This window comes from Rathayibacter sp. CAU 1779, assembly GCF_054551755.1.
In genome coordinates, this window is the sequence record NZ_JBTOLK010000003.1 from 30,157 (window position 1) to 144,177 (window position 114,021).

The following is a 114,021-nucleotide window of genomic DNA, read 5'->3' on the forward strand; positions in this document are numbered from 1 at the left end:
CTGTTCCCCCCGCTCTGGTTCAGGCTGGGTCAGGCATCCACCGAGACGCGCTCGCGCACGGCTCGGGTCGCCTCGATGATGTTCCTCAGCGACGCGACGGTTTCGTCGTACCCGCGGGTCTTGAGCCCGCAGTCGGGGTTGATCCACACCTGGCGCTGTGGAATGCCTTCCAGCGCCCGCTCGATCAGCTCCGTCACCTCGGCGACCGACGGCACGCGCGGCGAGTGGATATCGTACACGCCGGGACCGATGCCGTGCTCGAAGCCGCTCGCCTTGATGTCGTCCACGACCTCCATGCGGCTGCGCGCCGCCTCGATGCTCGTGACGTCGGCATCCAGGTTGCGGATGGCGTCGATCACCACCCCGAACTCCGAGTAGCAGAGGTGCGTGTGGATCTGCGTCGCATCCGCGACACCGCTCGTGGCGAGGCGGAAGGATCCCACCGACCAGTCGAGGTAATCGGGCTGGTCAGCTGCCTTCAGCGGCAGCAGCTCGCGCAGCGCCGGCTCGTCGACCTGCACGATGCGGATGCCGGCAGCCTCGAGATCCGCGATCTCGTCGCGCAGCGCAAGCGCCACCTGACGCGCCGTCTCGCCCAGCGGCTGGTCGTCGCGCACGAACGACCACGCCAGGATCGTGACGGGCCCGGTGAGCATGCCCTTGACCGGCTTCTCGGTGAGCGACTGCGTGTAGGTCGACCAGTCGACCGTGATCGGCTTCGGCCGTTCGACGTCGCCCCACAGGATCGACGGACGCGTGCAGCGGCTTCCGTAGGACTGCACCCAGCCGTTCTGCGTGACCGCGAACCCGTCGAGGTTCTCGGCGAAGTACTGCACCATGTCGTTGCGCTCGGGCTCGCCGTGCACGATCACGTCGATGCCGATCTCCTCCTGGAGGTCGACGACGCGCTTGATCTCCGCCTGCATGAGGCCGAGGTACTCTGCCTCGGTGATCACGCCGTTCACGAACTGCGCGCGGGCGCGGCGGATGTCACCGGTCTGCGGGAACGATCCGATCGTGGTCGTCGGAAGCGGGGGCAGGCCGAGCGCGGCGTCCTGGGCGGTCAGGCGGTCCGCGTACTCTCCACGACGGAAGTCGGCATCGGTCAAGACCTCGGCACGCTGACGAACGGCACCGTCCCGGACGCCCGGTGCGACGCGGCGGTCGGCGAGCGCAGCCGATGCCTGTGCCAGCTCCTCCTGGATGGCCTCGTGTCCGTCGTCCAGCCCTCGCGCGAGCGTGGCGACCTGGGCGACCTTCTGGTCGGCGAACGCCAGCCACGACGTGAGGCGAGCGTCGAGGTTCGGCTCGTCCTCCACGTCGTGCGGCACGTGCAACAGCGACGTCGAGGTGGATGCCGCCAGGTTCGGCGACAGTGCGAGCAGCGACTCGAGCGTGCCGAAGGCCGCCTCCAGGTCACCGCGCCACACGTTGTGGCCGTCGATGACGCCGCCGACGATCGTCTTCGCGCGCAGTGCCGCCGTGGTCGCGGCATCCAGGGCTGTGGGGATGCCGCCGCGCACCAGGTCGAGGCCGATCGCCTCGACGCCCGTCGCCGCGAGCACTGGCAGGGCATCGTCGAGGCTGCCGTAGGGTGCCGCGACGTAGATGTTCGGGCGATCGGAGACGGATCCGAGACGGTCATACGCCTGACGCGCCGCGGCGAGCACGTCGGCACGCGCGTCGTCCAGGCTCTCGCTGACGAGCGCAGGCTCGTCGAGCTGCACCCACTGGGCTCCGGCATCCTTCAGAGAGGCGAGCAGCTCCTCGTACACGGACAGGAGGTCCGCGACACGGGACAGCGGCCGGAATCCCTCGGGAGCGTCATCCGCAGCCTTGCTGAGCGCGAGGAACGTGACCGGTCCGACGATGACCGGACGCGTGAGGTATCCGTCCGCGACGGCCTCGCGGAACTGGTCGACGATGCGGCTGGACGCCAGGCGGAAGTCCGTGTCCGGCCCGATCTCCGGAACCAGGTAGTGGTAGTTCGAGTCGAACCATTTCGTCATCTCGAGTGGAGCATCGTCGCCCACGCCGCGGGCGATCGTGAAGTAGCCGGCGAGATCGACCCGGCCCTCGGCATCCTGCAGCTCAGCGAAGCGAGACGGCACAGCGCCGACGGTCACGGCCGCATCGAGCACCTGGTCGTAGTAGCTGAAGGTCTCGGGAATGGAGGAGTCGCCTTTGCCGAGCCCCTGCTCGACGAGACGGGCTCGGGTCGCGCGACGCAGTTCGAGCGCGGTGGCCTCCAGCTCGTCGGCCGAGACGTTGCCGGCCCAAAAGGCCTCGACGGCCTTCTTGAGCTCACGACGGCGGCCGATGCGGGGGTAACCGGTGATCGTCCCGGTCGGGAACGCGGAGGTGGTCATGCTGGTTCCTTCTGATCTTGTGTGGAGTGGAGAAGTGCGTCCTGCGGCCGCGACCCGACTGCTGTCGTGTCGACGAGACCGCAGCGCTCGAGCACGGAGAGGGCCGTGCGCGGCCGCCCGAACGTGTAGAGATGGATGCCTGGCGCACCGCCTGCGACCAACCGCTCGGCCAGGCGCGCCGCGTAGTCGATGCCGATCTGGCGACGGCCCTCGTCCGTGGGCTCGACCTCGAGTCGGATGCCGAGCTCGCTGGGCAGATCCTCGCCGCTGAGCTCGAGCATGCGTCGCAGGACCGTGGGAGTCGTGGCCGGCATGAGACCGGGCAGGATCGGGAAGGTGACGCCGGCCGTGCGCGCCCGGTCAACGAACGCGAAATAGTCGTCGGCGTGGAAGAACATCTGCGTGATGGCCAGGTTCGCACCCGCGGCCTGCTTGGCAAGCAGAGTGTCGATGTCCTGGGACTTCGACCTCGATCGCGGATGCCCGTTGGGGAAAGCACCGACCGCGATGGTCACCTTCTCGCGCTTGCCGACGACGCTCGCGTGCGGAAGGCCGAGCAACGGGATCTCCCGGTACGGCGCACGTTCTGCCTGGATGCTGTGGATCAGCTGCACGAGTTCGGCCGCACTCTTCAGGTCGCCGAGTGGGGCGTCTGCTGGCGTGCCGATCGGCGGGTCGCCGCGGACCGCCAGGAACCGGGTCACACCGGCGTCGAGGAACTCGCGGATCATGCGGGCCGCTTGCTCGTGCGATGAGCCAATGCAGGTGAGATGCGCCATGACCGGCACGCTCGTGTCGCGCACGATGCGCCGCACCACGTCGAGGGAGGAGTCGTGCGACGATCCGCCGGCACCGTACGTCACGGCCATGAAGGCGGGTCCGGCCGATGCCAGCTGTCCGATGGTGTCAGGGAGCGCTCGTAGGGCTGCCTCGGTGCGGGGCGGGTAGAGCTCGAACGAGAACGGCGTGCCGGCAGGACACGGCGCGACGCCGTCGGGTGTCCCGTGTGCGCTCATTGCTGCTCCCGTGTTCGCGGATGTCCACGCGGCGGGAGTGATCGCCCGAATCGGCCTCACGCATCCGCACCGCATCAGCGGCAGACCGCACGATCATGCGGTCTGTGGGCGGGTGCCGGGCTCGGCTGTCGCACCTGTCGATCAGGCTCGCGGCCCGGCTCGACGAATTGTCGGGGTTCAGAGTACCAATCGAGAATGGGCGCCGATGACGTGTTACGCACGGCTACGCGGTACCGAGCTCTCTGACGAACCGAACGCGGCTCGTCAGAGAGGTCGACGTTCAGACGGCGACAGCGGCTCGGAAAGGCTCGAACACCGGCACGAACTCGGGCGCGATCTTCGCCGTCAGGCGCGTGCCGTCCTGCTCATACGACGTCTCGATGACCCGGCCCCGTTCGTGCAGCGCCGACACGAGGTCGCCCCTGTCGTAAGGGATGAGCACATCGATCTGCTCTGATCGGTCGGGCAGCAGCCGGGCAATGGCCGCGAGCACCTCGTCGATGCCGTCGCCCGTGCGACCAGACGCGAACACGGCGCTCGGCTCGAGTCCGCGGAGCTCGAGCCGGCGGTCGTCGTCGATGAGATCGGCCTTGTTGAACACGACGAGCTCGGGGATGTCCCGCGCCTCCACCTCGCCGATCACGTCGCGCACCGTAGCGAGCTGTGCCGCCGGATCCGGATGCGAGGCATCCACCACGTGAACGATCAGATCGGAATCCGCCACCTCCTCGAGCGTCGAACGGAACGCCTCGACGAGCTGGTGGGGCAGGTTGCGCACGAATCCCACGGTGTCGGACAGCGTGTACAGGCGGCCGTCGGCCGTGATGGAGCGGCGGACCGTTGCATCCAGCGTCGCGAACAGCGCGTTCTCGACGAGGACGCCGGCCTTCGTGATGCGGTTCAGCAGGCTGGATTTCCCGGCGTTCGTGTAGCCGGCGATCGCGACGGACGGCACGCTGTTGCGTCTGCGGTTCGCCCGCTTCGCCTCGCGTGCGGGCGTGAAGTCCTTGATCTGCCTGCGCAGCCTGGCCATCCGCGAGTGGATGCGCCGACGGTCGAGCTCGATCTTCGTCTCGCCAGGGCCACGGCTGCCCATTCCGGCTCCGCCGGTTCCGACCTGGCCACCGGCCTGACGGCTCATCGATTCACCCCAGCCGCGCAGTCGCGGGAGAAGGTACTCGAGCTGTGCGAGTTCGACCTGGGCCTTGCCTTCTCGGCTCTTCGCATGCTGGCTGAAGATGTCCAGGATGACGGCCGTGCGGTCGATCACCTTGACCTTGACGACATCCTCCAGCGCGCGCCTCTGGCTCGGCGCCAGCTCCGTGTCGGCGACGACGGTGTCCGCACCGAGTGCGCGCACCACATCGTGGAGTTCCTGTGCCTTGCCGCTGCCGAGATACGTGCTCGGATCCGGGTGCGGACGCCGTTGCAGCAGGCCATCGAGCACGACCGCGCCGGCCGTCTCGGCGAGTGCCGCCAGTTCACGGAGCGAGTTCTCGGCATCCGCGAGGGTTCCGCCGGAGTACACGCCGATCAGCACCACGTTCTCCAGGCGCAGCTGCCGGTACTCGACCTCGGTGACGTCTTCCAGCTCGGTGGAGAGTCCCGAGACGCGGCGCAGCGCTGCACGCTCTTCGCGGTCGAACTGCTCGCCGTCGGCATCGTGGCCGTCCGCGCGCGCGCCCTGCAGCGCTTGCGCGCTCCGGCCGAAGATCGCCGTCCGTGCTGATCCCTGCTCGGCGCGAGCGAGCACCCGCGCCACGACGTCGTCATGCACGGCCGTCGCCTGGCCTCCATCTCCGCTCGTCACGTCATCGTGAACTGCGTTGCTGCGTGCTGCATCGTCGCGCACGTCGTCCCGTTCGCTGTGGGTTTCGGTCATCGTGTGCTCCACCCTAGTTCTCCTCACTGACAGCTCCCCTGCCGCGCTGTCTGCTGCTCCATGCCTCCGGTACGGTCCTTGTATGGCCAGTGGCGAGCACTACTTCACGTCCCGTCCCGGCGGCGACGCCAAGCTGCATCCGCTGTCGGTCCGACTCGCGGGTCGCGACCTCCAGCTCACGACCGCCAGCGGCATCTTCAGCCCCAGCCACGTCGACATCGGTACCCAGGTGCTGCTTGCCGACGCCCCGGATGCTCCCCCCAGCGGCGATCTCCTCGACCTCGGCTGCGGCTGGGGTCCGATCGCCATCACGTTGGCACTCGAGTCACCGAACGCCACCGTATGGGCGGTGGACGTCAACGAACGCGCGCTCGATGTCGTGCGCCGCAACGCGGCATCCCTCGGCCTCCGCAATATCAACGCCGTGCTGCCTGACGATGTTCCCGACGACGTGGCCTTCCGTGCCATCTGGTCGAACCCGCCGATCCGCATCGGCAAGGCCGAGCTTCATGCCCTGCTGCTGCGCTGGCTCCCCCGACTCGACGACGACGCGGATGCCTGGCTCGTCGTTCAGCGCAACCTCGGCTCCGACTCCCTGCAGCGCTGGCTCGAAGCCGAACTCCCGGAGTCCCACACCGTCAGGCGTGCCTCATCGAGCAAGGGATTCCGCGTGCTCCACGTTCACGCCGGATCCCGAAGCGACCCAGAGGGCTGAGCCGAACGAGCCACGACGCCGGAGCTTCACCGTGCGCGCCGACGCCCACCTGTCTGCCGTGAGTGCGGCAGAGAGCTGCCGGCAACGAGATCGCGCGGCTCAGCCGATCGTGACCTCGCCGTCGTAGACCAGCTCGGCGGGACCGGAGAGCGAGACGTGCTCGCCGTCCTCGGCAGGGAACATCCGCACACCGAGGTTGCCGCCGGGAGTGATGACCTTCCAGTTGTCCGGTGCGCCGTCGCCCGCCCAGTAGCGCGTGGCGAGTGCTGCCGCCACGGTGCCGGTGCCGCAGGCGAGGGTCTCGCCGCTGCCACGCTCGTGCACGCGCATACGGATGCGGCCGACACCGTCCTCGATCAGCGGCTCGAGCGGCACCACGAACTCGACGTTCGCACCGTTGATCGGCTCGGGGTCGAGGATCGGAGTCGGGCCCAAGTCCAGGCGATCGAGCTCGTCGTCGTCGGCCAGCGCGACCACGACATGCGGGTTGCCAACGTCGATGCCGAGTCCGGGACGCGCCACGCCCAGCCCCTTCGCACGCACGAGCGGGTCATCGCCGGTCAACGTCCAGCGACCGAGGTCCACTTGGAATCCCCTGCCGCTCTGCTGCACCTCGCGCACGCCGGCACGCGTGCCGACGGGCAACGTCTGCCCTGGACGCAGGTCGGCGTAGCCGCCGTCGATCAGATAGCGAGTGAACACGCGGATGCCGTTGCCACACATCTCCGCCGGCGTCCCGTCAGCGTTGTGGTAATCCATGAACCACTCCGCCGTCGGGTCCTCCGACAGTGCCATCGAGCCCTCCGGGATCGCGGACGAGTGCACGGCACGGATCACGCCGTCGGCGCCGACCCCGAAGTGGCGGTCGCAGATCAACGCGATCTGCGCGGCCGTCAGGTCGATGGCGCCTTCCGGATCGGCGAACAGCACGAAGTCGTTGCCCGCCCCGTGGCCCTTGCTGAAGGAGAGTGTGGTCACCGCGCAAGCCTATCCAGTGCGGCGTCGGTCAACCGACCGCGCACATCCGCGGAGGCGGTCGCATCCTCGTGGTCGCTGCCGACGTCGCCATCCGCATCGAGCCATTCGAGCTCGGCGTATCGCTTGAACCACGACACCTGGCGCCGCGCGTATCGCCGAGTGAGCCGCTGGGTCTCGGCGATCGCCTCCGCCTGCGAGAGGTCGCCGCGCAGCTGCGCGATCGCCTGGGCGTATCCGATGGCGCGCGCGGCGGTCACACCCTGCTCGATGCCCCGGTCGAGGAGTCCGCGCACCTCCTCGAGAAGCCCGCTCTGCCACATGCGCTCGACCCGCGCATCCAACCGTTCGACGAGCTTCGGTCTCGGCACGTGCAGTCCGATCACCGTCGCGGGCGACCACAGCTCCGGTCTCTCCGGCAGGGCGGCCCCGTATCCCTGCTGTTGCAGCTCTGCCACCTCGAGCGCGCGGATGACGCGCCGAGGGTTCGCAGCGTCCACCCGCTCAGCCGTCACCGGGTCGAGCCGACGCAGTCGTTCCAGCAGCGGGGCGATGCCCGATGCGGGGGCCTCCGCCTCCAGACGCGCGCGCAGCTCGGGATCCCGCGCGGGGAACGCGAAGTCGTACAGCACGGATGACACGTACAGCCCCGACCCGCCGACGAGGATCGGCAGAGCGCCCCGCGCACGGATGCCCGCGATCGCCTCTCGCGCTCGCGGCTGGTACCACGCGACGGTCGCCTCCTCCGTCGAGTCGAGCACGTCGATCAGGTGATGCGCAATGCCGCCTCGCTCGGCGACCGGCAGCTTCGCAGTGCCGATGTCCATGCCGCGATACAGCTGCATCGCGTCGGCGCCCACGATCTCGGCGCGGATGCCGCGCTCCCCCAGCTTCGTCGCGACGTCGACAGCCAAGTCGCTCTTGCCAGTGCCCGTCGGTCCCACGATCGCCAGGATGCGACTGACGTCGACCTGGACCGCCGTCCGGTCTGACACTCCGGAAACGGCCCCTGATGACGAAGCCCCGGCGCCGTTCGTCGACCGGGACACGTCGCCGGCCATCGCACCGGCCGGACCGCTCACGCGGGTTCCGGCAGGATCACCGCTCGCCGTCGGCGAGGTCGTAGATCGGCGTTGTCGGACCCGCTGACGATCCCATGTCCAGTCTCGAACGCAGCGCGGGGAGTCCGAGGGACACCGGTCCCGCACCCTCTCCGGAGTGGGACGGCACGGCGCACGACTCCGTCTCCGCGAGGTCCCAGGCGTCGCCCGCACGAGTGCGGCGAACACGGAGCGCCTCACCGGGCGCTGCGTCGGCAAGGAGGTGGAACGGCGCGGCGTGGGTGATCCGCACGGTCACGACGTCGCCGGGCCTGGGAATCTCTGATCCGTCAGGGATCTCGAAGTGCACCAGGCGGCTGTCCTCGGCGCGACCGCTCATGCGGTGCGTCTCCGCGTCCTTCTTGCCCTCGCCGGTCGAGACGAGCACCTGCACCTCACGGCCGACCAGCTTCTCGTTCTCTTCGAGGCCGATGCGCTCCTGAAGGGCGATCAGACGCTCGTACCTGTCCTGAACGACCTCCTTCGGCACCTGGTCCGCCATGGTCGCCGCGGGGGTCCCGGGACGCGCGGAGTACTGGAACGTGAAGGCCGACGCGAAGCGCGCCTTCTCCACCACACGGAGCGTCTCCTGGAAGTCTTCCTCCGTCTCGCCGGGGAAGCCGACGATGATGTCGGTGCTGATTGCGGCATTCGGGATGCGTGCGCGCACGCGATCGAGGATCCCGAGGAACTTCTCCGACCGATAACTACGTCGCATGGCACGGAGGATGCGATCGGATCCGGACTGCAGCGGCATGTGCAGCTGAGGCATCACGGCGGGCGTCTCGGCCATGGCGTCGATCACGTCGTCCGTGAACGCTGCAGGGTGCGGAGAGGTGAAGCGGATGCGCTCCAGCCCCTCGATCTCGCCCGCCGCCCGCAGGAGCTTGCCGAACGCCTGGCGGTCGCCGAAGTCGACACCGTAGGAGTTGACGTTCTGCCCGAGCAGCGTGACCTCGACGGCCCCGTCATCGACCAAGGACTGGATCTCGGCGAGCACCTCCCCTGGACGTCTGTCGTTCTCCTTGCCGCGCAACGACGGCACGATGCAGAACGTGCAGGTGTTGTTGCAGCCGACCGAGATGGACACCCATCCGCTGTAGGTGGAGTCTCGCTTCGTCGGCAACGTCGACGGGAATGTCTCGAGCGCGTCGAGGATCTCGAGCTGAGCCTCATGGTTGTGGCGGGCTCGCTCCAGCAGGCGTGGCAACGATCCCATGTTGTGAGTGCCGAAAACGACGTCCACCCAGGGAGCCTTCTCCAGGATGACGTTCTTGTCCTTCTGCGCCAGGCAGCCGCCGACGGCGATCTGCATGCCGGCGTGCCGGCGCTTCACCGATGCCAGATGTCCGAGGTTGCCGTACAGCTTGTTGTCGGCGTTCTCGCGCACGGCGCAGGTGTTGATGACGACGATGTCGGCTTCGGCGCCCGCGGCCGGCACATAGCCCGCGGCCTCGAGCGACCCGCTCAGACGTTCGGAGTCGTGGACGTTCATCTGACAGCCGTACGTACGCACCTCGTAGGTGCGCACGTGGCCGTCCAGCTCGATCGCCGCATCGGACACGGCGATCGACGTGGGCGCCGAGCTGGGTCGGACGCGGTCGGCAATGCTCATAGTGCGGACCAGTCTACGTTCGCGGCCCGGCCCCTTGGTCCACACCCGATCGCGGCGGAATCGCGCACGTGGCCCGGTTCCGCAACAGCCCTCTCATCGCTTCCTGCGCTCCGAGTCGGACGATCGCGGACCAGGCCGAATCGGAGACGTGTTCCGCAAGACGCGCGGGCGACTCGGTGACGCGCAGGGAACGAACCGCGAGCGGAGAGAATCCGTCTCGGCGGGACGACGACCCCTTCACCGGAAGCGCACGCCCGAGCTGCTGGACGTCCCACGCGGATGGTCGGCCAGAGCAGTCCTCACCGCCGAACGGACGGCCTCGCCGTCGTAGCCCTTTCGTCCGAGATACCCGCTCAACCGACGCGCCGCGACCTCGTACTCGAGGCTCGTCAGCTGGCGTGCACGACCGACCGCCAGTTCGGTCGCACGCTCCAGCTCGTCCTCGCCGTCGAGCTCGGACATCGCCTCGGCGATGACGAAGTCGTCGAGGTGTCGACGCCGGAGCTCGAGCTCGATGGCCGCACGTCCCGAGCCTTTGCGAGCACGCATGGCGTACACGACGGACACCGCCAACGCCGCGTCGTCGACGAGTCCGATGCTCTCGAGACGATCGAGTTCCGCCGCGGCCGTCCGCTCGTCGACGTCCCGCTTGGCGAGGACCTGTTCGAGCTCCCAGCGCGACATGCCGCGTCGGGCGAGCTGATGGATCGCGACGTTGCCGGCGCGGGCGGTCTTCTTGTCCCGGGTCCCGCCCGTGTCGGTCCCGGCGCGTCCGGTGCCGGAGCGTCGTTGAGCGATTCCCGTTCGTGCTTCCGTTTCGTCGCGTTCCTGCACGGCTCGCACCCTGGCGAGGGCATCCTGTGCCGCTTCGCCGGGCTGCGCACCCGGCAGGTACGTGACGGGAGCGATTCCGTGCTCACGCTCCGGAGATCGACGAGGGTGACGCTCCGATCCGGACTCGGGACCGGCCGGTGGGAACTGGACGACCATGTCGGGACCCGGGTCAGGCGCCCTTGCGCTGGGCGATCTTCGGCTCGATCGACTCGACGTTCGAGGCGACCTCAATGCTCGCGTTCGGATCGGCGATGACGCCGAGCTTGACGAGGATCTTGTGCTCGATCTCCGCAGCGATGTCAGGGTTGGCGATCAGGAAGTTGCGCGAGTTCTCCTTGCCCTGGCCGAGCTGGTCGCCGTCGTATGTGTACCAGGCGCCGGACTTCTTCACGATGGCCTGCTCCACGCCGTAGTCGAGGAGGCTGCCTTCGCGCGAGATTCCCACGCCGTAGAGGATGTCGAACTCCGCCTGCTTGAAGGGCGGCGCCATCTTGTTCTTCACGACCTTGACACGGGTGCGGTTGCCGACGGCATCCGTGCCGTCCTTCAACGTCTCGATGCGACGGATGTCGAGACGCACCGAGGCGTAGAACTTCAGCGCCTTTCCGCCGGAGGTGGTCTCGGGGCTGCCGAAGAACACGCCTACCTTCTCGCGAAGCTGGTTGATGAAGATCATCGTGGTGTTCGTCTGGTTGAGCGCGCCCGTGAGCTTGCGCAGCGCCTGGGACATGAGGCGGGCCTGCAGGCCGACGTGGGAGTCGCCCATCTCGCCCTCGATCTCAGCGCGCGGGACCAGTGCCGCGACCGAGTCGATGACGATGAGATCGATCGAACCCGAGCGCACGAGCATGTCGGCGATCTCCAGCGCCTGCTCACCCGTGTCGGGCTGGGAGACCAGCAGCGAGTCGATGTCGACGCCGAGCTTCTTGGCGTATTCGGGATCGAGCGCATGCTCGGCGTCGATGAAGGCCGCGATGCCGCCGCCCTTCTGCGCGTTGGCGATGGCGTGCAGCGTCAGCGTCGTCTTACCCGACGACTCAGGACCGTAGATCTCGACGATGCGGCCCCTGGGAAGCCCTCCGATGCCGAGTGCCACGTCGAGGGCGATCGATCCGGTCGGAACGACCTCGACCGGCGCGCGCTCGTCGCTGCCCAGACGCATGACAGAGCCTTTGCCGAACTGGCGGTCGATCTGCGCCAGCGCGGTCTCGAGTGCCTTTTCGCGATCCGCTGGAGTGGGCATGTATGGCTTCCTTTCGCCGGGACAATCGTGGGGAAATCGCTGCTTCGTACCGTAGAAGGCACCGCCGACATCCGGATGTCTGCAGCCCGATCCGTGGAAAACTCGCTTCGAGTCGAGCTGTGGTCTCAGAGTACCAATACCCGAACATTCATTCGTATGTCGGTGGGCGTGTCGCGGGGTCGCATCCGAACAAGGGACGACGCGTCCCGGCGATGGGAGTCGATGTCAGCGGTGACGCGGCGCCGGAAGCCCGACGCCGTGACGGCGTTCGACGGGGACCTCCATCGCCTCGCACAGAGCCAGCCACACCTCGCGCTCCGATACACCTGCCGCAAGCGCCTGGTCTCCCGTTCGAACCCCGAGCCTGTCGATCACCAGATCGCGCAGCAGCGCCCTGCCGTACTGCTCGCCGAACTCGGCGGCGACGGCGCGCTGGAACTCGCTTGCTCGCATCCGGCCAGCCTAAGGCGCTCGTCCACCGCTCGCAGAACCGATGCCGGCCGAGGCTCGAGGGTCCGCTTTTCGCACTGAGCCTCGCGAAGTCGCCACGATCCCACAACGCCGCGACGGTCCTTAACGAGGAAACGCCCCGCGATGTGGGGCGTTTCCGTGTCGACTGTGCGACGGCGGCTCAACGAGCGACGAGGTCTGCGTCGAGCGCAGCCACGAACTCGTCGGGCACCGTGTCGGGGATGACCTGATCGATGCCCTCGAGCACCGCCAGTCGGTCACCGACCTCACGCATGATCACCGAGATCGGCGTGTCGAGAGCGTCCGCGACCGAGGCGAGGATCTCGCTCGACGCTTCCTTCTGACCACGCTCGACCTCGCTGAGGTATCCGAGCGCTACACTCGCTCGGCTCGCGACCTGACGAAGAGTGCGCCCCTTCTGCAGGCGGAAGTCCCGTAGCACGTCGCCGATTTCCTGACGTACAAGAATCATTGGAGCCTCCTTTTCTCTTCCTGCCACAACCTTCGAATCGAAGTCCTGATGCGTCAACGCTACGCGTATCCGGTCCGAAAACTCTAACCATCGATGTTGGGGTTTGGGTGTGAAGTACACACCCTGTAACGAAGTCGACACACCGACTATTCCGCGACGGTCCCGGCACCGCACGCAGCCGACAGGCGTCAGCCGACAGGCGTCAGCCGACAGGCGTCAGCCGACAGGCGTCAGCCGACAGGCGTCAGCCGACAGGCGTCAGCCGACAGGCGTCAGCCGACGTCAGCCGTCTCAGCGCCATCGAGGAATCGGTCGGCCAGCGCACGCACCGCGGCCGTGACGGTCTGGGTGCGAATCTTCGCACGGTCGCCGGTGAGATCCAGTTCGATGGAGTCGTCCCCGTCGTCCGACGAGATGCCGATGAACACCGTTCCCGGATCGCGTCCGCCCTGTCCGTCCGGACCCGCGACGCCCGTCGTCGCAACGCCGATGTCGGCGTCCCGGCCTGCTACCGCGAGCGCCGAGCGCACGCCGTGCGCCAACTGGCGCGCCACCTCGGGATGCACGGGTCCGTGCTCGACGAGCAGCACGGCATCCACTCCGACGATCGAGTGCTTGAGCTCGGTGGCGTACGCGACGACCCCGCCGAGCACGACGGCGGATGCTCCCGCCGGCCTGGTGAGTTCGGCCGTCAGCGCTCCCCCGGTCAGCGACTCCGCAACGGCGAGCGTCCGGCCTTGTGCGGTCAGCCTGGCGATCAGCTCGGCCGTGACATCCGCTCCGGAATCGATAGCGACGGACTCTGCTGCACCGGGATCTGCCGCACCGAACACGGCGGCACCGGACGCCGTCACGACGACGCCCCCACGTCACGTTTGCGCATCCGGTACGCCTCCCACAGGTAGTCGAGGCCGGACCAGACCGTGAGCACGAGCGCTGCACCCATGAGCACCCAGTTCACCCAGAAGATCCAGTCGCCGACGATCGTCCAGGTCGGTGCCAGGGCGAACGAGATGGCCACCGCCTGCACCACGGTCTTGAGCTTGCCGCCGCGGCCGGCCGGGACGACGTTGCCGCGACCGAGCTCGACCATGCGCCAGACGGTGATCCCCACCTCGCGCACGACGATGACGATCGTGACCCACCACCACAGCTCGCCCAGGATCGACAGGCAGACCAGGGCGCCGGAGGTGAGCAGCTTGTCGGCGATCGGATCGAGGATCTTGCCCAGGTCCGTGACGAGTCCGCGACGGCGCGCGATGGCGCCGTCCACACCATCAGTCGCGATCGCGAGGATGAAGAGCGCCGCGGCGATCCAGCGGAGGACCCCGTCGTGGCCTGCGTCGGCCAGGAGCAGCCAGAAGAGCACTGGCGCCAGCAGGATGCGCACGACGGTGATGAGGTTCGGCAGGTTGAAGTTGCCTGGTGCTGTCGGCGCAGCGGCCTGGCCGGGATCGGTCATGCTGCAAGCCTAGAGTCAGACCGCGCGGCGGCGGGCAGGCGAGTCACTCTCGCCCGGTGAGACCCCAGGCGTCCTCGTCGGACTCCCCGTCTACCTCTTCGAGACCACCGAACTCCCGACCGACGGGATCGCCGTCGTAACGCTCGTCCACGGGTTCGCGCGTGTCCGGTTGTTGGGCGGCGGGCGACAGCGACTGCTGAGGCGCCGACGGCTGCGCTGTGGAAGGTTGCGGAGCGGATGCCGGGGTGCTGTCGCCACCGCGCAATCGCGCCATCACCTGAGACAGCTGCTCCGGCGTCACCAGCACATCGCGCGCCTTGGACCCCTCGGACGGACCGACGATGTCGCGCGACTCGAGCAGGTCCATGAGGCGTCCCGCCTTGGCGAATCCGACGCGGAGCTTGCGCTGGAGCATCGAGGTCGATCCGAACTGGCTCGACACCACGAGCTCGGCCGCGGCCAGCAGCAGCTCGAGGTCGTCGCCGATGTCGGAGTCGATCTGCTTCTTGTCAGGCCCGGAAGCGACATCCTGCCGGTATTCGGGCCGGGCCTGCGCAGTGACATGCTCGACGACGCGCTGGATCTCGCTCTCGGCGACGAAGGCGCCCTGCACCCTGATCGGCTTCGACGCACCCATCGGCAGGAACAGCCCATCACCCTGTCCGATGAGCTTGTCCGCACCGGGCTGGTCGAGGATGACGCGCGAGTCGGTCACGCTCGCCACCGCGAACGCGAGGCGGGACGGCACGTTCGCCTTGATGAGCCCGGTGACGACATCCACCGAAGGTCGCTGCGTGGCGAGCACGAGATGGATGCCGGATGCGCGCGCGAGCTGCGTGATGCGCACGATCGAGTCCTCGACGTCGCGCGGCGCCACCATCATGAGGTCCGCGAGCTCGTCGACCACGACGAGCAGATAGGGATACGGCTTGAGCTTGCGCTCACTGCCCTCCGGCAGCACGATCTCGTCGTTGCGCACGGCCTTGTTGAAGTCGTCGATGTGGCGGAAGCCGAAGCTCGCCAGATCGTCGTAACGCATGTCCATCTCTTTGACGACCCACTGCAACGCCTCGGCCGCCTTCTTCGGGCTGGTGATGATGGGCGTGATCAGGTGCGGTACGCCGGCGTAGACGGAGAGCTCGACCCGCTTCGGGTCGACGAGCACCATGCGCACGTCGCTGGGCTTCGCCCGCATCAGCAGGCTCGTGATCAGGGTGTTCACGAAGATGGACTTTCCGGATCCCGTCGACCCGGCCACCAGGAGGTGAGGCATCTTGGCGAGGTTCGCGACGACGAACCCGCCGCCGACGTCCTTGCCGACGCCGATCGTCATCGGGTGGTGACTGTTCGTGGCCGTCGCAGACCGCAGAACATCTCCGAGGGAGACGATCTCTCGGTCGGAGTTCGGGATCTCAACACCGATCGCGCTCTTGCCTGGGATGGGCGAGAGGATCCGCACCTCATTGGACGCCACGGCATACGCGAGGTTCTTGCTCAGTGCGGTGACGCGCTCCACCTTGACGCCGGGACCGAGCTCGATCTCGTACTGAGTCACGGTCGGGCCGCGCGAGAATCCGGTGACCCGGGCATCCACCTGGAACTGGTCGAGCACGGAGGTGATGGCTGCCACCACCTCATCGTTCGCGGACGAGCGCGCCTTGGCGGGCGTTCCCGCCGACAGTGTGGACGCCGCCGGCAGCACATACGGCGCCTCCGGCAACGTCTCCAACGGCTTCGCGGCCTCGGCTGCCGCCGCATCGAAGTCGTCGTCGCTGAGACCGCCGAACCCCGGCAGCACCTCGGTCGCCGAATCAGGACGCAGCCCCGTCGGATGCTTGCCCGCCCGCGACACGTCGCCGGTGAACCTGCTGACCGCCTTCTCCGCGTCCTGCAGATCGGCGAGCACCTCGGTCTTGTAATCCGGAGCGGGCTCGAGCGCCGTCGCGAAGCTCCCCGTCGACGAGGCGTCTCCGCCCAGCACCTCGGTGAACGACGGACCCGTCGAATCGAAGTCGGGATCGACCTCGCGCCCGCTCTTGTTGCGTCGCCACCACGGGATGTTCTCGTCGGACCCCGACGTCTTCTCCTCGTCCTCCGTTGCCGCTTTGCCACGACGCGACCTCGGCGTCTTCTCCTCCTGCGGCTTCGACTCCTCCTCTTCGGCGGCCGCCTGGGCGCCGAACAGGTAGGAGTACAACTCGCCCAGCCGGCGTCCGATCCGGTTCGGCGGGGTCTTGGTGATGATCAGGATGCTGAGCAGCAGGAACACGAAGACGATGACAGCAGCGCCCCACTGGGTCGCTAGCGCTACGAGCGGAGCCCCTGCCATCCATCCGATGACCCCGCCTGCCTTCGCCAGGGCGTCGATCCCATCGCTCGGCTGTGGACGACTCGAGAAGATCTCGCACAGCGCCGACACCGTGACGAGCAGGAGGGCCAGCCCGATCCCGATCCGCGTGTTGTCGTGCACCGACGACGGATGCCGGAACAGCCAGATCGCGAGAAGAAGCATCACGACCGGGAGCGCAAAGGCGACACGTCCGAACAGGCCGCCGAACGTCCAGTGGTCCAACTGCTGCGCCACGGTGTTGTCGATCAGGAACCACTCGACGATCGCGCCTGCGACCGCGAGCAGCACGATGAAGAACGGGAGCCCGTCTCGGCGCTCCTCCTTGGCCAGCTTCTCCGGACCGAAGGCGCGCGCCGCGCCGCCGACGAGGTGCGCCAGTCCGAGCCAGGCCTTCGCGAGGGCGCCGCGATCCGTCTGTGCGCTCGGCAGGACCTTGGTCTTCTGGGTCGCCGTCTGTCGCGACGGCGTGCGCGCGGTCGACGTGCCCCTCGCGCGGGCGCGCGACGTCGACTTCGTGCTCGTGGCCATGGGTCAACGCTACTGGCGGCATCCGTCATCGGAGGCCAATGATCGCGGGTGTCTCGCAGATGGCGAACACTGCGTCCACCGCTGATTGACAGGGGACGCGCTACAGCGACGTGCGTCCGAGAGCGACGAACGAGACGCTCATGGCAGGACCCGGACCATCACGTCGGCACGTTCATCGGACGCCACGACCGTGTAGCCCTCGCTGACGTACAACCGCCTTGCGTGGTTCGCCCGGTCAACGCTGAGGCTCACCCTGCTGTGCCCTGCTCCGGCCGCTTCGGCGTGAAGGGCCCGCAGCAGGCTGCGGCCGATCCCGCGCGCCCGCCACTGCGTATTGACGCCGAGCGTGAGCTCCGGAACGCCGACCGACACGAACCCGGAGCCTGGTTGGTCGGCGGGAAAGAGCCGCAGCCACCCCGCCCCGATCGACGTGCCGTTCTCGTCAGTGGCGACCAGACCGAGGTCGCCGGGTCTGAGCCAACCGGAGATGTACCGAGACACGCGAGGATCGTCCAGGATCTGCACGCGCGACCGCCCGGGAAGAGCGCTCCAGTTCGCGGCCTCGACGAGCATCTCGCTGAGGAAGCGGGCGTCGTCGGGCACCGCTCGACGCAGTTGCACGCCATCCATGGCGTGACGGTACGCCGCGCATGTTACGGGCGTGTGTCGGGGAGACTGGCGGCTCAGGCCTCGATACTCCGCCCACCGTCAGCGAGGCTCAGGCCTCGATACTCCGCCCACCGTCAGCGAGGCTCAGGCCTCGATGACCAACGGCACGATCATCGGGCGGCGACGGTAGCTGGTGTTCACCCAGCGTCCGACTGTGCGGCGCACGACCTGGCTGAGCGCGTGCGCGTCGCGCACGCCGTTGTGAGCGGCATCCGTGAGCGCTGCGGCGATCTTCGGCTTGACATCGTCGAACACGGCATCGTCCTCCGCGAACCCCTTCGCGTGGATCTCCGGGCCTGTGATGACGCGTCCTGTGCCGGCCTCCACCACGACGATGATCGAGATGAAGCCCTCTTCGCCGAGGATTCTGCGGTCCTTGAGGTCGGCATCCGTGATCTCGCCCACCGATGACCCGTCGACATACACGAAGCCGAGGTCGAGCTGCCCCACAACCCGGGCGTCGCCGTCCTTGAGGTCGATCACCGAGCCGTCCTCGCAGAGGAGCGTGCGCTCCTCTGGGATCCCGGTGTCCTGCGCGAGCTTCGCATTCGCCACCAGGTGTCGGTACTCGCCGTGCACCGGCATCACATTGCGCGGCTTCAGGATGTTGTAGCAGTACAACAGCTCGCCGGCCGCAGCGTGACCGGAGACGTGCACCTTCGCGTTGCCCTTGTGCACGACCGTCGCGCCCAGCTTCGTCAGACCGTCGATGACGCGATAGACCGCGTTCTCGTTGCCGGGGATGAGGCTCGACGCCAGGATCACCGTGTCGCCCTTGCCCACCTCGATCTGGTGGTCGAGGTTCGCCATGCGCGCCAGCACGGCCATCGGCTCACCCTGGGAACCGGTGGACATGTAGACGATCTTGTCGTCCGGCAGGTCTGCGGCCTTCTTGTAGTCGATCAGCACGCCCTCCGGCACCTGCAGATAGCCCAGATCGGCGGCGATCGTCATGTTGCGCACCATGGACCGGCCGAGCAGAGCGACACGACGTCCGTTCGCGGCAGCGGCGTGCAGCACCTGCTGCACCCTGTGCACGTGGCTGGAGAAGCTTGCAACGATGACGCGACGCGGTGCACGGGCGATCACCGTGTCGAGCACGGGTCCGATGGAGCGCTCGAGGGCGGTGAAGCCCGGCACGTCCGCATTCGTGGAGTCGACCATGAAGAGGTCGACGCCCTCTTCGCCGAGGCGCGCGAAAGCGCGCAGATCCGTGAGCCTGTCATCCAGCGGCAGTTGATCCATTTTGAAGTCGCCGGTGTGCAGCACGAGACCGGCGGAGGTGCGGATGGCGACGGCCAGCGCATCCGGAATCGAGTGGTTCACAGCCACGAACTCGAGGGAGAACGGCCCGAGCTGCTCGTGCTGCCCCTCTTTGACCGTCAGCGCATACGGCTGGATGCGGTGCTCCTTGAGCTTCGCCTCCACCAGGGCGAGCGTGAGACTCGAACCGATCAGCGGGATGTCCGACTTCAGCCGGAGCAGATACGGCACGGCACCGATGTGGTCCTCGTGACCGTGCGTGAGCACCAGGCCCACGACGTCGTCGAGTCGATCCCGCACGGGACCGAAGTCCGGCAGGATCAGGTCGACGCCCGGCTGGTCCTGCTCGGGGAAGAGCACGCCGCAGTCGACGATGAGGATCTTGCCGTCGATCTCGAAGACCGTCATGTTGCGGCCGACCTCGCCGAGGCCGCCGGTCGGGATGATGCGCAGGGTTCCTGGTTCGAGTGCGGGCGGATCGTATACCGACGCGGGCATATGCCGTGCCTCCAGTGTTTCGTTGCGGCTGATCCGACGTGCGGTTCAGCGAGTGGTGCCCGCGACCTTGGGAAGAGCGCCGCCGGCGGCGGCATTGCGATCGGGGCGGAAGTTCGTGAGATCGAGACCCTCGATGCCGTGCACCAGGTCGAGGTCCGCCTCGATCTGAGCCGCCTCGAAATCCTCGGGGCCGACGAGCGGCAGGCGCACGCGCGGGGATTCGATGCGACCGAGGCCGTGCAGGATGTACTTCGCGGCGACCGTTCCGGGCACGTGGGTCATCACGGCGCGCGCAAGCGGCTCGAGCTTCTTGTGCACGGCCGTTGCTGTCGTCAGGTCGCCCGCGTTCACGGCGTCGATGATCTGGCGGTAGGGACGTGCCGCGATGTTCGCCGTCACTCCGACGAGGCCGGTCGCACCGATGGCGAGCGACGGCAGCACGTACTCGTCGGCTCCGGAGAAGTACATCAGGTCCGTGTTGTTCAGGACCCGCGATACCTCGGCGAGATCGCACTTGGCATCCTTCACCGCGACGATGTTCGGGTGCTTCGCTGCGCGCAGGATCGTGTCGTACTTGATCGGCACGCCGGTACGCCCCGGGATGTCGTAGAGGATGACCGGCAGGTCCGTGGCATCCGCGATGAGTCGGAAGTGCGTGAGGATCCCGGCCTGCGTCGGCTTGTTGTAGTACGGGGTGACGATCATGACGCCGTCCGCGCCGGCCTTCTCGCTCGCCTTGTAGAGCTGGATGGCGTGCGCGGTCTCGTTCGACCCGCCACCCTGGATGACCTTCGCCCGGCCGTCGGCGACCTCGAGAGCGACCTCCACGAGACGCAGCTTCTCCGGATCCGTCAGCGTGGATGTCTCCCCCGTCGTCCCCGAGACGACGATGCCGTCTGCACCGTCGGTGATGACGTCGTCGATGTGCTTCTCGACCCCTGGCCAATCCACTTCGCCGTCCGCGGTGAACGGTGTCACCAGCGCGACGAGGACCTGGCCGAAGGGATTCTCTGAGGTGGGCACGTCATCAGGCTATCGCGGCTTGGGCGGTCTCCACCTCAATCCCCGCGGCTCCGAGGCCCGAACGAAACGTGCGCTCCCCCGGCATTCATGCCACGTCACGCTGCGTCACACAGCGGCGTACGGCGACCGGGCGACGTAGCGTGACGTCTGCCATGAATCCCCTGCTCGCTCTCGCCGTCATCGCGGGCCTCGTCGTCGTCGCGACGATCGCGGGGCTGCTGTGGCGGGCGCGCAACGGCCGGATTCGCACGACGACCGGTGGCGCGAAGCTCCAGCAGACCGGACTGCAGCGCACCCTCGGGGATGACGCGCACTTCGGCTCGGACGCGACCATCGTGCAGTTCTCAACGGAGTTCTGCGGTCCGTGCCGCATCGCGGAGCGCGTGCTCACGGGAGTCGCCGCCCAGCGCGACGGTGTCGCCTACCTCGACGTCGATCTCACGACGCGACCGCAGCTTGCGACGGAATTCGGCGTGCTGCAGACGCCGACCATCCTGCTGGTGGACGCGGCAGGGGGCATCCGCTCGCGCATCGTCGGTGTGCCGAAGGCGCGCGAGGTCACCGCCCGTCTCGACGAGATCGTGAAGGAGAGTCATGTCGTCGTCTGAACGCGCTTCTGCGGAGGCTGCCACACGTCAGGGGATCGACCCGCGCGGCCCGCGATTCGGTGCGGGAATCACGGCTGTGCTCCTGCTCGTCGTGATCTTCCTGGGACTCACCGGCCTGACCGTGTCAGCCACTGTGCTGCTGGTCGTGCTCGCTCTGCTGTTCCTGTGGGGCGCGTCGGCGGGCATCGCGCGGCATCCATGGGGACTGATCTTCAAAAAGCTCGTGCGTCCGCGGCTGGCCCCGCCCGCCGAGCTCGAGGACCGCACGCCTCCCACCTTCGCTCAGGGCGTCGGCTTCGTCATCACCGCTCTCGGCGTCGTGCTCCAACTGGTCGGCGTGCCGTACGCGGCGACCGTCGGCGCCGCGCTCGCGTTCGTGGCTGCGTTCCTCAACTCGGTGTTCGGCTACTGTCTCGGATGCCAGTTCTACCTTCTGCTCGTACGCGCGCGCATCGTGCGCCGCAGCCGGGCATCGGTCTGAGTTCAGCGTCTTCGTCTGAGCTCGATACCTTTCCTCCGCACTCCGCCCCTTCTACGCTGGACACGTTCGGGGCTGCTGACTCTTTCGTTGTCGGGCGCTTCGATCGCCCAGCCGGCCATCGGGCCGAACGTCACGTAACGAAGGAGTGGTCATGTCCATCACGAGCGAAGCGACGACGGTCTGGCAAGGAGACCTCTCCAGTGGCGCGGGCGAGGTGAATCTCGACTCGTCGTCGGTCGGCCACTTCAACGTGAACTGGCGCGCCAGGTCCGAAGGCGCCGCCGCGACCACCACACCGGAAGAGTTGATCGGTGCCGCACACTCGTCGTGCTTCGCGATGGCGTTCTCGGCGACGCTCGCCGGCTTCGGCACGCCGCCGCAGAGCATCCAGGTGACGGCGGCCGTCACGTTCGACCCGAGCATCCCGGGAATCACGGGCAGCCACCTTCTGGTCAGCGCGACGGTCCCCGGGCTCGGCGAGGAGGACTTCCAGCGGCTTGCCGAGGAGGCGAAGGCGAACTGCCCGGTCTCCAGGGCGCTCGCCGGCATCCCGATCACCATCGAGGCCGAGCTCGAGTAGGCCGTCCGTCGACGTTCGCGCGCCCCAAAGTCGGAGTCGCGGGCTCCGCGACCGGAGTCGCGAGCACTCGCCGGCGGGTTCGCGTGCACTTGAGATGAGTCGCGGACCACGAATCTGCACTGGGGGTCGCGTCCGGACTCGTGCACTTTCGCGTGGGGACTCGTGCACTTTCGCGTGGGGAATCGTGCACCTTCGCGTGGGGAATCGTGCACCTTCGCGTGGGGAATCGTGCACCTTCGCGTGGGGAATCGTGCACCTTCGCGTGAAGAATCGTGCACTCTCGCGTGGAGGATCGCGCACTCTCGCGTGGAGGATCGCGCACTCTCGCGTGGAGATTCGCGCACCTTCGGCGTGAGGGACGCCTCGGCGTGGTGGGAGGGGCGTCTTTGCGCGTAGGGGTCAGGGGCGGGACTTGTGCAGCTTGACGGCCTCGCGCGTGGCCTGCCGCGCGCGGCGACGATCGCCGGAGGCGTCGTAGGCGAGAGCGAGCCGGAACCACGCGCGCCAGCTCTCGGGTGCAGCCTCGACCTCTGCCCTGTATGCCGGGAACTCCTCGTCCGCCGCGTCACGCAGCGGACGTCCGCTGGCGCGATGCGGAAGGTCGTCGACGGGCAGGCCGCCCTCGGACTCCAGGATGCGCACCAGACGCTGCGTCTGCACGCCGAACCAGAGCTCACGCAGCAGTGCCCAGACCGCGATCACGGAGAGCACGAAGAGTGCGACGGCGATCGCGATCCCGACACCCGATCCGCTCGTCAGCAGGATCACGCCGTATCGCACGACGAGCACGATGTAGAGGGCGAGGAGAACGGCCATCACGATGGCCGCTATACGCCCCTTCACAGGTCGAGCAGACGATCAAGACCGACTGTCAGCCCCCGGGCTGCAGGCGCGGAACGCAGCGCGTGAATGATGCCGGCCGCGTAGGCCCGCGAGTCCGTGGTGTCGTGCGTGATGGTCAGGGTCTCTCCGGCTCCGCCGAGGATGACGCTCTGCTTGGCGACGATGCCGTCCAGCCGGAGGCTGTGCACGGGCACGCCGGCGACCTGCTGACCGCGCGCGCGCTGGTCCGTGTGAGGGGCGGAAACGGGACCTTGCTCCTCGCGCGCCTGCGCGATCAACTCGGCAGTACGGACGGCGGTACCGGACGGCGAGTCGATCTTGGTCGACGCGTGCGACTCGACGATCTCTATCGAGTCGAAGTACCGCGCTGCGGCCACGGCGAAGGCCGTGCCGAGGGCGGATCCGAGCGAGAAGTTCGGCACCACGATCACGCCTTGATCCGGCAGATCCCGCAGCCGCGCCTTGAGAGGCGCCAGCCGGGTCGCGGACCAGCCGGAGGTTCCCACGACGACGTTGCGGCCGGCATCCAGGGCGAAGTCGACCACCGTCGGGCTCACTGCGGGAAGAGTGACGTCCAGCACCACATCGGAGGGCGCGTCGTCGGAGCCGAGCATGTCGGCGAGGTCGTTCTTGGAGCCAAGGGCTGCAACGAGTTCGAGGTCGGCGGCCGACTCGATGAGGTCGACCGCGACGCTGCCGAGCCTTCCGGTCGCGCCGACGACGGCCACACGAATGGTCATGAATTCACGATAGCAACGCGAGCCTAGGCTGTTCTGCGATGCTCACCTTCACCGCAACCCGTACCGACGATCCGACCGCCGCTGCCCTTCTGAACCGCTACTTCAGCGAACGCGAGGAGACCTTCCCCTCGGCGCAGGGGACCTACTCGATCTCCACGCCGGATCCGGATCGCTTCCTGCCCCCGCTGGGGACGTTCCTCGTCGCCGAACTCGACGGCGAGGATGTCGGATGCGGCGGTGTGCGCCGCATCGACGATCTCGTGAACTCCGACGGAAGCACCACCGTGCAGTTCGAGGTCAAGCACCTCTTCCTCAGCCCGGCCGCCCGCGGCAGAGGGGTCGGCCGAGCGCTCCTGAACGAGTTGGAGCATCGAGCCCGCCACCTGGGTGCCTCCAGACTGGTGCTCGACACCAACGAGAGCCTCGCCGCCGCCGGCAACCTCTATCGGACCTCGGGATACGTCACCGTCGAGCCGTACAACGACAACCCGAACGCGACCCACTGGTACGCCAAGGACATCGATCCGACCTGACCGCTCCTTCGAGCTGAGGAGTGGTCGGTACGACCAGACCGGCCCTCTACGGGATCAGACGGGCTGCAGCTCAGGCATCCCCGTGCGCAGCTCGACGGGAAGGTGTCCGAGGTCGTTGTGCACGACCAGCACGGGCGGCTTCGCAGAGCGCACCCGGATGATGGTCAGACCGCAGTTCGCCTGGTTCAGGCCCAGCCAGCGCCATTCGGGAGCATCGAAGACGTGCCGCACGAACCATCCGATGACGAAGTTGTGGGTGATGAGGAGGTCGTGGCGGTCGGCGCGGGCCGGTGTCAGGAACTCGCTGACGGCATCCGCCATCTGAGCGCTTCCCGCCTCGATCTCCGCCTCCGTGATGCCGCCGAAGAACGACTCGAAGGCCTTCGGCATGTCGGGGGTGGGACCGGACGGGATGCAGTCGAAAAGCAGGCTGGACGGCTCGGGGTTCAGCGCCGGCAAACGTTCGGCCATGATCTTCGCCGTCTCCTGGGCGCGACGCAGCGGCGAGTGGTACATGGACGTGAACGGAACGCCGCTCAGACGCTCCGCGATGAGCGTCGCCTGGCGCTTCCCGCGCGCGGACAGCGGGCCGTCGGGCATGCCGTGCTCGGCATCTTGCTGCTCACCGTGTCGGACGAGGTAGAGGTAGTGGGGCAAAACGGGTGGATCCTTAGGTCGAGAACGGTCAGAGAAGGCCGGAGAACACGTCGTCATCGACGGCTCCGACCGCGGCAATGGTCAGGGGCTGGGCGGCGATCTGGGCCGCGAGGTCGCGCACGTCGTCGGCAGTGACGAGCGCCAGCCGGCGCAGCGTCTCGTCGAGGTCGACGAACTCGCCGGTGCTCAGCTCGGATCGTCCGAGCCGCGTCATTCTGGTGTCGGAATCCTCGAGCGCGAGTGCGGAACCGCCCGAGAGCTGACCGACGGCTCTGGCGAGCTCGTCGTGTGTGATGCCGTCGGCGGCGAGCGTGCGCAGCTGATCGATCATGATCCCGGCCACCGAGCGGGCCTTCTGGGGGGCGCAGGCGCCATACATGCCGAAGACTCCGGTGTCCGAGTAGCCGGCGGCGAAGGAATAGACGGAGTACGCCAGCCCGCGCTTCTCCCGTACCTCCTGGAACAGGCGGCTCGACATCCCTCCGCCCAGTACAGAGTTGAGGACGCCCATCGTGATGCGCGCGTCGTCGCCCGCTCGCAGCGACGGCGCGCCGATGACCACGTGCGCCTGCTCGATGGGACGACGTGCCGTCACGAGCCCCGATGCTCCGGTCAGCGGCACCCCGTCGATGCTGCGGCGGGCGACGGGCGAGAAGGCATCCGTCATCGGCCAACCGCCCGCGGCGAGTGATCGTTCGACATCGGCGACGAGTCGGGCGTGGTCGACGGCGCCGGCCGCCGCGACCACGAGATCCTGCGGGCGGTAGTTGGCACGGTAGTGCTGCCAGACGGCGTCCCGTGTCGCGGCATTGATCGTGTCGCGATTGCCACCGATCGGCCGGGCGATGGGGTGGTCGCCGAGAACGGCGGCGAAGAAGCGCTCGTTCACCACGTCGGCCGGGTCGTCCTCGGCCATCGCGAGTTCCTCGAGGATGACGCCCCGCTCGTTCTCGAATTCCGTCGAGTCGAGCAGGGACGACGTCACCATGTCGGCCAGCACCTCGGTGGCCATGGTGAGGTCGCGGTCCTGCACCTTGGCGTAGTAGCAGGTCTGCTCCTTCGCGGTGAGGGCGTTGTGCTCGCCCCCGACCGCATCGAACGCAATCGCGATGTCGAATGCCGTGCGCTGCGCCGTCCCCTTGAACAGAAGGTGTTCGAGGAAGTGGGTCGAGCCGAAGCTGGCCGCGTGACCGCTGGGTCCGGGGAGAACGCCCGTCTCGTCGCGGGAACCGACGCCGAACCAGAATCCGATGGTCGCGCTTCGCACGCCCGGCACGCGCTCGCTGAGCACGCGCACGCCGCTCGGAAGGACGGTGCGGGAGACCAGAGCATCGCCGGACGCTGCGAACGTCAGATCGGCACGGTCGAGTGGGAGGTCAACGGCGCCGTTCATCCCTTCCACCCTATCCACACAGTCGCCGTCCCGAGGATCTCGAAGTCACCGGACGTCGTCGTATCTCGCTCCGATCGCTCACGTGCGCAGCGTGATTGTCTGTGGGATTTGCTGCGGATGTGCTGTCCGCATTCTTGAGGACAAACATTGCTGTCTACCCCTATATACTTGCAACCAATCTCCGACGGAACTCGTCGTGGAGTTCGTGCTCGCAGCGAGTTGAGGAGAACCTGATGCCCGAGCAGAGTGCCGTCACAGTGCGTCCACCGGCGCCGGCCAAGCTGAAGATCCTGGCGACGGCAGACCGTCTGTTCTATGACGAGGGTGTTCACACTGTCGGTGTGGACCGCATCATCGCCCAGTCTCACGTCACCAAGGCGACCTTCTACAAGCACTACCGCTCGAAGGACATCCTGATCGCGGCGTACGTCGCAGGGCGCGCACAGCGCGCGCGAGAGTCCGTCGAGGCGGATCGCGAGCGACTCACCGATGCTGCCGACGTGCTGCGGGCGATCGTCGACGACGTCGCATCCGAGTCTCGGCGTCCCGGCTATCACGGGTGCCCGTTCATCAATGCCGCGGCCGCCCAGTTGGATGCGAACGGCCCCGTCGGTCCGGCAGTCGCGGACTGGCGAGCCTGGCTGCGCTCGACGCTGGTCGAGCTGTTCAGCCAGGCTGGGTCTGCATCCCCCGAAGACGCAGCGGACGACCTGCTCCTGGCACGTGACGGCGCCTTCGGCGGCGGATCGGTCGCGGACCCCGCGGCGACGGATGCCGCGCTGCACCGCGCCCTGGGACGCCTGCTTCCCTGAGCTCGTCCGCGCCCTGCCGCCAGGCTCCGCCGAGACCATTCGGAGGCGCGTCGAGCCGGTTTCCCCTGCCTCGACCGAACAGTGCCAGCCCGCGACGTCGCCCGACGAGTTAGTCGGACGGACGTCTTATTCGGACACGCGATCGAGCTCGAGCATGTCCGTCCGGCTCAAGCTCACGCTGCAGGCGGCCATCAGATCGTCGACCTCGCCCGCTGACGCCACATTGACGACGGGTGCGACGACCCCACGCTTGGCGAGGAGCCACGCGATGGCGATGGTGGCCATGCTGCACGAGTGCTCGGCAGCGACTCGATCGAGCACCTGGCGCACGCGATGGCCGCGACGCCCGAGGTAGCCGGCGACGCCGGCGAGGCGAGCACCGGCATCCAACTCGGAGCGCGATCGGTATGCACCGGCAAGATAGCCGTGCGCGAGCGGCCGGGTGGGCAGTACGCCGAGCGACTGGGCGGCGGTGACGATGCGGAGATCACCCTCGAACACGCCGCGATTCATCAGGCTGTACGGAACCTCGATCGTGGCGACCTTGGGCAGACCGGACGAGGAGAGCACGCGGGCTTCCATGAGGCTCTCGGCAGAGAATCCGGAGAATCCGACGTATCGCACCTTTCCCGTATCGATCAGCCACTCCACCGTGGCGAGTGTGTCGGAGAGCGCAACACGCGGATCGGGCCCCTCGAGGGTCAGCACGTCGACGTGCTCGGTGCCGAGACGACGCAGAGCGGCTTCCACGGCGCGGATCACGTTGACCTGCCCCAGACCGGGGCTCTCCTCCCCCGCTCCGATGCGCAGATCGATGACCATGCTGCCGCGCATGTCGCGCCGGTGCATCCATCCGCCAACGATCGCGTTCCCGAGGCCACGAGAGTGCGCATCGGAGGTGACGATGAAGTTGCCGCCGAGATGCACGTACCGATCGAGGACGGCCTGGGCCGCGTCGACATCCGCGGCTTCTGCCAGCGCCGCCGTGCCGAGTGCGAGCGAATAGACGGCGAGGTCCGTCTCGCCCAGTCGTCGCGGCGCCACGATCGACAGCGGAGCCGTCGCCGCGCCCTCGTGGTCGACCGAAAGCACCGGTGCGTCGAAGACCGGTCCGATACCGGTCTCGCCCCCGTTGATGTGTTCCCGTGCGCGCACGGAAAACGGCTGCGCCATTGACCCCTCCAGCTCCTCAGCCCCCCCGAGCCGATGTGACGCGGGACGCCACATCACACCTGATGTGAGCGAGCGTAGTGGACAGCCCGTCCGTCACTCGGTCGAAACGATTGAACCGTTATCAAATCTTTGGCAAAGACGGGTCGTCCGCGGCCACGACACGCGCTTCGCGCAATCTTCCTCTGGTACGGACCGGGCTGCCGCAGGCATCAGTGCACACCGATCCGAACTGTCGCCGTCAACAGTCATCTGTTCTGCGTCGTCGCCGATCGGCGCCGACACGATCAGCCCTCGAAACGACAACGCGCCCGCCGGGGCCGAGGCCGCGGCGGGCGCGTTGTGCGCAGTGCGTGTCTGCGATCAGGCCTCGACGGTCTCCGCGGAGCCCTCTGCAGTCGCGGCGGGAGCCTCGGCCTCGGCCGACTCCTCGGCGATGACCGGCTGCAGCGACAGCTTGCCGCGGTCGTCCACCTTGGTGATCTCCACCAGGATCTTCTGGCCGACGGACAGCACGTCCTCGACGTTCTCCACTCGCTTGCCGCCGGCGAGCTTGCGCACCTCGGAGATGTGCAGCAGGCCGTCGCGACCGGGCAGCAGGGAGATGAAGGCGCCGAACGTGGCGATCTTCACGACGGTTCCGAGGAACTGGTCGCCCACCTCGGGGTTGGTCGGGTTGGCGATCGCGTTCACCTGGGCACGAGCCGCCTCGGCCGACGGTCCGTCGGTGGCGCCGATGTAGACGGTGCCGTCCTCCTCGATGGAGATGTCGGCGCCGGTCTCATCCTGGATCGCGTTGATCGTCTTGCCCTTCGGGCCGATCAGCTCGCCGATCTTGTCGACCGGGATCTGCACGCTGATCACGCGCGGAGCCGTCGGAGCCATCTCGTCCGGGCTGTCGATCGCGGCGTTGAGCACCGAGAGGATCGTGGTGCGGGCTTCCTTCGCCTGCTGCAGCGCACCGGCCAGCACCGACGACGGGATGCCGTCGAGCTTCGTGTCGAGCTGGATCGCCGTGACGAACTCGCTCGTGCCGGCGACCTTGAAGTCCATGTCGCCGAGGGCATCCTCGGCGCCGAGGATGTCGGTGAGCGCCGCGTAGCGCGTCTCGCCATCCAGCGTGTCGGAGATGAGGCCCATCGCGATGCCGGCCACCGGGGCGCGCAGCGGCACACCGGCGTTCAGCAGCGACAGCGTTGAGGCGCAGACCGAGCCCATCGACGTGGATCCGTTGGAGCCGAGTGCCTCGGACACCTGGCGGATCGCGTACGGGAACTCCTCGCGCGTGGGCAGCACAGGGACGAGCGCGCGCTCGGCCAGGAATCCATGGCCGATCTCGCGACGCTTCGGGCTGCCCACACGGCCGGTCTCACCGGTCGAGTAGGGCGGGAAGTTGTAGTGGTGCAGGTACCGCTTCTTGGTGACAGGCGACAGCGAGTCGATCTGCTGCTCCATCTTGAGCATGTTCAGCGTGGTGACGCCCAGGATCTGAGTCTCACCGCGCTGGAAGATCGCCGAACCGTGCACGCGCGGGATGACCTGCACCTCGGCGTCAAGAGGACGGATGTCGCGCAGACCACGTCCGTCGATGCGGATGCCCTCGCGCAGCACACGTCCGCGCATGACGACCTTCGACACCGACTTGTATGCAGCGGAGAACTGCTCGAGCGTCTCGGCAGGCAGTGCGCCGGCCTCGACCTTCTCGGCGATGGCGACCTTGACGCGGTCCTTGAGCGCGTCATCCGCGTTCTGTCGCTCGATCTTGTCGGCGATCTGGTACACGTTCACCAGGTCGTCGTAGGCGAGCCCGGCCACGTTGTCGTAGGTCTCCTGCGAGTAGGGCAGGAACACCGGGTAATCGGCGATGGCCTTCGCGGACTGCTGGGCGAGCACGGTCTGTGCGCCGACCAGCTGGCGGATGAACGGCTTCGCCGCCTCGAGGCCCTGCGCGACGACATCCTCGTTCGGCTTCGTCGCACCGGCCTGGATGAGGTCCCAACTGTGCTCGGTGGCCTCGGCCTCGACCATCATGATCGCGACATCGCCCTCGGAGCCGTCGTCGTTCGTGAGAACGCGGCCGGCGACGACGAGGTCGAACACGGCGTGCTCGAGCTGCGAGGCCTTCGGGAACGCGACCCACTGGTCCTCGTGCTCACCGTTGCCCGGGATGAACGCCAGGCGCACACCCGCGATGGGGCCGGAGAACGGCAGACCCGAGATCTGCGTGGATGCGGATGCCGCGTTGATCGCAAGAGCGTCGTAGAACTCGTCGGGCGCGATGCTCAGCACCGTGATGACGATCTGCACCTCATTGCGCAGGCCCTCGACGAACGAGGGACGCAGCGGGCGGTCGATGAGACGGCAGACCAGGATGGCCTCCGTCGACGGACGTCCCTCGCGGCGGAAGAACGAACCGGGGATCTTGCCGGCCGCGTACGACCGCTCCTCGACGTCGACCGTCAGCGGGAAGAAGTCGAAGTTGTCTTTCGGGTGCTTGCTGGCGCTGGTCGCGCTCAGCAGCATGGTCTCCTCGTCGAGGTAGGCGGCGACGGCGCCCTGCGCCTGCTGCGCCAGACGGCCGGTCTCGAACCGGACCGTGCGAGTGCCGAACCGACCGTTGTCGAGAACGGCCTCGGCGAATTTGATTTCTGGACCTTCCATTAAGGTCTCTTCTCCTTTGTTCGTGCGTCGTCCCGTGTGGACATGACGCACTCGCCCTTTCGTGCGGGAGAACAGGCAAAACCGAGCGACATGGGCTCCGCGCCGGCCATCAGTAGAAAAACACCATCCGCACTCACGCCGGCCCGGAACATGCGTTCGGAACGTGTCACGTGAGGGGTGCGGTTGGGATTCCACCACCGAGGACCAGCAGCCTGCCAGCCCCGCATAGCGAGTTTCGTGTGGTTATCGAACCGTGACGATCCTAGCAGAGGGGGTTGTTCAGTCGGGTTGGCCGTCACGAGGGCGGAAACCGTCGTCCCCGGCCTATCCGATTCGGCTGTCCCCTTCTGCCGCAGGTCTCGACCCGAGGCGACGCGAACGGACAGCGGGGTGGTGGGCGAGACAGCAGACGGCGGGCGGCCGCGGGTCGCAGCTCGCGCGTGGCCGACGACCTTCAGAGATCGGCGGCCACCTTCAGACAGCGTCCGCGAGCGCGATCACGCGCGCCGCGGCATCCGCGAGGGCGTCGCCGTAGCCGCGTCCGTAGCTCGCTGCGTGCACGGCCAGTGGATGCAGCTGGTGCAGCGGGACTCGGTCGAGCCATCCCGTCGGCAACGGGTGCACCGACTCGTAGCCGGCGATGATGTCGTCGAGGTGCGGGCATCCGAAGAGGGCGAGCATGGCGAGATCCGTCTCCCGATGGCCTCCGTGCGCCGCGGGATCGATGAGCACGACACCATCCGGCGACCAGAGCACGTTTCCGTTCCAGAGATCGCCATGGATGCGCGCCGGCCGCTCGTGGTCGTCGAATGCGCCGGACGAGATCTCCTCGCACGCCTGACGGACGATGGATGCCTGCCCTCGGCCGATCCCACCGGCGTCGATCGCGAGATCCAGATACGGGAGAACGCGGTCCCGCGCGTAGAAGACGCCCCAGGTGTGCTCCTCCGCCCGAGGAAGTGATCGACGGCCGATGAAGAGGGGACCGTGCCATCCGTCGGGTGGCGCGCCGAACGCCGCTGCACCCGCATCGTGTGTGACGGCGAGTGCTGCGCCGAAGCGGTGGGCGGCATCCGGAGTGGGGCGGGCGGATGGCACTCGTTCCAGCTCGATGCGTCCAGGAGCCACGTCGACGACCGCGACGGTGCGGGCGCCGCCTGCCGCGGCCAGCCAGGCCAGACCTGCCGCCTCGGCCTCGAAGAAGCGGGGCGGAGCATCCGGATTGGACTTGATCACCGTCTCGACCATCACGGCCACGCTACCGTCGCCGTTTCGCCTTGCCACGGGCGAAGGATCTCATCGGTGGAAAGGAGTCCGCGCGCCACAGCCGCACTCCCGGATGCGGCCACGCGCTGCCAACACACGAAGCAGGCTCTTAGTGGCGCGAACGCACGTTCGGGAGCAGTCTCGTGCGTCCGCGCGACCAGCGTCGTGCACTATCGAGGGGAGAAACGGTCACCCTCGGGAGGAGAGACGGGCACTCTCGCTAGGAGAAACGGGCACTCTCGGGCGGAGAGACGGGCACTCTCGGAAGGAGAGACGGGCACTCTCGGAAGGAGAGACGGGCACCCTCGGAAGGAGAAAGGGGCACTCTCGGAAGGAGAGACGGGCACTCTCGGGGAGGGCGTCAGGCGCGGACGCGAGGCCGTGCCTGGGCGCGCGCAGCTGCGCGATCGCGGCGGGCGCGCGGCGCGGTGAGCGCCAGGCCGAGGAGTACGCCGACGAGGGCACCGATGGTGTTCGAGATGACGTCGCGGATGTCGGACACGCGGCCGGGGATCCAGATCTGCGCCGTCTCGATGCCGAGGGTCATGAGGAACGGGATGAGGATGGCGAGCCACCACTGACGGCGTCCGAACAGGAGCAGGAAGAACAGGCCGATCGGCAGGAACATCGCGATGTTCGCCGTGAACTCGACACCGTCGTACGTGACCCAGTCCGTCGCGGGGTGCTCCCACAGGATCCGCAACACCTGCATCACGAGGCTGTTCTTGTCGCCGAAGTCCGGCTGCGGCCCCAGCGTGATCCACGCCACAGCCGCCAGATACACCAGCGTGACGACGCTCAGGAACGGATGCCTGCGGAACATCACCCAAGGATGGCGACCGTAGCTGGATGTGCGCTGGCGACCGGCTGGACCGACGCCATGGATCCGGTGATCGGATGCCGTGCCGTCGGATCAGGATGACTCAGTTCGGCAGGGACTCGTGTGCCGCATCGATCACGTCGGTCAGGGCTCCCAGGTCGAGTTCGAGCTTGTACGGACGCGAGGATCCGATCACCGTCGCAGGAGCGGCGACGTACCGTCCGCGTGCTGCGAGCGCACGCAGCCCCGCGTTGTATCGGATCGTCGCCTGGTCAGGCAGGAAGCCGACGTGGTAGATCCGATCCGGCACGACGACGTGCACGGCGATGCGGATGCGGAGGGCGAGCCAGCGCGTGGCATCCGGGACGAGCACCACGACGGGCGCCCGGCCCGCCCGCGCCTGGGCGCTGTCCAGCGCCGCTTGGTGACGGGCGGTGTCGGCGACGGGCGTCCGCGGCGCATCGCTTGTGCCGAGCCGCACGAGCTGGATGCCGTCGAGGCTCGTGAGCATGCCCGCCGCATCCGGATTGCGCCGACCGCGCACCAGCTGCACCACCAGGAGCACGATCAGCACGGCGGCCACCACTGCGGTGATCGCGAACAGGATCCAGTACACGACGGGCAACCGCTCTGGACGGATCGAGCCCGTGATGAGCAGAAGCAGGATCAGCAGGAGGTACGGCGCCGGCTCCCAGCGCCACAGCGGCTTGCGGAGCGGGCGGGTCATGCCTTCCACGTTATCGTCACGCGGACGTGAGCTTGGTGGAGGTCTCGATGCGCGCGGCGGTGCGCGTCCGAACCACTCGGACAACGCCCAGCACGATGAGCACTTGCCCCACCGTGTACGTGAGCATGACGACGGCGTCGTGGCCATGGAAGGCGAGAACCGACACGAAGTGCGCGATGCCGAGGATCGAGTCGGAGACGAGGAACACGGCGGATCCGACTGCCGCGATCGCGTTCGTTCCCGTGGCGAAGACGGCCATCGCACCGAGCGCCAGGCCGTAGACCGCAACGGGGACGAGCATGCTGCCGGCGTTCGGCCCGATGAGAGCGACGAGCCCAAGCCACCACACGGCGTAGACGACGCTCCAGACGCGTGGGCGTCGCATCCGTGCCGGCCAGGCGAACAGCACGATGTAGGCGACCTGCATGCAGAGGAAGAAGGCCAGCATGACCGTGAAGTCGGACGCGATGTCGCCGAGCCAGGCGAACAGCAGGGCGATCCCTCCGACCACAGACACCCGAACCGAACGCCGGCCGACGAGCCACAGGAACGGAATGGCGAGCAGCGGCATGAGCAGCGGCTTCACGGCAGCCGCCAGGGACGGGTCGCCGATAGCCGACCCGATCACGTCGATGACGGACACGATGGCGTACGGCGCGAACACGACGAGGTCGCTGATCCTGAGCTGTGATGCTGTCCACGCCGTTGTGGACTGGGCGGTAGGCATGGAGCGATCGTAGGGCCTCACTGCGACCCGGCCCGACGCAGCACCGCGCGGGCCTGCGCGAGGAGCGGCTCGTCGACCATCCCGCCGTCGAAGCGGAAGGCTCCCGCCGCCTGGTCGGCGGCGGCGAGAATCCGCCGCGCCCAGTCGATCCGTTCCGCGGTGGGACTGTAGGCGGCGCGCACCACTGGCACCTGAGCGGGATGCAGGCAGGCTGTGGCGGCGAAGCCGGAGGCGACGGCATCCGCTGCCTCTTCGGTGAGACCGTCGAGGTCGTCGAGGTCGACGTGCACGGCATCGATGGCATCCGCTCCCCCTGCTGCCGCCGCGAGGAGCACGGCCGAGCGTGCGAATCGCGCGACGTCGTGATACCGGCCGTCCGCTCGGCGGCTGGATGAGCCGCCGAGCGAGACGACGAGGTCCTCTGCCCCCCACATCAGCCCGGCGACGGCCGGGTGCCCGGCGATCTCCGGGGCGGCCAGCACACCGGGAGCCGTCTCGCACAGCGCGATGATGCGGATGCCGTCCAGCACGTCCGCGAGGCGGCCCACCTGATCCGCGGACTCCGTCTTGGCGAGCATCACCGTGCGGACCCGGGTGGAGCTGATCGCCTCCACGTCGTGGGCGAAGTCCGCGGTGTCTGCGGCGTTCACGCGCACGATCACGCGCTGCGCGGCATCCGGATCCGTCTCCGCCAGCTCCCGCGCGAAGGCCACCACCGCCTGGCGTGCGACCGCCCGGTCTGCGGAAGCGACGCCGTCCTCGAGGTCGAGGATGACGGCATCCGCACGCTGCAGCGCCTTGCCGAAGCGGTCGGGACGGTCGGCCGGGCAGAACAGCAGCGCAGGGCCGAGGCCGAGCCGGCCGGTCACGCCCTGTCCTCGCCCCGCTGATCGCCCCGCCCGCCCGCGTGCGTATCGGAGAGCCACATCAGCACGGACCGTCTCGCCGTGGCGACGACGGTTCCGTCCTGGTTGCGTCCCGTGTGGTCGAACGTGACGATCCCCTGCCCCTGACGGGATGCAGACGGCCGCTTCGCCGCGACCAGCGTCTCGCTGTAGAGGGTGTCGCCGTGGAACAGCGGATGCGGAAACGCGACATTCTCGAACCCCAGGTTCGCCACGATGGTGCCCTGCGTGAGCTGCCCGACGGATGCTCCGACCACGGTCGCCAGCGTGAACATCGAGTTCACGAGTCGCTGCCCGAACGGTTGGGTGGCGGCCCAGGCGGCATCCAAGTGCAGCGCCTGCGTGTTCATCGTCAGCGTGGTGAACAGCACGTTGTCCGCCTCGGTGACCGTACGGCCCGGTCGATGGAGGTACAGCGTGCCCACCTCGAGCTCGTCGTAGTACAGGCCGCGCTGGACGACGGTGCGGGTGGGTGTCTCGTCGGCGGTCATCGCGTCTCCTTCGTCCCGACCCGCTGGTCGAGCGTGTCGAAACCCCTCCTGAGTTACTGGTTTCGACACGCTCGACCAGCGGTTGCCGTCTATTCGTCGAATCCGAGCGAACGGGCGATGAGCATGAGCTGCACCTCGCTCGTCCCCTCGCCGATCTCCAGGATCTTCGAGTCGCGGTAGTGGCGGGCGACCGCGTTCTCGTTGAGATAGCCGTATCCGCCCATGATCTGGGACGCGTCGTGCGCGTTCGCCACCGCGGCCTCGGACCCGACCAGCTTGGCGATCGAGGCCTCCGTCTTGAACGGTGCGCCCGCGGCCATCTTGAACGCGGCGTCGTAATAGGCGAGCCGCGCGGTCTGGGCACGGGCCTGCATCCTGGCGAGCTGGAAGGCGATGTGCTGGTTCTGCCCGATCGGATGGCCGAACACGACACGGGACTTCGCGTAGCCGACGGCCTGCTCAAGGCATCCTTGGGCCGCGCCGGTGCACAGCGCCGCGAACGCGACGCGGCCTTCGTCGAGTGTGCTCAGGAAGTTCGCGTATCCGCGCCCCCGCTCGCCGAGCATGTTCTCCTTCGGCACGCGCACGCCGCGGAAGACGAGCGGATGCGTGTCCGAGGTGTGCCAGCCGACCTTGTCGTACGTGGGCAGCACGGTGAACCCCGGTGTGCCGGTCGGCACGATGATCGTGCTCAGCTCAGGGGCGACGGTGCCGTCGGCTTTGCGGCGTTCGCCCGTGACGGCCGTGACGATGACGAGGGACGTGATCGGAGTTCCGGAGTTGGTGATGAACTGCTTCGTGCCGTCGATGACCCAGTCGTCGCCGTCTTCGCGTGCCGTCGTCTTCGTGGCACCGGCATCCGATCCCGCGTCCGCCTCGGTGAGGCCGAACCCGGCGAGCGCGCGCCCGGCGACCAGGTCGGGCATCCAGCGCGCCTTCTGCTCCTGGGTGCCGTACCGGAACAAAGGCATCACACCGAGTCCGATTCCGGCCTCCAGGGTCACGGCGATGGACTGGTCCACCCGCGCGAGCTCCTCGACGGCGAGGCACAGCGAGAGGTAGTCGCGGCCGGATCCGCCGTACTCCTTCGGGAACGGCAGACCGAACAGCCCGAGCTGGCCCATCTGAGCGATGATCGTCATCGGCAGCGAGCGCTGGGTGTCGTAGTGGTACGCCTGCGGCGCCACGACGTGGTCGGCGAACTCGCGCACGTCGTGCCGCAGCTGGAGGTGCTCGGGCGTGAGGCGCGGGTCGTCGCCGACCGGGTTGCTGACGCTCCGTTTCGCAGCGGTGTCGATCATGATGGTCCTTCCGTCGTGAGGATGGTGCGGCTCGGATCGGCCGCGAAGGTGCCGCCCTGGGTGTGGGCGGAAGCGTCGGAGATGGATGCTCGGCCGCCCGCGTCGCTTGAGTCGGGGTCGCCCGAGTGGGAAGCGTCTGGCTCGGCGATCGCCTCGACGCTTGCGAGTTCCTGGTCGGATGTCACGCGGTCGCCGACGGCAACGGCGAGATGCACCACGCCGGCATGCGGCGCCGTCAGCCGGTGCTCCATCTTCATGGCCTCGATCACGAGCAGCCCGGCACCGTCCGCGACAGTCTCCCCGTCGGAGACGTCGACCGCGACGACGGTGCCCGGCATGGGTGCGCGCACGCGGGAGTCGGCCGCGGCACCGGACCCGATCGCCGCCGTGCCGCGTTCTGCTGCGGATCGGACGGAGGGCAGCATCCGCAACGCCCACGTGGATCCGTCGGAGGTCAGCCACATCGTGTCGCCGTCACGAGCGACTCGGAACCGTCGGGTCCGGTCGTCGAGGGCGACGAGCAGGTCGTGCTCGGAGCGGGCGAGGATCCGGACGTGTGCAGGGTCGCTCGTCCCGATCGTCGCCGTCGTCGCATCCGGAGTGCCGGACAGGGTGATTCCGGCGATCGTGTCACCGATCCCGACGTCGTAGCGCACCGGGTGCCTGCCGCCGAGGCGCCATCCCGTCGGACGCGACCACGGGGCATCCGATCCGGCATTCCAGGCATCGTCGTGCAGGAGCAATGCGGCGGCCGACAGAGCGTCGCGATCGCGCGCATCGAGGGCCGCGGTGCGCCGGCCCAGGTCATCGGCGGCCGGAGCGTTCGCCCCACCCGCGATGCCGGCATGTGGCGCGCTCGAGTCACGCTGCTGCGCAGCGTCGAGCATCCTCGCGATGAGCCCGGTGTCGAGCCGTCCGGCTCGCACGTCGGCGTCATCGATGAGGTCCAGCAGGAACGACAGGTTGGTGGTGACTCCGAGAACCGCCGTGTCGCGGAGTGCCGCCGACAGCCGCCGGAACGCCTCGTCGCGATCGCTCCCCCATGCGATCACCTTGGCCAGCATCGGATCGTAGGCATCGGTCACCGCCAGCCAGGGAACGAGCGCGCTGTCGACACGGATGCCGTCGCCCTCAGGCTCGTGCAGCACGAGGATTCTGCCCGTGGCGGGCAGGAAACCGCGTGCCGGATCCTCCGCGTACACACGGACTTCCACCGCATGCCCGGCGAGGCTCACGTCGCCCTGCGCGAACGCGAGCGGCTCCCCCGCGGCGATCCGTACCTGCTGTTCGACGAGGTCGATGGGGTGCTCCCGATCCTCCCCATGCGAGTCGCGGACGCGGCAGACGAGCTCGGTGACCGGATGCTCGACCTGCAGCCGCGTGTTCATCTCCATGAAGTAGAACGTGTCAGGGTCGCTTGCGGAGACCAGGAACTCGACGGTCCCCGCACCGGTGTAGCCGACGCTCCTGGCCACGTCGCAGGCGGCGGATCCGAGCCGCTCGCGCAACTGCGCACCCACCGCCGGCGACGGGCACTCCTCGACCACCTTCTGGTGGCGCCGCTGCAGTGAGCACTCGCGCTCGCCGAGGTGCACGACGTGACCGTGGGCATCCGCGAGCACCTGCACCTCGATGTGGCGTGGCGCCTCGATGAGTCGTTCGACGAAGAGCGCGTCATCGCCGAACGCCGCTAGCGCGACTCGTCGGGCGGTGCGGAGCGCTGCAGGCAGCTCGGATGCCACGCGCACCTCGGTCATACCCATTCCGCCGCCACCCGCCGACGGCTTCACCAGCACGGGGAGCCCGAGCCGCTCGGCGGCCGCGGCGAGCGCAGCGTCATCCAGGCTGCGGTCGTCCACGCCGGGGGTGACGGACACGCCGTGCTCGGCGACCAGCCGCTTGGCGCGCACCTTGTCGCCCATCGCCTCGATCGCGGACGCCGAAGGGCCGATGAAGACGATTCCCGCCTCGGCGCACGCCCTGGCGAATTCGGGGTTCTCGGAGAGGAATCCGTATCCCGGATGAATGGCTTGTGCGCTTGTCCGACGTGCCGCATCGAGCACGGCCTCGACGTCGAGGTAGCTGCGTGCGGCGTCAGCGGGACCGATGCGCACGGCCTCGTCGGCTTCGCGCACGTGGCGGGCACCGGCATCCGCATCGCTGTAGACGGCGACCGAGCGGATGCCCATGGCCCGCAGGGTGCGGATGACACGACAGGCGATCTCCCCACGGTTGGCGACCAGCACGGTGTCGAAGACAGGCGTGGTGTCGGACGGCGACACAGAGTTGGGGAGGGCTTCACTCATCGCTTCACATCCGGAAGAGGCCGAAGCGCGGCTCGCCGGCCGGCGGCAGCGGGGAACGGGAGACGACGTCGAGGGCGAGGCCGAGCACGGTCCGGGTGTCTGCGGGATCGATCACGCCGTCGTCCCAGAGCCGGGCCGTCGAGTAATAGGGGCTGCCCTGCTCGTCGTAGCGACGGCGGATCGGTTCGGCGAACGCCTCCTCCGCCTCGCTGCTCCACGTCTCGCCGCGATTCTCGATGCCGTCGCGCCGGATGGTCGACAGCACGGACGCCGCCTGCCGCCCGCCCATGACGGATACACGTGCGCCCGGCCACATCCAGAGAAAACGCGGGGAGTACGCGCGCCCGCACATCGAGTAGTTGCCGGCGCCGAAGGACCCGCCGATCACGACGGTGAGCTTCGGCACCCTGGTGGTGGAGACGGCGGTGACCATCTTGGCGCCGTGCTTCGCGATGCCGCCGGCTTCGGCATCCTTGCCCACCATGAAGCCGGAGATGTTCTGCAGAAACACGAGCGGGATGCCGCGCGCGTCGCACAACTCGATGAAGTGCGCACCCTTGAGCGCCGACTCGCTGAACAGCACGCCGTTGTTGGCGACGATTCCGACCGGATGCCCGTGCACGCGCGCGAAGCCCGTCACCAGTGTCGCGCCGTACTCGGGCTTGAACTCGGTGAACGTTTCGGCGTCCACCGTCCGTTCGATCACCTCGTGCACGTCGTACGAGGTCTGCAGATCGACGGGCACCACATCGAGCACGGATGCCGGATCCTTCGCTGGCGCACGGCTGGAGACCACCTCCCACGCAGGTTCCAGCGGCCGGGGCAGGGTGGCGACGATCTCGCGCACCATGCGGAGCGCGTCCTCGTCGTCCTCTGCAAGGTGATCGGTCACGCCCGAGACGCGCGAGTGCACGTCTCCTCCGCCGAGTTCCTCGGCCGTCACCTCCTCGCCGATCGCCGCCTTCACCAGCGGCGGGCCGCCGAGGAAGATCGTGCCCTGCCCGCGCACGATGACGTTCTCGTCGCTCATCGCCGGCACGTAGGCACCACCTGCTGTGCAGGAGCCGAGCACGGCGGCTATCTGCGGGATGCCTGCGGCCGACATGCGCGCCTGGTTGAAGAAGATGCGTCCGAAGTGGTCGCGGTCGGGGAAGACCTCGTCCTGCATCGGCAGATAGGCACCGCCGGAATCGACGAGGTAGATGCACGGCAGGCGGTTCTCGAGCGCGATCTCCTGGGCTCGGAGATGCTTCTTGACCGTCATCGGGAAGTACGTGCCGCCCTTGACCGTTGCGTCGTTGCAGACGACCATCACGTGCCTGCCGCAGACGAGCCCGATGCCGGCGATGACGCCCGCCGCCGGGCACTCGTCGTCGTACATTCCATACGCCGCAAGAGGCGCGACCTCGAGGAAGGGACTGCCCGGATCCAGCAGCCGGTCGACGCGGTCCCGCGGCAGCAGCTTGCCGCGCGACGTGTGGCGCTGGCGCGCGGCGTCGCTTCCACCGTGCGCGGCTCGGGCGAGACGCTCCTGCAGCTCTGCGACGAGCGCCCGTTGAGTGCTGGCGGATGCCGGCGGTCTGTCGTCGGTCTGCACGGCTGTCATCGACATGGTGCCGCCTCCCCGCCCTCGTCGCGGCGCCGGAGGGTCGGCTCCGTCGCCGCTGTTCTCGACCCCGGGATCCGCCGCAGGTCGCTGTGCTCGTGGGTGATACGTCGCGCGTGACGGCACCGGATCCGAGACGCGATCCGAGCCTGGTGCACGATTCGGTTAAGAATGTCTAACCGAAATAAGGTTAGCGACCATTAACCGAAGTGTCTAGGGTGAAGGGGTGACGGGCGAGACGGACAGCCGGGCGAACAGCGGGGCGAAACGGCCAGTCCTCCGCGACGTGCTTTCGACACCTGGCTCTGGGCCGGCCGCACCGCAGGGAGCGACAGCGCGCAGCCGCGCCAAGGCGGATCGCCGCGAGGCGCTTCTGGCCGCCGCGGCTGCGCTGTTCGCCGAGCGCGGGTTCGCCGGTGTCTCCATCGAGGATCTCGGATCTGCCGTCGGAGTCAGCGGACCTGCCGTGTACAAGCACTTCAGCGGCAAGCAGGCCGTGCTCGCCGCGCTCCTCATCGACGTCAGCGAGGGACTGCTGTCCGGCGGTCGTGCGTGCATCGCGGATGCCGCGTCAGCACGGGACGCGCTCGAAGCCCTCATCGCCTTCCACGTCGAGTTCGCACTCTCCCAGCCCGATGTCATCCGGGCGCAGGACCGCGACCTCGACAGTCTCTCCGCAACGGATGCCGCCAGGGTGCGCACGCTGCAGCGCACCTACGTCGAGCTCTGGGTCGACGTGCTGCAGGAGCTCCGCTCGGACGAGGACCGCCGCGCGCTGCGCGTGCGAGCACTCGCCGTGTTCGGGCTGATCAACTCGACGCCGCATTCCAGCCGTGCTCACACCGCGAGCAGACCGCCGCTGGCCGTCGTCGGCGCGCTGCTGCGCGAGATGGCGCTCGCGTGCCTCCTGCCACCTGTGCCCGGTCGGCACTGACAAGGCGTCGCAACCCGCTCGGTCGCGGCTGACGCATCGCCGCTGCCGACCCCTCCTCGCGCTGGAGGCGCTGGACGCCTCTGGCGATTCGACGATTCGCCGTGCGGAAATCGTGATCTCCGCACGGCGAACCGTGTGCATTCCGGCCTGTGCGGCGCCGACCTGGCGTCGGCGGCATGCCGACGTCCCACCGACCGGACCGGCGGGTCGCCCTGGGCGGGCGCAGCTCCTGATGAGTTGTGCGCCTCGACGTGCTCCACCCGCTCAGGGAGATGACCGCCGGGGTTCAGGTGGCCCGGCGTGCGCTCACTGCGCAGCCGAGCCATGCCCTGGCTTTCAGGCCATGGCGAGCGCCGCGGCCGGATCCGACAGGATGCGCGCCACATCGCGCAAGAGCCGCGATCCCTGCTCGCCGTCGATCACCCGGTGGTCGAAGGTGAGGCTCAGGGTCATGACCTGCCGCAGGCGCACCTTGCCCTTGTGCTCCCAGGGACGCCGCGCGACGGCACCGAGCCCGAGGATCGCCGTCTCGCCGGGATTCAGCAGCGGCGTGCCGGCATCCACGCCGAAGACGCCGACGTTCGTGATCGTGATGGTACCGCCGGAGAACTCGGACGGCGTCGACTTGCCGGACCGCGCGCGGTCGACGAGCGCGACGAGCGCGTCGGCGAGGTCGGGCATCCGCATGCTTGCCGCGTCACGGATGTTCGGCACGACGAGTCCGCGCTGCATCGCCACCGCGATCCCCAAGTTGACCGTCGGCGGCGTGACGATCTCGCCGGTCGTCTCGTCCCAGCGCGTGTTGGCCTCCGGCGTCGACTCCAGTGCCAGGCAGAGTGCCTTCGCAGCCAGCGTCAGCACCGTGATGCGGCGTCCGCGGAACTCTGCGGTGTCGGCCAGCCGGTCGAGGAGGCGGATGCCCCTGGTCACGTCGACCGTCAGGAATTCCGTCACCTGCGGCACGGCGGCACTGCGCACCATGGCCTCCGCCGTGCGCCGTCGCACGCCGGTCGCGGGCGTGCGGACCTCACCGGGTGTTGACGTGCGATCGGCGTCCGGCGCCGTTCCGGTGTGGGACGTGCCCGGCTCGTCCACTTTCTCGACGGTGCGGCCGGGTGCGACATCCGAACTCACGGATGGTGTCCCGCCGCCTCCCATGCCGAGCGCGGCCGGACGCTCCCACACGAAGGGCTCGGCCAGCCGTCCTGACCGGGAACGCCGCTGCGGCCGTTTGGACGACTGCGCCTTGGGCCCGCGCCCGACGAGCACGGCGTGGCGCTCCTCGTCATCGCCGGCCGCACGGTCGGCAGGAGCTCCCGAGGATGCTGATCCGTTCGTCGCCTCGACCCTGGGGCGTCCGCCCTCGTGACCGACGACCGGTCGCCCAGAGCGTGCGCCCGATGCTCCGGCAGCGGTACCGGCGGTGGCGCCGACCGGCTCGGCGACGCGCGCATCCTCGGATGCCGATGCCACGGCATCCGCGTCGTCTCCGGCGACACCCTCGGGCGCCGGACCGCTTCCGTCATCGATGTCGAATGTCATCAGCGGCGCACCGACCTCGAGCGTCTCCCCCGGCTCGGCATGCAGCGCGCGCACGACGCCGGCGAACGGCGACGGCACCTCGACGAGCGCCTTCGCGGTCTCGACCTCGGCGATGATCTGGTTCAACTCCACCGTGTCACCGACCGAGACACGCCAGGCGACCACCTCGGACTCGGTCAGCCCCTCGCCCAGATCGGGCAGCGCGAACTCCTTGACGCTCACACCCTCACCCCCATCACGCGGTCGACCGCATCGAGTATGCGGTCGAGATCCGGAACGTAGTGGTCCTCCAGCTCCGACGGCGGATACGGGATGTTGTGCCCGGTGACCCGCAACGGCGGAGCCACGAGTCTGTCGAAGCAACGTTCGGTGACCATGGCGGCGATCTCCGCTCCGAGGCCGCCGAACCGCTGCGCCTCGTGTGCGATCACGAGGCGTCCGGTCTTGGCGACGGATGCCGTTATCGCGTCCTCGTCCAGCGGCGAAAGCGACCTGAGGTCGATCACCTCGATGGACACGCCGTCGTCCTCCGCCGCGACAGCCGCATCCTTCGCGGTCTGCACCAGCGGACCGTAGGTCACGAGCGTCACGTCGGATCCGGCGACGACGACGCGAGCCCGGTCGAGCGACGGCGCGTCGGCGGCATCGGGCAACACGTCGCCCTTCGCCCAGTAGCGTCGCTTCGGCTCGAAGAACACCACCGGGTCGTCGCACTCGATCGCCTGACGGATCATCGTGTACGCGTCCTGCGGATTCGAGCACGCCACGACGCGCAGGCCGGGCGTGTGGGCGAAGTACGCCTCAGGCGACTCGGAGTGATGCTCGACGGATCCGATCCCGCCGCCGAACGGTACCCGGATGGTGATCGGCATGCTCACGGCGCCGAGCGTGCGATACCGCATCTTCGCCACCTGTGCCACGATCTGGTCGAAGCCGGGGAACACGAATCCGTCGAACTGGAGTTCGCAGACCGGGCGGAATCCGCGGTACGCGAGGCCGATCGCCGTGCCGATGATGCCTGCCTCCGCCAGCGGCGTGTCGATCACGCGGTCGACGCCGAAGCGGGCCTGCAGGCCGTCGGTGACACGGAACACGCCACCGAGCTTGCCGATGTCCTCGCCGAGCAGCAGCACGCGGTCGTCTGCCTCCATGGCATCCGCGAGTCCTGTCGTGATGGACTTCGCGAGCGTGAGCTCCGTCATCGTGACACCCCCTCGCCGTCTGCCTCGTCGACGTTCTCGAACGATGCGAGATAGGCCGCGTAGGCGTCACGCTCGCGCGCGAGCGATGGCGGCGTCTGTGCGTAGACGTCGTCGAAGATGGCGAGCGGATCCCTGGGCCGCAACGCGAGGCACGCCTCACGGAGGGATGCCGCCACCTCGTCCGACCTCGCCTTGACGGCGGCCGCACGCTCTTCGTTCAGCATGCCGGAGTCGGTCAGCAACAGGCGCATCCGCTCGATCGGATCGCGTTCCTTCCACGACTCGAGCTCGTCCTTGTCCCGATACCTGGTCGGATCGTCCGAGGTGGTGTGCGGCCCCATGCGATACGTGACGGCCTCGATGAACATCGGGCCCTCGCCGGTGCGCGCGTGGTCGAGCGCCATCCGAGTCGCCGCCAGCACGGCGAGCACGTCGTTGCCGTCCACGCGGATGCTCGGGATGCCGAAGCCGGGCGCCCTGTCCGCGATGGGTTTCTGCGCCTGCAGTCCGACGGGCTCCGAGATGGCGTACTGGTTGTTCTGGCAGAAGAAGACGACGGGTGAGTTGTACGCGGCGGCGAAGATCATCGCCTCGTTCGTGTCGCCCTCGCTCGTTGCACCCTCGCCGAAGTAGGCGATCGCGACGGCGTCGGAGCCGTCGCGCGTGATGCCCATGGCGTAGCCGACGGCGTGCAGGGTGTGGGCGCCGATGATCACCGTCGGAGTCGCCATGTTCACCGTGTACGGATCCCACCCGGAGAACTGCGAGCCCTTCCAGACGCGCAGCAGGTCGGGCATCGAGACGCCTCGCACGTACGCGACGGCGTTCTCACGGTAGGTCTCGAACACGAAGTCGTCAGAACGAAGCGCTCGCGCGGATCCGATCTGCGCAGCCTCCTGGCCGGTGAGCGGTGCCCAGAGGAGCAACTGACCCTGACGCTGCAGCGCCGTCGCCTCGGTGTCGATACGACGCGCGACCACCATGTCCTGATACAGCCCGAGGAGTTGCTCCTCGAACACGTCGGCGACCCATGGGTCGAGGTCGGGGTCGTTCAGCCGTTGTCCGTCAGGGGCGATCAGCCGGGCGAGAGAGCCCTGCCGTGTGGACGTGTCTGTACCAGGTCGGATGGTGAGCATCGTTGTACGCAGCCTTCATCGATCGTGACCGGCGGATGCTTGTGGCGAGCCGGCCCGCGCGGCACCGTTGCCGAGCGTCCTTTTCAGAGTACGACGACGGCCCCGCGCGAGGCCAGGGCGCGCTGCGAAACTCGCACGAGCGTGCGGGCGGTGCGCATCACTCGTGCGCGGACGCCGCTTTCCGCGCGTCGATCGAGCGTGCGATCGCCTCCGCGCCGTAGTCGAAGGCGGCTTCGGGGTCCCCGCCCAACTGGAACGCCCCGGCGAGCTCCATCGTGAGGAATCCGTAGGCCCAGGCGGTGATGGTCCTGGCCGCATCCAGTGCTGCATCGGGCCCCGCGAGACGTTGAGAGGCGGCGAGGACCGCGGTGGCCGAACGCGCGAGGGCCTCGCGGGGCGGTTTGGCGGCATCCGGCAGCACTCCGAACACGAGGCCGAAGAAGTGCGGATGGTCATGCGCGAATCCGCGCAGTGCGTGTGCCATGGCCACCACGCCGTCGAACGGGTCGTCGGTCGAGGAGGCCGATGCGTCGTCGAGCACGCTCGCGAGCTCGGCGATGACACGCTCAACCGCGAGTCCGAGCAGGTGGTCGCGACTCTGCACGCGTTTGTAGAGGGAAGGCGCCCGCACACCCACCCGGTCGGCCACGGCCTGCATCGTCAGCGCCTCCTGCCCACCCGAGTCCACGAGGTCGAGCGCAGCCGCGATGATCTCGTCGGTGCTGGTTCGCGTCGGTGCTGGCATCTCACGCTCCTCGTCGGACTACGGATTACGGCGACGTCGTACCGGAATGAACACGACGCCTTCGACGTTGGCTATTGACATTAGCCTACATGGCTAACTATCGTAGCCTTCATCGACGCGCGGCTTCCCGGCCGTGACCACTCCCGAAAGGAATCGACAATGGAACTCGCCCCCGGTCTCCACCGAGTCGGAAACGATCTCGTCGCCGCCTATCTCATCGAGGGCGACGGCGGCCTCACCCTCGTCGACGCCGGAATCGCCGGCCAGTTCGCCGATCTGCAGCGCGAACTGAAGGCCATGGGTCGCACCGTCTCCGATATCCGCGGCGTCATCCTCACGCACGGCGACACCGACCACATCGGCTACGCGGAGAAACTGCGCTCGGAGCATGGCATCCCGGTCTACGTGCACGAGGCGGATGCCGCCCGCGCTCGCGGCGAGGAATCGACGCACCCGGCGTGGGGCGACATGCACCTCGGGGCGACGACCCAGTTCCTCTGGTACACGCTGCGCAAGGGCGGGCTGCGCACGAAGTTCCTCACCAAGGTCGTGACAGTCAGCGATGGCGACGTCCTCGACCTGCCGGGCAGCCCGCAGATCGTGTCGCTGCCTGGCCACTCCGCCGGGAGCATCGCGGTCGTCGCACCCTCGGTCGACGCGGTGTTCGTCGGTGACGCGTTCACGACCCGGCATGTGCTGACCGGCGCCAAGGGGCCCCAGCCCGCACCCTTCACCGACGACGAGGATGCCGCAGCCCGGTCGCACGCGAAGCTCGCCTCGATCGACGCCACCTGGGTGCTGCCCGGCCACGGGACCCCATGGAACAAGGGAACGCGTCAGCTCGCTTCGGAACTCGCTCGAGCGGATACCGCTGCCTGAGTCGCGAGTGCGGCGCACCCCGAACCTGAGACCAAATATCTCATCCATGATGTTACGGTGGCGTCATGACCGATGTACAGGCTCTTGTCCAGGATGTGTCGACTCGAGTGCCGGATGCGGCAGTCCCGACCGAACGCGTGGACTCCGCTCCGACGAGCCCCTCGCGCGAAGTCGGCGCACTCATCCGCAGCGCGCGCAAGGGCCGCGGCCTGACCCAAGCCCAGCTCGGAGAACGGATCGGCACCAGCCAGAGCGCTGTCAACCGCATGGAGCAGGGCGGCCAGAACCTCAGTCTTGAGATGATCGCCCGCATCAGCGCGGCGTTGGACCAGCAGATCGTCTCGATCGGCAACGCGCCCCAGCATCTGCACCTTCGGGTTCAGGGCGGTCACAAGCTGAGCGGATCGATCGCGGTCAACTCGAGCAAGAACGGCGCCGTCGCACTCCTGTGCGCCTCGCTGCTGAACCGCGGCGTGACCCGCCTGCATCGCATGGCTCGCATCGTCGAGGTCGACAGGATCATCGACGTGCTGCGCAGCCTCGGCGCGAGCGTGACGTGGTCGGAGGACGGCGAGACACTCGAGATCATCGCGCCCGAGGAATTGCGCCTCGATGCGATCGACGCGGCAGCCGCGCGTCGCACCCGGAGCGTCCTGATGTTCCTCGGCCCGCTCAGCGGACGATTCGATTCCTTCCGTCTGCCCTACGCGGGCGGATGCGACCTCGGCACCCGCACGGTTGAGCCGCACCTCATCGCGTTGCGTCCGTTCGGCCTGAGTGTGAACGCCACGGGAGGTTGGTACCAGGCATCCGTCGATCGCGACAAGACCGGGCCACGGCGGATCGTGCTCACCGAGCGCGGCGACACCGTGACCGAGAACGCCATCCTCGCTGCCGCTGCTCACGACGGCGAAACCGTCATCCGCAATGCGAGCCCCAACTACATGGTTCAGGACCTGTGCTTTTTCCTGGAGCTCCTCGGCGTACGCATCGACGGCATCGGCACGACAACCCTGCGCATCGTCGGCAAGCCCGAGATCGACGCGGAGGTCGACTACTGGCCGAGCGAGGATCCCGTGGAGGCGATGAGCCTGCTCACGGCCGGCATCGTCACGGAGTCGACGCTGTCGGTGACGCGGGCGCCCATCGAGTTCCTGGAGATCGAACTTGCCACACTCGCAGAGATGGGGCTGAAGTTCGAGGTCAGCGAGGAGTATCCGGCGGCGAACGGCCGCACGCGACTGGTGGACATCACCGTGCATCCGTCCCGTCTGCACGCGCCGATCGACAAGATCCACGCCATGCCGTTCCCGGGACTCAACATCGACAATCTGCCGTTCTTCGTCATCATCGCGGCTATGGCACAGGGCACCACGCTCATCCACGACTGGGTGTACGAAGGGCGGGCGATCCATCTGCTCGACCTGACCAGGCTCGGTGCGAGCGTGACCCTGCGCGATCCGCACCGCCTCGATGTGACGGGCCCGGCCCACCTGTCAGGTGCCGAGGTGAGCTGCCCACCGGCGCTGCGTCCGGCGGTCGTGATCCTCATCGCGATGCTCGCGGCGAAGGGCGAGAGCGTTCTGCGCAACGTGGACATCATCGCCCGCGGCTACGAGAGCCTGCAGGAGCGGCTCGTCTCGCTCGGCGCCTCGATCGAGGCATTCCGCGACTGAGTCCGCGGACATCGCTGCGGGCGCGGAACGGCAGCGAGATCTCGTTTCGATGACAGAGGCTGCGCGTCGCGACCGCGGTAGTCCGCGGTTCCTGTCATCGAAACGGGATCTCGCGCGCCGGAGACACGAGAACGGCCCGCCACCGAAGTGACGGGCCGTTCCCCAAGAGTTCGCGTTGTCGTGCGAAGAGCTGCCGTATCGGCAACCGTTCTCGACTGCTCCTTATCGGCGCAGGCCGAGACGCTCGATGAGCGAGCGGTAACGGTTGATGTCGATCTCCTGCAGGTAACCCAGCAGGCGGCGACGCTGCCCAACGAGCAACAGCAGGCCACGACGTGAGTGGTGGTCGTGCTTGTGCTCCTTGAGGTGCTCGGTGAGGTCCTTGATCCGCTTGGTCAGGATCGCGACCTGAACCTCCGGGGATCCGGTGTCACCGGGGTGGGTTGCGTACTCTTCGATGATCGCCTTCTTGACATCTGCATCGAGTGCCATAAATTCGATCCCCTTCCTCTCGTTGCGCGGTGCCGCAGGCCGAATGCCTGGGCGCTCTTTTTCCGCGGCCGTCATGACGGCAACCCGAAGAGTCTACCAGCGCCGCGCTGCATGAAGTGACGGCGCAGTGCGCCGTCACGCACGCGGCGCCGCGATGGCTATGCCGTCGCGGTTATGAGCTGCTGCACTCCGCGTGGGCGCGCGGTACTCCACGCCTGCACAAAAGCGTCACGCGACAGCGTCGCGCGCCTTCTCCAGCACCCGGTAGTGGAGCAGACCGAAGCAGTACACATAGAGGAGAACTGCCGGGACGGCGCCGAAGAACCAGGTCCATCCCGCGGCGCCGACGGCGAGTGTGAGCACGGCCGTCACGGCCCCGCTGATGACGACGAGCACGCCGAGGCCGACACCGATCCAGGCGCCGACGACGCTGTAGAGGCCGACCACGGCGCCGCGATTGAGGCGCGCGACGGCCTGTGGCGTCTTCGCCTTGCGATAGGCGGCGACGGAGGCGAAGCGGCTGGAGACATCCGCGAAGTACCAGACGGCGGCAGCGAAGGTGAGGATGGTCGCGGCGAGTGCCCAGCCGAACGAGGCTGCGCTCTTCGTGGCGACCGACACCTCGGCGGCGATGAGCCAGGATGCGACGACACCGAGCAGCGCGTATCCGACGGCGGCCCAGCGCAGCTTGAGCCCTAGGTCGACGATGATCTCGTCGTGGGTCCCGAGGAGAGGATCGTTCGCCAGCTGCGTCGCCGTGAGCGGTGCGGGCTCGGGTGCCGGTGACGGACTGGGCGTAGGAAGGGGCGAGGACGCCGAGGGCTCGGCATCCTCGATCGGAGCCGGCGCCTGCCAGGGCTCGCCCGATGCCTCGGCCGCGATGTCCTCGACGGTGTACTCGGACTCGGCCTCCGGTCTTTCGGTGCTCGGGCTGGTCTTCCTCGTCGGGGTCACAGGTGGCCTCCTCTCGGGCCGCACGGATGCCGTGGGCCGGTTCTCGAACTACCCGAACGAGACTACCGGCCCTGTTCGGGGGACGACCTGTCAGGTGCGCGCGAGCCGCGGAACGTTACCGTGATCACATGGCGGACGACGGGTCTCGCACGGCGAGCGAGGTGAGCGGTTCCGAGCTCACGCCGATGGGCATTCTGACCGCTGCCGCCGTCGGCGTCGCCGACGCCGCGTTCCTTCCGGCATGGCACCTCCTGGGTGTGCGCGCCAGGAGGTGGATGCAGCGTCAGGCGCGTCATCCGCTCGACGGATCGCCCGTGCTCCTGCTGCCTGGAGTGCACGAGTCTCCGCGCTTCCTCGATCCGTTCGCCGCGCTCGCGCTGGCGAACAGGCGGCCGCCGCACGTGATCATCGCACTGCACCGAAACGTGCGTCCGATCACCAGGACGGCGCTGGAGACGGCCGACTACCTGGAACGCCACGATCTCAACGACGTGCTGATCATCGCGCACAGCAAGGGCGGTCTCGTCGGCAAGCAGGTGATGACATGGGAGCGCACGAGCGGACGCATTCGCGGGATGGTCGCCGTCGCGACGCCGTTCTCGGGATCCGTGTTCGCCACACGGGCGCCGCTGCGGTCGCTGCGCGACTTCTCCCCCGCCGACGAGACGCTGCTCGAGCTCGCCGCGAATCGCACGGCGAATCGTGCGATCGTCTCGACGTTCCCCGACTTCGATCCGCAGATTCCCGGTGGAAGCAGGCTTCCGGATGCGCTGGCCAACGTGCGTCTCCCCACCGCCGGCCACTTCCGGGTGCTGGCTGAACCGGAACTGTGGGCGTTGCTGCGGCGAGTGCTGCGCACGACTCGGCGGCCGGGAAGCGATAGCACCGCAGCGAACGCGATGATCCGTCTCAGCGGAAGGCGATGATCCCGTCGCCCCACGCCTGACGAAGGCGTCCGTGCGGATCCGAGACGATGCGATCGCGTGCCGCGAAGACGTACGTATAACGCGAATCCGTGTCGTAGCGCGGCCAGAACGGCTCCATGCCGACCGGATTCGGATCACCGTCCGTTGCGAACGAGACCCAGCGGCGCTGCATCCGCTCGGTGAGCTTCCGTCCCGAGGAGACGGCACCCGCCGCGAGCCAACGCGGCACGGGCGTGCCGAAGACGTGCGGCAGCTCTGCGCCGTGCATGGCGCCGAGGCCGGTGACGCGCAGCAGCGGAGGAGCGAAGTCGAACTCGTACGCCCAGGTCGGGGCGAACCGGCTCTGCGCCGAGGCGGCCCAGACCGTCGGCATGCGGAAGGCGGCATCCGTCGACAGCTGGAGTGCCGGCCGTAGGCGCGGGTATCCCCGATAGCCGGACGGCACGGCCAGCGCCTCCGGCGTGCCGAGACGCTCCACCATGAGCTGCACCGCCTTCGACGTGTTCGGCACGATCGGCGAGCGCAGCAGGCGGAACAGCATCGCCTCGTCGCGATTCGAACCGATCATGAGCGGGATGCGCAACGCGTCTCCCCTTGCCATCGCGGTGAGCGGATATTCCGGCACCAGTTCGCCGTCCACGACCGGCGCGACGGGAATGGTCCCCGGCTCCGTGGTGCTCGTGTCGACGATGAGCCTTGCGCCGGCCTCGATGAGCGCTCCCGCCGGGATGCGCCGCAGCCGATGCACCTGGTCGGCCGTGACATCCAGCCTGCGCAGAAAGCGCTCGGCGGCGACGCGCGCGGTTTCCCGCGTGTAGACGGTGCCGACGGGCGAGCTCTGCGCGATCGCCTTGTGCACGAGCCCCTCGGCGCTCGGCGTCGCCATCATGGTCGTGACGGCTCCTGCTCCGGAGGACTCGCCGAAGAGGGTGACGCGGTCCGGCGATCCACCGAACGCGCGGATGTTGTCCCTCACCCAGGCGAGCGCCGCCAGCTGGTCGCGCTGCCCGAGGTTGCTCTCGAACACGTCGTCCGCCGTCGAGAACGACGACAGGTCGAGGTAGCCGAGCGGTCCGATCCGGTAGTTGAAGGTGACGACGACCGCTCCGAGCCCTGCCAGTCGCGTGCCGTCGTAGAGCGGATCCGCGGAGGATCCCACGTAGTATGCGCCGCCGTGGATCCACACCATGACGGGCAACCCGGCATCACCGAGCTCAGGCGTGTACACGTTGACGGTGAGGCAGTCCTCGCTCATCTCCCGCCGCTGGCCGCCCGGACCGCCCTGGATCGGCTGCGGGGCGATGCGGCTGAACATCGTCGCGTCGCGCACGCCTTCCCACGGATCGGGCGGTCGCGGGGAGCGGAACCGCAACTCTCCGACGGGCGGTGCCGCGTAGGGGATCCCCTTGAAGGTGTACAGCTCTCCGCCGTGCACACCTCGCACGTCGCCGTGCACCGTGGCGACGACCGGATTGGTCTTCTCGTCGACTCCGACGACCGTCGTATGCCTCCCGCTCACCGTCTCAGGCTAGGCCGTGTTGCGGCCACCGAGCGTGGCGAAGCCGGCGGCGCGCCCTCAGAGGGAGGCGATGCTGTACACCGGGCTGTCGCCCAGGCGCTCGCGACCCCCCAGATCCGCGAGTTCGAGGACGACGCCGAAGCCCGCGACGGAGTAGCCGGCACCTGCGATGAGGCGGGCCGAAGCCGCCAGCGTTCCGCCGGTGGCAAGCACGTCGTCGAGCACCAGCACACGAGAGCCGCGCGGAAGCCTGTCGGGCTCCAGCTCGAGGCTCGCAGTGCCGTACTCCAGGTCGTACGTCTCAGTGAGGACCACGCCAGGGAGTTTGCCCGCCTTGCGCACGACCAGCACACCGACACCGGCCGCGTACGCGACAGCTGCCGCCAGCACGAATCCTCGTGCCTCGACTCCCGCGACGGCGTCGAAGCCACCCTCGAAGCGAGCGGCGAGGTCGTCCACAAGCGCTCGGAAGGCCGCCCCGTCCGCGAAGACCGGTGCGAGGTCGCGGAAGAGGATGCCGGGCTCCGGGAAATCCGGGACGCTCACGAGCAGACGGTCCAGTTCTTCACGCGCGCGACTCACCCGCCTACTCTAGGCGTGCTCTCTGCACCGAGGTCGCATCGTCGGCAACGGCTCGTGCCGCAGCCGTCACGCGTCGGCGTGCACGCCGTGTAGCGTCGAAAGCCGTGCCGCACGACCATCCCGAGGGCGAGAGCCCGGCCCCCGAAACCGCCAACGCCGATGACGTCGCGCCCCGCCGACGCTCGGTCTTCGTCGACCTGAGCCCGCTGCGCAGCAGCCCGGCCTTCGCCCGGCTCTGGATCGGCGGGTCCATCTCCGGAATCGGCGGCCAGATGACGATCGTCGCCATCGGTCTTCAGGTCTACGACCTCACCCGGTCCACACTCGCCGTGTCGGGCGTCGCCCTCTTCGCGCTGCTGCCGATGGTGTTCTTCGGCATCTACGGCGGCATGCTCGCGGATGTCGTCGACCGGCGTCTGCTCGCGCTGCTGTCCGCGATCGTGGCGTGGGGATCCACCGTCACGATCGCGTCGCTCGCCTGGTTCCACGTCGACAACGTGTGGCTGCTCTACGTGCTCGCCACCGTCAACTCCGTGGCCGCCACGGTGGTCTCGAGCACCCGGATGGCGATCCTGCCTCGACTGCTGGACCGCAGGCTCATCCCTGCGGCATCCGCGCTCGGCGGCATCTCCACCGGTGTCTCGGTCACACTCGGCCCCGCCCTCGCCGGCGTCCTCGTCGCCGCGGTCGGCTTCGGCTGGACCTACTCCGTCGACGTCGTGCTTTTCGTGTTCGCGTTCCTCGGCATCGCCACGCTGCCCTCCATCGTGCCGGAGGGCGACGCTGCGAAGCGGGGATGGGCATCCGTCGTGGAGGGCATGCGGTTCCTGGGGACGGCGCCGAACGTGCGGATGTCGTTCATCGCCGACATCATCGCCATGACGTTCGGGCAGGCGCGCGTGCTCCTGCCTGCCGCCGGCTCCCTGCTGCTCGGCGGCGGCGCCGTGACGGTGGGGGCGCTCACCGCGGCGTTCGCGATCGGAGCGCTGATCAGCAGCGTCTTCTCCGGTCCGCTCGGGCACGTGAGGTTCCAGGGTCTCGCGGTGGGGCGATCCGTGATCGTCTACGGCGCGTTCATCCTCGCTCTGGGGATCGAACTGGGGCTTCTCACGACCGGATGGTTCGGGCAGGCGGATGCCGCGCATCCGAACATCACCGCCATCGTCATCGCGTGCCTGCTCTTCGCCGGCGCCGGCGCCGCGGACAACGTGTCGTCGATCTTCCGCCAGACCATCCTGCAGACAGCGACGCCGGACACCATGCGCGGACGGATCCAGGGCGTCTTCACCGTCGTCGTGACGGGCGGTCCCCGTCTCGGCGACCTCTACGCCGGAGCCGCCGCAGCTCTCGTCGCGCTGTGGTTCCCGCCCGCATTCGGCGGAATCGTCATCATCGCCGCGCTCGTGCTGTTGCTGCGCCTGCAGCCGACATTCCGCCACTACGACGCGATGCACCCGACGCCGTAGGGCGCGGGTGCATCGCAGTGGTTGAGGTGACTCCTACTTGACGTCGAGCAGGTCGATCACGAAGATCAGAGTCTTGCCGCCGAGCGGATGCCCGGTGCCGGCCGGCCCGTAGGCCAGCTGCGGCGGAATGGTGAGCTGGCGGCGGCCGCCGACCTTCATGCCCGGGATGCCGTCCTGCCAGCCCTGGATCAGTCCGCGCAGCGGGAACTGGATGGACTGACCGCGGCTCCACGAGGAGTCGAACTCTTCGCCGGAGTCGTAGTCGACTCCGAGATAGTGCACGTCGACGGTGGCGCCGGGGGTGGCCTCCGCGCCGTCGCCCTCGACGATGTCGACGATCTCCAGCGCCTCGGGCGCGGGACCCTGCGGGGCCTCGATCTCGGGCTTGGACTTCTGCGTATCGCTCATCACTCCATCCAAGGGCACGCGGGCGACGAGGTCAAAGCGGATCCGCCACGCGCGAACGGCAGCACTCGAAGTGCTTGCATTCCGGTGCCGAGCGGCGCACCCTGGGTAAAGACCAACTCGCCGTCCGGATTCGGCTGCCGGCAGTGCCGCACCACCGGGCGGTGAGTTTTGTCTGCGGGGCCGTGCGCGTCATCCGAGGGCGTAGAGCCTGTTGCGGGAGACGCTGATGTCGGCGAGCAAGGCCTTTTCGTCAGCCGCGGTGTCGGCATCCGCCGATCCGCTCAGCACTCGCTGCCGGTCCATGGCCAGTCGTGTCGTCTCCCGAACCATGGAATGGATGATCTCCGGCGCCTGGCCGCCCTTAGCCCTCGCCCAGGCGCGAACGCGTCGCCGGCCAGCTCGGGTGCCGTATAGCGCCACCTCGTCGGGAGTGAACCAGCCGGCCCTCCCGTAGTCTTCCAGCCGATCGCGGGTCTGATGCTGCTCGCGCACGCGGAGCAGCACGACCGTGACGACCGCCGCGACGAAGATCGGCAGCTCGAAGAACAGGTAGACGCCCCAGAAGCCGACGTAGCCGGCGAAGTTCCACACGGCGTGCAGCGCGATCGCGGCGACGAGCCCGATGACGAAGGCGACGAGGATTCTGCCGACGCCTCTCTTGCGTGCCGCCAGACCGAGCGCCAGACCGGTGCACGAGGTGAACAGCACGTGGGCGAACGGCGAGAACAGAGCGCGCAGCACGAACACGGTCGCAGCCTGGCCAGCGCCGCCGTCGTGGATAGCGGTTCCGAAGTACTGGATGTTCTCCACGAACGCGAATCCGCCGGCGGTGAACGCGGCATAGACGATCCCGTCGATCGGTCCGTCGAAGGTGCGTCTGGCGACGAACACGAGGATGAGGAGCGCCGCCCCCTTCGCCGACTCCTCGACGATCGGTGCGCGGACGACGGCGGACAGCACAGAGTCCTCCGGAATCGGCGTCAGCACCTGCTGCCCGATGTCCACCAGCAGGGCGATCGTGATCGCAGCAGCCGCACCCCAGAGCGCTGCGAAGACCTTGGCCGCCCACGGCTCCGGCTCCCAGGCATCGATCCAGAGCGCCGTGAGCACGACGATGGCCAGCGGCACGAGCGCGAGCAGTGCGCTCACGGCGACCAGTCCGGCGCCGAACGCCAGCACGAGATATGCGAACACGACGACGAGCAGTTGCGTGAGGAGGATGAGTCCGATGATCGTCCACACGACCGTGCTGGTCTTCGTGCGGGGACGCGGTGGCGGAGCAAGCAGCATCGGTGCGCCCGCCGGCTGCCCGGCCGGTGTGCCGTTCGTCGTCACGAGAAGACCTTTCCGGGGTTGAGGATGCCGAGCGGATCGAAGACGGCCTTGATCCCCCGCTGCAGATCGTAGGAGTCCTCGCCCAGCTCGTCGCGCAGCCACCGCCGCTTCAGCATGCCGACGCCGTGCTCGCCGGTCAGCGTCCCACCGAGTCGCAGCGCGGTGGTGAACAGCTCGTCCGCCGCACGCCAGATGACGTCGGGAACCTCTCCCCCGTCGTACACGAAGTTCGGGTGCAGATTGCCGTCCGCCGCGTGCGCGACGGTCGGGATGCTCACCCCGAACTCGCGCTCGATCCTCCCGATCTCCTCGAACATGTCCGCGAGCCTCGAGCGCGGTACTGCGACATCCTCGATGAGCACTTCGCCGTGCGCCACCAGCGCCGGATGGAACGCCCTGCGCAGCTCGAGAAGGCTGTCCGACTCCTCGGGATCGGACGACACACGTGCGCTCCCCCCTGCACTCTGCACGAGCGCGACGGACGCTGCGGCGCGGGTCGCGGCATCCGCGTCGTCGAACTGCACGATGAGCGACGCCCCCGATCCGCCGCCTCCGAGCAGCTCTTCGGCACGCTGCGCGTCGTCAGCCAGGTGCTCGCGGATGATGCGCAGCGCCGTGCCGTCGATCAGCTCGCAGAGCGAGGGTCGCAGCCTCGCCGCGGTGATCGCGGCCGACGCCGCCGCCGCTTCGCGTACGCCGGGGAACAGCCCGACGACCGTCGATCCGGCACGCGGCGGCCTCGGAAGCGCGCGCACCGTGGCCTCGACGATGACGCCCAACGTGCCCTCCGATCCCACGAACAACGCGGTCAGGTCGTAACCCGTTACACCCTTCACCGTTCGATGACCCGTGGTCAGCAGGCGTCCGTCGGCGAGCACGACCTTGAGGCCGAGCACGGCCTCTCGCGTCACCCCGTACTTCGCGCAGAGCAGGCCGCCCGCGTTGGTCGCGATGTTGCCGCCGACCGTCGAGATGGCTTTGCTCGCCGGATCGGGCGCGAACCAGAGTCCGTGCGGCGCCAGAGCCGCGTCCAGATCGGCGTTGATCACGCCGGGTTCCACGACCGCCAGCTCGTCGTCGGGCGCGATCTCCAGCACACGGTCCATGCCGGACACGTCGATCACGATCTCGCCACCCGATCCGGCGGCCCCGCCTGCCAGACCCGTTCCTGCGCCGCGCGGCACGACGGGGATGCGGTGCTCGGTCGCGATCCGCAGCGCCGCCTGCACGTCTTCGACGCCCATCGCCCGCACGATCCCGAGCGGAGCGGATGCCGAGACCCACCCTGATCTGTCGGCCCTCGCCTCCTGCAGCGCGGCGGGGTCGGTCGTGAAGGCGGCCCCGAGCTCGGCGGTCAGTCGTTCGATCGGGTCGGGCATCCGGCTCCTCGTGCCTCGTCATCGGCTGTCGTCCGGCCTCGTATGGCTCGCGCGCCGGCCGCCACGCGCACGGGAATCTTACGCGTAGGATCGTGACACGGTAGGCGAGGCTTCGCCGGTCGTCCTGCCGGTGAGGAGTCCCGCCCAACGTGTCCACGATCTCCGTCGTGATCCCTGCCTACAACGACGCGATCATGCTTCGCGAGTGCCTCGAACGTCTTGGCGACCAGATCCGTCCCGCCGACGAGATCATCGTGGTCGACAATGCCAGCACCGATGAGACGGCGGACGTCGCGCGGTCGTTCGGCGCAACGGTCATCAGCCAGCCGGTTCGCGGGATCTTCCCCGCGGCATCCGCCGGCTACGACGCGGCATCCTGCGACATCATCGCGCGCCTGGATGCCGACTCCCGACCTCCGGCCGACTGGCTGGCCCACATCGAGGCCGAGTTCACCGTCTCCCCCGAGATCGCTGCGCTCACCGGGCCGGGCGAGTTCTACGACGGCAATGCGCTCGTCACGTGGCTCGGCGAGAACCTCTACATCGGCGGCTACTTCTGGTTCGGCGGGCTCTGGCTGGACAACGGTCCGATCTTCGGATCGAACTTCGCCATGCGACAGGACCTCTGGCGACGTGTGCGCGCGCTCGTGCACAGCGATCTGCGGCAAGTGCACGATGACCTCGACCTGAGCTTGCACCTGCCGCCTGACGCGATCGTGCGCGTAGACGACACGCTTCGCGTCGGCATCTCCGCACGTCCGTTCGCCACCTGGCGCGGCTTCGGCCGGCGCCTCGGATGGGCGTTCCTCACGTTCCGCCTGAACTGGCCGGACGCGGCGCCGTGGCGCATCCGCGAGGCGCGCGAGGCGTATCGAGCCGAGCACGCCGCCGACGACGGCGACGCGACCAGCACGGTCTGACCGAGTCGTCGGTCAGACGCTGCACCGCCCGACCGCGAACGTCCCGCTTGGCGAACCTGCGCGACCGAGCCGCGAACCCGAACCACAAGGCCGGGATCCGTTAGAATGCCGCGCCGTCCGCGACCTCGAACAGCTCGAGCATGTCGTTGGCCAGCTGGTGCGGGGCCGTCTCGCACGGGCTGTGCCCCGTGCGGTACACGGCGAGCCGGGCGCCGATCCTGTCCGCGAACGCGGCATGCAGCTCCACCGGCCAGAGGTCGTGCTCACCCGTCACGACCAGTAAGGGGATGTCCGTCGCCTTCAGCGGTTCGGACAGGTCAGGCGTGTGACGCATGAGGCGGATGATGTCGTCGACGGACGCCCGCTTCGTCGTCTCGAAGCGCGACCGCACGAAGTCCAGACGTCGGGGCCCCACCTTGTTCTTGTTGGTGACGATGCCCCAGATCATGAGGCCCGCGTTCTGATGGGCGGTCGTGAGGTGGCTGATCCATCCGATCAGGCGAACGCCGCGAAACGTCTGTCCCGGCAGCGGCGGCGCCGTGAGCAGGGTGAGGCTGCGCACGAGGTCGGGACGGCGGGACGCCACGATCTGCGCCACCGTGCCTGCGAATGAGTATCCGAGGAGGTGGGCGGGCGCACCGGCTTCCAGCACGGCGGTGAGGTCGTCGACGAACAGATCGTAGGTGTAGTGGCCGCCGGGCCCGGGACCGGCATCCGCCGACTCGTACTGGCCGGCCAGGTCGTAGCTGACGACGCTGTAGCCCGCTGCGACGAGGATCGGGCCGAGAAGCGCGAAGTCTTCCTTCGATCCGGTCACCCCGGGAACGAGCACGACCCGTGGGTCGGCGGGGTCCCCCATCGACCACATCGCCAGCGCACCGCTCGGCGCGTCGAACGACCCGACGACGGTGCCACGCGGCGGAACGGCCCAGTCGATCTCGCCGATCGCTGCATCCGCCGCGACGGCAGCACGACGGGCCTCGCCGCGGTCACCGCCCGCCGCAGCCGTGTCGGCGCGGTCTTCCTCGATGGACACGCGTCTACCCTATTGCCCGGTGCAGCGACCACGGACTCGGGCGAGCGCGCCGCGCGCGGAAGCCGTTCGACATGCCCGCCTCTCGTCGGGATAGCCTTTCGAGGTGAGATTCGCGCATCTCGGAGCCCCGGACGACTCCGGCGCGCGCCTGGCTGTCGTCGTCGATGACAAGGCCGTGTTCGCCGACGATCTGATCGAGGATGCGCCCCGTGACCTCCAAGACCTCATCGAGCGCGGTCTCGACCTCACGGGCATCCTCGAGAACGCGTCGAAGGATGCCGTCGGCCGGCCCGACCTCTGGCATCCGGTCTCCAAGCTGCGGCACGCGTCGGCCGTGCTGCGTCCGCCCGTCATCCTGGCCATCGGCGCCAACTACGCCGCGCACTCCGCCGAGCTGGCGCTCAAGGTGGAGAAGGCTGCGACGGTCTTCTCGCTGTGGCCCAATTCGCTGACGGCGCACGAGTCTACGACGACGTGGCCTGCCGAGCTGTCCGACGAGGTCGACTACGAGGCGGAGCTCGGCGTGATCATCGGGCGGCCCGCCCGCAACGTGCGCGTCGCCGACGCGCTCGACTATGTGTTCGGCTACACCGTCGTGAACGACATCACCGCCCGCAACCTGCAGTTCTCCGAGGCTCAGTGGTCACGGTGCAAGTCGTTCGACGGGTTCACTCCGACCGGCCCCGTGGTGGTCACGGCGGACCAGATCCCGGATCCACAGGATCTCTGGCTCGCCACGACCGTCGACGGACGCCTCCTGCAGGATGCATCGACCTCCGGGATGGTCCGCTCCGTCGCGGAGCTGATCGCGTTCCTCTCCCGCTCGACGACGCTGCAGCCTGGGACCCTGATCTCAACGGGCAGTCCGGGCGGCGCCGGGTACTCCCGCACACCGCCGATCTTCCTCAGGGACAGGTCGAAGGTGACGGTGTCGTGCTCCGGCATCGGAAGCCTGACGACCTACTGCCGGGTCGTCTGAAGCACGGACTCGACAGCCCGGACTTCCGAGCCGCACCGATGCCCGGAGAACCAGGCACGCTGAAACGGTCCGAAGTCGAAACGGTCGGAAGTCAGCGAGCGGCGGCATCAGAGCCGCGCGTCGGGGTTTCCGTGATGGTCCGACACGATCGGGATGGACGTCGTGATCGTCTCAAGGCCGCTGAGCCGCGCCGGCGACAGCAGCTTCGTCACCTGCTCCCTGGGCAGCAGGCCGGCTTCGACGACCAGGTCGGCCACGTTGCGGTTGGTGAGCAGCGCCGTCTTGGCGAGCGCCGCTGCCGCCGCGTAGCCGATGTGCGGGGTCAGCGCCGTGATCACGCCGATGTTCGAGCCGACCATCGTCTCCAGCCGCTCCTGGTTGGCGCTGATGCCGTCGATGCAGTTGATGCGCAGCGTGAGGCACGCCTGCCGGAGCCAGGTGATGGACTGCAGGAGGAAGTTGGCGATCACCGGCTCGAACGCGTTGAGCTGCAGCTGGCCGGCCTCCGCGGCGGCGGTGACCGTGGCATCCGCTCCGATGATGCTGAACGCCACCTGGTTCACGACCTCCGGGATCACCGGATTGACCTTGCCGGGCATGATGCTGGAGCCTGCGGCGCGCGGCGGCAGAGTGATCTCGCCGAAGCCCGCCTGGGGGCCGCTGGAGAGCAGCCTGAGATCGTTGCAGATCTTGGAGAGCTTCACGGCGCTGCGCTTCAGCGCGCCGCTGAACGACATGAACGCGCCGGCATCGCTCGTGGACTCGATGAGGTCGGGTGCCGACTCCAGCTCGAGACCCGAGATGTCGCGCAGATGACGGACGGCAGCCGCGGCGTAGCGCGGATCCGCCGTGATGCCGGTGCCGATCGCCGTCGCACCGAGGTTGATCTCGGACAGCAGCCAGGTCGTCTCCTTGAGCCGCTCGTAGTCTTCGGCGAGGGTCGTGGCGAAGCCGTGGAACTCCTGGCCGAGCGTCATCGGCACGGCATCCTGCAGCTGGGTGCGGCCCACCTTGAGCACGTGCTTGAACTCGACGCCCTTGCGGGAGAACGACTCGCGCAGCGCCCACAGCTCGTCCAGCAGTGACCGCAAGAGCACCGACAGCGCGATCTTCACGGCCGTCGGATACGTGTCGTTCGTGCTCTGGCTGCGGTTGACGTCGTCGATCGGATGGATGTGCCCGTAATCGCCCTTCTGCCACCCGCCGAGCTCGAGCGCCCGGTTCGCGATCACCTCGTTGGCGTTCATGTTGGTCGAGGTGCCAGCGCCGCCCTGGATGATGCCCACCACGAACTGGTCGTGCAGCTTGCCGTCCAGCACCTCCTGGCACGCCTGTTCGATGAGGCGAGCCTTGGCCGGATCGATCGCGCCGATCTCCGCGTTCGCCCGACCGGCCGCCAGCTTCACCATCGCGAGCGCATCGATGAACGTGGAGTACACCGAGATGGGGCGGTGGGCGATCGGGAAGTTCTCCAGAGCGCGTGACGTGTGGATTCCCCAGTATGCGTCGGCGGGGATGCGCCGCTCGCCGAGCGAATCCGTCTCGATCCGGTAGTCGCCATCGCTCGCGTCCCATCCTGGCGGCGGGGACATGTCGGAGTCCGGCTTCTGTACGGGGATCCCGCGGGTCGCTGTCACGAGGCTTGGCCTTTCCGGGCGCGTCGTCGTGCCCACAGTCGCGACTCTACGCGGCTCGCCGCGCGGCGAGCCGGCGCGCGTGTCCGGCGGGCCGGACATACAGTCCGACCATCACAGCGGACAGGCCGATCCGCCCTCCAGCCGATGCCGGACACGGATTCATGTCCGGAACGGCATATGCCGTTCCGGACTCTCAGGACAGCTTGCGGAGCATCCCGCGGACGAGCTCGTCGGTCCGCTTCGTGTACGGAGGGAAGATCATCGCAAGCGACTCCGGCTTCAGCGGCTTGCTGAGGACGGCCTTCTCGTTGCTGAAGGTCGTGAAGCCCGCCTCGCCGCGGTAACGACCCATCCCGCTCTCCCCCACACCGCCGAACGGCAGTCCGATCACGGTCTGCTGCACCACGGCGACGTTGAAACCCACCGCCCCGGACGAGGTGCCGCGCAGGAAGGCCTTGCGCACATCCTCACGGTTCGAGAACACGTACAGCGCGAGGGGCTTCTCTCGCGCGGCGATGCGGCGAACGGCATCCTCGTGCCCGTCCACCTCGATCACGGGCAGGATCGGACCGAAGATCTCCTCCTGCATCACGGGTGCGTCCTCGGAGACGGCGGTGAGCACGGTCGGCGCGATGTACTTGTCGTCGGCATCCGTCGCGCCGCCGACAGCCACAGTGCCGTCGGCCAGCATCGCGTCGAGCACGCGGAACCTCGCCGGGTTGACGATGCGCGAGTAGTCGCCGGATGCCTGCACGTCGGATCCGTAGAGGTCGGCGACGGCCTCTCCGATGAGCGGCACGAGCTTCTCCGCGACCGGTTTCGTCGCCAGGAGATAGTCGGGCGCCACGCACGTCTGACCGGCGTTCAGGAACTTGCCCCAGGCGATCCGCTTCGCTGCGGCGGCGAGGTCGACCGAGTCGTCGACGTACAACGGGGACTTGCCGCCGAGCTCGAGCGAGATGGGCGTGAGGTGCTCGGCAGCGGCGCGGGCGACGATCCGTCCGACACGGGCTCCTCCCGTGTAGAAGATGTGGTCGAAGCGCTGCTCCAGCAAAGCCGTGGTCTCGGGGACCGCGCCCTCCACGACGGCGATGGCACGGGCATCCAGATACTGCGGCACCAGTCTCGCGAATGCGGCGGAGGTGGCCGGGGCGAGCTCGCTGGGCTTCATCACCACGGCGTTGCCTGCCGCGATCGCAGCGACCACCGGACCGAGCAGCAGCTGCACCGGATAGTTCCACGGCGAGATCACGAGCACCACGCCGAGCGGCTCGCGCAGCACGTATCCCCGACCGGGCTGGAGAGCCATCGGGAGCGCCACGCGTTTCGGCGCCGCCCAGCGGCGCAGGTGCTTCAGCGCATGCGCGATCTCGCTCAGCACGACGTTGATGTCGGCGAGGTGGGTTTCCGTCGGTGGACGGTGCAGGTCGGCGGCGAGCGCCGCCTCCCACTCCGCCGAACGTTCGGTGAGCATGCGACGGATGCCCTCGAGCTGCGCTCGCCGCCACTTCAGCGGCTTGGTGATCCCGGTGTCGAATGCCCGGCGTCGCTCGGCCACGATGCCTGCGATGTCGTCAGAAGTCATGCGCACAGACTACGGCTGTTGGTCGGATGACCAACTTGTCTTCCGCGAAAGTGCACAAGTCCCGATGCGAACATGCACGGTACCCGGCGCGAACGTGGACGAGTCCACTCTCGCGTCGGGTACCGGCCCGCACCTTCAGCTCACGGTCGGCACAGCGATCAGTGCGGGAACAGTGACTCGATCGGTCCGCGAGCGAAGTAGATCGCGAAGCCGGCTGCCACGACCCAGAGCAGCGGGCTGATCGAGCGCACCTTTCCGGAGAACGCCTGCACGACGACCCACGTGATGAATCCGGCGCCGATGCCGTTGGCGATCGAGTACGTGAGAGGCATCACGATCACCGTCATAAACACAGGCAGCAGAACAGCGAAGTCCGAGAGGTCGATGCTCCGGATCTGGGACATCATCAGGGCACCGACGATGACCAGTGCCGCAGCTGCCACTTCGGACGGCACGATCTGGGCGATCGGCGTGAAGAACATCGCCAGCAGGAACAGTCCGCCGGTGATCACGTTCGAGAACCCGGTGCGGGCGCCCTCGCCGATCCCCGCGCCCGACTCGATGAAGACCGTGTTGGACGAGCTCGAGGTGAGCCCACCGGCGACCGCTCCGACACCCTCGACGATCAGGGCGCTGCGGAGGCGCGGGAATGTCCCGTCCTCGTTCGCGAGGCCGGCCTCCTTGGACAGACCGGTCATGGTGCCCATGGCGTCGAAGAAGTTGCTGAACACCAGGGTGAAGATCAGCATGATCGCCGTCAGCGCGCCGAGCTTGCTGAAGTCGAAGCTCACCTGCCCGACGAGGCTGAAGTCGGGCAGGGACACCCAGTTCGTGATCTCAGGGATGTTCAGGTTCCAGCCCGATGCATCCTTCGGCTGGGCGCCGAGGTGCCAGATGAGCTGGGCGACGACGGCCAGGATGGTGCCGGACACGAGCCCGATGAGGATGGCGCCCTTGATCTTGCGCGCCACCAGCACACCCGTGATCAGCAGCGTGAGCACGAAGACCACGGTCGGGATGGTCCCGATCGATCCCGCCAAGCCGAGGCCGATGGGCGGGGACGAGAGCTTCGTGGTGGTGACGAATCCCGCATCCACGAGGCCGATGAAGGCGATGAACAGACCGATACCGACGGTGATCGCGATCTTCAGCGAGTACGGAACGGCGTCGAAGATCAATCGCCGCAGACCTGTGGCGGAGAGGATGACGATGATCACGCCGTCGATCACCACGAGGCCCATGGCCTCGGGCCAGGTGACCTGTCCGACGACGCTGACGGCGAGGAATGAGTTGATGCCGAGGCCGGCGGCGAAGGCGAACGGAAGTCGCGCGATGAGTCCGAACAGGATGGTCATCACCCCGGCCGTCAGCGCCGTGACCGCGGCGACGGCCGTGAACTGCAGCTTGTGGTGATCGACGTCGGGGCTGCCAGACAGGATGATCGGGTTCAGCACGATGATGTACGCCATCGTCACGAACGTGACGAGTCCGCCGCGCACCTCCTGCCACCAGGAGGATCCGCGTTTCGAGATCTCGAAGAATGTGTTGAGACGCCCGGCTGGGGGCGCCTCGGTTGTCGTGTCTGTGGCGGATTCGGACATAGGACTCTCTCCGATCGGGCGAAGGAAAGGTGAACGCGGTGCGTCGAGACGATATTGTCAGGCAACTGCCAGGTGGCGCTAGCATCGCGGACGATGCCGATCCCTGGCAGGCGACGCGTTCCATTCTCCCCCACGCGGGAACGACGAAATGAGGGCCTGATGGCGACCCTGTGGACTCTGCACGGCGACGGCAAGACGATCAGACCCGAGACGGTCGTCGCGCCGGACGAACGGCTCACCTGGCCACGCACGATCGGCATCGGCGCGCAGCACGTGGTCGCGATGTTCGGTGCGACGTTCCTGGTGCCGCTGCTCACGCACTTCCCGCCGTCCACCACGCTGCTGTTCTCCGGCATCGGGACCATCGGATTCCTGTTGATCACGCGCAACAGGCTGCCCAGCTACCTGGGATCCTCGTTCGCGTTCATCGCGCCCATCACGGCGGCGACCGCGAGCCACGGAATGGGTGGGGCGCTGTTCGGGATCCTGGCCGTCGGCATCCTGCTCGCCATCGTCGGCGCCATCGTCATGCTGACCGGAACCGGGTGGATCGACGCGCTCATGCCGCCGATCGTCGCCGGCGCGATCGTGGCGCTCATCGGTTTCAACCTGGCACCGACCGCGGTCACCAACTTCAGCACGTCACCGCTCGTGGCGATCATCACGCTGGCCGTGATCATCCTGTGCACCGTCATCTTCCGCGGGATGCTCGGGCGCATGTCGATCTTCGTCGGCGTCGTCGTGGGCTACCTCGCCGCGGTGCTGCTCGGCGAGGTCGACTTCGCGCCCGTCGCCAAGGCCGCCTGGATCGGCCTGCCCACGTTCTCGCTCCCGGCGAATCCCTTCGCGGATGCCGCACTCTGGGGACTCCTGCCCGTCTTCCTCCCCGTCGTGCTCGTGCTCATCGCCGAGAACGTCGGGCACATCCGCGCCGTGGCGCAGATGACAGGCAAGGATGTCAACGTGCTCACCGGACGGGCGCTCTTCGCCGACGGTCTGGCAACAACCCTCGCCGGGTTCTTCGGCGGTTCCGGCACGACCACGTACGGCGAGAACATCGGCGTGATGGCGGCGACCAAGGTGTACTCGACGGCCGCGTACTGGGTGGCCGGAATCGTCGCCGTAGTGCTCGGCCTCTCACCCAAGGTCGGCGCCGTGCTGAACACCATTCCCGCCGGCGTGCTCGGCGGAGCGACGCTCGCACTGTACGGCCTCATCGGCGTCGTGGGCATCAAGATCTGGCTCGACAACCACGTGGACTTCTCCAAGCCGAAGAACCAGTTCACCGCGGCCGTCGCCCTGGTGATCGGCGTTGGCAACCTGACGTGGGTCATCGGCAACCCGAAGAGCGGCATCCAGCTCGGCGGCATCGTGCTCGGCACCGTCGCCGCCATCGTGATCTACCACCTGATGAACGCGATCGGACGCTGGCGCGGCACCGACTGAGCGGGAGAAACGCGCACCCTCGCAAGGAGAAACGGGCACTCTCGGGAAGAGAGGCACTCTCGGGAAGAGAACAGGACACTCTCGCGAGGAGGAACAGGCACCCTCGGGAGGAGAAACGGGCACCCTCGGGAGGAGGCGGCGCTGCGGCTACTGGTGGAGGGCCGGGACGATGAGGTAGATGCCGTAGAGCACGACCGCGCCGCACAGCACGAAACACGCGTAGGCGACGATGAGCGCCAGGCGCTTCTGCAGCGGCGTCAGCGGGCTGCGCTTCGCCGCCTTCCTGATGCGCTTGGCCTCCGCAGCCGCCTCGGTCGGCGTGATGATCGTGATCGCGTCGGTGAACTCGGCGGGGGTGACGTTCGGCGCCTTTCCGGCCGTGGACAGCATCCGCAGTCCCAGCGCGTACAGCGAGACGACGATGCAGGCCGACAGCAGCGCTGCGCCGGCGACGAGGAGGAAGGCGACCCAGTCGATCATGCTGCGCTCCGTCTCGCGTCCTTCGGCTTGACCTTGCGGATCTTGACCACGCGGCCGGACTCCGCGACCTCGCTGACGCCCTCGAAGGCGTTGTGCGCGTGCACGTTGTTGCGTCGGGAGAGAACGAAGATCAGCACGATGACCGCCACAGCGACCACGAGGTCGATCACGACACCGAGCGGGCCGAGGAGACCGATGAAGGCGGTGATGGCGCCCACGATCGCGGCCGCCGGAAGCGTCATCAGCCAGCCGAGGCCGATGCGGCCGGCCGTCCCCCAGCGCACGCTGGAGCCTCGGCGCCCGAGACCCGATCCGATCACGGAGCCGGATGCCACCTGCGTGGTCGACAGCGCGAATCCGAGGTGTGATGAGGCCAGGATGGTCGCCGCCGTGCTGGTCTCGGCCGCGAAGCCCTGGGCGGGCTTTACGTCCGTGAGGCCCTTGCCGAGCGTGCGGATGATGCGCCATCCGCCCGTGTACGTGCCGATCGCGATGGCCAGGGCGCACGCCGCGATGACGACGATCGGAGGATTCGATCCGGGCGCGAGCGCCCCTGCGGAGATGAGCACGAGCGTGATGACGCCCATGGTCTTCTGCGCGTCGTTCGTTCCGTGCGCCAGTGCGACGAGCGAGGACGAGAAGATCTGGGCGAAGCGGAATCCGGCTCGGCCGTCCGGAAGATTGTCGTACCGGCGCGTGATCGCATAGGCGAGGCGCGTGGCGCAGAACGCGACGAATCCGGCGATCACGGGCGACAGCAGCGCGGGCAGGATCACCTTGTCGAGCAGCACCACGTAGTCGACGGACGCGAATCCGGCACCGACGATGGCGGCGCCGATCAGTCCGCCGAACAACGCGTGGCTCGACGACGAAGGCAGCCCGAACAACCAGGTGACGAGGTTCCAGATGATGGCGCCGACGAGTCCCGCGAAGATCATCGTCGGCGTGATCTGCACACCGCCGTCACCCTCCTTGATGAGACCGCTCGAGATGGTCTTCGCCACCTCGGTGGACAGGAAGGCGCCGACCAGGTTGAGCACTGCGGCGAGCGCGACGGCGATCTTCGGTTTCATCGCGCCGGTGGCGATCGGCGTCGCCATCGCGTTCGCGGTGTCGTGGAAGCCGTTGGTGAAATCGAAGAAGAGTGCCAGCACGATCACCAGCACGACGATCAGGGTGAACTCCACCGACGTCTTTCTCGAGGAAGGGGCACGGTTGCGGCCCGCGCGCCTCGGAATGCACCCGAGTGACGCATCCGGGAATTCACCCGTCAGACGCCGTGCGTTAAGACCTCAGTCGATCGTCACATGTGGCGGTGAGCGGGTCAACTCGACGGGGGCTCGACAGGGCTTCGACTGCCGGCGGATGCCCGTACCCACGTGGAACCTTGGGTGAACCTTTGCGAACCCTGAGGCGTGACAGTGCCGAGAGGGCGCGGGGCGCGGCATCCGCACAGGCACGCGGCGCTTACTCTGGCCGAGTGACCGCAACTGCACAGCCGCCTGGCCGGTTCCGGACCTGGTTCCTGCAGGGCATGGCAGCACCCAGCCAGGGCCCCCATGCCGAGTCGGCTGAGGAGACCCACTCGTGGTGGCGGGTCATGTGTCTCACCGGTCTCGACTACTTCTCGACCCTCGGATACCAGCCGGGCATCGCGGCGCTTGCCGCCGGTCTCATCTCACCGCTGGCCACGATCGTGCTCGTCGCGCTCACCCTTCTCGGCGCGCTTCCGGTGTACCGGCGTGTGGCGAAGGAGAGCTTCCGCGGATCCGGCTCGATCGCGATGCTCGAACGGCTTCTGCCGTGGTGGGCCGGCAAGCTCTTCGTGCTCGTGCTGCTCGGATTCGCGGCCACCGACTTCATGATCACCATCACGCTGTCCGCTGCGGACGGCGCGGCGCACGCCATCGAGAACCCGCTGGCTCCGGCGTGGATGCACGGCGGCAATGTGCCGGTGACGCTCATCCTGATCGTCCTGCTCGGCGCCGTCTTCCTGATGGGCTTCTCCGAGGCGATCGGCGTGGCGACGGTGCTCGTCGGGGTCTACCTGGCGCTCAACGTGGTGGTCGTCGCCGTGGCGCTCGGTCAGGTGGTCGAGCGTCCGATGACGGTGACGGACTGGTGGACGGCGCTCACGGCATCCCATGGTGATCCGTTGCTTGTGGTGGGCATCGCGTTGCTGGTGTTCCCGAAGCTCGCGCTCGGCCTGTCCGGATTCGAGACCGGCGTCGCCGTCATGCCCCAGATCACGGGCGATCCGACGGACACGCCGGACAAGCCGGCGGGGCGGATCCGTGGTGCCGGACGACTGCTCACCACCGCCGCCATCATCATGAGCTGCTTCCTCATCACGTCGAGCTTCGCGACGACCATCCTCATTCCGCAGAAGGAGTTCCAGCCGGGAGGAGCCGCGAACGGCCGCGCCCTGGCCTTCCTGGCCCACGAATACCTGGGACCGGTGTTCGGCACCGTCTACGACATCTCGACCATCGCCATCCTGTGGTTCGCCGGCGCCTCAGCGATGGCCGGTCTGCTCAACCTGGTGCCGCGCTACCTGCCTCGCTACGGGATGGCGCCGCAGTGGGCGCGCGCCATCCGTCCGCTCGTCGTCGTCTTCACGCTCATCGCCTTCCTCATCACGTGGATCTTCGACGCCAGCGTCGATCGCCAGGGCGGTGCCTACGCGACAGGCGTGCTGGTGCTCATCACGTCGGCTGCCGTCGCGGTGGCGCTCTCCGCGTGGCGTAAGCGGCAGCGCTGGCGCCTGATCGCCTTCTCCGTGATAGCTGCCGTGTTCGTCTACACGACCATCGACAACATCGTCGAGCGGCCAGACGGCGTGCGGATCGCGGCCTGGTTCATCCTCGGGATCATCCTGGTCTCGATCCTCTCGCGCGTGCGCCGGTCGTTCCAGCTGCGCGCGACGTCGGTGCGCCTGAACCTCACGGCGGCTGGATTCGTCTCCGAAGACGCCGAGGAGTTCGGGACGATCCGGATCGTCTCGCACGAGCCCGATGTCGACACCGTGCAGGAGTACGCGCAGAAGAGCAAGGACGAGCGACGCTTCGCCCACATCCCGCAGGGGTCTCCCATCATCTTCCTGGAGGTGCTCCCGCGCGATTCCTCCGACTTCGAGGAGGATCTCGAGGTCGTCGGCATCGCCAAACACGGCTACCGCGTACTGCAGGTCACGAGCGCGAACGTGCCCAACACGATCGCCGCCGTATTGCTGCAGATCCGCGACGAGACAGGGGTGGTACCCGAGGTCTACTTCGAGTGGACGGAGGGCAACCCCGTCTCGAACATGCTGCGGTTCCTCGTCACCGGCACGGGCGAGGTGGCACCCGTCACACGCGAAGTGCTGCGCGAGACCGAACCCGACACGAGGCGGCGCCCCCACGTGCACGTAAGTTGATGGCATGACGGAGTCACCCGGCCGTGCTCGGCAGACCGAGATCTACCTCGACGGCGTCGTCGGGCGGATGCCGCGGGTGCCGGTCTCCCATCCGCGCCTGGTGAAGGCGGCGAGGCGCGCCATGTCGAAGGAGGGGTTCGCCTACGTGGCCGGATCCGCGGGCCTCGAGACAACGGCGACCGCCAACCGCCGTGCATTCGGCAAGCACAGGATCGTCCCCCGCGTCCTGAAGGACGTCGGAACCCGCGACCTCACCATCGACCTGTTCGGCAAGCGCCGCGCGACGCCGCTGTACGTCGCGCCGATCGGCGTGCTCGACCTGGCGCATCCGGACGCCGACACGGGCGCCGCGCGAGCCGGCGCGAGCCTCGGCATCCCTGTCGCGCTCTCCACGCAGGCGTCGACGCCTATGGAACGGGTGACCTCCGCGATCCCCGGCGCCGACGCGTGGTACCAGCTCTACTGGAGCTCGTCGCGTGAGCTCACCGAGAGCCTCCTGCGCCGCGCTGAGGCGAGCGGATGCGAGGCGCTGCTCGTCACGCTCGACACGCACCTGCTCGGCTGGCGTCCGCGGGACCTCGACCTCGGCTTCCTCCCGTTCGCGCGTGGCCGCGGCATCGCCCAGTACACCAGCGATCCGGTGTTCATGCGTCTCGTGAACGAGCGGATCGCCGCGGCCGAGCCGCGTCCACGCCCGAAGGTCACGCCGCAGGCGGTGCGCACGCTCGTCGAGATGTCGTCGCGTACGCCCGGTCCACTCGCGCACAACCTGCGTTCGCCCGTCCCCCGTGCCGCCGTCGAGACGTTCCTCGACCTGTTCGCCGATCCGACGCTCACCTGGTCGGATCTGGCATGGCTCCGCTCCATCACGAGCCTGCCCATCGTGCTCAAGGGCGTGCTGCATCCGGACGACGCGAGGGCGGCCCTTGATTCCGGCGTCGACGGCCTCGTCGTGTCGAATCACGGCGGACGTCAGGTCGACGGCGCGATCGGCGCGCTGGATGCCCTGCCGGACATCGTGGACGTCGTCTCCGGTCGTGTCCCCGTGCTGTTCGACAGCGGGGTGCGCGCGGGAGCGGACGTGTTCGTCGCGCTCGCGCTCGGAGCATCCGCCGTCGGGATCGGACGGCCTTACGTCTACGGGCTGGCCGCGGGAGGCGAGGCCGGCGCAAGGGAGGTGCTGCGCAACATCCTCGCCGAGTTCGACATCACCATGGCGCTGGCGGGATGCACGAGCATCGACCAGATCACCCGCGTCACGCTCGCGCACGACTGAGCTGCCGCCGGGCCGATAGGTCGCAAGGGCGCGACCGCCGGCTCGAGCCTTCTGCTCAGGCAGTGGCTTCCGTCGCCTGTCCGATGAGGGCGAGCGCTGCCAGGGCGTAGGCGGTCTCGGCATCCGTCGCCTCGAACCTGGAGCGGATGCCGTCGCGCGTCGTCTCGACGACGAACCCGCCGGTCTCGGTGCGGCTGAGCGACGCGAACGTTCCACCGAGCAGGCTGCGCAGCTGATCCTCGCGCGGCAGCCAGAGCGCGCTGTCCAGCGCGACCGAATCCAGCGCCCACTCGGTCGTGCCGTTGAAGCCCAGGATGGTGCCGGTGTCGAACTCGTGCGCCTCGATCGTCATGTCGCTGACGGTGAACGTCTCGCCGTCGAACTCGCCGGAATCGATCGCGAACACGTCGCCCGACGACGGATGCCACACCAGGCCATGATCCTTGAGCTCGCGTGCCAGCTGGGTCGTGATCATCCCGCCATTATGCGCTTGTCCCCCTGGCGGGTGGACGGATCCTGCTGGGCCGTTCGGTGTCGCGGATGCTTCGCCTGCGGCATCCGTCGGGTCTGTCAGTCCGCAGGCACCAGCTCAGCGATGAGGCACACGTGGAACGGATCGGGCAGCACCCAGGTCTCGGAGCGGGTCAGCCGGAAACCGGCCATTTCGGCGATCGCGCCGAGAGCACTCGGGGTCCCGGTGCGGCGGTGCAGATGATCGTGGGCCCCGTGGGCCCGACGCTCGGCCCCACGCGCGATGGCGGCGGCGACCTCCGGGATCTCGTCGGCGGCATCCGTGCGGAAGACCGCCACCACCACGCGCCCGCCGGGCGCGAGGAGACCGCGCCAGCTGCGGAGGGCATCCGGCGGGCTCGCCATGAGGTGGAACGCCGTCACACACGTGATCAGCTCGAAGGATCCGGCCGCGAACGGCAGCGGACTCGACGCATCCGTCTGCACGAGGTCCGCGTCCGGGAGCTCAGCGCGGGCGACGGCGAGCATCCCGGCGGAGATGTCGACGCCGGAGCGACGCTCCACGGTCGACGGCAGCGCCCTGAGCACCAGGCCGGTGCCCGTCGCGATGTCGAGCACGCTGTGGACCTCTGGGATGGTGTGCGCGTCGGTCGCGTCATCCGTCAGCGCGAAGCGCACCGTCTCGGCGGCGAGGGCGCGATGGAATGTCGACTCGTCGTAGCTGGGCGCACGCTCGTCGAACATTCGGGCGATGTCCTCGGTGGTTTCCGGCGCTGGGATTCCCCGCGCTGCGGCTTCCGGGGCTGCGGCTTGCGACAGGTTCTCGGCGTTCGGCTGGCCGTGGTCCGTCATGCTCGACTCCTCGTGTGCGCTGGACGTCGGCGTCGTCCCGCTGTGCGCGTCCGACGGATCCGGATGCGACATCCGACGCCCGTTCGCGAGACTACTGCTCCTCGTGGTGGTTCGGGTCGCCGCCGAACAGGCGGCCGTCCGGCGTGCCGAGCGCGGTGATCGCAGCCATCTCGTCGTCGCTGAGCGTGAAGCCGAAGATGTCGAAGTTCTCTCGCTGCCGCTGCGTCGAACTCGACTTCGGCAGGGCGACGGAACCGAGCTGCACGTGCCAGCGCAGCACGACCTGGGCGGGAGTGACACCGTGGACGTGCGCAGCATCGGTGATCGCCTTCTCCGAGAGCACGGGCGAGTTCTTGCCGAGCGGGCTCCACGCCTCGGTGACGATGCCGTGCTCGGCGTGGAACGCGCGCAGCCGCTCCTGCGGGAAGTACGGATGCAGCTCCACCTGGTTCACGGCCGGCAGCTCGCCAGTCTCCCGCTGCAGGCGGGTGAGGAACTCCTCGGTGAAGTTCGAGACGCCGATCGTGCGCACGAGGCCGCGATCGCGCAGCTCGATCATCGCCTTGAACGTGTCGACGTACTTGTCGACGCTCGGGTTCGGCCAGTGGATGAGGTACACGTCGATGGTGTCGACGCCGAGTGCCCTGCGCGACTCCTCGAACGACTTCAGGGTCTCGTCGAATCCGTGGTGGCGACCGGGGATCTTCGTCTGCACGATGAGCTCGGAGCGATCGACGCCTGATGCCCGCATGCCGCGTCCGACGGCGTCCTCGTTGCGGTAGTTGACGGCGGTGTCCAGGAGTCGATAGCCGACACCGATGGCGCCGGCGACGGCCTTCGCTCCCTCGTCGCCGCGCAGCGGATACGTGCCGAATCCGGTGGCCGGGATGGTCGTGCCGTCGCTCAGGTCATACTGCGGAATGCTCATGGCCTCAACGCTACCGAGCCCGCGCAGCTTACGATGGCGCCGCCGGCACCCAGCTGACGGATCCGGGTCGGTAGCGTTGAGACCATGCCAGAGTCTTCCGCCTCGTCCGACGTCGTCGATCCCGCCGTTCCGCCGACCGACGCACCGGCGTCCGCCACTCCGCCCGTCGCGAAGCGGGTGCCGTTCACGCGCACCCACCACGGCGACAGTGTCGAGGATCCGTACGAGTGGCTGCGCGACAAGGACGATCCGGAGGTGATCGCGCATCTGACCGCGGAGAACGCCTACACCGACGAGCAGACCGCTCACCTGGCGCCGCTGCGGGAACGGATCTTCGAGGAGATCCGTTCCCGCACGCAGGAGACCGACCTTTCGGTGCCGGTGCGCGAAGGCGGCTGGTGGTACTACTCGCGGTCGTTCGAGGGCAGGCAGTACGGCGTGCAGTGCCGCGCCCCGATCGCGGCCGCCGACGACTGGACGCCGCCGGTGGTCGCCGAGGTCGACGCCGGCACCCCCGCGCTGCCGGGCGAACAGGTGCTGTTCGATGCGAATGCGGAGGCGGAAGGCCATGAGTTCTTCCGGCTGGGCACGTTCGACGTCGGCGCCGACGGGTCCAGGTTGCTCTACGCCACCGACACGGTCGGCGACGAGAGGTACACGCTCAGGGTGCGCGAGCTCGCGACAGGCGCCGACCTGGACGACGAGGTGCCGAACACGTCGGCCGGCGCCGTGCTCTCTCCCGACGGCCGGTACGCCTTCTATGCGACGGTCGACGACGCGTGGCGCCCTGACACGATCTGGCGCCACGAACTCGGCACCGCGGCATCCGATGACGTGGTGGTGCATCACGAGCCCGACGAGCGGTACTGGGTGGGCGTCGGCGTCATGCGCAGCCGTGGATTCATCGAGATCGGCATCGGCTCGTCCATCACGAGCGAGTCGCGGCTGATCCCGGCATCCGATCCGACCGCTGAGCCGATCGTCGTGTGGCCGCGCCGCGAAGGCGTCGAGTACGACGTGGAGCACGCGGTCGTCGCGGGCGAGGACCGGCTGCTCATCGTGCACAACGACCAGGCCGAGGATTTCGAGCTGGCGGATGTCGCGGCATCCGACCCGCAGGGCGCCCGCCGCATCGTGCTGCCGCACCTCTCGGGCCGCCGTCTCGAGTCCGTTGACGCGTTCGCGTCCAGGATCGTCGTCGAGTTCCGCCGAGAGGGCCTCACTCGGGTGGCCGTGCTGCCGCTGACGGATGACGGATACGGCGACCTTCGCGAACTCGATTTCGACGAGCCGATCTTCACGGTGGGCACGGCGGGCAACCCCGAGTGGACACAGCCCACCGTGCGGCTCGGATACGGATCCCTCGTCACGCCGTCGACCGTGTACGACTGGCTTCCCGGAGCCGAACCGGGCGCGGACGAGCTGAGACTGCTGAAGCGGCAGCCGATCCTCGGCGGCTACGACCCGGATGCCTACGAGCAGCGCCGCGAGTGGGCGACGGCCGGCGACGGAACGCTGGTGCCTATCTCCCTGGTGTTCCGGCGCGACCTGGTCACCCCTGGAACTCCCGCTCCCCTCGAGCTCTACGGATACGGATCGTACGAGCACAGCATCGACCCGGCTGTCTCCATCGCCCGCCTCTCTCTGCTGGACCGCGGCGTCGTCTTCGCGATCGCGCACGTGCGCGGCGGCGGTGAGCTCGGTCGCCACTGGTACGAGGACGGCAAGCTCACGAACAAGCGCAACACGTTCACCGACTTCGTCGCGTGCGCCAAGCATCTGGTCGACGCCGGATGGACGACACCCGATCGTCTCGTGGCCGAGGGCGGCAGCGCGGGAGGGCTGCTCATGGGGGCCGTCGCGAACCTCGCGCCGGAGCTCTTCGCGGGCATCCTGGCCGACGTGCCGTTCGTGGACGCGTTGACGAGCATCCTGGATCCCGACCTGCCGCTGACGGTCATCGAGTGGGACGAGTGGGGCGACCCGTTGCACGAGAAGGCGGTGTACGACTACATGAAGTCGTACACGCCGTACGAGAACGTGCCGGCGGATGCCCGTGCCTACCCGCGCATCCTCGCGGTGACCAGCCTGAACGACACCCGCGTTCTCTACGTGGAGCCCGCGAAGTGGGTGGCGCGCTTGCGAGCGGCCGGAGCACCCGTGCTGCTGAAGACGGAGATGTCGGCCGGACACGGCGGCGTCAGCGGGCGCTACAACTCGTGGCGCGAGCGGGCGTTCGAACTCGCGTGGCTGCTCGACGTGCTCGACCGGCGCGAGTGAGGAGCCGCCCTGCGACCGTCTGACGAGCACTCGGTACATCCGTGATCCTGGCCCGACGTCGCCGGGCCAGGATCCGTTCGTCAGTGCTGCGCGACGGACTCGCGCTCGGCCTCGGGCAGGCCCCTCGCGTTCTCCACGTGGGCGGCGCCCGTCTCAGTCAGCGACTTCCTGGCCGTCTCGGGCGCCATCACGAGCGATACGACCCCGCCCAGGAAGCAGACGCCCGCGAACACGATCAGCACCGGACCCAAACCGAGTTGTGCGAACCCGATCGGAGTGAGGAACGTCGCGAGGGCGGCGCCGATCCGTGAGAAGCCGGACGCGAGACCGAGACCGGACGTGCGCACCGGTGTCGGGAAGACCTCCAGTGGGTAGACGCCGCAGAGAATGCTCATCGATCCGTAGAACAGCAGGTACCCGAAGAAGCAGACGACCGTGACGGCCGCCGGGAGATTCAGCACAGTGCCGAGCGCGACGAGGGTGAGGCAGATGCCGGTTGCGAACATGGGGATGATGAGGAGCGGCCTGCGCCCGATCTTGTCGATCAGATACCAGCCGATCACGGCGCCGACCAATGCGACGCATGTGCCGAGCAGCGCGGCGACCACCGGATTCGACAGCCCGCCGCGACCACCGGCCGACCGTCAGAGCGGCTGGTTCCGGAGCGCGCTGAGCGCATACGAGCCGCCGGAGCGGGAGCGTTCCAGGATGCCGGCATCCACGAGATACCGCCGCAGCGTCACATGGTCTTCGGTGAAGACCCGCAGCCGCTCGTTCACCTGGGCCTCGGTCAGCTCCTCGGTGGGTCGGAACGCGCGTTCTGCCACATACAGGAGCAGCGCGTGGCGCTCGCCCGCCGACATCGGATACCGATCGATCCGGCCGCCCCGCAGGAACTTGTCCACCCCGGTGGCGGACTCGACGGGGTTCGCCGCCAGTATCCCGGCGAACGGCGCAAGGGGCACGGGCTCACCCGACGCCTCATCGAAGGCGACGAGCCCACCACGGGCGAGCGTCTGCAGCGCGCGCTCCCACTTCGAGGTCGGCAGGCCGGTCTGGGCGTCGGATCCCGTCATCCCTGCCGTGAGTCGCGCGTAGACCGTTCGGGCGTCATCGTTCGCGAGCGCGGCGACGGGCGCGCGCCACGTCCCCGGGCCTCGGGTGTCGTCAGTCATGTCTCGGTTTCCGGCTCGGTGTTCGTGCTCAGTGATCCGGCGTCAGTGCGCCCTGGCACCTGCTCCTGGGCCGGTGCCCCGTGGCGCGTGCCCCGGCCGGGTCACCCGAAGAGCAGTGCGGCTTCCTCGTAGCGGTAGTCGGGGACGGTGTTCAGCCCGACGGTGGCCTCCGCGATCGAGACGATCTCGACATCCGTGCCCTTCAGCGACACCATCGAACCCCACTGCTCGGTCTGCGCCGCGTCAACGGCCGCCATGCCGAGGCGCGTGGCCAGCACGCGGTCGTACGCGCTGGGCACGCCCCCACGCTGGATGTGGCCGATGACCGTCGCACGCGACTCGATGCCGGTGCGCTCCTCGATCATCGGGGCGAGCAACTCTCCGATGCCGCCGAGGCGGGGACGGTTGAACGCGTCGAGACCCTTGTGCGAGTGGGCCTCTTCCATGGTGTCGAGGTGGAAGCCCTCCGACACGACCACGACGGGAGCTCGCCCGCGGTCGCGCACGTGCTCCACCCACGCGCAGATCTGGTCGATCGACTGCGGGTGCTCGGGGATGAGGATGGCGTGCGCGCCGGCCGCCATGCCGGAGTGCAGGGCGATCCATCCCACGTGGCGTCCCATGACCTCCACGATCATGCAGCGCTGGTGGGATTCCGCGGTCGTGCGCAACCGGTCGATGGCCTCCGTCGCGATCTCGACGGCTGTGTCGAATCCGAACGAGTAGTCGGTGGCGGCCAGGTCGTTGTCGATGGTCTTGGGCACGCCGATGACGTTGATGCCGCCCTCGTCCACCAGCCGGCGAGCCGCGGTGAGCGTTCCCTCGCCGCCGATGGCGATCATGGCGTCGATGCCGTTCTCGTCCATCATCCGCTGGATCTTCTCCGGCCCGCCGTGCTCGCCCTCGAACGGGTTGGTGCGACTGGATCCGAGGATGGTGCCGCCCTGACGGGACAGGCCGCGCACGCTGTGCCGGTCGAGCGGCACGATGTCGGCGTCGACGACGCCGCGCCATCCGTACTTGAATCCGACGAACTCGTCGCCGTAGACGCGATCGCCCTTGAGCACCGCCCCGCGGATGACGGCGTTCAGCCCCGGACAGTCTCCACCGGAGGTGAGGATACCGATCTTCATTACGCGCCTCTTTCGCACATACAGGAATGACGTCTGTTTGCACGTCGATACGCCGCTGTATCGGCCGATACGTCAATGATCATGCCGGATGCCGCGGGTCCGCTCCAAAACGGTCATCCGGGAGGCAGCGCCCTGCCCGTCGCGGCGAAGGTCAGTTCGCGCGCAGCGCGCGCTCGAGCTTCGAGGAGCTGGCCGACGGATGCCCGCCGGCGGCAACGACCACCGCTTCGAGTCCGTCGAGCAACTCGCCACGCGCCTTGCGGCTGTCCGGCGCGGCCGCCGAGAGCTCGACCTCCCACTCGCGCCACGTCTCGCTTCCGCCGGTCAGGAGGTTCTGCCCCGTGACGTGGTCGTCGCAGTACTCCGCAACCGGATATCCCGCAGCGTCCAGCAACCGCGACACGACCCGATGGTTGCGAACGCGGGCAATGGGCGTGAGTTCCGCGTCGCCGACCAGCTCGCGAACCGCCTCGCGCAGCTGCTCGGGTACGGATGCCGTCCCTTGGGCGGTCTCGCGCTCACCGAGCGCCCAGTGCTGCTCGAGCCTGCCCTCTCCGGCATCGCGCTTGATGTGCCACCCCGCGTCCGTGCCGCCCTCGCGGCGACGAAGGGCCACGCGCGCGTGCGCGAGGGCGAGATCCGCGGTGTCGTAGTACACGGCATCCAGCTCACGGATCTCCGGCGCCTCGACGACCGCGATCGGCCCGACGCCGACGAAGCGCGGCTCCCCCGCCGTCTCGGTCACGTCGTACTTGCGCTCGATCTCGATCGTGGAGGTTCCGTGCTTCGTCATCGCTCCAGTCTTGCGCAGGTACCGCGTAGGCGACGACTCGACGGTCGCCCGAGCATCGGCATCCGGGCGCGATGATCGCCCTTCGCCGAGACCCTGGGCAGCGCCGCGGAGCGGGGCTACCCTGGCAGCATGACCGAGCACAGCGAGGCACGGCACGACGATTCGGATGCGGACTTCGACGAGTTCGCCGCCGCTCAGGACGGCGACTACGAGCCGGAGGTCGACGAGGTCGAAGGCCTGGCCGATGAGGACGAGCGTCCCGTCGACGATCTCGACGACGACGGGTTCCCCGACGAGGATCGCATCGTCGTCTTCGACGACGAGCCGGGCGAAGACGACGTCTGACCCCTAGGCGTCGAGCGCATCCCGCAGCAACGAGATGAGGGCATCCAGCTGCACCGAATCAGCGGATCCCGGCTCGATGTCCACGCCGTCCAGGGCGCGCAGAGCCAGTGACTGCTTCGAGTCGATGAGCTCGGCGATCTTCGAGTCGATGGTCTGCGCCGCGATGATGCGCCACGCCGTCACCGGCTCCTCCTGGCCGATGCGGTGCACGCGGTCGATCGCCTGCGTCTGCTCAGCCGCTGTCCAGCTGAGCTCGGCGAGCACCACGTTGGAGGCGGCCTGCAGGTTGAGTCCGACGCCTGCCGCCGTCAGCGAGCACACCGCCACCGAGACACCAGGGTCGTTGTTGAACGCGTCGATCTCACGCTGCCTGGACAGTGCCGTCTGGTCGCCGCGGATGGACACCGAGCGCAGCTCGCGCGACGCGAACGCCTCCTCCGCCTGGTCCATGACGTCGATGTGCTTGGCGAAGAACACGACCTTGCCGACGGAACGCGCCAGCTGTGCGGCGTAGTCGGCCGCCAGCGCCGCCTTCGCCTGGCCGATCTTGCGCACCATGGTGAAGACGTTCTCGCCCGACTTCTGGCCCTTCGATTCCTCGAGCTCGGCGTGCGCGACCATGCGGATGAGGTGCTCGCGGCGCTCGTCGTCGTCGCCGGCATAGGAGTCGCCGACGCCGGCCTCCTGAGCCCGGCGGAACCTCTGCACGAGTCGCGCAGCCAGCTCGCGCTCGGCCGCCTTGATGGAGCGTCCGAGCTCGTCGTCGAGCTCGACGGGCAGATCGACCACGCGACGGGAGGGAAGGTCGGCCGCCACGTCGATCTTCTTGCGACGCACGATTCCCATGTCGATGACGGCCTCGCGCGCCGCCGTGTAGAAACCGGGATCTGCTGGGGTCAGCTCGGTCTCGTCGAGGCGCTCCATGAGCTCGGCGGTGGGCTTGGATCCGTCGATCCAGCCGAGGAACTGCCAGATGGCCCTGAAGTCGTCGATGTCGTTGATCAGCGGCGTACCGGTGAGCGCGACCATCAGCGGATTCGCGACGGAGTGGCGGATGGCGTCGGCGAGCCCGAGCACGTACCGCGAGCGCTGCGAGTGCAGGTTCTTGATGAAGTGGGCCTCGTCGACGACCATGCCGCGGAATCCGAGCTCGGAGAGCCATGACAGGTGCCGGTCGAGCACCTCGTAGTTCACGATCACGATGTCGGCGAAGGCGTCGAGTCCTTCTCCGTCGCCGTGGATGACTGTTGCACGACGGTGCGGCGTCCACCGCTCGACCTCACGCGCCCAGTTCATCTTCACGACGTTCGGCACCACGGCGAGAAGCGGATACGCACCCGCGACGGATGCCGCCAGCACCGACTGCGCCGTCTTGCCGAGTCCAGGCTCGTCGGCGAGTAGGAACGAGCGGTGCCCGAGCCGCACGGATTCGATGAACCTGGCCTGGTGCTTCATGAGCTCCATGCCCTGAGGCGAATAGCGATCCAGCTTGGGGGCAGGCGGAAGCTCCATGCTGGCCGCCTTGCCGGATCCGTACTCGAACGACTTGAACAACGGTCCCAGCAGTTCCCACGAGTCGAGCCGTCGACGTGGGGCGGGAGCCGAGTGCTGCGCGAGAGCGAAATCCGGGGCGAGGAACGGGTTGGAGAGCTGACGCGCCCGAACGGACTGCGGGACGACCTGCTTCTGCGCCAGCTCCGGCGACAGCAGCACCTCCTGTTTCGGCTTCGGCGCCTCCGTCGTGATGATGAGGTCGTCGGGCTCGAGTTCGGCGCCCGATTCGAGCAGCCAGTCCCTGCGCATCTTCTGCGCCGCAGCGCTCGGCGGTGCCGTGGACTCCAGCAGGGCGATGAGCGAGGTGTCGCGAGCGGCGGTCTTCGCCAGGATCGTGGCGATGCCGTCGAGGCGCTTGAGCTGCTCTGCGCGAGCTGAGTCGCTGAGTGCGGGGTCCGACTTGGCGCGGGCGCGCTCCTCGCGCATGAGCAGCGCGATGACCTGGAACTTCGTGCGGTTGGTCGGTCCGAGCTTCTTGCCCGTCGTCGCCTTGGCCTCGACCTCGCGCACGCGGCGTGCGAGGACGGGGATGAGACCGTCGTTGTTCGAGTGGCGGGCGCCGGAACGACGGGAAACCTGAGCGGTGCGATCGCCGGTGTGCGGCATGATCCTCCTGTGCGTGAGGGCCCGTGAGACACGGGCACTCGTGGATGTGCCGTCGGGGCGATACGGAAGCGATCACCCGCATGCGTCCTTCTCGCGCCATGAGAGGCCACGAGCGACGAGACCGATGCGGGTGTTCGGACCGCTTTCGAATGCGTGAACCAGGCCCGAAGGTCGTCTGCGATGCAGCCGACGAGACGTGTCCGGCGGATGCCAGGACCCCGACGAACGCCCATTTTACGGTACGGGGCGCCCGCTCGTCACCTCGACACGGCGTGCCGTCACTCCCGCTTGCTGCCCGACCCGGTCAGCAGCACCTCACGAGCGTGTCGATCGTGCGCCGCGAACGTGTCAGGCGGCCCCTTCGAGCGCGTCCTTGAGCACCACAGCGTGGTTGATCTTAGGATCGTGGGCCGCGTACACGAGGGTCACCGGCTCCGACTCGCCGAGATCCCTCAGCCGATCCAACTCCGGATTGCCGTGCAGTTCGGAGAGGTAGCGCACCCTGAACTCGTCGAACTTCGCCGGGTCGTGGCCGAACCATTCGCGGAGGGCGGTGCTGGGCGCGACATCCTTGTCCCACTCCGCGAGATCCGCCTTCTCCTTGCTCACGCCTCGCGGCCAGAGCCGATCGACGAGCACCCTGTGCCCGTCATCCGGCGATGCGGGATCGTACGCTCGCTTGATCACGAACGGCATGTCACTTCCCCCTTGTGCTGCTTCCTCGTGTCGCGCCATCCCCGCGCGCAGTCTGCTTCGACGTCTTCTTGCCGTCGTACCGGCCGGCCGGACCGGCGGCCTTCGCCTCGACCGGAACCTTGATGGAGATGCCGGCGGCGATGAACACCACGGCGCCCGCCAGGTGCACAACGCGCAACCAGAGGTCATCGATCGGCAGCGGCCACACCGGGTTGAACACCACAGCGATCGGCACGAGCCCGATCAGCCACCAGTACGCCTTTCCCTGCGCGGCGAAGACGCACATGATCAGGGCCAGGATCGCGACCGCGAACTGCACCCAGATGTACCAATCGCCGCCAACGAGTGCGAGCGCGGCGATGAGGATGATGGCGCCAAGAAGCCCCGGCAGCAGGGCGAGTCGGGCGTACGAAGGTTCTTGGTTGGGTCGGGACATCTCAGTTTCGAGTCTAGGCCGCACGGCGCGAGCCGACGGCCTCACGCGATCCCGCCGATCAGCACATCGTTCCGAGCCTGGGCGAACCCGGTCGACGACATCCTGTCGGCTCAGCAGCGTCCCTTGCAGAGCAGGAATCCGAAGGTGTCGGCGGTGTCGACGACGACCGTCACCTTGCTCGCAGTCAGAAGGGCGCAGAACGCCGCCTCGGAAACGGGGAGCGTCTCGACGCGGTGGCCCTCGGCATCCGCTGCCAGACCGGCGACCGCGAAGGCGATGTCGTCGAGATCGTGCTCGCCCTCGATCACGATCGGTGCGTCGTCGTCGAGCGGAGTGACCGTCAGCAGCGCCGTCACGACCTCCTCGACGGAGTCATGTGCCACCCGGATGCCGTGGGGCGCGTCGTGCTCGGGGCTCACGATCGCGATCCATGCCGAACTCGGGGTCTCATCAAGAGCGCGCAGGAGAGCACCGGACACAATCGGTGAGAGATTTTTGAGCACCCGGGCACCCCACTTTCCCCTCGGGTCGGAACCTTCCGCAGGCCGGAAACGCAACTTCGTCTTCGGGTCGGAAGTTGCATCCGGATAGCACCTGAGCCGAGGATATGCAAGCCTCTGTTCGCGAGGCAGTCCCCCTTTGGGAGCGCACTAGTCGGTATTCCCCTTTTCGGGGCACGGGGGAAACGTTCTCTGTGTAGCGGGCGCGTGCTCATCTGCGCACCGGGCTCCGAACGAGGTCCTTCCGGGGTCTCGAAGTCGCCGCCAGCGTCGCCGGATTCCGCGGGCCATCGACGGCAGGTGGCCTACCCTGAGACCGTGATCGAGGACATCAAGAAGCGGGCGCTGCACCGCACGCGCATTCTCTCCGGCCAGCTCCGCGGGCTCGAGAAGATGATCGAGAACGAGGACTACTGCGTCGACATCCTGACGCAGTCGCTCGCCATCCAGAAGTCGCTCGGATCGCTCAACAAGCTGCTCGTGGAGAACCACCTGCGCACGCACGTGGCCGCACAGTTCGAGGCGGGCGGCGATGACCGCGAGCGAGCGATCGAGGAGCTGCTGCGCGTCTTCGAGCTCTCGAACAACAGGAGCTGAGACGGCCGCCGCGGTCGCCGGTCCGGTTCGCGTCGAGACCGTGCTGGGCGACATCACCGAGCAGAACGTGGACGCCGTCGTCAACGCGGCGGATCCGGCACTGCTGGGTGGAGGCGGTGTGGACGGCGCCATCCATCGTGCAGGCGGTCCGGAGATCCTCGCCGAGTGCAGGGTGTTGCGCGAGACGCGTTTCCCCGACGGTCTGCCAGCGGGCGACGCCGTCGCCACGACGGCCGGCCGCTTGCCCGCCAGGCACGTGATCCACACCGTCGGTCCGGTGTACTCCGTGCGGGAGGACCGGACGGCGCTGCTCGTGAGCGCCTACGCCCGGTCGCTGGAGGTCGCAGGAGAGCTGGACGCGGCATCCGTGGCGTTCCCCGCCGTCTCGGCGGGCATCTACGGGTGGCCGATGGACGACGCAGCCCGGGTCGCCGTGCGCACCGTGCTCGAGCGAGCGGATGCCGTGCCCGGCCTCGCCCTCGTGCGCTTCGTGCTCTTCTCCGAGTCGGCGCTGAGGGCTTTCGACCGTGAGCTGACGTCGGCCGGCTGACGCGCCGATCGGCCGCGTGGCGTCCCCATGGTTCAACGCCCATGGCACGAGGTCCCTGGTCGATACCGATACTCTCGATACCTCTGCTCGTGGCTCGTGGCTCGTGGCTCGTGGCTCGTGGCTCGTGGCTCGTGGCTCGTGGCTCGTGGCGTGGATCTAGTGCCGGTGCCGCGTGTGTTCCTTCGGCAGGAGGATCGGACGGCTCGTCGGCGGAACGTCGTGCAACACCTCGAGCGCTCCGCGCAGCTCGGACAGCCAGACCTCGTACCCGCGCTCGGTGAGGTGCAGCGCGTCATCGGAGCAGTCCGGATCGATCGCACCGTCCGGTCCCGCGAGCACCGGCCACAGATCGAGGTACTGTGCCCTCACGGTGGAGGCGAACTGCCAGAGGTGACGGTTCACGTCCCTGATCGTGTCCGCGTAGGCGGCCTCACGCGGCATGACGGACTGCACGAGCAGCTGCGCGTCGGGAAGTGCCTTGCGCAGGGTCACGAGGATCGTCTCGATGTTGCGCACGATGTGCTCGGCCGACCGGCGCCACGCCAGATCGTTCGTGCCGATGAGCAGCACGATCGTTTCCGGCTGCAAGGCGATGACCTCGTCGAGGCGTGCGATCACCGCATCCGTCGTGTCGCCGCCCACCCCGAGGTTGTGGGTGCGATCCTCGGGGAACCACTCGTCCCAGCGCCCGCCCGCCGTGATGCTGTCCCCGACGAATACCGTTCCGGCCGTCTCCGACATGTCGCTCCTTCTGCCCGACATCCATCTTGACGCCGGAAGGTTGCGACACGCCACCGGTTGACGTCATCGCGCCGATGACATCGAAGTCCTGCCCACCGTGCGACAGGCCGACCGCGACGGCGTGCGCGGCGGGGACCACCTGCCGTGGTGCGAGCGGTAGGACGGTGCGTGCGTGAGCTGCGCCGCGGCCCGCGAGAGGGACCGGATCAGCGCATGCTCTTGGTGTGCCAGACCGTCTTCGTCTCGGTGAACGCCGCGATGCGCTCCAGCGAGCGAAGGTCGACGGCGCCGCCGTCAGGCGGGAGAACGCGCTTGAGCGTGTCGGCTGCCGCGATCTGCAGGTCCACCCAGTCCAGCTCGGACGCGCCGGTGAGGTCGAGCGCGTTGACGTCGGCATGCGAGGCCAGCCACGGCGCGAGCTCGCCGGCGGATCCGGTCAGCACGTTGACCACACCGCCCGGCACATCGCTCGTGGCGAGCACCTCGGCCAACGAGATGGCCGAGAGCGGATGCTCCTGGTCCGCGACCACGACCACCGCGTTGCCGGTGACCACGATGGGCGCGATGACGGCGACGAGTCCGAGCAGCGAGAGACCGCCCTGCGGAGCGATCGCAGCGACGACACCCGTCGGCTCAGGAACGGAGATGTTGAAGAAGGCTCCCGCGACCGGATTCGCGTTGCCCGCCACCTGGGCGAACTTGTCGGCCCAGCCCGCATACCAGACCCACGTGTCGATGGCCTCGTCGACCTGCGCGGCGGCGTCCTGTCCGGAAAGCCCCTCGGATGACCGCACCTCCTCGACGAACTGCTCGCGTCTGCCCTCGAGCAGCTCGGCAACCCGGTAGAGCACCTGTCCGCGGTTGTACGCGGTCGCCCCGGCCCACCCGGAGACGGCCTTGCGGGCGGCGACCACCGCGTCCCTGGCGTCCTTGCGGGATGCCTGCGCCGCGTTGGCGAGGAACGTGCCGTCTGCGGCGAGGACCTCGTAGGTGCGTCCGGACTCGCTGCGCGGAAACGCTCCGCCGATGAACAGCTTGTATGTCTTGGGGACGGCGAGGCGGGTCACTGGACGGGTCCCTTCTTCGGGCTGGATGCCTTCGCGCTGGATGCCTTCGCGCTGGATGCCTTCGCGTTGGATGCCTTCGCGCTCGGTGCCTTCGTTCTGGTGGTCTTCGGGGCGGATGCCGTCGCCTCGGTGCGACGCGTCGTCTTCGTCACGGCGGCTGCCGACCCGACAGCGGCCTTCGCCCCGGAGGAGGCCACCGCTCTCGACGAGTTCGCCGCCTCGGCCGCGGTCGTTGCACGAGGCGCGGATGACGCCTGCTTCAAATAGGCGGCAAGCCCGTGTCGACCGCCCTCACGCCCGTACCCCGACTCCTTGTAGCCACCGAACGGCGATGCCGGGTCGAACCTGTTGAACGTGTTCGCCCACACGACGCCGGCGCGCAGGCGGTCGGCGACGGCAAGGATGCGGCTGCCCTTGTCCGTCCAGATGCCGGCGGAGAGTCCGTAGGGCGTGTTGTTCGCCTTCGCAATGGCCTCGTCCGGCGTGCGGAACGTGAGCACCGACAGCACGGGGCCGAAGATCTCCTCGCGTGCGATGCGGCTGGAGGTGGACACGTTGTCGAAGATGGTCGGTGCGAACCAGAATCCGTTGTCGGGGATGGCGCAGTCCGCCGTCCAGCGCTCGGCGCCCTCCGCCTCGCCGATGTCGCTCAGCTCACGGATGCGCTGCAGCTGTTCAGCGGAGTTGATCGCGCCGATGTCGGTGTTCTTGTCGAGCGGATCGCCGAGCCTCAGCGTTCCGAGTCGGGTCTTCAGCCTGTCGACCACCTCGTCGTGCACGCTCTCCTGGACGAGCAGGCGGGACCCGGCACAGCAGACGTGTCCCTGGTTGAAGAAGATGCCGTTGATGATGCCTTCGATCGCCTGGTCGATCGGAGCATCGTCGAAGACGATGTTCGCGGCCTTGCCGCCGAGCTCCAGCGTGACCTTCTTGCCCGTTCCGGCGATCGACCGCGCGATCTCGCGGCCGACGGCCGTCGATCCGGTGAACGCGACCTTGTCGACGTCCGGATGGTTCACGACGGCGCGGCCCGTCTCCCCCGCGCCCGTCACGATGTTCACCACGCCGGCCGGAAGACCGGCCTGCTGCACGATCTCGGCGAAGAGCAGGGCCGTCAGCGGCGTGGTCTCCGCCGGCTTCAGAACGACCGTGTTGCCCGCGGCGAGCGCCGGGGCGATCTTCCACGCCAGCATGAGCAGCGGGAAGTTCCACGGGATGACCTGCCCCGCGACGCCCAGTGCGCGCGGCGACGGCCCGAGACCGGCGTAGTCCAGCTTGTCGGCCCAGCCCGCGTAGTAGAAGAACCAGGCGGCGACGAGCGGAACGTCCACGTCGCGGCTCTCCTTGATCGGCTTGCCGTTGTCGAGACTCTCCGCCACGGCGAGCTCCCGAGCCCGCTCCTGCACCAGACGCGCGATCCGGAACAGATACTTGCCCCGATCGGCGCCGCTCAGCTTCGACCAGACCCGCTCATACGCACTCCGTGCGGCATGCACCGCGAGGTCGACATCGTGATCGTCGGCGGTGGAGATCTCCGCGATCGTCTCCTCCGAGGCCGGCGAGATCGTGCGGAAGGCCTCGCCGTGCCCGTCGACGAATTCGCCGTCGATGAAGAGTCCGTAGGAGGGCTTGAGGTGGAGGATGGCGCGCGACTCGGGAGCCGGCGCGTAATCGAGGAAGGTCATCGAGGCTCCAGTCGGGCTAAAAGGAAGGCATCGGTCAGTGGGTTTCTCACGAGGGAAAGCGCACTAGTCGATGGTCACGTAGTCGGCACCGGAGTAGTGACCGGTCGCCAGCTTCTGGCGTTGCAGCAGCACGTCGTTGAGGAGGCTGGAGGCGCCGAAACGGAACAGGTGCGGGTCGAGCCAACGTTCACCGGCGGTCTCGGCGACCGTGACGAGGTAGCGGACAGCGTCCTTCGAGGAGCGGATGCCACCGGCCGGCTTGACCCCGACCAGTTCGCCGGTGAGGCGATGCCAGTCCCGCACTACTTCGAGCATGAGCAGCGTCACCGGCAGCGTCGCGGCCGGCGACACCTTTCCGGTGGACGTCTTGATGAAATCCGCTCCGGCCAGGATGGCCAGCCAGGATGCCCGGCGCACGTTGTCGTAGGTGGCGAGCTCGCCCGTCTCGAGGATCACCTTGAGGTGTGCGCTTGTTCCGTCCGGTCTGCGACAGGCCTCCTTCACGGCGACGATCTCGTCGAAGACCTCGCCGAAGCGCCCCGAGAGGAACGCTCCGCGGTCGATGACCATGTCGATCTCGTCGGCACCGCCGGCGACCGCATCGGCGGTGTCGGCCAGCTTCACGTTCAGAGATGCCCGCCCGCTGGGGAAGGCCGTCGCGACCGCCGCGACGGAGACGGTGCCGCCGGATGCCACGTGCGCGGCACCGAGCGCCTCGACGGCGACGGGCACGAGGTCGCCGTACACGCACACGGCCGCGACGCGCGGGCACGTCGGATCCGACGGATCCGGCAGCACCGCCTTGGCCGCAAGGGATCGCACTTTGCCTGGGGTGTCCGCCCCCTCGAGCGTGGTGAGGTCGATGAGCGACACGATCGTATCCAGCGCCCGCTTCTTCGACGTCGTCTTGATGGACCGCGTTGCGAGGCCGGCGGCGCGCTGTTCGAGGCCGACGGCATCCACTCCTGGCAGCCCGAGGACGAACCCGCGCAGACTGCGCTCGCTCAGCTCGGTGCCCACGACCGTGCGGGCGAGGTCGAGGGTCATGATGCCTTCCCGAGGGCCGGGCTCGAGGTGGCGGACTCGTCGAGCAGAGCCGCTGCCGTCTGGTCGTCCGTGATGAGCACGGTGCACAGCCCGTTGGTGACCAGTGCCCTCGCCACCTCGTGCTTTCCCTCGCCAGCGACGACCGCGATCGCCGTCTTGGCCGCCTTGATTCGGTCAAGAGAGAGGCCAACAGTTCGAGAGTCCAGCTCCGCGTCGACGGGCTTGCCGTCTGCGCCGACGAAGCGGCCGATCACGTCGCCCACCGCCCCCTTGCAGACCAGGGCGTCGACCTCGGCTGGCGTGAGGTATCCACTGTGCACCAGCGCGGAGTCCGCACCGGCGACGCCGGCGCTGAACAGGTACGCCTCGGCGTGGGCCGCCCGGTCGAGGACTCCGGCAATGGCGCGGTCCCGCTCGATGCTGCGCTTGGTCGCCGTGTGTTCCAGGATGGCCGGGATCGGCAGCACGTGAGCGGATCCGGCCGCCTTCTGGGCTATCACGAGCGCAGTCGCCGACGCGGTGTCCCCGTACTTGGTGAGGCTCAGGCCGCCGTTGATCTGCACGACGCCGACACCGTGAGCCCATCCGCGCGGCAGGCATGCAGCCACGTCGTGCATGGTGCGACCCCAGCTCACGCCGAGCGTCTGCGGTGCCGGGCGCATCGCCGCGAGATAGTCGGCGGCGGCCTGTGCGACACGGCGCTGCAGTTCTTCCGGCGAGGAGACACCGGCCGAGGACGCGACGACGATGTCGTGCAGTCCGTAGCGCTTCTTCACCGCCTGCTCGGCGAGCACGCGGCGGGCACGCGGATGCACGATCTCGATGCGCACAATGCCGGCTGCACGTGCCTGAGCGAGCAGGCGACCGACCTTCCAGCGCGTGATGTGCAGCGCGGCACCGATCTCGTCCTGCGTGCGTCCCTCGTCGTAATACAGCTCTGCGGCCCGCACGGCGAGCAGTTCGTCTGAGGAGTTCATAGCCCTTCCAGGATACGAACGCGCCCCACTTATGAGCAATGCGCACGGCATCCTGTGCTCATCCGAGCACAACGTGAAACCGTGAGCGAGATCCCTCGAGTGTGCAGAACACCCTTGCCCGTCTCGTGAAGAGCATTTTCTGCACACTCCGCCAGGGTGGAGCATCCGGAGCTAGGCACGGGTCACGCGAGGGTGTCGCGGGACCGGTGGATGGATGAGTCGGCTCCGCCACTCAGTGCAGCGTGCGGCCCATGATCGCTCGGGTGAGCGCCGCGATCGGCTCCGCGGCCGCGCGGGGGTTCGACAGCAGGCTGAATTCCACCTGACCGAGCTCCGGCAGCCCGAGCCGGTTCGTGACCTTGACCAGGTCGTTCGGGATGATCGTGCGCGGGAAGGGCGCGACGCCCAGTCCTGCGCGAACCGCGGCGAGCACGCCGTTGACCTCTCGCGTGTTGCAGGTGATGCGCCAGACACGACCGGCAGCCTCGAGCGCGTCGATCGCCATCTGCTTGCTGATGCTCGGATCCTGATATGCGATGAGCGGCACCGGGTCGTTCGGTCCCAGGTTCGTCTTGTCGAGCCCCATCCAGACCAGGTCGTCGGTGCTCACCCGATCGCCGTCGGGCGATCCCGCCATCTGCTTGATGAAGATGAGGTCGAGCTGCCCTGCCTTCAGGCGTCGGTAGAGCGGCGCGGACTGGCTGACGGTGAGCTCGAGATTGATCTGGGGATACGCCTGCCGGAAGTCCCGCAGAATGCTCGGCAGCTGCGTGATGGCGAGATCGTCCGCTGCACCGAAGCGCAGGCGTCCACGCATCGCGGTGCCCGTGAAGTAGCTGTCGGCGGCCGCGTGCGCTGCGAGGATGCTGCGGGCGAAGCCGGCCATGGCATCCCCGTTGTCGGTCAGTCGCACCTGCCGGGTGTCCCGGTCGACGAGCGTGCGGCCCGCTGCCCGTTCCAGGCGCGCGACGTGTTGGCTCACGGTCGGCTGGCTCAGGCCGAGCCGTTCGGCGGCCCTGGTGAAGCTGCCCGTCTCGGCGACGGCGAGGAAGGTGGCGAGAAGGTCCGGATCGAACATGCTCGGATTATATATTCGCGAACGCAATAGTAGTTATAGCTCCGATTAGTTCGCGGAATAGTCGGCCGAAGTTTAGCGTTGAAATACACGTTCGATCAGCCACTTACTCGAAAAGCCATCGTGACCGCTCCTGCGCCATCTTCCGTCGACACACTTCTCACCGCACCCGTACCCGTACTCGAACGCCGCCCGCCGTGGCGCGACACGTTCTCGTCGCTGACCGTTCCGAACTACCGGCTGTACGCCGGCGCGCAGGTGGTCGCCACGACGGCACTCGGCATGCAGCGCGTCGCGCAGGACTGGCTCGTGCTGCAGCTGTCGGGCAGCGTGACGGCGGTCGGAGTCACCGTCGCGATGCAGTTCGCGCCGATGCTCATCTTCGGTCTGCTGGGCGGCGTCATCGCCGATCGCTACTCGAAGCGGATGCTGCTCATGCTCACGCAGTCCACCGCGGCTCTGCTCGCGGCGATCCTCGCCGTGCTCATCCTCACCGGCACGGTGCAGGTGTGGCACATCTGGGCGCTCGCATTCGTCGGCGGATTCGTCACCGTTGTTGACAACCCGGCGCGTCAGGTGTTCGTCAACGAGATCGTGGGGCCGCGGCTCCTCCGCAACGCGATCAGCCTCAACTCCTCGACGTTCCAGCTCGGTGCGCTGATCGGACCGGCCGTCGGCGGCATCGCCATCTCCGCCGTCGGCAGCGGGTGGGCGTTCGTCATCAACTCGTTCGCGTGCCTCGTCGTGGTCGGCGCCCTCGGCATGATGAACACGAAGGAACTCCTGCACACGCCTGTCGCGGCCCGGGGCAAGGGACAGCTCGCCGAAGGTCTGCACTACGCGGCTCAGAAACCGTCCATCCTCTTCACGATCATCATCCTGGGCGCCGTGGCGATGTTCGCCTACACGATGCCCGTGCTGCTGGCCGCCTACGCGAACGACGTCTACAAGGTGGGCTCTGCCGGCTACGGATTCTTCAACGCCTTGGTCGCCGTCGGAGCCCTCACCGGCGCCGTGCTCTCGACACGACGCATGGGCGTGAGCCTGCGGCTCGTCATCGGCGGGGCCGCCGTGCTCGGGGTGGTTCAGGCATCCGCTGCGCTCGCCCCCGACATGGTCGTGTTCGCCGTGCTCATGATGGCCAGCGGTGCGGCGAGCCTGCTGTTCCTCACGAGTGCGAACTCGCTGGTGCAGATGTCGACGAACCTCGGCATTCGCGGGCGGGTGATGGCGCTGTACATCCTCGTGCAACTCGGCGGACAGGCACTCGGCGGCCCCGTGATGGGATGGATCGTCGAGCAGTACGGGCCCGCGTGGGGACTCGCGGTCTCCGGACTCGTGCCGTTGACGACGGCGATCGTCGTCGGACTCCTGATGATGCGCCGGTCGCACCTGCGGCTGGCGGTGAGGCGACGCGGACGGATTCCGTCCCTCGCACTGGTCGCCCGCGACTGAGTCTCCGCCGGTCTGCTGCGGCGGGTGCTCACCAGCACACCGCGCTTCCCGCCCGACGGTACACGAACGGCGAAACGTGGAGTTCGGTGCGCGCTCACAACGTGCTCGGCGCTCCCCTAGCCTTGACGCATGACCATGCCCCTCGCTCTCGCCGTCGACTTCGGCGGCACCAAAGTCGAGTCAGCCCTCGTCACCTCTGACGGCGAGGTGATCGAGGGATCGCGACACCGCGCCCCCACCGGACGACACGCCACCAGCGCCGAGCTTGAGACCTCCGTGCGCGAGGTCATGACCTCGGCGCTTGACGCCATCGACGGGCGACCCGTCGCGGGCGTCGGCATCGGATGCGCCGGGCCGATCGACCGCGCCCGCGGGCTGGTCTCACCGCTCAACGTGCCGAACTGGCGCGACTACGATCTCCGGTCTTTCGCGGCCTCCGTGCTGGCCGACGAGGGCGTCGACGCATCGGTGACGCTGGAGATGGACGGCGTCGCCATCACGATGGCCGAGCACTGGGTGGGGGCGGCGCAGGGCGTCGACAACGTAATGGGCATGGTGATCTCCACCGGCATCGGCGGCGGCCTCATCGTCGGCGGACGGGTGATCACCGGGCCGACGGGAAACGCCGGTCACATCGGCCACGTCGAGGTAGCCGACTTCCAGGGCGAGGACACGTTCGGCAAGGCGACGTCGCTGGAGGCCATCGCGAGCGGTCCGCACACCGTCGCGTGGGCGCGCCGACGCGGGTTCGCGGGAGAGACGGGCGAGACGCTGGCCGCGGCCTACGCGGCGGGCGATCCGATCGCACGCGAGGCCATCGAGCGCACCGGCCGTGCGGTCGGGCAGGCGATCTCCAGCGCCACGGCACTCCTCGACCTGGAACTGGTGGCCATCGGCGGCGGGTTCTCGCAGGCGACTCCCGACCTCTTCGACGTCATCAATGCAACGATCGCGTCGCACTACTTCGGGTTCGTCCGCAAGGTGCGGGTCGTGCCGTCCGGGCTGTCCGGCGAGGGGCCGCTCATCGGCGCGGCAGCGCTCGTGCATCGCGCGGAACTGCTCCCGCCGCTCTGAACCCGTCCGCTGCGAACCGACCCGGTCTGACTCGCTCGCGCTGATCGCCCTGCTCGAACATCCAGCCGCGGCGACGAGCTGTTCCGACCAGCTGTCCGACCAGCAGAGAAACCCGTTCCCACCAGCGGAGCGACGGCGCCGAGCCGACGCCGCCGAGACGAGACCCTCAGCGCGATCGGCTCGGTGTCCCATGGCCTCGCCCTCCCCGCGCGATCCGTCAGCCGTCTGCACCGATGTCCGCCGCAACATCCGTGGCGTCGCATGAGGCGATCACCGCGTCGGCGACGGCCGAGTGGTGACCGATCGCGTCGAGTCCCTCGCCGAGGCGGTTGGTGAGGTGCACGAACACGAGCCCGCGGGTGGGATCCGCCCAGGCGACGCAGCAATTGCTGCCGTTGTGCCCGAACGCCTGCTTGCTGCTCAGCTCGCCGAGCGGGCTGATGAATCCGGCCTCGTGGCGTGCTCCGCCGAGCTGGAACCCCTCCGACCAGCGCACCGGCGCCTTGGCGTAGCGGTCGAGCTCACCGTTGCTGGAGGGGCGAAGCATCCGGGTGATCGTGGTCTGGGAGAGGATGCGCACGCCGTCGATCTCGCCTCCGGCCAGGAGCATGCTGTAGAACCGGGCGACGTCCTCGGCCGTGCTGGAGATCCCGGCCGCCGGGATGACCGCCTGACGCAGGCTCCGCCGGTTGAGGTCGATCGCGGCGACGCGTCCGACGGTGGTCGTTCCGCGGATGGGCACGCAGCGGGACAGCTCCTGCGGCGGAACGCCGAGGTACGTGTCGCGGAGGCCGAGCGGCGCCAGAAGGTGGATCCGCAACGCGTCGGCCATGGGCATCCGCGTGACCCGCTGCACAACCTCACCAAGGATGAAGCCGAACGCGAGGTATTGATACGCGGGGACTGCGCCCACCGGCCAGCGCAGCCTCGCGTGCGCGATGCGGCGGACGCTGCGCTCCCACTGCGTCATGGCGAGGGCGTCGCCCACGCTCGACGTCGCGACGGCCATGCCCGAGCGGTGCTGAAGCACCCTGCGGATCGTGACGAATCCCTTGCCGTTTTGCGCGAACTCCGGCCAGTAGTGCGCGACGGGGGCGTCCAGGTCGATCAGTCCGGATTCCGCCAGCTTGTGCACGAGCACGGCGATGAACGGCTTGCCGGCCGAGAACATCCAGAAGAGGGCGTCGTGCGGGCAGCCGATCCGCTCGTCGAGGTACGGACGGCCGTGCCGGATGACGAGCAGACGCGTCGCGCCGACACGGCCCCGCACGAGTCGGAGGGCATCGGCCTTCTCCGGTTCGGCTGCGCTCACGCGACGGTCCTCACCGGCTCAGTCAAACACGCGGTGCGGGCGCGACGATGCTCGACGTCGCCTGGCGAACCGAGCCGTCACCCAACATTCACCGTGGGACGCGGGAGGCCCTGGCTGCGACGTGATCCTCGAGCATGCCCGGCCGGGCGATCACAGCACCCGCGAAGACCACGCCGACCGCCGTGAGGAGCAGGAAGAGAAGCGGCCACAGCCATCCGCCCGTCGCGTCGTGCAGCACCCCGACGAGCAGCGGCCCGAGCGCGCCGAGCACGTATCCGAGTCCCTGCACGAATCCGCTCAGGGCGACGGCGCCCTCGTGGGTGCGCGTGCGCAGGTTGATGAGTACGAGGCAGAGCGGGAACAGAAGCGGACCGAGCCCCGCGAAAACCACCCAGAGCCAGGTCGCGGTGCCCGGCAGCAGGATGAGGCCGAGATATCCGACGATGAAGAACGCCGCTCCCAGGTAGATCAGCCACGCGACGTTTCTCAGACGGCTCGCCAACGTCGGAATCAGCAGACTCGCGGGTATGCCGATTCCGGCATACAACGACAGCAGCGCGCCGGACTGTGCTGCATCCGTGCCCGCAGTGTCGCGCAGAAGCTCGGGAAGCCACGCGAACAGGGCGTATGCGTTCAGCGACGATGTCGCGAATGTGACGGCCATCGCCCACGCCAATGGCGCGTGCCACACTCTCCCCATCGCGGCCTTGCCCGGCTCCTCGACGTCGGCGTCGACGTGTCGCGCGTCCGGTCGGCGCAGGAGGATCGCCAGCCACGGAACGACCGCAAACACGCCCAGCAGAGCCCACATCCCGACCGAGTACCGCCAGCCGACGGAGTCGGCGACCGGGACGGCGAGCAGCGGCGGAACGAGCGTGCTGACGGCGAGAACGGTGGCGTACAGCGAGGTCATCAGACCGATGCGGTCGGGGAAGTACCGCTTGACCAGCGGCGGCAAGAGCACGTTGCCGACCGCCATGCCGGCGAAGGTGAGCACGCTTCCGGCCACGAGCATCCAGAAGGAGACCGAGAGGCCGCGGACGACGTCGCCGGCGACGATCGCAACGAGTGCGGCGGTGATGATGACCTCGAGGCTCGTCTTCCGCGTGAAGAGCGGCGCGACCAGCCCGAACACGGCGAAGCAGATCGGCGGCAGCGCACCGAGCAGGCCGATCCCCGCCGCTCCGAACGGAACGTCGTGGGTGATCTCGTCGAAGATCGGCGACAGCGCGGTGACGGCTGCCCTGAGGTTCGCGGCGACGAGCAGGATTCCGAGGAGCGCGAGGGTGCGCCCCGCCCAGAGCGGACCAGGACGTTGCGGCTGCGCGGTGTTCGGGTGGGTCACACCCCAGTGTTTCAGACTGCAGTCGTCCGCGTTCGGGTGTCGGCCCTGCCGCTCGGAACGTGACGCCGTCGCACGAGCCGGAGCCGGCCTGGACGCATGGGCTTATCGAAAGGGATGCCGGTGCGACGTCGCCCGCGGACGGGGGCTGGCATCGGCGAGGGGAACGGAATAGATGTTCCATCATGAGGATCGCGATCGTCGGTGCGGGTATTGCCGGACTCGCCTCGGCACTCCTGCTCGACTCAGCGCACGAGGTCACCCTTTTCGAGCGCAGCGATCTCCTGGGCGGCCATGCCCGTACGCATCGCTTCAGCCATGAAGGGCGGCGCGCCTTCGTCAACCCTGCGTTCGGTTACATCGCTCCCGCCATGTACCCGCGCTTCATCCGTCTGCTGGAACTGCTGCGCGTGGCCCGCGAGCCGGCACCGGCGTCGGTGACGGTCGGTTCGACCGGCCTCCACCGCGACGTCTTCGTCACTCCAACCGTGTCACCGCTGCGCGTCTCACCGGTGCTCGATCCCCTCGGTCTGCGACGGATGCTCGCCGTTCGCAGCATCACCAGAGCCGCGCGCGTCCTCGACGACGCCGACGACTGGACGACAACGCTCGACGAGTTCCTCGAGCCGCAACCGGTCTCCCGGTTCGTCAAGGACGAAGTCGTCTATCCCTGGATGGCCGCGGTCAGCGGTGTGCCGATCGCCGAGGTGAAGGCGTTCTCGGCACGCGCCGCGCTCAGGTATCCGGTGCACGTGCAGCAGGAGGGGGCGTTGCGACCGTTCGGCCTGCAAGAACTCACCGGTGGTGTCGACGCCTATGTGCAGCCCCTGCTGGATCGGCTGCAGACGACGACCATTCGTCGCGGTGTCGAGCTGCGACCCCTGCAGCGAAGCCGTGGGCAGTGGCAGCTCACCGAGGCCTCCGGTGTACAGCACGAGTTCGACGCCGTCGTAGTGGCCACGCCCGCCTTCGAAGCGCTCGCCCTCCTCGGTGCGCTTCCCGGCGCCGACCGGCTTCGCGACGTGCTCGCCGGATTTCCGTACGCGTCCACGCGCATCCTGGTGCACTCCGACACGTCCTGGATGCCCCGCAAGAAGTCCAACTGGTCGGTGTACAACGCCCGGCACGACGGCCCGAACTGCGAGGCCACGATCTGGTGCCGGCACAGTGGCGAGTTCGCCTACTTCAAGAGCTGGGCGACGTTCAGCGACCGGCGGCCTTCGCTCCTGCACGCCGAGTTCGAATTCCATCACCCCCGGTTGACGCCCGGTTACTATCGATCGCAGTCCGTGCTGCCCGCACTGCAGGGACTGGGCGGACTGTGGTTCGCGGGCTCGTACGTCGAGGATGTCGACTCGCATGAGAGCGGCATCGGATCCGCGATCCGCATCGCCGAACGGCTGAACCCCGGCTCAGCGAACCTTGCGGCGCTCAGATGACGGATCCGCGAATCACCGTGCCCGTCGTGGCAGCCTCAGCCCGCTCAGCCGGCCCAGCGCGATGCTCATGCTCGCTCTCGTGCTGACGCTCAGCGCTCGCCCGACGACGAATGCACTTCCGGATGCGGTGGCCGGCACCGCAGAACGCCGAGCGCGCCACGCAGCACGGTCGCGCCGGCACCGTGGGGAACGAGGATGGTCTGACCCGGTGCGAGCGACACGGCCTGTCCGGCCCATCCCAGTTCCCCTTCGCCGTCGGTCACCACGAGCACGGCGAACTCTGCGGGCAGCGGATACGCGCCGTCCACCTCGATGCGATCCGCACGGAAGAGGGCGTCCGCATCGGGCGGGAACAACGCCGTCAGCTGGGCGTCGCCGTCGGCGAACACCGGTCGCCAGGATGCCAATCGGGCAAGCGTCTCCTCGCTCAGCGGCTCACGGTCGAGGTCGGAGAACGCCACCTCGGGTTCGAGCCCGAGCAGCGCCATCTCGCGATCAAGGCCGGGAAATCCGTCGTACTCCACCAGGATCGACAGGTCGACGGGCTGCTGCAGCTCCACGAGCGTGATGCCAGGGCCGATCGAGTGCGGCACCCCGGCGGGCACGTACAGTGTGTCGCCCGGAGCCAGTTCGACCCGGTTCATCGCGGCCAGCATGGCGTCGACATCCTGCCGCTCGAACCAGTCGAGAAGCTCCGCCTCGTCAACGCGCCGTCGGAAGCCGAGGTGCGCGTAGCCCTCGCCGTCCGTGTCGACGATGATCCACGCCTCCGTCTTGCCGGACGCTCTGGCGAGCGTGCTCCGCGCGAACTCGGTCGACGGATGGAAGTGAACGAACAGCCGCTCCGCCGTGTTCAGCAGCTTGACGAGCAGCATCGGATCCGCGCCGAAGGCCGCGACGTGCTCCTCACCGAAATAGTCGAGCGGATGCCCGGCGAACGCATCGCGCAATCTCGTGCCGTCCGGCAGCACCGTGAGTCCGACCCCGCCGCCGGCGAAGACTTCGGTCGCCGAGGCGACGAAATCCTCGGGCATCCGGTCAGCACCCGCGTCTTCGCCCGATTCGTCGCTCGCTCGGATGCCGCGAAACCGCAGGATGCCGGCGCCTCCCCGATACGGCCGCTCGGCCGGCCGATTGGGTCCGAGCACGATCGGCGCGATCGTGCGATTCCCGCCGGACGCAGCACCGTTCGCGGATGTGCCCTCGGATGCCGTCGGTCGCCCTGAGCTCACGCCGAACTCCTCCTCGAGTCTCGTTCCGCCGACGCTGCGCCGACATGACACCAGCGTACGGTCCCGGTCCGCCCGGCACCCACCGTGCCATGATGGACCGCGGGCGAAGGGATGCCATGCAACGAGACTTCGGAGAGCAGATCGCGCAGACCCTGGTTCAGCTGGCCGCCGCGCTGGAGGGCCTGCAACCCGACGAGTGGGGTGCGGCGACGCTCTGCGATCGTTGGACCGTGCGTGATGCGACGGGTCACATCGTCTGGCGGCTCGGCAGCTCGTACTCCGAGATGGTGCGAACGGCGCTGCCGCTGCTCACGCTGTCGGGCCCCAGTCCAAGCGCGCTCACGGATGCGGTCAGCAGGCAGGAGGGCGAGGCATCCAGTCCGGAGGAACTCGTGCGTCGCCTTCGTCACATCGCAGCGCTCAGGCTGGCGGGCATCGGACGCACCGGCCTGAACGACCTGGTCGAGGCGGTCGTGCACAGCTACGACATCGTGCAGCCGCTTGGCGTTCCGATCGACGTGGATCCAGAGGCGACGCGACTCATCGCCCTGCGAGGGATGCTGCTCGGCTCCGGCGTCCGTCGTGCCGTCGCCGGCAGGCACACGCTGTACGCGGCCGACGCCGGATGGGCCGTCGGACGCGGCCCCATCATCGAGGGCACTGCCAGGGGGATCGTGCTGTTCCTCTTCGGGCGCAACCCGCTCCCTGCCCGCGCGGGCGCCTGACACCGCGCACCGCGTTCAGCGCGTCTCGGGCCGAGAGCCTCGTGCTTCGCGACGCTCGTCGGCACCGGCCAACGCGGGAGCCTACGACTCCGCGAGCAGCCGCGATGCCTCGTCCACGTCGGCGCGCATCTGCTGGATGAGCGGCTCGATGCCCGAGAAGGCGACCATGCCGCGGATGCGCTGTGCGAACTCGACGTCGACGACGTGGTCGTAGAGATCGATCTCCTCACCGATCACGTACGCCTCGACCTGCCGCTGCGGAACGCCCTCGAACGTCGGGTTGTTGCCCACCGAGATGGCCGCCGGATGCCGCACCCCGCCGTCGACCAGCCACCCCGCGTACACGCCGTCCGCCGGGATCAGGCCCTCGCACTGCGGCGACAGGTTGGCCGTCGGGAACCCGAGCTCGCGCCCGCGCTGCGCACCGTGCACCACGATGCCCCGCACGGTCGGCGGATGTCCGAGCAGCATCCCGGCGTACGCCACGTCGCCTTCGGCCAGGAGACTCCGGATCCAGGTCGACGAGACCCGGTCGTGGCCGTCGGGACGCACGTCGTCGATGAGCTGCACCTCGTAGCCGTCTCGCGTCCCGAGCTCGCGCAGCAGGGCGACATCGCCCGCGGCCTTCGCGCCGTAACGGAAGTCGCTGCCGACGAGCATGGTCTTCGTGTGCAGTTTCGACACGAGGAAGCGCTGCACGAAGTCCTCGGCGGGAACCTGCGACAACTCGCGGTCGAACGTCAGCACCAGCACCGCGTCGATGCCGGTGTGCTCCAACAGCTCGAGCTTCTGTTCCAGGCTCACCAGATCTTCCGGGCACCGATCGGGGGCGACGATCGACATCGGGTTGCGGTCGAAGGTGACGACCACCGATGCCAGGCGTTGGGCGTGCGCGACGGCGAGCAGCCTGCCGATCACGGCGCGGTGGCCGAGGTGCACGCCGTCGAACTTGCCGACCGTGACAGCACTCGGGCCGAAGTCGTCCGGGATGTCCTCGATGGAGCGGAAGACCTGCATGCCGGCGCTCATGCCAGGGGGGCGGAGCCCGCGGGCGCGGACGCCTCCGCCGTGGTCGAGGGAGTGTCGGAGACGGGAGCCGGTCTGTGCTTCGCGAGCCAGAGCATCCCGAGCACCGGTAGCACGAGTGGGATGAACAGGTAGCCGGCACCGTAGACGGACCACACCGTGGAGTCCTGACCGAAGGGATCGATCGCACTCATACCGATGGCGGCCGGCACGAACGTGCTCAGCGTGCCGATGATCAGCACGCCGGCGAGCTCGATCGAGATGGTGATCCACGCCACGCGGTACCACACGCGGCCCGGGGCGATGAGCGCGATCGTCGCGACGATGTAGACCAGGGCGGAGAACGCCGAGAGCGTGAAGGCAACGGGTGCGGCCTGGAAGTGGTCGATGATCTGGAAGACGCTGCGGCCGGTGGCGGCGAGCGCGAGGATGCCGTACACGACGACCAGGACGCGGCCGACCCCTGTCATGCGTCGGGTGGGACGGGCTGCTGACGCGCCGGAGGCACTGGCAGCGGGGCGCGCGGGGGTGTTCTCAGACATCGCCTTCCATTATCCAGGGTGGACGCCGAGCGTCGGCCCGCGGCGGGGCATCCGGCGACGTCATGGCCGGTCATCATGCCGGAGGATCACCGGAACGTCCCCACTGCCACGCGTCAGGGCGTCCCCTGCACGAACCAGATCTGCCCCATCCGGTAGAGCATGACGGCGATCGCGAGACCGACCACGCCGAGCACGACGGTGCTCCAACGCGACCGCTCGATGAGCGCCCAGAAACCGCCGGCGAGCGGGAGCAGCAACGCGGAGATCAGGTAGATGTAGAACTCGGCAAGGGATCCGGTCGGAGGGTTGCCGACGAGCGGCGCCACGATCGTGACCACGAGTTGTGCGACGAGCAGCACCTCGACGAGCGCAGTCGCTCCCAGGGTGACGTCGTTCGGCGGCCTGCCGATGAATCCGACGACCAGGCACAGCAGACCGGCCAGCACGGCGACGACGACCTGCACGGCCGTGAACCATTCGATCAACGCGTCTCCTGTTCGGGGAAGTTCACGATCGTGCTGACCGACCCCTTGCGCACGGCGGCGAGCCCCACCAGCCGGCCGTCGGGAGCGACGGCGGCCGCCGTCTCCGCGTCCGGTGCGTCCACGGCGATCCGCTTTCCGTGACCGAGGTCCGTCGCCTGCTCGGAGCTGAGCGCGAGCACGGGGAAGAGAGCGGATGCCGCGTCGGCCGGCGCGATGAGTGCAGAGGCGACGTCGAGGTTCTCGAGGGGGCGCGCATCCGTCACGGCGAACGGCCCGACGCGCGTGCGCCGCAACGCCGTCAGATGACCGCCGGTGAGCAGCGCGACACCGAGGTCGCGGGCGAGCGCCCGCACGTACGTGCCGGACGAGCACACGACGCGCACGTCGACGTCGAGCGCGACGGCGTCGCCGAGGGAAACCTCACGCGTGCCGAGCACCTCGAACTCCGAGACCGTGACGCGCCTGGCCCTCAGCTCGACCTCTTCGCCGGCGCGGACCTTCGCGTACGCGCGCTTGCCGTCGACCTTGATGGCCGACACGCTCGAGGGCACCTGGTCGATCTCGCCGGTGAGGTGCGCGACGGCAGCCGCGAGTCGTTCGGGGGTGATCGCCTTCACTCGACCCGCAGGAGCCCAGCCGAGGTTCTCGCCCTCCGCGTCGTCCGTCGTCGTCGAGGCCCCGAGGCGGACAGTCGCCAGATACTCCTTGTCGGCGCCCACGATGTAGGTGAGCAGACGTGTCGAGGGCCCGAGCCCGAGGATCAGCACGCCGGTTGCCATCGGGTCGAGCGTGCCTGCGTGACCGACCTTGCGGGTTCCGGCCAGTCGACGCACTCGCGCCACGACGTCGTGGCTGGTCCACTCCCCCGGTTTGTCGACGACGAGGATGCCGTTCGGCGCCGTCACGCGGTCGCCCGCGCGTGCGACGCCATCGCAGCAGCGTGCGCTTCCGAAGCGGAGATACCGGTCACCGTGTTCACCACGACGTCAAGCTTGGTGCGGAACGTGTGCGTGAGCAACTCGCCGACGCACGGGTCGTCCGACCCGAACTCGTCAACCATGTGCATGGCGATCAGGGTGTTGAACAGCATGCCGTGGGCGAGGAAGTTCACGATCTCATCCGGCTCCATGCCGGCTTCGTCGCGCAGCAGCTGGTAGATGGCGAGGAATCCGCCGCGCGCCTTCGCTCCGATCACGGCATCGTGCCCGGAGATGAAGCCCTGCATGAGGGAGAGCAGGATGCCGCGGTCGCTGATGAGATCGGCGTACGCCGCACCGAGGCGTGCGGTCACCACGGCGCGATCGTCGAGGTCGTCGAGGTCGGCGAGGACACCGCGGAAGGCCTCGATCAGCTTGTCGAGCGCGCGATCCAGCACCGCCCCGAACAGGTTCTCCTTGGATCCGAACATGCGCACGACATACGGCTGGCTGATGCCCGCCGCCTTGGCGACCTGATCGGTGGTCGCGCCGACGTAGCCGCGTTCGCCGAAGACGTGGCTCGCGGCCTCGAGGATCTGCTCGCGCCGCACCGCAGACGGCACTCTTTCCTGCTTGGCAGGTGCTTCGCTCGGCTGGTCGGACTCGAGCGCGGCATCGGTGACGCGGTCGGATTCGTTGCTCATGCTTGACATGTTATCAGTCGATTACTACTGTCCATCTTGTAATCATTCGATTACCTCACTTATCCACTTACCACCCCTGACGAGAGGGACTGAATCATGACCGCAGAGATCGCGGCGGCACCGCGCAGGCGGGTGCCGACCTGGCTCGCCATCCTGGCGGCATCCTTGCCGATGTTCATGGCCACGCTCGACAACCTGGTCGTCACGAATGCACTGCCGCGAATCGGCATGGACCTGAAGGCCTCGATCGAGGAGCTGCAGTGGGTCGTGAACGCCTACAGCCTCTCGTTCGCGACGTTCATCCTGCTCGCCGTCGCGCTCGGCGACCGATTCGGCAGGCGCACCGTCTTCGTCACGGGCCTCGGCATCTTCACGCTGGCGAGCGCGGCAGCTGCACTGGCCACGTCGCCGGGCGAGCTTATCCTGTTCCGTGCCATCCAGGGCGCGGGAGCCGCCGCCGTCATGCCCCTGTCGCTCACGCTCCTCGCCGGGTCGGTGAGCGAGCGGATCCGTCCCGCCGCGATCGGCATCTGGGGCGGGATCTCCGGCCTCGGCGTCGCCCTCGGACCGCTGATCGGCGGGGCGATCGTGCAGGGCTGGAACTGGCAGGCGATCTTCTGGATCAACGTGCCCGTCGGGATCGTCGCGTTCCCCCTCGCGCTCCTGGCACTGCCGAACTCGTTCGGCGCCCGCCTGCGGGCCGACGTGCTGGGTGTGGTGCTCGTCGGCGTCGGCGTCTTCGCCGTCGTGTTCGGCATCGTCCGCGGCAACGACGCGGGCTGGGACAGCGGCGAGGTGCTGGCGGCACTCATCGGCGGCGGCATCCTGCTGCTCGGATTCCTGTGGTGGGAGACCAGGGCGACCGCCCCGCTTCTGCCGCTTCGCCTGTTCCGCAACCGGAGCTTCTCGGTCGCGAACCTCGTCGGCGTCACGTTCAGCTTCGGGATTTTCGGAGCGGTCTTCATCCTCATCCAGTTCCTCCAGGTGGTGCAGGGTCACACCGCACTGGAGGCAGGGCTCATGACCATGCCGTGGACCCTCGCTCCGATGGTCGTTGCCCCGCTCACGGGCGCCCTGATCGTGCCCCGCTTCGGCACGCGGCTGCCGATCGTCGTCGGACTCGTCTTCCAGGCCGTCGCGATGTTCTGGGTCGCAGCGATTCTCGCGCCCGACGAACCCTTCTCCGCCATGGTGGCGCCGTTCCTGCTCGCCGGCATCGGCATGGGTCTGGTCTTCGCGCCGAGCTCCACCGCCGTCCTCACCGGGTTCACCGAGAAGGATCACGCGAAGGCCTCTGGCACGAACGCCACGCTGCGCGAGGTCGGCGTCGCGCTCGGCGTGGCTGTGCTCACGGCCGTGTTCATCGGCGCGGGCGGAACCCTCACCCCGACCGGTTACGTGAGTGCGGCCATCCCCTCCGTCATCGTGGGAGCTTCGGTGCTGGCCGGCGCCGCCGTGATCGCCCTGTTCCTGCCCGTCGGACGCCCGGAGCGACACGCCGAGCCCACCGGGACCGCAGCGGACCTCACCACGGAAGCCGAGGATCTCGACGAGGTCGCCGCCGGCGCATCCATCGGCTGACCTCGGATGCGGATGCCCGTGCCGACCGCTTCGCGCGGGCGGCACGGGCATCCGCATCCCGCCCTTCATCCGGCTCCGCGTCCCGTCGGCCTCCGCCTCCGTGTCTGCCTCTGCCACAGCCGCGCGGGAGCGGCGCCCACTCGCCCTAAGCTGACCGGATGCGGATCGGGATCATCGGAGCCGGAGCCATCGGCGGCACGATCGCCGCACTCCTGGACCGAGCCGGACACGACGTCGCGGTCACTGCCAGAGGCGACGGGCTGGCGGCCATCCGCGACGACGGACTCCGGTTCGACGGTGCGTGGGGTGACCACACCGCTCACGTCGAGGCGTCTGAGCAGCTCGAGGCCGCGCCGGAGCTCGCATTCGTGTGCACGAAGGCGCAGGACGCGGCATCCGCCCTGCACGAGAACGCCGAGCTCCTGCGCGGCATCACGGTCGTGATCGTGCAGAACGGACTCGACGCGCTCGAGACGGCAACCGGCATCCTGCCCGACTCGGAGCTCGTCGGCGGACTCGCGCTCTACGCGTCGCAGTACGTCGAGCCTGGTCACGTCACCGTCACGGCAACCGGCAGCACGTACCTCGGCGATGGCCCAGGAGAGCCCACGGATGCCGCCCGCCGGGCCGCCGCGCTCCTCGCCACGGTGATGCCCACCGTGGCGACCCGCAACTTCCTGGGTGCGCAGTGGTCGAAGCTCGTCGTGAACATGGTGAACGCGATGCCGGCGCTCACCGGCCTGAGCGTGCAGGAGACGATCCGCGACCGGGCGCTCGGGCGCGTGGTGACCGCGTCCATGCGCGAGACAGTGCGCATCGGGTTCGCCTCCGGGGTGCGCTACGCGGACGTTCAAGGCCTGAGCGACCCGCTGCTGCGGGTCTTCTCGTCGCTCCCGCTCGGCGCCGCGCGCGCCCTCCCCTCGCTGATGGCCCGCCGCATGGGCGTGGTGCCGAACCTCGGATCCACGCTGCAGAGCCGGCGCCGCGGACGCACAACAGAGATCGACTACCTCAATGGCGCCGTCGTGCGAGCGGCAGAGGCGATCGGGCGCAGCGCGCCCGTGAACGCCGCGATCGTGGATGCCATGCACCGGCTGGAATCGACCGGCTCGTATCTGAGCCGGGAAGAGGCAGCCGCGCTCCCGTTGCGCTGAGCGCACGAACCCCGCGGCCCGCGTCCGCCCCGAGACGGGAGGGCGTCAGAAGCAGGCGCAGCCGGTGTCCGGGAACTCGCGGCGCGGATGCTCCGGGTCGGCGGCATCCACCACCGCGGAGGCGAGGTACTGCGGCTCCACCTGAGCGCCGTAGCGCCTCCAGCCGCCGACGTAGCGCGCGTTCGATTGCGCGTCCGGATCCGGATCCCTGCCCTGGCTCGCGGCGAGACGCGCGTAGGCCTCCGCGAGTGGCACGTCCAGGAGCACCGAGAAGTGCCAGGCGCCCCTCACCTCCGGACGCAGCAGGAACGGCCCGTCCACGATGAGCGCGATGTCGGCAGGACCGGTCTGCCACTCGGAGACGACGGGCGCATCACGCATGACGTCGAACGCACGCGTCTGGAAGCCGGTCGATCCGCCGAGCCGGAACGGGTCGATCAGCACCCGACGCAGCGTGGCGTAGTCGAAGGACCGCTCGTAGTAGTCGCCGGGATCCGCACGCCCGTGCTCGTGCCTGGTAGCCCGTGGCAGATGGAAATCGCGCATGGATGCCCGCGCCGTGTCGGTGCCGGCCTCGCGGTAGACGGCGGCCAGGTCGTCCGCGAACTCCGCGGTTCCGGATCCCTCTGCTCCGTCGACGGCGATGACGACCCGTCCGGCCGGATAGTTGTGCACGATCTCGGCACGGAGGTCGCGCAGGAACGCGGTGCGCGGAGTGGTCACCAGCTGCATGCCGCAAGCCTAAAGTGTCGGGCCGGCGTCGGCGCCGGCCCACAGATCTCCGTACGCTGGAACGATGCAGACGGCGAGCGAGGAGACCACCGCAGCGGAGCTCGCCGGCACCCTCAACGCCTGGTTCCGGCTCGAAGCGCGCGATCTCCCCTGGCGGCGGCCCGGGTTCGGCGCGTGGGGCATCCTCGTCAGCGAGGTGATGCTGCAGCAGACGCCCGTCGTGCGCGTGATCCCGCGGCTCAGGGAATGGCTCGATCGATGGCCGACACCCGCAGACCTCGCCGCGACGCCGCAGTCGGAGGCGATCCGTGCCTGGGCCGGCCTCGGCTATCCGCGTCGCGCGCTCCGCCTGCATGCCTGCGCAGTCGCCATCACCGAGCGCCACGGGGGTGCCGTCCCCAGGGATGTCGACGCGCTGCTGGCGCTGCCCGGCATCGGCGACTACACCGCGAGGGCCGTCGCCGCCTTCGCGTACGGCGAGCGGCATCCCGTCGTCGACACGAATGTGCGCCGCGTGCTGGCCCGCTGCGTCGACGGTCAGGGCGAGCCTGCTCCGCCGAACGCGCGCCGCGATCTCGCGGCGATGGATGCCGTGCTCCCTGCCGATCCGTCGGAGGCCCGCGTGTTCAACGCGGCGGCGATGGAGCTCGGAGCCGTGGTGTGCACGGCGCGATCACCGCGGTGCGATGTGTGCCTCGTCGCCGGGCTGTGCGCGTGGCGTGCCGCGGGTGCGCCGGCGTACCTGGGTGCGAGACGCGCCGTGCAGAAGAAGTACGAGGGAAGCGACAGGCAGGTGCGCGGCATCCTCCTGAGGGCTCTCGGCGCGGGTCACAGGCCGCTGTCGTCCGATGAGCTCGAGCCTCTCTGGCCGGATGCCGAGCAGCGGGATCGCGCGCTCTCCGGTCTCATCACCGACGGACTCGTGGTGGCGGGGCCGGATGGAGTCTCCCTGCCGGACTGAGCGGACCGGCCGATCTGCTCAGTCCGGCTCGCCGTCCCGACGTGCTCGACCGAGTGGCCGAACGCTCACCACTCTGCACGGTCGCGGGCGGCCTGCAGGTCGCGGTACCCGCGGTCGCTGTCGCGGGATGCGTTGCGTCCGTTGTGCTCGAGCTCGGCGGAGAACCACTTCCACAGCGAGAACGTCTCCTGCCGGGCGGGCCGAGTCGGCCGCTCGACGTAGCCGTGGTCGATGCCCTGCAACGAGCGGTGGGTGCGGGATGAGTGTCCACCGAAGGTCGGGATGGATGCCGTCTGCTCTGTCATGACTCTCACGTTACGTTCGTATATATACAGCCACTATATGGCAGAGAGACGTCCCTCGCAAAGATTCCGCCACTAGACTGGGCTGCATGTTGCGCAGCGTGGCAGTACCCGTCATCGACGACCTCGCCATCTTCGAATTCGGCCTTCTCGGCGAGGTGTTCGGCCTGGACCGCAGCTGGTACACCGACATCCCGCAGATCGACTTCCGGGTGTGCGGAGTCGAGGCCGGGAGGCCCGTCACGACCCAGGTCGGCGTCCCCGTCACACCCGCCCTCGGCTTGGAGGCCATGGACGACGCCGACGTGATCGCGGTGCCGGCCGCGACCATCCGGCCGGATGACGCGTACCCGCCGGAGTTGCTGGAGGCGCTGCGACGGGCGTCCGCGCGGGGTGCGATCATGCTCAGCGCCTGCTCGGGTGCCTTCCTGCTCGGCGCCGCGGGACTCCTCGACGGACGCCCGTGCACCACGCACTGGCGCCATGCGGACGAGTTGCAGCGACGGCATCCCACCGCGCGCGTCGACGAGGACGTGCTCTTCGTCGATGACGGCGACATCGTGACGTCGGCAGGCACCGCCGCCGGCATCGACGCGAGCCTGCACCTGGTGCGTCGCGAACTGGGCAGCGGAGTGGCGAACATCATCGCCCGCAACATGGTCGTCCCACCGCAGCGTGACGGCGGCCAGCGGCAGTACATCCCGCGTCCGGTCCCGGAGGCTGACTGCGACGAGCTCATCGACGTGATCGCCTACATGAACGACCGCCTCGACGAGCAGCACTCGGTCGCCGCGCTCGCCCAGCGCGCCCACATGTCGACGCGCACGTTCGCCCGCCGATTCGTGGCGGAGACCGGCGTCACGCCCATGCAGTGGCTCACCGGCCAGCGCGTGCTGCACGCCCGCCTCCTGCTGGAGACGACGGATGCCCCGATCGACGAGATCGCCGCGGCATGCGGTTTCGGCAGCGGCACGCTGTTCCGGCATCATTTCGCCCGTGAGGTGGGCGTTGCGCCCACCGCCTACCGCCGTTCCTTCGCCGGCGAGGGCAGCCGTCTCGATGAGACAACACTGCGGCTCTCCACGGGTCGGCTCTCACCCGGCCGATTCTCATCCGACACCCGGATGACCTCCGCCCCGGTCACAGCGTCGGGCGCGCGGTAGCCTCTAGGCTGAATTCTCGATGCCTGACAGCCCCCTTTCCGCCTCGCCGTACGACGTGCTCGGAGTGCCGACGTCGGCGAGCCAGGACGAGCTGCGCAAGGCCTACCGTCGCATGCTGCGCCAGGCCCACCCCGACACCGGAGGATCCGATGCGCTCTTCGTCGCGGTCCAGCGCGCGTGGGCGGTCGTCGGAACTCCCGAGGGTCGCGCCGAATACGACCGCGGGCATGTCATCCGTGAGCCGCAGCACACGTGGGCTCCGCAGCCTCCGCGCGCGCCCCAGCAGCCGTCGCGGCCGCAGACGCGCGCGTACGGGCATCCGGGCGGCTTCTCCCGGGAGAGATACCTCACCCTGATCCGCGAGTGGGTCGGACGCGGGCAGCCGCTGAAGGATCCGTACGATCCCGCGCTCGTGCGCACCGCACCGCGCGAGATCCGCCACGCGCTCGCGGACGCCATCGCCGAAGAGAACACGGCCCGCGCCCTCACCTCGCTCGGCATCGGCTACACGGTGTGGCACGACGTGGATGCCACAGGCCGGATGGCCGCCGCGGACGGCCGCGTCGAGAAGATCGACCATGTCGTGCTCGGCCCGACCGGCCTCTTCGCGGTCCAGTCGGAGGACTGGGCAACCCCGGCCATCGTGCGGCGAGGGGATCTCGTCCCGCAGGGCGAGGCATCCGGATACGACCGTCAGCCGTTGCACGAGCTCGCGGGACGCGCTCGCACGCTCGGCAGAGCCACAGGCGTCAAGTTCACGATCGCCGTCGTCGTGTTGCCGGATTCCGACCTGGATCAGGCGATCACGGTGGTGGGTCGGTCGCGAGGGATCACGCTCGTCGCGGCGCAGGCATCCGTCGTGGCGCATCTGCTGCGAACCGGTGTGGCCGACACGCCGCGGCCGGACGGCACGACCCTCTTCGAGTTGCGCACGCGGCTGCAGCAGGGCATCCGCTTCGTCTGACGGGAACGTCACGGCCGAAGCGGGTTCTCGCCGCTCGCCGTCCCGTTGAGACCCGAAACGCCGACGCAGGGAACCCACGTCGGCGTTTCGAATCGATCTGCGTCTTCGGCTTACTCGTCCTCGTCGAGCTCACGCGGCTTGACATAGGGGTCCTCTTCGCCCGCATACTCAGCGGATGCCGCCAGCCCGGCCACCTGTGCGTCGCGCTCCTGAGCCTCCCGCAGCAGGCCCTCGATGTGCTCGGCGTTCTCCGGGATCGCGTCGGCGATGAACTCGATCGACGGGGTGAGTCGGGTGTTGATATTGCGGCCCACCTCGGTGCGAAGCATGCCGGTCGCCGCCTTGAGGGCAGCGGCCGAGTCGGTGCGCTCCTGCTCGGTGCCGTACACGGTGTAGAAGATGCTGGCGTGCTGAAGATCGCCGGTGACGCGCACATCCGTGATGGTCACGAAGCCCAGCCGAGGGTCGCGAAGACCCTTGTCCAGTCTCTTGGCGACGACCTCTTTGATGCGGTCTGCGAGCTTGCGTGCCCGTGCCTCGTCCGCCATCGTTCTCCCTCTTTCTCTTCCTCACTCGCGATCGATCGCCCACACGATCCACCGCCCAGCAGCGTGCCGATGTCTCGTTCGTCGGCACTGTCATTCCAACGAGTCAGCTCGATGCTTGCACTATGCCCGCAGGCCAAGAGTACGAGGCGTTTCCGCTCTGGCCTTCTCTTCCAGGGAATCGGGGCAGGGGTCCCCGCTCTTTCCCGGAAGAGAAGACCAGAGCGGGAACGCCGTCAGGCAGACTGACACGCTGGAGCGCTTCACGCCCTGTGCTGCCCGTGACCGATCCCGAGACGGGCTCGGCGCGATAAACGCGGGGGCCAGAAATGGCCTCCCACCCTCTGCGGGCTACGCCCACCCTGTTCACTTGACCGAGCCCGAGACGGGCTCGGCGCGAAAAGCGTGGGAGACCAGAAATGGCCTCCCACCCTCTGCGGGCTACGCCCGCCCTGTTCATTTGACCGAGCCCGAGACGGGCTCGGCGCGAGAAACGCGGGGGCCAGAAATGGCCCCCGCTCTCTGCGGGCTACGCCCGCGGTTTCTCGCGCATCTCGATCGTCTCGATCTCGTCGCCGACCTGGATGTCGTTGAACTTGCCGAGGCCGATACCGGCTTCGAAGTCCGTGCGGACCTCGGTGACGTCGTCCTTGAACCGACGCAGCGACTCGATCGCGAGGTTGTCCCCAACGACCACGCCATCGCGGATGACCCGCGCCTTGGCGTTGCGTGTGATGGTTCCGCTGCGCACGTACACACCGGCGATGTTGCCGAACTTCGAGGAACGGAACACCTCGCGGATCTCGGCGACACCGGACTGCACCTCTTCGAACTCGGGCTTGAGCATGCCCTTGAGCGAGTTCTCGATGTCGTCGATGGCGTTGTAGATGACGGAGTAGAACCGCACGTCGATGCCTTCGCGGGCTGCACGCTCGCGGGCCTTGACGTCGGGGCGCACGTTGAACCCGATGACGATCGCGTTGTCGATCGTTGCGAGGTCGATGTCGCTCTCGGTGATCGCACCCACACCGCGGTGCAGGATGCGCAGCTGAACGCTGTCGTCCACCTCGATCTTGAGCAGCGACTCCTCCAGAGCCTCGACGGCACCGGAGACGTCACCCTTGATGATGAGGTTGAGCGACTCGACCTTGCCCTCTTCGAGAGCACGGGTGAAGTCCTCGAGGCTGATGCGCTTGCGCGCCTTCGCCAGCTGGGCGTTGCGCTCTGCCGCCTCGCGCTTCTCGGCGATCTGGCGGGCGGTGCGGTCTTCCTCAGTCACCAGGAACGTGTCGCCGGCACGCGGAACGCTGGACAGACCCTGCACCTGGACCGGACGCGACGGGAGCGCCTCGGCGACGGCGTCGCCGTTCTCGTCCTGCATGGCACGCACGCGACCGTAGGCCGTCCCGGCGACGATGGAATCGCCGACGCGCAGCGTTCCGGACTGGATGAGCACCGTCGCGACAGCACCGCGGCCCTTGTCGAGCTTCGCCTCGATGGCCACACCACGGGCATCCTTGTCGGGATTCGCCCGAAGGTCGAGACCGGCGTCGGCGGTGAGGAGCACCGCGTCGAGCAGGTCGTTGATGCCGATGTTCTCGCGCGCGGACACGTCGACGAACATGGTGTCGCCGCCGTACTCCTCCGCCACCAGGCCGAACTCGGTGAGCTGCTGGCGTACCTTCGCTGGATTGGCATCCGGCTTGTCAATCTTGTTCACCGCGACCACGATCGGCACGTCGGCCGCCTGCATGTGGTTCAGTGCCTCGATCGTCTGCGGCATGATGCCGTCGTCCGCCGCGACCACGAGGATCGCGATGTCGGAGACCTGCGCACCGCGGGCACGCATGGCGGTGAACGCCTCGTGACCAGGGGTGTCGATGAAGGTGATCGCACGCTCGATGCCGTCGTGCTCCGTCGACACCTGGTAGGCACCGATGTGCTGCGTGATGCCGCCGGCCTCGCCTGCGATGACGTTCGTCTGACGGATCGCGTCGAGCAGGCGCGTCTTTCCATGGTCGACGTGTCCGACGACGGTGACCACCGGAGGACGGGCCTTGAGGTCCTCGTCGGATTCCTCTTCGAGCTCGGCATCGAGGTCGATGTCGAAGCCCTCGAGCAGTTCCCTGTCTTCGTCCTCGGGCGACACGACCTGGATCTTGTACCCCAGCTCGGCTCCGAGCACCTCGAACGTCG

General features: G+C 68.4%; 105 protein-coding genes and 1 pseudogene (1 of these 106 only partly in view). 29 read left to right on the forward strand and 77 right to left on the reverse strand.

Features of this window, described 5'->3' with window-relative positions; translation table 11 throughout:
• Positions 1-29: 29 nt before the first annotated feature.
• The 3 genes from metE to hflX all read right to left on the reverse strand — a co-directional run bounded on the left by metE (position 30) and on the right by hflX (position 5,267).
• Entirely contained in the window at positions 30-2,369 is a 2,340-nt protein-coding gene (gene metE, locus ACX9R5_RS14325; protein WP_459409723.1) for a 5-methyltetrahydropteroyltriglutamate--homocysteine S-methyltransferase, read from the reverse strand.
• Complete coding sequence (locus ACX9R5_RS14330) at positions 2,366-3,385, reverse strand: methylenetetrahydrofolate reductase (protein WP_459409724.1); 1,020 nt, start codon at positions 3,383-3,385, stop codon at positions 2,366-2,368. The genes metE and ACX9R5_RS14330 overlap by 4 nt, the downstream gene beginning before the upstream one ends.
• Positions 3,386-3,665: 280 nt before the next feature.
• Positions 3,666-5,267 (reverse strand): GTPase HflX, encoded by a 1,602-nt coding sequence (gene hflX / locus ACX9R5_RS14335; RefSeq protein ID WP_459409725.1) that lies wholly within the window; start codon positions 5,265-5,267, stop codon positions 3,666-3,668.
• A gap of 82 nt (positions 5,268-5,349) precedes the next feature.
• On the opposite strand from hflX, the gene ACX9R5_RS14340 reads away from it, so the two are divergent.
• The gene (locus tag ACX9R5_RS14340; protein WP_459409726.1) at positions 5,350-5,982 is read left to right on the forward strand and encodes a class I SAM-dependent methyltransferase; all 633 of its coding nucleotides are present in this window, start codon (positions 5,350-5,352) and stop codon (positions 5,980-5,982) included.
• 99 nt (positions 5,983-6,081) lie between these two features.
• Here the strand turns inward: ACX9R5_RS14340 and dapF are convergent, their stop codons facing one another.
• From dapF to dapA, 13 genes are all read right to left on the reverse strand, one after another.
• Positions 6,082-6,960, reverse strand: coding sequence for a diaminopimelate epimerase (gene dapF, locus ACX9R5_RS14345; RefSeq protein ID WP_459409727.1), 879 nt, complete (start codon positions 6,958-6,960; stop codon positions 6,082-6,084).
• On the reverse strand, positions 6,957-7,952 hold the full coding sequence (miaA, locus tag ACX9R5_RS14350; protein WP_459409728.1) for a tRNA (adenosine(37)-N6)-dimethylallyltransferase MiaA: 996 nt from the start codon (positions 7,950-7,952) through the stop codon (positions 6,957-6,959). The genes dapF and miaA overlap by 4 nt, the downstream gene beginning before the upstream one ends.
• Before the next feature lie 103 nt (positions 7,953-8,055).
• Positions 8,056-9,672: a tRNA (N6-isopentenyl adenosine(37)-C2)-methylthiotransferase MiaB gene (gene miaB / locus ACX9R5_RS14355; RefSeq protein ID WP_459409729.1), complete on the reverse strand. Its 1,617-nt coding sequence runs from the start codon at positions 9,670-9,672 to the stop codon at positions 8,056-8,058.
• Between the two features lie 237 nt (positions 9,673-9,909).
• Positions 9,910-10,662: a regulatory protein RecX gene (locus ACX9R5_RS14360; protein ID WP_459409730.1), complete on the reverse strand. Its 753-nt coding sequence runs from the start codon at positions 10,660-10,662 to the stop codon at positions 9,910-9,912.
• Between the two features lie 13 nt (positions 10,663-10,675).
• Positions 10,676-11,749 carry a recombinase RecA gene (gene recA, locus ACX9R5_RS14365; RefSeq protein WP_459409731.1) on the reverse strand — a complete coding sequence of 358 codons (1,074 nt, stop codon included), beginning with the start codon at positions 11,747-11,749 and terminating at the stop codon, positions 10,676-10,678.
• Positions 11,750-11,974: 225 nt separating this feature from the next.
• The gene (locus ACX9R5_RS14370; RefSeq protein WP_459409732.1) at positions 11,975-12,202 is read right to left on the reverse strand and encodes a DUF3046 domain-containing protein; all 228 of its coding nucleotides are present in this window, start codon (positions 12,200-12,202) and stop codon (positions 11,975-11,977) included.
• Positions 12,203-12,380: 178 nt separating this feature from the next.
• Complete coding sequence (locus ACX9R5_RS14375; protein WP_170026791.1) at positions 12,381-12,692, reverse strand: helix-turn-helix domain-containing protein; 312 nt, start codon at positions 12,690-12,692, stop codon at positions 12,381-12,383.
• Between the two features lie 272 nt (positions 12,693-12,964).
• On the reverse strand, positions 12,965-13,453 hold the full coding sequence (locus ACX9R5_RS14380; RefSeq protein WP_459410096.1) for a CinA family protein: 489 nt from the start codon (positions 13,451-13,453) through the stop codon (positions 12,965-12,967).
• An 89-nt stretch (positions 13,454-13,542) separates the two neighbouring features.
• The gene (gene pgsA, locus ACX9R5_RS14385; RefSeq protein ID WP_459409733.1) at positions 13,543-14,154 is read right to left on the reverse strand and encodes a CDP-diacylglycerol--glycerol-3-phosphate 3-phosphatidyltransferase; all 612 of its coding nucleotides are present in this window, start codon (positions 14,152-14,154) and stop codon (positions 13,543-13,545) included.
• A 43-nt stretch (positions 14,155-14,197) separates the two neighbouring features.
• Complete coding sequence (locus ACX9R5_RS14390; protein WP_459409734.1) at positions 14,198-17,032, reverse strand: FtsK/SpoIIIE family DNA translocase; 2,835 nt, start codon at positions 17,030-17,032, stop codon at positions 14,198-14,200.
• Between the two features lie 138 nt (positions 17,033-17,170).
• Positions 17,171-17,662 carry a GNAT family N-acetyltransferase gene (locus ACX9R5_RS14395; RefSeq protein WP_459409735.1) on the reverse strand — a complete coding sequence of 164 codons (492 nt, stop codon included), beginning with the start codon at positions 17,660-17,662 and terminating at the stop codon, positions 17,171-17,173.
• 123 nt (positions 17,663-17,785) lie between these two features.
• Complete coding sequence (locus tag ACX9R5_RS14400; protein ID WP_459409736.1) at positions 17,786-19,462, reverse strand: ribonuclease J; 1,677 nt, start codon at positions 19,460-19,462, stop codon at positions 17,786-17,788.
• A gap of 45 nt (positions 19,463-19,507) precedes the next feature.
• Complete coding sequence (gene dapA, locus ACX9R5_RS14405) at positions 19,508-20,485, reverse strand: 4-hydroxy-tetrahydrodipicolinate synthase (RefSeq protein WP_459409737.1); 978 nt, start codon at positions 20,483-20,485, stop codon at positions 19,508-19,510.
• A 152-nt stretch (positions 20,486-20,637) separates the two neighbouring features.
• On the opposite strand from dapA, the gene ACX9R5_RS14410 reads away from it, so the two are divergent.
• From ACX9R5_RS14410 to ACX9R5_RS14420, 3 genes are all read left to right on the forward strand, one after another.
• On the forward strand, positions 20,638-21,093 hold the full coding sequence (locus ACX9R5_RS14410) for a thioredoxin family protein (protein ID WP_459409738.1): 456 nt from the start codon (positions 20,638-20,640) through the stop codon (positions 21,091-21,093).
• The gene (locus ACX9R5_RS14415; protein ID WP_459409739.1) at positions 21,080-21,574 is read left to right on the forward strand and encodes a DUF4395 domain-containing protein; all 495 of its coding nucleotides are present in this window, start codon (positions 21,080-21,082) and stop codon (positions 21,572-21,574) included. The genes ACX9R5_RS14410 and ACX9R5_RS14415 overlap by 14 nt, the downstream gene beginning before the upstream one ends.
• A gap of 151 nt (positions 21,575-21,725) precedes the next feature.
• The gene (locus ACX9R5_RS14420; protein WP_459409740.1) at positions 21,726-22,154 is read left to right on the forward strand and encodes an OsmC family peroxiredoxin; all 429 of its coding nucleotides are present in this window, start codon (positions 21,726-21,728) and stop codon (positions 22,152-22,154) included.
• A gap of 399 nt (positions 22,155-22,553) precedes the next feature.
• Here ACX9R5_RS14420 and ACX9R5_RS14425 read toward each other — a convergent pair whose 3' ends face one another.
• Together ACX9R5_RS14425 and dapB are read right to left on the reverse strand one after the other, a co-directional pair.
• Complete coding sequence (locus ACX9R5_RS14425; protein ID WP_459409741.1) at positions 22,554-22,997, reverse strand: hypothetical protein; 444 nt, start codon at positions 22,995-22,997, stop codon at positions 22,554-22,556.
• The gene (dapB, locus tag ACX9R5_RS14430; RefSeq protein WP_459409742.1) at positions 22,994-23,737 is read right to left on the reverse strand and encodes a 4-hydroxy-tetrahydrodipicolinate reductase; all 744 of its coding nucleotides are present in this window, start codon (positions 23,735-23,737) and stop codon (positions 22,994-22,996) included. The genes ACX9R5_RS14425 and dapB overlap by 4 nt, the downstream gene beginning before the upstream one ends.
• A gap of 38 nt (positions 23,738-23,775) precedes the next feature.
• On the opposite strand from dapB, the gene ACX9R5_RS14435 reads away from it, so the two are divergent.
• Entirely contained in the window at positions 23,776-24,270 is a 495-nt protein-coding gene (locus tag ACX9R5_RS14435; protein WP_459409743.1) for a GNAT family N-acetyltransferase, read from the forward strand.
• A gap of 54 nt (positions 24,271-24,324) precedes the next feature.
• Here the strand turns inward: ACX9R5_RS14435 and ACX9R5_RS14440 are convergent, their stop codons facing one another.
• Positions 24,325-24,927 (reverse strand): histidine phosphatase family protein, encoded by a 603-nt coding sequence (locus ACX9R5_RS14440; protein WP_459409744.1) that lies wholly within the window; start codon positions 24,925-24,927, stop codon positions 24,325-24,327.
• A gap of 28 nt (positions 24,928-24,955) precedes the next feature.
• A complete protein-coding gene (locus ACX9R5_RS14445; RefSeq protein ID WP_459409745.1) occupies positions 24,956-26,320 on the reverse strand; it encodes a M16 family metallopeptidase in 1,365 nt (454 codons plus the stop codon).
• Between the two features lie 233 nt (positions 26,321-26,553).
• Here ACX9R5_RS14445 and ACX9R5_RS14450 point away from each other — a divergent pair, with 233 nt between their 5' ends.
• On the forward strand, positions 26,554-27,132 hold the full coding sequence (locus ACX9R5_RS14450) for a TetR/AcrR family transcriptional regulator (protein ID WP_459409746.1): 579 nt from the start codon (positions 26,554-26,556) through the stop codon (positions 27,130-27,132).
• 126 nt (positions 27,133-27,258) lie between these two features.
• Here ACX9R5_RS14450 and ACX9R5_RS14455 read toward each other — a convergent pair whose 3' ends face one another.
• From ACX9R5_RS14455 to ACX9R5_RS14505, 11 genes are all read right to left on the reverse strand, one after another.
• Complete coding sequence (locus ACX9R5_RS14455) at positions 27,259-28,305, reverse strand: aldo/keto reductase (protein WP_459409747.1); 1,047 nt, start codon at positions 28,303-28,305, stop codon at positions 27,259-27,261.
• 360 nt (positions 28,306-28,665) lie between these two features.
• Positions 28,666-30,963: a polyribonucleotide nucleotidyltransferase gene (locus ACX9R5_RS14460; protein WP_459409748.1), complete on the reverse strand. Its 2,298-nt coding sequence runs from the start codon at positions 30,961-30,963 to the stop codon at positions 28,666-28,668.
• 474 nt (positions 30,964-31,437) lie between these two features.
• Complete coding sequence (locus ACX9R5_RS14465; protein ID WP_459409749.1) at positions 31,438-32,211, reverse strand: fructosamine kinase family protein; 774 nt, start codon at positions 32,209-32,211, stop codon at positions 31,438-31,440.
• 379 nt (positions 32,212-32,590) lie between these two features.
• Positions 32,591-33,052 carry a VanZ family protein gene (locus ACX9R5_RS14470; protein WP_459409750.1) on the reverse strand — a complete coding sequence of 154 codons (462 nt, stop codon included), beginning with the start codon at positions 33,050-33,052 and terminating at the stop codon, positions 32,591-32,593.
• A 100-nt stretch (positions 33,053-33,152) separates the two neighbouring features.
• A complete protein-coding gene (locus ACX9R5_RS14475; protein WP_459409751.1) occupies positions 33,153-33,776 on the reverse strand; it encodes a hypothetical protein in 624 nt (207 codons plus the stop codon).
• A 16-nt stretch (positions 33,777-33,792) separates the two neighbouring features.
• Positions 33,793-34,503, reverse strand: a complete 711-nt coding sequence (locus ACX9R5_RS14480) for a lysoplasmalogenase (protein WP_459409752.1) — start codon at positions 34,501-34,503, stop codon at positions 33,793-33,795.
• A 17-nt stretch (positions 34,504-34,520) separates the two neighbouring features.
• Entirely contained in the window at positions 34,521-35,372 is an 852-nt protein-coding gene (locus ACX9R5_RS14485; RefSeq protein ID WP_459409753.1) for an HpcH/HpaI aldolase/citrate lyase family protein, read from the reverse strand.
• Positions 35,369-35,899 (reverse strand): MaoC family dehydratase, encoded by a 531-nt coding sequence (locus ACX9R5_RS14490; protein ID WP_459409754.1) that lies wholly within the window; start codon positions 35,897-35,899, stop codon positions 35,369-35,371. The genes ACX9R5_RS14485 and ACX9R5_RS14490 overlap by 4 nt, the downstream gene beginning before the upstream one ends.
• Before the next feature lie 89 nt (positions 35,900-35,988).
• Complete coding sequence (locus ACX9R5_RS14495) at positions 35,989-37,200, reverse strand: acyl-CoA dehydrogenase family protein (RefSeq protein ID WP_459409755.1); 1,212 nt, start codon at positions 37,198-37,200, stop codon at positions 35,989-35,991.
• A complete protein-coding gene (locus ACX9R5_RS14500) occupies positions 37,197-39,506 on the reverse strand; it encodes an acetyl/propionyl/methylcrotonyl-CoA carboxylase subunit alpha (RefSeq protein WP_459409756.1) in 2,310 nt (769 codons plus the stop codon). The genes ACX9R5_RS14495 and ACX9R5_RS14500 overlap by 4 nt, the downstream gene beginning before the upstream one ends.
• A gap of 4 nt (positions 39,507-39,510) precedes the next feature.
• The gene (locus ACX9R5_RS14505; protein WP_459409757.1) at positions 39,511-41,118 is read right to left on the reverse strand and encodes a carboxyl transferase domain-containing protein; all 1,608 of its coding nucleotides are present in this window, start codon (positions 41,116-41,118) and stop codon (positions 39,511-39,513) included.
• A 280-nt stretch (positions 41,119-41,398) separates the two neighbouring features.
• Here ACX9R5_RS14505 and ACX9R5_RS14510 point away from each other — a divergent pair, with 280 nt between their 5' ends.
• A complete protein-coding gene (locus tag ACX9R5_RS14510; protein WP_459410097.1) occupies positions 41,399-42,046 on the forward strand; it encodes a TetR/AcrR family transcriptional regulator in 648 nt (215 codons plus the stop codon).
• Positions 42,047-42,382: 336 nt separating this feature from the next.
• Here the strand turns inward: ACX9R5_RS14510 and ACX9R5_RS14515 are convergent, their stop codons facing one another.
• The 4 genes from ACX9R5_RS14515 to ACX9R5_RS14530 form a co-directional block, all read right to left on the reverse strand.
• A complete protein-coding gene (locus ACX9R5_RS14515; RefSeq protein WP_459409758.1) occupies positions 42,383-43,810 on the reverse strand; it encodes a dihydrolipoamide acetyltransferase family protein in 1,428 nt (475 codons plus the stop codon).
• Complete coding sequence (locus ACX9R5_RS14520) at positions 43,807-44,790, reverse strand: alpha-ketoacid dehydrogenase subunit beta (protein WP_459409759.1); 984 nt, start codon at positions 44,788-44,790, stop codon at positions 43,807-43,809. Before ACX9R5_RS14520 ends, ACX9R5_RS14515 begins: the two co-directional genes overlap by 4 nt.
• On the reverse strand, positions 44,787-45,926 hold the full coding sequence (gene pdhA, locus ACX9R5_RS14525) for a pyruvate dehydrogenase (acetyl-transferring) E1 component subunit alpha (protein WP_459409760.1): 1,140 nt from the start codon (positions 45,924-45,926) through the stop codon (positions 44,787-44,789). The genes ACX9R5_RS14520 and pdhA overlap by 4 nt, the downstream gene beginning before the upstream one ends.
• Positions 45,927-46,083: 157 nt before the next feature.
• On the reverse strand, positions 46,084-46,671 hold the full coding sequence (locus ACX9R5_RS14530; RefSeq protein WP_459409761.1) for a TetR/AcrR family transcriptional regulator: 588 nt from the start codon (positions 46,669-46,671) through the stop codon (positions 46,084-46,086).
• 159 nt (positions 46,672-46,830) lie between these two features.
• Here ACX9R5_RS14530 and ACX9R5_RS14535 point away from each other — a divergent pair, with 159 nt between their 5' ends.
• Positions 46,831-47,550 (forward strand): MBL fold metallo-hydrolase, encoded by a 720-nt coding sequence (locus ACX9R5_RS14535; protein ID WP_459409762.1) that lies wholly within the window; start codon positions 46,831-46,833, stop codon positions 47,548-47,550.
• Between the two features lie 65 nt (positions 47,551-47,615).
• Positions 47,616-49,226 (forward strand): helix-turn-helix domain-containing protein, encoded by a 1,611-nt coding sequence (locus ACX9R5_RS14540; protein WP_459409763.1) that lies wholly within the window; start codon positions 47,616-47,618, stop codon positions 49,224-49,226.
• Between the two features lie 222 nt (positions 49,227-49,448).
• Here the strand turns inward: ACX9R5_RS14540 and rpsO are convergent, their stop codons facing one another.
• Positions 49,449-49,718 (reverse strand): 30S ribosomal protein S15, encoded by a 270-nt coding sequence (gene rpsO / locus ACX9R5_RS14545; RefSeq protein ID WP_146317451.1) that lies wholly within the window; start codon positions 49,716-49,718, stop codon positions 49,449-49,451.
• A gap of 228 nt (positions 49,719-49,946) precedes the next feature.
• Positions 49,947-50,672, reverse strand: coding sequence for a hypothetical protein (locus ACX9R5_RS14550; protein WP_459409764.1), 726 nt, complete (start codon positions 50,670-50,672; stop codon positions 49,947-49,949).
• Between the two features lie 128 nt (positions 50,673-50,800).
• Here ACX9R5_RS14550 and ACX9R5_RS14555 point away from each other — a divergent pair, with 128 nt between their 5' ends.
• Entirely contained in the window at positions 50,801-51,598 is a 798-nt protein-coding gene (locus ACX9R5_RS14555; protein WP_459409765.1) for an esterase/lipase family protein, read from the forward strand.
• On the opposite strand, the gene ACX9R5_RS14560 is transcribed toward ACX9R5_RS14555, so the two are convergent.
• A complete protein-coding gene (locus ACX9R5_RS14560) occupies positions 51,582-53,117 on the reverse strand; it encodes a carboxylesterase/lipase family protein (protein WP_459409766.1) in 1,536 nt (511 codons plus the stop codon). The two genes, ACX9R5_RS14555 and ACX9R5_RS14560, sit on opposite strands and share 17 nt — an antisense overlap.
• Before the next feature lie 57 nt (positions 53,118-53,174).
• Positions 53,175-53,699 carry an adenine phosphoribosyltransferase gene (locus ACX9R5_RS14565; RefSeq protein ID WP_459409767.1) on the reverse strand — a complete coding sequence of 175 codons (525 nt, stop codon included), beginning with the start codon at positions 53,697-53,699 and terminating at the stop codon, positions 53,175-53,177.
• Positions 53,700-53,803: 104 nt separating this feature from the next.
• Between ACX9R5_RS14565 and ACX9R5_RS14570 the strand changes: the two genes are divergently transcribed.
• Positions 53,804-55,165 carry an MFS transporter gene (locus ACX9R5_RS14570; RefSeq protein WP_459409768.1) on the forward strand — a complete coding sequence of 454 codons (1,362 nt, stop codon included), beginning with the start codon at positions 53,804-53,806 and terminating at the stop codon, positions 55,163-55,165.
• 33 nt (positions 55,166-55,198) lie between these two features.
• Here ACX9R5_RS14570 and ACX9R5_RS14575 read toward each other — a convergent pair whose 3' ends face one another.
• From ACX9R5_RS14575 to ACX9R5_RS14585, 3 genes are all read right to left on the reverse strand, one after another.
• Positions 55,199-55,573, reverse strand: a complete 375-nt coding sequence (locus ACX9R5_RS14575; RefSeq protein ID WP_459409769.1) for an FKBP-type peptidyl-prolyl cis-trans isomerase — start codon at positions 55,571-55,573, stop codon at positions 55,199-55,201.
• Between the two features lie 189 nt (positions 55,574-55,762).
• Entirely contained in the window at positions 55,763-56,908 is a 1,146-nt protein-coding gene (locus tag ACX9R5_RS14580) for a PrsW family intramembrane metalloprotease (protein WP_459409770.1), read from the reverse strand.
• Positions 56,905-58,287: an FAD-binding oxidoreductase gene (locus ACX9R5_RS14585; RefSeq protein ID WP_459409771.1), complete on the reverse strand. Its 1,383-nt coding sequence runs from the start codon at positions 58,285-58,287 to the stop codon at positions 56,905-56,907. Before ACX9R5_RS14585 ends, ACX9R5_RS14580 begins: the two co-directional genes overlap by 4 nt.
• A gap of 149 nt (positions 58,288-58,436) precedes the next feature.
• On the opposite strand from ACX9R5_RS14585, the gene ACX9R5_RS14590 reads away from it, so the two are divergent.
• Positions 58,437-59,207: a glycosyltransferase family A protein gene (locus tag ACX9R5_RS14590; RefSeq protein WP_459409772.1), complete on the forward strand. Its 771-nt coding sequence runs from the start codon at positions 58,437-58,439 to the stop codon at positions 59,205-59,207.
• 100 nt (positions 59,208-59,307) lie between these two features.
• Here ACX9R5_RS14590 and ACX9R5_RS14595 read toward each other — a convergent pair whose 3' ends face one another.
• A complete protein-coding gene (locus ACX9R5_RS14595; RefSeq protein WP_459409773.1) occupies positions 59,308-60,243 on the reverse strand; it encodes an alpha/beta fold hydrolase in 936 nt (311 codons plus the stop codon).
• Between the two features lie 103 nt (positions 60,244-60,346).
• On the opposite strand from ACX9R5_RS14595, the gene ACX9R5_RS14600 reads away from it, so the two are divergent.
• On the forward strand, positions 60,347-61,222 hold the full coding sequence (locus ACX9R5_RS14600) for a fumarylacetoacetate hydrolase family protein (RefSeq protein WP_459409774.1): 876 nt from the start codon (positions 60,347-60,349) through the stop codon (positions 61,220-61,222).
• A gap of 107 nt (positions 61,223-61,329) precedes the next feature.
• Here the strand turns inward: ACX9R5_RS14600 and ACX9R5_RS14605 are convergent, their stop codons facing one another.
• The 3 genes from ACX9R5_RS14605 to ACX9R5_RS14615 form a co-directional block, all read right to left on the reverse strand.
• Entirely contained in the window at positions 61,330-62,814 is a 1,485-nt protein-coding gene (locus tag ACX9R5_RS14605; protein WP_459410098.1) for an aspartate ammonia-lyase, read from the reverse strand.
• A gap of 238 nt (positions 62,815-63,052) precedes the next feature.
• Positions 63,053-64,444, reverse strand: a complete 1,392-nt coding sequence (locus ACX9R5_RS14610) for an aldehyde dehydrogenase family protein (protein ID WP_459409775.1) — start codon at positions 64,442-64,444, stop codon at positions 63,053-63,055.
• A gap of 158 nt (positions 64,445-64,602) precedes the next feature.
• Complete coding sequence (locus tag ACX9R5_RS14615; RefSeq protein ID WP_459409776.1) at positions 64,603-66,045, reverse strand: NCS2 family permease; 1,443 nt, start codon at positions 66,043-66,045, stop codon at positions 64,603-64,605.
• A 159-nt stretch (positions 66,046-66,204) separates the two neighbouring features.
• Here ACX9R5_RS14615 and ACX9R5_RS14620 point away from each other — a divergent pair, with 159 nt between their 5' ends.
• Entirely contained in the window at positions 66,205-67,491 is a 1,287-nt protein-coding gene (locus ACX9R5_RS14620) for a uracil-xanthine permease family protein (RefSeq protein ID WP_459409777.1), read from the forward strand.
• 147 nt (positions 67,492-67,638) lie between these two features.
• Here ACX9R5_RS14620 and ACX9R5_RS14625 read toward each other — a convergent pair whose 3' ends face one another.
• Both ACX9R5_RS14625 and ACX9R5_RS14630 read right to left on the reverse strand, forming a co-directional pair.
• Complete coding sequence (locus ACX9R5_RS14625; protein WP_459409778.1) at positions 67,639-67,971, reverse strand: peptidase; 333 nt, start codon at positions 67,969-67,971, stop codon at positions 67,639-67,641.
• Positions 67,968-69,158, reverse strand: coding sequence for an inorganic phosphate transporter (locus ACX9R5_RS14630; RefSeq protein WP_459409779.1), 1,191 nt, complete (start codon positions 69,156-69,158; stop codon positions 67,968-67,970). Before ACX9R5_RS14630 ends, ACX9R5_RS14625 begins: the two co-directional genes overlap by 4 nt.
• A gap of 347 nt (positions 69,159-69,505) precedes the next feature.
• Between ACX9R5_RS14630 and ACX9R5_RS14635 the strand changes: the two genes are divergently transcribed.
• Positions 69,506-71,386: an APC family permease gene (locus ACX9R5_RS14635; RefSeq protein ID WP_459410099.1), complete on the forward strand. Its 1,881-nt coding sequence runs from the start codon at positions 69,506-69,508 to the stop codon at positions 71,384-71,386.
• A gap of 4 nt (positions 71,387-71,390) precedes the next feature.
• Entirely contained in the window at positions 71,391-72,662 is a 1,272-nt protein-coding gene (locus ACX9R5_RS14640) for an alpha-hydroxy-acid oxidizing protein (protein ID WP_459409780.1), read from the forward strand.
• Between the two features lie 55 nt (positions 72,663-72,717).
• Here the strand turns inward: ACX9R5_RS14640 and ACX9R5_RS14645 are convergent, their stop codons facing one another.
• The 3 genes from ACX9R5_RS14645 to ACX9R5_RS14655 all read right to left on the reverse strand — a co-directional run bounded on the left by ACX9R5_RS14645 (position 72,718) and on the right by ACX9R5_RS14655 (position 74,913).
• On the reverse strand, positions 72,718-73,137 hold the full coding sequence (locus ACX9R5_RS14645; RefSeq protein WP_459409781.1) for a hypothetical protein: 420 nt from the start codon (positions 73,135-73,137) through the stop codon (positions 72,718-72,720).
• Positions 73,138-73,232: 95 nt separating this feature from the next.
• A complete protein-coding gene (locus tag ACX9R5_RS14650) occupies positions 73,233-73,985 on the reverse strand; it encodes a class I SAM-dependent methyltransferase (protein WP_459409782.1) in 753 nt (250 codons plus the stop codon).
• A 91-nt stretch (positions 73,986-74,076) separates the two neighbouring features.
• Entirely contained in the window at positions 74,077-74,913 is an 837-nt protein-coding gene (locus ACX9R5_RS14655; RefSeq protein ID WP_459409783.1) for an aldo/keto reductase, read from the reverse strand.
• Between the two features lie 84 nt (positions 74,914-74,997).
• On the opposite strand from ACX9R5_RS14655, the gene ACX9R5_RS14660 reads away from it, so the two are divergent.
• Positions 74,998-77,193 (forward strand): S9 family peptidase, encoded by a 2,196-nt coding sequence (locus ACX9R5_RS14660; protein ID WP_459409784.1) that lies wholly within the window; start codon positions 74,998-75,000, stop codon positions 77,191-77,193.
• Between the two features lie 80 nt (positions 77,194-77,273).
• Here the strand turns inward: ACX9R5_RS14660 and ACX9R5_RS14665 are convergent, their stop codons facing one another.
• From ACX9R5_RS14665 to ACX9R5_RS14680, 4 genes are all read right to left on the reverse strand, one after another.
• The gene (locus tag ACX9R5_RS14665) at positions 77,274-77,813 is read right to left on the reverse strand and encodes an MFS transporter (protein WP_459410100.1); all 540 of its coding nucleotides are present in this window, start codon (positions 77,811-77,813) and stop codon (positions 77,274-77,276) included.
• 24 nt (positions 77,814-77,837) lie between these two features.
• Positions 77,838-78,368, reverse strand: a complete 531-nt coding sequence (locus ACX9R5_RS14670; RefSeq protein ID WP_459409785.1) for a DUF2087 domain-containing protein — start codon at positions 78,366-78,368, stop codon at positions 77,838-77,840.
• A 101-nt stretch (positions 78,369-78,469) separates the two neighbouring features.
• Positions 78,470-79,501 (reverse strand): 6-phosphofructokinase, encoded by a 1,032-nt coding sequence (locus tag ACX9R5_RS14675; protein ID WP_459409786.1) that lies wholly within the window; start codon positions 79,499-79,501, stop codon positions 78,470-78,472.
• A gap of 151 nt (positions 79,502-79,652) precedes the next feature.
• Positions 79,653-80,294 carry a CYTH domain-containing protein gene (locus ACX9R5_RS14680; RefSeq protein ID WP_459409787.1) on the reverse strand — a complete coding sequence of 214 codons (642 nt, stop codon included), beginning with the start codon at positions 80,292-80,294 and terminating at the stop codon, positions 79,653-79,655.
• 129 nt (positions 80,295-80,423) lie between these two features.
• Here ACX9R5_RS14680 and ACX9R5_RS14685 point away from each other — a divergent pair, with 129 nt between their 5' ends.
• The gene (locus ACX9R5_RS14685) at positions 80,424-80,639 is read left to right on the forward strand and encodes a hypothetical protein (RefSeq protein WP_459409788.1); all 216 of its coding nucleotides are present in this window, start codon (positions 80,424-80,426) and stop codon (positions 80,637-80,639) included.
• A 3-nt stretch (positions 80,640-80,642) separates the two neighbouring features.
• Here ACX9R5_RS14685 and ACX9R5_RS14690 read toward each other — a convergent pair whose 3' ends face one another.
• The 4 genes from ACX9R5_RS14690 to ACX9R5_RS14705 form a co-directional block, all read right to left on the reverse strand.
• Positions 80,643-82,799: a DEAD/DEAH box helicase gene (locus tag ACX9R5_RS14690; protein WP_459409789.1), complete on the reverse strand. Its 2,157-nt coding sequence runs from the start codon at positions 82,797-82,799 to the stop codon at positions 80,643-80,645.
• 348 nt (positions 82,800-83,147) lie between these two features.
• The gene (locus ACX9R5_RS14695) at positions 83,148-83,495 is read right to left on the reverse strand and encodes a DUF488 domain-containing protein (RefSeq protein ID WP_459409790.1); all 348 of its coding nucleotides are present in this window, start codon (positions 83,493-83,495) and stop codon (positions 83,148-83,150) included.
• 1 nt (position 83,496) lies between these two features.
• Positions 83,497-83,931, reverse strand: a complete 435-nt coding sequence (locus ACX9R5_RS14700; protein ID WP_459409791.1) for a DUF6804 family protein — start codon at positions 83,929-83,931, stop codon at positions 83,497-83,499.
• Between the two features lie 110 nt (positions 83,932-84,041).
• Positions 84,042-84,350 carry a hypothetical protein gene (locus ACX9R5_RS14705; RefSeq protein ID WP_459409792.1) on the reverse strand — a complete coding sequence of 103 codons (309 nt, stop codon included), beginning with the start codon at positions 84,348-84,350 and terminating at the stop codon, positions 84,042-84,044.
• Positions 84,351-84,749: 399 nt separating this feature from the next.
• Here ACX9R5_RS14705 and ACX9R5_RS14710 point away from each other — a divergent pair, with 399 nt between their 5' ends.
• The gene (locus ACX9R5_RS14710; protein WP_459409793.1) at positions 84,750-85,028 is read left to right on the forward strand and encodes a metal-sensitive transcriptional regulator; all 279 of its coding nucleotides are present in this window, start codon (positions 84,750-84,752) and stop codon (positions 85,026-85,028) included.
• Between the two features lie 40 nt (positions 85,029-85,068).
• A complete protein-coding gene (locus ACX9R5_RS14715) occupies positions 85,069-85,578 on the forward strand; it encodes an O-acetyl-ADP-ribose deacetylase (protein ID WP_459409794.1) in 510 nt (169 codons plus the stop codon).
• Between the two features lie 156 nt (positions 85,579-85,734).
• On the opposite strand, the gene ACX9R5_RS14720 is transcribed toward ACX9R5_RS14715, so the two are convergent.
• From ACX9R5_RS14720 to ACX9R5_RS14745, 6 genes and pseudogenes are all read right to left on the reverse strand, one after another.
• Positions 85,735-86,319, reverse strand: a complete 585-nt coding sequence (locus tag ACX9R5_RS14720; RefSeq protein ID WP_459409795.1) for a GDSL-type esterase/lipase family protein — start codon at positions 86,317-86,319, stop codon at positions 85,735-85,737.
• A 206-nt stretch (positions 86,320-86,525) separates the two neighbouring features.
• Positions 86,526-87,386: an aldehyde dehydrogenase family protein gene (locus ACX9R5_RS14725; protein WP_459409796.1), complete on the reverse strand. Its 861-nt coding sequence runs from the start codon at positions 87,384-87,386 to the stop codon at positions 86,526-86,528.
• A 227-nt stretch (positions 87,387-87,613) separates the two neighbouring features.
• Positions 87,614-89,071 (reverse strand): annotated as a pseudogene (locus ACX9R5_RS14730) (aldehyde dehydrogenase family protein); the annotation flags it as partial.
• Positions 89,072-89,134: 63 nt separating this feature from the next.
• Positions 89,135-90,118 (reverse strand): deoxyribose-phosphate aldolase, encoded by a 984-nt coding sequence (gene deoC / locus ACX9R5_RS14735; protein ID WP_459409797.1) that lies wholly within the window; start codon positions 90,116-90,118, stop codon positions 89,135-89,137.
• Positions 90,115-91,095, reverse strand: a complete 981-nt coding sequence (locus tag ACX9R5_RS14740; protein ID WP_459409798.1) for a sugar-binding transcriptional regulator — start codon at positions 91,093-91,095, stop codon at positions 90,115-90,117. The genes deoC and ACX9R5_RS14740 overlap by 4 nt, the downstream gene beginning before the upstream one ends.
• Before the next feature lie 232 nt (positions 91,096-91,327).
• Positions 91,328-92,173, reverse strand: coding sequence for a LysR family transcriptional regulator (locus tag ACX9R5_RS14745; RefSeq protein WP_459409799.1), 846 nt, complete (start codon positions 92,171-92,173; stop codon positions 91,328-91,330).
• Positions 92,174-92,293: 120 nt separating this feature from the next.
• On the opposite strand from ACX9R5_RS14745, the gene ACX9R5_RS14750 reads away from it, so the two are divergent.
• Both ACX9R5_RS14750 and ACX9R5_RS14755 read left to right on the forward strand, forming a co-directional pair.
• Entirely contained in the window at positions 92,294-93,625 is a 1,332-nt protein-coding gene (locus ACX9R5_RS14750; protein ID WP_459409800.1) for an MFS transporter, read from the forward strand.
• Between the two features lie 129 nt (positions 93,626-93,754).
• Positions 93,755-94,699, forward strand: coding sequence for an ROK family protein (locus ACX9R5_RS14755; RefSeq protein ID WP_459409801.1), 945 nt, complete (start codon positions 93,755-93,757; stop codon positions 94,697-94,699).
• Between the two features lie 217 nt (positions 94,700-94,916).
• Here the strand turns inward: ACX9R5_RS14755 and ACX9R5_RS14760 are convergent, their stop codons facing one another.
• Both ACX9R5_RS14760 and ACX9R5_RS14765 read right to left on the reverse strand, forming a co-directional pair.
• Complete coding sequence (locus ACX9R5_RS14760) at positions 94,917-96,011, reverse strand: serine hydrolase domain-containing protein (protein ID WP_459409802.1); 1,095 nt, start codon at positions 96,009-96,011, stop codon at positions 94,917-94,919.
• 88 nt (positions 96,012-96,099) lie between these two features.
• Positions 96,100-97,356 carry a CynX/NimT family MFS transporter gene (locus ACX9R5_RS14765; RefSeq protein ID WP_459409803.1) on the reverse strand — a complete coding sequence of 419 codons (1,257 nt, stop codon included), beginning with the start codon at positions 97,354-97,356 and terminating at the stop codon, positions 96,100-96,102.
• A 182-nt stretch (positions 97,357-97,538) separates the two neighbouring features.
• Here ACX9R5_RS14765 and ACX9R5_RS14770 point away from each other — a divergent pair, with 182 nt between their 5' ends.
• Positions 97,539-98,792: an FAD-dependent oxidoreductase gene (locus ACX9R5_RS14770; RefSeq protein WP_459409804.1), complete on the forward strand. Its 1,254-nt coding sequence runs from the start codon at positions 97,539-97,541 to the stop codon at positions 98,790-98,792.
• Between the two features lie 89 nt (positions 98,793-98,881).
• Here ACX9R5_RS14770 and ACX9R5_RS14775 read toward each other — a convergent pair whose 3' ends face one another.
• Positions 98,882-100,024, reverse strand: coding sequence for a class I mannose-6-phosphate isomerase (locus ACX9R5_RS14775; protein WP_459409805.1), 1,143 nt, complete (start codon positions 100,022-100,024; stop codon positions 98,882-98,884).
• Positions 100,025-100,140: 116 nt separating this feature from the next.
• Between ACX9R5_RS14775 and ACX9R5_RS14780 the strand changes: the two genes are divergently transcribed.
• A complete protein-coding gene (locus tag ACX9R5_RS14780) occupies positions 100,141-100,749 on the forward strand; it encodes a maleylpyruvate isomerase family mycothiol-dependent enzyme (RefSeq protein WP_459409806.1) in 609 nt (202 codons plus the stop codon).
• 81 nt (positions 100,750-100,830) lie between these two features.
• On the opposite strand, the gene ACX9R5_RS14785 is transcribed toward ACX9R5_RS14780, so the two are convergent.
• From ACX9R5_RS14785 to ACX9R5_RS14805, 5 genes are all read right to left on the reverse strand, one after another.
• Positions 100,831-101,766, reverse strand: coding sequence for a bifunctional riboflavin kinase/FAD synthetase (locus ACX9R5_RS14785; protein WP_459409807.1), 936 nt, complete (start codon positions 101,764-101,766; stop codon positions 100,831-100,833).
• An 8-nt stretch (positions 101,767-101,774) separates the two neighbouring features.
• Positions 101,775-102,317 (reverse strand): hypothetical protein, encoded by a 543-nt coding sequence (locus ACX9R5_RS14790; protein ID WP_459409808.1) that lies wholly within the window; start codon positions 102,315-102,317, stop codon positions 101,775-101,777.
• 113 nt (positions 102,318-102,430) lie between these two features.
• On the reverse strand, positions 102,431-102,802 hold the full coding sequence (locus ACX9R5_RS14795; RefSeq protein ID WP_459409809.1) for a hypothetical protein: 372 nt from the start codon (positions 102,800-102,802) through the stop codon (positions 102,431-102,433).
• The gene (gene truB / locus ACX9R5_RS14800) at positions 102,799-103,707 is read right to left on the reverse strand and encodes a tRNA pseudouridine(55) synthase TruB (RefSeq protein WP_459409810.1); all 909 of its coding nucleotides are present in this window, start codon (positions 103,705-103,707) and stop codon (positions 102,799-102,801) included. Before truB ends, ACX9R5_RS14795 begins: the two co-directional genes overlap by 4 nt.
• Complete coding sequence (locus tag ACX9R5_RS14805; protein WP_459409811.1) at positions 103,704-104,423, reverse strand: TetR/AcrR family transcriptional regulator; 720 nt, start codon at positions 104,421-104,423, stop codon at positions 103,704-103,706. The genes truB and ACX9R5_RS14805 overlap by 4 nt, the downstream gene beginning before the upstream one ends.
• Positions 104,424-104,519: 96 nt before the next feature.
• Here ACX9R5_RS14805 and ACX9R5_RS14810 point away from each other — a divergent pair, with 96 nt between their 5' ends.
• On the forward strand, positions 104,520-106,004 hold the full coding sequence (locus ACX9R5_RS14810) for an MFS transporter (RefSeq protein ID WP_459409812.1): 1,485 nt from the start codon (positions 104,520-104,522) through the stop codon (positions 106,002-106,004).
• A 158-nt stretch (positions 106,005-106,162) separates the two neighbouring features.
• The gene (locus ACX9R5_RS14815) at positions 106,163-107,158 is read left to right on the forward strand and encodes a ketopantoate reductase family protein (protein WP_459409813.1); all 996 of its coding nucleotides are present in this window, start codon (positions 106,163-106,165) and stop codon (positions 107,156-107,158) included.
• A gap of 45 nt (positions 107,159-107,203) precedes the next feature.
• On the opposite strand, the gene ACX9R5_RS14820 is transcribed toward ACX9R5_RS14815, so the two are convergent.
• Positions 107,204-107,890 carry a nucleoside/nucleotide kinase family protein gene (locus tag ACX9R5_RS14820; RefSeq protein WP_459409814.1) on the reverse strand — a complete coding sequence of 229 codons (687 nt, stop codon included), beginning with the start codon at positions 107,888-107,890 and terminating at the stop codon, positions 107,204-107,206.
• A 64-nt stretch (positions 107,891-107,954) separates the two neighbouring features.
• Here ACX9R5_RS14820 and ACX9R5_RS14825 point away from each other — a divergent pair, with 64 nt between their 5' ends.
• On the forward strand, positions 107,955-108,851 hold the full coding sequence (locus tag ACX9R5_RS14825) for an HhH-GPD family protein (RefSeq protein WP_459409815.1): 897 nt from the start codon (positions 107,955-107,957) through the stop codon (positions 108,849-108,851).
• Positions 108,852-108,916: 65 nt separating this feature from the next.
• Here the strand turns inward: ACX9R5_RS14825 and ACX9R5_RS14830 are convergent, their stop codons facing one another.
• Entirely contained in the window at positions 108,917-109,156 is a 240-nt protein-coding gene (locus tag ACX9R5_RS14830; RefSeq protein WP_459409816.1) for a hypothetical protein, read from the reverse strand.
• Between the two features lie 86 nt (positions 109,157-109,242).
• On the opposite strand from ACX9R5_RS14830, the gene ACX9R5_RS14835 reads away from it, so the two are divergent.
• Positions 109,243-110,316 carry a GlxA family transcriptional regulator gene (locus ACX9R5_RS14835; RefSeq protein WP_459409817.1) on the forward strand — a complete coding sequence of 358 codons (1,074 nt, stop codon included), beginning with the start codon at positions 109,243-109,245 and terminating at the stop codon, positions 110,314-110,316.
• 19 nt (positions 110,317-110,335) lie between these two features.
• Positions 110,336-111,280, forward strand: coding sequence for a J domain-containing protein (locus ACX9R5_RS14840; protein ID WP_459409818.1), 945 nt, complete (start codon positions 110,336-110,338; stop codon positions 111,278-111,280).
• Positions 111,281-111,390: 110 nt separating this feature from the next.
• Here the strand turns inward: ACX9R5_RS14840 and rbfA are convergent, their stop codons facing one another.
• Positions 111,391-111,828 (reverse strand): 30S ribosome-binding factor RbfA, encoded by a 438-nt coding sequence (gene rbfA, locus ACX9R5_RS14845; RefSeq protein ID WP_459409819.1) that lies wholly within the window; start codon positions 111,826-111,828, stop codon positions 111,391-111,393.
• Between the two features lie 526 nt (positions 111,829-112,354).
• Positions 112,355-114,021 carry the 3' portion of a translation initiation factor IF-2 gene (gene infB / locus ACX9R5_RS14850; protein ID WP_459409820.1) on the reverse strand. 1,078 nt of this gene lie beyond the right edge of the window, so 1,667 of the gene's 2,745 nt are visible here — the last part of the coding sequence; its start codon lies beyond the right edge, outside the window — the gene reads right to left on this strand; the stop codon is at positions 112,355-112,357.

Excerpts from the sequence above, each read along its gene's own strand:
- metE (WP_459409723.1), bottom strand. The coding sequence starts at position 2,369 with ATGACCACCTCCGCGTTCCCGACCGGGACGATCACCGGTTACCCCCGC.
- ACX9R5_RS14330 (WP_459409724.1), bottom strand. The coding sequence starts at position 3,385 with ATGAGCGCACACGGGACACCCGACGGCGTCGCGCCGTGTCCTGCCGGC.
- hflX (WP_459409725.1), bottom strand. The coding sequence starts at position 5,267 with ATGACCGAAACCCACAGCGAACGGGACGACGTGCGCGACGATGCAGCA.
- ACX9R5_RS14340 (WP_459409726.1), top strand. The coding sequence starts at position 5,350 with ATGGCCAGTGGCGAGCACTACTTCACGTCCCGTCCCGGCGGCGACGCC.
- miaB (WP_459409729.1), bottom strand. The coding sequence starts at position 9,672 with ATGAGCATTGCCGACCGCGTCCGACCCAGCTCGGCGCCCACGTCGATC.
- ACX9R5_RS14360 (WP_459409730.1), bottom strand. The coding sequence starts at position 10,662 with ATGGTCGTCCAGTTCCCACCGGCCGGTCCCGAGTCCGGATCGGAGCGT.
- recA (WP_459409731.1), bottom strand. The coding sequence starts at position 11,749 with ATGCCCACTCCAGCGGATCGCGAAAAGGCACTCGAGACCGCGCTGGCG.
- ACX9R5_RS14370 (WP_459409732.1), bottom strand. The coding sequence starts at position 12,202 with ATGCGAGCAAGCGAGTTCCAGCGCGCCGTCGCCGCCGAGTTCGGCGAG.
- ACX9R5_RS14375 (WP_170026791.1), bottom strand. The coding sequence starts at position 12,692 with ATGATTCTTGTACGTCAGGAAATCGGCGACGTGCTACGGGACTTCCGC.
- pgsA (WP_459409733.1), bottom strand. The coding sequence starts at position 14,154 with ATGACCGATCCCGGCCAGGCCGCTGCGCCGACAGCACCAGGCAACTTC.
- ACX9R5_RS14390 (WP_459409734.1), bottom strand. The coding sequence starts at position 17,032 with ATGGCCACGAGCACGAAGTCGACGTCGCGCGCCCGCGCGAGGGGCACG.
- ACX9R5_RS14395 (WP_459409735.1), bottom strand. The coding sequence starts at position 17,662 with ATGGATGGCGTGCAACTGCGTCGAGCGGTGCCCGACGACGCCCGCTTC.
- ACX9R5_RS14400 (WP_459409736.1), bottom strand. The coding sequence starts at position 19,462 with ATGCCCGCGTCGGTATACGATCCGCCCGCACTCGAACCAGGAACCCTG.
- ACX9R5_RS14410 (WP_459409738.1), top strand. The coding sequence starts at position 20,638 with ATGAATCCCCTGCTCGCTCTCGCCGTCATCGCGGGCCTCGTCGTCGTC.
- ACX9R5_RS14415 (WP_459409739.1), top strand. The coding sequence starts at position 21,080 with ATGTCGTCGTCTGAACGCGCTTCTGCGGAGGCTGCCACACGTCAGGGG.
- ACX9R5_RS14420 (WP_459409740.1), top strand. The coding sequence starts at position 21,726 with ATGTCCATCACGAGCGAAGCGACGACGGTCTGGCAAGGAGACCTCTCC.
- dapB (WP_459409742.1), bottom strand. The coding sequence starts at position 23,737 with ATGACCATTCGTGTGGCCGTCGTCGGCGCGACCGGAAGGCTCGGCAGC.
- ACX9R5_RS14435 (WP_459409743.1), top strand. The coding sequence starts at position 23,776 with ATGCTCACCTTCACCGCAACCCGTACCGACGATCCGACCGCCGCTGCC.
- ACX9R5_RS14445 (WP_459409745.1), bottom strand. The coding sequence starts at position 26,320 with ATGAACGGCGCCGTTGACCTCCCACTCGACCGTGCCGATCTGACGTTC.
- ACX9R5_RS14450 (WP_459409746.1), top strand. The coding sequence starts at position 26,554 with ATGCCCGAGCAGAGTGCCGTCACAGTGCGTCCACCGGCGCCGGCCAAG.
- ACX9R5_RS14455 (WP_459409747.1), bottom strand. The coding sequence starts at position 28,305 with ATGGCGCAGCCGTTTTCCGTGCGCGCACGGGAACACATCAACGGGGGC.
- ACX9R5_RS14460 (WP_459409748.1), bottom strand. The coding sequence starts at position 30,963 with ATGGAAGGTCCAGAAATCAAATTCGCCGAGGCCGTTCTCGACAACGGT.
- ACX9R5_RS14465 (WP_459409749.1), bottom strand. The coding sequence starts at position 32,211 with ATGGTCGAGACGGTGATCAAGTCCAATCCGGATGCTCCGCCCCGCTTC.
- ACX9R5_RS14470 (WP_459409750.1), bottom strand. The coding sequence starts at position 33,052 with ATGTTCCGCAGGCATCCGTTCCTGAGCGTCGTCACGCTGGTGTATCTG.
- ACX9R5_RS14475 (WP_459409751.1), bottom strand. The coding sequence starts at position 33,776 with ATGACCCGCCCGCTCCGCAAGCCGCTGTGGCGCTGGGAGCCGGCGCCG.
- ACX9R5_RS14480 (WP_459409752.1), bottom strand. The coding sequence starts at position 34,503 with ATGCCTACCGCCCAGTCCACAACGGCGTGGACAGCATCACAGCTCAGG.
- ACX9R5_RS14490 (WP_459409754.1), bottom strand. The coding sequence starts at position 35,899 with ATGACCGCCGACGAGACACCCACCCGCACCGTCGTCCAGCGCGGCCTG.
- ACX9R5_RS14495 (WP_459409755.1), bottom strand. The coding sequence starts at position 37,200 with ATGATCGACACCGCTGCGAAACGGAGCGTCAGCAACCCGGTCGGCGAC.
- ACX9R5_RS14500 (WP_459409756.1), bottom strand. The coding sequence starts at position 39,506 with ATGAGTGAAGCCCTCCCCAACTCTGTGTCGCCGTCCGACACCACGCCT.
- ACX9R5_RS14505 (WP_459409757.1), bottom strand. The coding sequence starts at position 41,118 with ATGTCGATGACAGCCGTGCAGACCGACGACAGACCGCCGGCATCCGCC.
- ACX9R5_RS14520 (WP_459409759.1), bottom strand. The coding sequence starts at position 44,790 with ATGACGGAGCTCACGCTCGCGAAGTCCATCACGACAGGACTCGCGGAT.
- pdhA (WP_459409760.1), bottom strand. The coding sequence starts at position 45,926 with ATGCTCACCATCCGACCTGGTACAGACACGTCCACACGGCAGGGCTCT.
- ACX9R5_RS14530 (WP_459409761.1), bottom strand. The coding sequence starts at position 46,671 with ATGCCAGCACCGACGCGAACCAGCACCGACGAGATCATCGCGGCTGCG.
- ACX9R5_RS14535 (WP_459409762.1), top strand. The coding sequence starts at position 46,831 with ATGGAACTCGCCCCCGGTCTCCACCGAGTCGGAAACGATCTCGTCGCC.
- ACX9R5_RS14540 (WP_459409763.1), top strand. The coding sequence starts at position 47,616 with ATGACCGATGTACAGGCTCTTGTCCAGGATGTGTCGACTCGAGTGCCG.
- rpsO (WP_146317451.1), bottom strand. The coding sequence starts at position 49,718 with ATGGCACTCGATGCAGATGTCAAGAAGGCGATCATCGAAGAGTACGCA.
- ACX9R5_RS14555 (WP_459409765.1), top strand. The coding sequence starts at position 50,801 with ATGGCGGACGACGGGTCTCGCACGGCGAGCGAGGTGAGCGGTTCCGAG.
- ACX9R5_RS14575 (WP_459409769.1), bottom strand. The coding sequence starts at position 55,573 with ATGAGCGATACGCAGAAGTCCAAGCCCGAGATCGAGGCCCCGCAGGGT.
- ACX9R5_RS14585 (WP_459409771.1), bottom strand. The coding sequence starts at position 58,287 with ATGCCCGACCCGATCGAACGACTGACCGCCGAGCTCGGGGCCGCCTTC.
- ACX9R5_RS14605 (WP_459410098.1), bottom strand. The coding sequence starts at position 62,814 with ATGTCCCCGCCGCCAGGATGGGACGCGAGCGATGGCGACTACCGGATC.
- ACX9R5_RS14610 (WP_459409775.1), bottom strand. The coding sequence starts at position 64,444 with ATGACTTCTGACGACATCGCAGGCATCGTGGCCGAGCGACGCCGGGCA.
- ACX9R5_RS14615 (WP_459409776.1), bottom strand. The coding sequence starts at position 66,045 with ATGTCCGAATCCGCCACAGACACGACAACCGAGGCGCCCCCAGCCGGG.
- ACX9R5_RS14620 (WP_459409777.1), top strand. The coding sequence starts at position 66,205 with ATGGCGACCCTGTGGACTCTGCACGGCGACGGCAAGACGATCAGACCC.
- ACX9R5_RS14625 (WP_459409778.1), bottom strand. The coding sequence starts at position 67,971 with ATGATCGACTGGGTCGCCTTCCTCCTCGTCGCCGGCGCAGCGCTGCTG.
- ACX9R5_RS14635 (WP_459410099.1), top strand. The coding sequence starts at position 69,506 with ATGGCAGCACCCAGCCAGGGCCCCCATGCCGAGTCGGCTGAGGAGACC.
- ACX9R5_RS14640 (WP_459409780.1), top strand. The coding sequence starts at position 71,391 with ATGACGGAGTCACCCGGCCGTGCTCGGCAGACCGAGATCTACCTCGAC.
- ACX9R5_RS14645 (WP_459409781.1), bottom strand. The coding sequence starts at position 73,137 with ATGATCACGACCCAGCTGGCACGCGAGCTCAAGGATCATGGCCTGGTG.
- ACX9R5_RS14650 (WP_459409782.1), bottom strand. The coding sequence starts at position 73,985 with ATGACGGACCACGGCCAGCCGAACGCCGAGAACCTGTCGCAAGCCGCA.
- ACX9R5_RS14655 (WP_459409783.1), bottom strand. The coding sequence starts at position 74,913 with ATGAGCATTCCGCAGTATGACCTGAGCGACGGCACGACCATCCCGGCC.
- ACX9R5_RS14660 (WP_459409784.1), top strand. The coding sequence starts at position 74,998 with ATGCCAGAGTCTTCCGCCTCGTCCGACGTCGTCGATCCCGCCGTTCCG.
- ACX9R5_RS14670 (WP_459409785.1), bottom strand. The coding sequence starts at position 78,368 with ATGACTGACGACACCCGAGGCCCGGGGACGTGGCGCGCGCCCGTCGCC.
- ACX9R5_RS14675 (WP_459409786.1), bottom strand. The coding sequence starts at position 79,501 with ATGAAGATCGGTATCCTCACCTCCGGTGGAGACTGTCCGGGGCTGAAC.
- ACX9R5_RS14680 (WP_459409787.1), bottom strand. The coding sequence starts at position 80,294 with ATGACGAAGCACGGAACCTCCACGATCGAGATCGAGCGCAAGTACGAC.
- ACX9R5_RS14685 (WP_459409788.1), top strand. The coding sequence starts at position 80,424 with ATGACCGAGCACAGCGAGGCACGGCACGACGATTCGGATGCGGACTTC.
- ACX9R5_RS14690 (WP_459409789.1), bottom strand. The coding sequence starts at position 82,799 with ATGCCGCACACCGGCGATCGCACCGCTCAGGTTTCCCGTCGTTCCGGC.
- ACX9R5_RS14695 (WP_459409790.1), bottom strand. The coding sequence starts at position 83,495 with ATGCCGTTCGTGATCAAGCGAGCGTACGATCCCGCATCGCCGGATGAC.
- ACX9R5_RS14700 (WP_459409791.1), bottom strand. The coding sequence starts at position 83,931 with ATGTCCCGACCCAACCAAGAACCTTCGTACGCCCGACTCGCCCTGCTG.
- ACX9R5_RS14720 (WP_459409795.1), bottom strand. The coding sequence starts at position 86,319 with ATGTCGGAGACGGCCGGAACGGTATTCGTCGGGGACAGCATCACGGCG.
- deoC (WP_459409797.1), bottom strand. The coding sequence starts at position 90,118 with ATGACCCTCGACCTCGCCCGCACGGTCGTGGGCACCGAGCTGAGCGAG.
- ACX9R5_RS14740 (WP_459409798.1), bottom strand. The coding sequence starts at position 91,095 with ATGAACTCCTCAGACGAACTGCTCGCCGTGCGGGCCGCAGAGCTGTAT.
- ACX9R5_RS14745 (WP_459409799.1), bottom strand. The coding sequence starts at position 92,173 with ATGTTCGATCCGGACCTTCTCGCCACCTTCCTCGCCGTCGCCGAGACG.
- ACX9R5_RS14755 (WP_459409801.1), top strand. The coding sequence starts at position 93,755 with ATGACCATGCCCCTCGCTCTCGCCGTCGACTTCGGCGGCACCAAAGTC.
- ACX9R5_RS14770 (WP_459409804.1), top strand. The coding sequence starts at position 97,539 with ATGAGGATCGCGATCGTCGGTGCGGGTATTGCCGGACTCGCCTCGGCA.
- ACX9R5_RS14780 (WP_459409806.1), top strand. The coding sequence starts at position 100,141 with ATGCAACGAGACTTCGGAGAGCAGATCGCGCAGACCCTGGTTCAGCTG.
- ACX9R5_RS14785 (WP_459409807.1), bottom strand. The coding sequence starts at position 101,766 with ATGCAGGTCTTCCGCTCCATCGAGGACATCCCGGACGACTTCGGCCCG.
- ACX9R5_RS14790 (WP_459409808.1), bottom strand. The coding sequence starts at position 102,317 with ATGTCTGAGAACACCCCCGCGCGCCCCGCTGCCAGTGCCTCCGGCGCG.
- ACX9R5_RS14805 (WP_459409811.1), bottom strand. The coding sequence starts at position 104,423 with ATGAGCAACGAATCCGACCGCGTCACCGATGCCGCGCTCGAGTCCGAC.
- ACX9R5_RS14810 (WP_459409812.1), top strand. The coding sequence starts at position 104,520 with ATGACCGCAGAGATCGCGGCGGCACCGCGCAGGCGGGTGCCGACCTGG.
- ACX9R5_RS14815 (WP_459409813.1), top strand. The coding sequence starts at position 106,163 with ATGCGGATCGGGATCATCGGAGCCGGAGCCATCGGCGGCACGATCGCC.
- ACX9R5_RS14820 (WP_459409814.1), bottom strand. The coding sequence starts at position 107,890 with ATGCAGCTGGTGACCACTCCGCGCACCGCGTTCCTGCGCGACCTCCGT.
- ACX9R5_RS14825 (WP_459409815.1), top strand. The coding sequence starts at position 107,955 with ATGCAGACGGCGAGCGAGGAGACCACCGCAGCGGAGCTCGCCGGCACC.
- ACX9R5_RS14830 (WP_459409816.1), bottom strand. The coding sequence starts at position 109,156 with ATGACAGAGCAGACGGCATCCATCCCGACCTTCGGTGGACACTCATCC.
- ACX9R5_RS14835 (WP_459409817.1), top strand. The coding sequence starts at position 109,243 with ATGTTGCGCAGCGTGGCAGTACCCGTCATCGACGACCTCGCCATCTTC.
- ACX9R5_RS14840 (WP_459409818.1), top strand. The coding sequence starts at position 110,336 with ATGCCTGACAGCCCCCTTTCCGCCTCGCCGTACGACGTGCTCGGAGTG.
- rbfA (WP_459409819.1), bottom strand. The coding sequence starts at position 111,828 with ATGGCGGACGAGGCACGGGCACGCAAGCTCGCAGACCGCATCAAAGAG.